Origin of the sequence: Peribacillus asahii (genome assembly GCF_004006295.1) — a bacterium.
Classification (GTDB): domain Bacteria; phylum Bacillota; class Bacilli; order Bacillales; family DSM-1321; genus Peribacillus; species Peribacillus asahii_A.
In genome coordinates this window covers 3,844,264-3,959,606 of record NZ_CP026095.1, presented here as the reverse complement: position 1 = coordinate 3,959,606, position 115,343 = coordinate 3,844,264, and the positions used below count along the sequence as shown (strand labels likewise).

The following is a 115,343-nucleotide window of genomic DNA, read 5'->3' as shown; positions in this document are numbered from 1 at the left end:
CTGGCAATCCCGATTGCCATTAAGGCCGAACGTCTAGCTGCTTTAGCACTTGGGTTTGTATAGAATCGTAACAATAGATGAGGCAGACCAATCGTACCAAGAGAAAGACCAATTGTCATCGAAATAGTTTGCCAGAACGTCGGGAAGTAGTTACCTGTTCCAGACCAAGAATCCCCGTCAGCTACAACATCTTTGCCGTCAGTTGTATATTGAGCGGTATCCGCAATAGTTCCTTTAAAATCACTAATGTTCGCTAAAATTTGATTATAATGAAGTCCGATGTAGATAGCTATTACAGTCATCGCAACGAAGGCTGCAAGGCGAATCCATAGCTCTAGTGCTTGGTTTAATGTTGTTCCTTTCATCCCGCCGACACCAACATAGAACACCATAAGCGTACAAGTAAAAATAATTCCGAATTCATAACTTGTTCCAAAGAACATACTTAAGATTTGTGCGGCACCAAGTAATTGAGGAGCTGCATAAAAGCCTGAAATCGCTAAGACGACGACAACGGCTGTTAGTCGGGCACGTTGACTATGGAAGCGGTAAGCAAGGAAGTCAGCTACCGTATAGGCACCGAAGCGGCGTAGTGGGCCAGCTACGAAAATAGCAAGCAATGTTAAACCGATAGAGAAACAGAATGTATAATAGGCTCCGTCATATCCTAGCTGGAATGTTAAACCAGCAAGCCCAAGGAAAGTCGCTGCACTTAAATAATCGCCACCGATGGCTGAACCGTTTGTAAACCATCCAAAGCTTCGGCCTCCAACGAAGAAATCACTAGCACTTGCATTTCTTTTTGTTAAGTACGTGATATACACGATTGTCCCCATTAAGAGAATCGTTAATAAATATTTTGGTTCTAATAAAGTTTGGATCAATTAACGTTCCTCCTTTCTTGACTGTCAGTGCTATTTTCGCTTGCATACTGTTTAAGTCGCTTCTCGTAAAGATATGTGTGTATGTAAGCGATACCGAAAGCTAATGCCATGGCAACAATACTAGTGAAGAACCATGAGTACGTCATGCCTCCCCAAAGTCTTGAAAAGAAAAATTCAGGTGCGTACCAATTCAAAATTGGGATGGACAAGATAAAAATGTAGTAAAAAATAGTTAGTTTAGAACCTGTCCCAAATTCCTGCTTCATAATCTTGCTAGTTTCGGGATCAAGCGGGGGTAAATCCTTGATGTCGATTTTTTCTGCTGGTACGTATTCGTAATCATCTTTGAACTCACTAGCCAAATTCTCTCATCTCCTTTCATTTAATGAAAAGGCTTACAGTAATTGGATGTAAACCTTTCATTTTCTTGATTGTACTTGAAAAATATGGATTATACCTTACAAAATATTGCTAAACTTTTACATAATATTGCTAATTTTTCATAAAAAAATAGTATAATAGATAGAGAAATAGAATCTTTTTGTAGAAGGGGGGAAAGAAATGGCGTATTGTGTAAAATTATTAGTAGATGATCAAGAAGAAAAGCAAAAGATTGAAACGTGGTTAACGCATCCTTCTTTTAAACAATTAGTCATTCAGGATATAGATACAATTTGTAACGATGATATTCTTATAATGGAAATCAATACGCCGTTTGATTGGGTAAAAGCGAGAAGATTGCTTAAAAAACATAAAGACTTACTTATATTTCCATTGCTCAACCCTTCGATACTGCAAACGTCACCTATTGCAATCGAACTCCAACTGCCATCCTTATTTATCAAGCCAATTACGAAACATTTATTTTATCGGAATATTAAAAAGGCATTGAGCTATTCTTCTAGAAACAAGTTTATATTAGAACAAGAAGACTATCCAATTGAGGAGCTGCTGTTACAAAATATTCTTAAAGAGGAAATATCCGCTGAGAAAATTGAAACGGTTTCCATAAAGGGCATGGTTCCGAATGTCGTCTATTTTATCCAAGGCTTAGTACTTTCGACAACACGAGAGGAGAGAGAGGGCTGGCAGGCTTCAAGTGTCATTCAAAAGGAGATTATGAAAGCATTCTCTATGATTGGACAGGATGTTTATTTTCTCCCTTTTAGAAAGCATTTAGTCTTAGCATTGAGAGTTCCTCCTGGTATTTCCTCCCCGTGTTATTGGGAGGAAGGAGAAAAGATGATTGTTGAGTTAATCGATAAGCTGAAGCATGAATATGGCATTCAATTATATATTGGTGCAGGGTCCATTCATCGGGAGCTATTAGGTTTAAAGAAGTCGTATCAAGAAGCGAGAATGGCTCGAACGAGTCCTCCAAAATATGGGCTGTCCCTTCGTTATTTTGATGAAATTCCAACCAATATATCCGTTCAAGAGAGCATTGATTATATTACTGAACATTACGCGGAAAATTTGTCGATTCAACAAGTAGCGTCTCAAATAAATTTTAGTCCGACATACTTTTGTCGACTGTTTAAAAAAGAAACTGGTCATAGCTTTGTTTCCTATTTAACGTTTGTACGCATTCAAAAAGCTGTATGGTTTTTGCGCAATACAAATCAAACAATTGAACAAATTGCTTTTGAACAGGGATTTAACACACCGAGTTATTTTAGTACGATTTTTAAAAAGGTTGTCGGATTATCTCCGAGTGAATATCGGGCAACAAAAGAGGTTATTTTTATGTGAATTTGGATACAAAATCTAGATTGAAATATATAGAAGGGAGACTACCAAATAGTAGGCACTCATCTTTCTTTTCTGTATACAATACAAAAGCAGTCCTGAATCTATATAATTCAGGACTGCTTTACTACATTATTTTAATATGGATGGTAACCAAAGCACCATATCCGGCCAGTACGTGATGACTGCTAGTGCAGCGAGGGAAGCAATTAAAAATGGCCAAATGGCTTTTATTAACGCTTCAAGTTTTACCTTTCCTAGTGAGGAAGCAATATAGAGACCAGCTCCAACTGGAGGAGTTAAGACACCGATTGCTAAGTTAATACAGATAATTACACCAAAATGAATGGGATCAATCCCATAAGTAGCGATGATTGGTGTAAAGATTGGTACAAGAATAATTAAAGCCGCAATTCCATCCATGAACATTCCTACAAATAGAAGGAATATATTTATGATTAGTAAAAATACTAAAGGATTTTCAGTTAGAGATGTCATCCAGTTAGCAAGGGTTTGTGGTACCTGCTCGAAGGAAAGCATCCAACCGAATAAATTAGCCATGGCAATTAACATTGTAATGGTTGCTGTAGAAATGGCTGTGTTAATCATAACAGATGGAATTTTTTTGAAATCTAATTCTTTATAAAAGAAGAATCCTACAATCAATGCGACAACACAGGCGATTGCAGCAGATTCTGTTGGTGTGAAAGCTCCACTTAGAATTCCAGCAATAATGATAATTGGGACGAGTAGAGCTGGTATTACTTTAATAAAAGAAGTTCCCATCAGTGATACTGTTGCACGTTTTTGGGTTGGCCATTTTTGTTTCATCCCTGTATAGGCGATTAGAATGATAAAGGCCAGAGCCAAAAGAATACCTGGTAGAACGCCAGCCATAAACATGGAGCCAATGGAGGCGCCTGAACCCACGCCATAAATGATGAATAGCATACTTGGCGGAATGATAGGACCGAGCAGTCCCGCTGAAGCAGTGGTAGCTGCACTAAATTCTTTTGAATATCCTTCCTTCTCCATCGAAGGAACCATGATTCGGCTCATCATGGCAATTTGTGCCGTTGCTGAACCGATAATGGAAGCTAGTAGCATATTGGCTACGACGTTAACATAAGCTAGTCCGCCGCGGAAATGCCCAATAAACGTTTTAGCGAAATCAATAAGTCTTTTTGTAATCCCTCCGGAGTTCATTAGCTCTCCAGCAAGCATGAAGAGAGGAATAGCTAGCAGTCCGTAACTTTCCAGACCTGAATATAGTCTCTGAGGGGCCGTTGACATTAATCCTAGGTTGCCTGAAGCAATAATATAAATAATCGTTGTGAGCCCAAGAACAAAAGCGATGGGAACTCGTAGAAGCAAGAGGACAATGAATAATAGTAATGCCGTTGTCATATTAGTTAACCTCCTCTTCATTACTCGTGAAATTGTTGATTAATACGTCTATGGAGTGAATCATCATAAAAAAGAAGCTCACTGGAACACTCAAATAGGCGATAATCATGGGCATTTGCATTGAACTTGATTTCTGAACCAAAATATTAGGAGAAGATAACCAAATACAAGCAAGGTAAAAAATATAAACGGTGAAGGCAAGTACAGTAAGAAGACCAATTGTTTCTAGGACCTTTTTTGTAATCCCTTTCATTTTATCCATTAACAGGGTAATAGCGGGGGCATCTTGGTGTTTGATACTCATACTGCCACCGATAAATGTCAACCAAACAAGTGAAAAGATAGCGGTTTCATCTGACCATGTTAAAGGTGCATTTAATACGTAACGATACAATACCCCAGCTGCAAGAGCGAAAAGGATAATTGTGCAAAGAATAATGGCGATAATCTTTTCAAGACTGTAAATCCAATTGCTTAATTTGTGTATGACTTTCATACGGATCCCTCCTCTGTTGTCTTAATTCAAATGTAGATGGTTACGTTTGATAGAGTGTGATTTGTCATTTAAGGCTTGCTTTTTCATTCATCAAAAAACCCCTACACGGGAGTTATTACTTGCGTAGGGTTTTTTGATTATCTAGAGTCAGCATTCTGTTTTATTTAGCCGTTTCAAGGAACGATTTAATAACTGGTGATTTTTCAGAATACTCATCTGTTACCTTTTTAGTAATTGCATCAAATGAAGAGGAATCTTTTAATACTTGAACTTTCACACCATTTTTCTTCAATTCTTCAAGATTAGTCTTCTCACGTTTGATAGCTTCTTTTAATCCCCATTCCACAGCTGTGTTCAACGCTGTTTTTACAATTTTTTGGTCTTCAGCAGAAAGCTTATCATAAGAGGATTTCCCCATCACAATTACAGTTGGGAAAGTTGTATGGTTTGTTAATGTTAAATATTCTGCATTTTCGTAATACTTTTCCGTAACTAAAGCATCAAGATCAATATCAATCCCATCAATTACTCCAGTTTGAAGAGAAGTGTATACTTCAGAAAGCGGCATAGCAGTTGGACCTGCTCCAGTCTCATCCCAAAACTTTTGAATAGAAGGGCTACCAATGATACGTACTTTTTTACCTTTTAAATCAGCAGGTGAATTGATAAATCCATCTTTCATAAGGATATGGCGGTTCCCAGCAAAGGCAAAGTCAAGACCTACTAGTCCTTGTGATTCTAGTTCTTTTAACATTTCTTTAGTTGGCTCTGAGTCTCTCAATTTAATGGCTTCTTCAAGATTATTAAATTCAAAAGGCATAAACCAAGAGTTTAAAGAATCTTGACGAGTACTCATGTAAGCGTTTGTAAGAAATCCAAAATCAATAGATCCTGTTTCAAGTTGTTGTACCATGTCTTTTTCTTGCCCTAATTGTGACGCAGGATAAATATCCAATTTCATTCTTCCATCAGAAAGTTTTTCAAGTTCTTCCCCGAATTTCTCAGCTGTTTTATTCCAAACGTGATTTTCTTGTACGACGTGTGCAACTTTAAAGGTGTAAGTTCCATCACCGGATGCTTTCTCTTTACTAGAACTACTGCTACTACAAGCCGCTAAAAGAATAGAAAAGATTGATAGAATAGCAACCAGAGATAGAAATTTACCTTTTTTTCTAATGTTCATAAACTTTCCCCCTTGAAATAATAGCGCTTACATTTCTAAAAAAGAATTTTGTCACAAATAGTGAACTAATTTACTTAATTATAAAATAAATACAAGAAATGTCAATTTATTTTCAAAAAATTGTTTTTATTTTGAAAATAAAGTTTGTTTATGTAGAATTTTGGATGGAAAACGTTTTAAAAAGGTTTTTTAACGGAAAAATTCTTTTCTTCTATATAAGATTACTATCATAAAAATATACTTGTCGGGGCTGAACAGTCATCTCGCTTTTCCAGTAAGAGTTTGATTGGCGGGATGCAATGCAAATTACCTTTACATTCTTTTGAAGGCATAGTTGAAGCAATCAGGTGCGTACGGTCTGTATTGAAGGGGAGTTTCCGTGTATTTAGTTGAAAAAGACAAACACCGCACCCATGAGGGTACGGTGTTCAATAAATCAATGTGATACGTCAGAAACAGAAATTCCTGTGTTCGCTTTGACGCGGATTTCGTTGTAGATTTTTGCATTTTTTGCTTCGTTTGCTTTGTTTTGTGTCAAGATTGTGCCAAGCCATCCTGCAAGGAATCCAAGAGGAACACTGATGATGGCCGGGTTAGATAAAGCAACAAGTGGCGTGCCGACGAAGATTGCTTTACCAGCTTCTGGGTTCCAAACATTCGGGCCCAGTGCGCCAAGAATAAGACAAGAAATCAAGCCAGTTGCCATCGCGATGATAGCGCCATTGGAGTTGAACTTTTTCCAATAAATTGTGTAAAGAATAACTGGTAAATTCGCTGATGCTCCAATACAGAAAGCGAATGATACAAGGAATGATACGTTCAATGTCTGCGCGCCAAGAGCAAGCAAAATAGAAAGAACCGCAATTGAGATAGATCCTGTACGTGCTGCTATAAGTTGTTGCTTAGGAGTCAATTTACCATCTTTCATGATTTCGCCGTAAATATCATGCGAAATTGCGGAAGCTCCTGTTAATACAAGGCCGGATACTACTGCAAGAATTGTTGCAAAAGCAACTGCTGAAATGAATGACAGCAGTACGTTGCCACCAAGGAATTCAGCAAGAAGCGGCGCAGCCAAGTTTCCACCCGGATTGGCAGCCAAGATGTTCCCCTGTCCCACGAATGCAGCGGCACCGAATCCAAGGAAAATTGTTAATGAGAAGAAAATAGCTGTAATCCAAGTTGTCCATGTGATAGATGTACGAGCTGTTTTTGCATCTTTAACTGTAAAGAAACGCATTAAAATGTGTGGAAGACCAGCTGTACCAAGTACAAGTGCAATCATCATAGATACTGAGTCAATTGTGCTTGTATATTTGATACCAGGAATCAAGAAGTTTTCACCTTGTTCCGTAACAGTTGCAGCTGTATCAAACATTTTCATAATACTGAAATCGAATTTCCAAAAAACAAGGAATGAGATAAGAGCTGTACCGAATAAAAGTAGACATGCTTTAATAATCTGAACCCATGAAGTAGCCGTCATACCACCGAATAATACGTATACTGTCATCATGACACCAACGATTAGAACAGCTGTCCAATATGGGATACCGAATAGCATTTGAATCAATGCACCAGCTCCTACAAGCTGGGCAATCATATATAGAATGACAATTGTGATTGTCGATGTTGCAGCTATACCGCGAATACGTTTTTCGTTAAAACGAGCTGTTAACATATCTGCAAGTGTATATTTACCAAGGTTACGCATTGGTTCTGCAACGATGTATAAAAGAACAAGGTTGGCTACAACATAACCTACCGAGAAGAAGAAACCGTCAAAACCATTTAGGGCAATTGCACCGGATACCCCAAGGAATGCTGCTGCTGATAAGTAGTCACCGGCGATAGCTAAACCATTTTGCCAGCCTGTCAAGCCGCCGCCTGCTGTATAAAAGTCATTCGCAGAAGACGTACGCTTAGCTGCGATATAAGTAACAAGTAATGTTAAACCAACGATTCCAACGAAAAAGCCAATAGTTACTAAATTCATCATCTGCCGCCTTTCTTTTGCTGATACTCGGCGATTACTGCCTCAGCCTGTTTGTCGAATTTTTGTGCACGGCTAACATAAAGCGTACAAAGAATAATGGTCATTAAGAATAAAGATAAAGAATAAATCCAGACCCAAGTAATGTTTCCAATTGCTTTTGCTTGCAAAGCGTCCGTGAACGCTAGAATTGGCAATAAAATATAAGCAATCATAAACAAGAATGTCGTTGTGAATAAGAATCCCCTTTTTTGTTTAACAAGTTTGTTAAACGAATCCATTTCCACAAATGCATCGTAGTCGATTTCCGGAGTTTTCGCTTTATCGTCTACGTATGCTCTGGCTGCGTTTGCCATATAAAACTCCCCCTTTTGTCAAAAATTAACCCCAATTTCTACAACTTAGCATTGTAAGCGTTTCCTTTATCCGTCAAATCTACTCTAGGAATCAGGAAATATAGAAAGCTATGCAAAATCTTCAAAACTGTTATAGTAAAGCTTTCTATTTTTCAAATTGTACTATATTATGAATAGGTATACCTTACAAAAATTTGTCTTAAAAATACAAAAATTTGCACTATTGTTGTCGGAACATAGTATAATTTGTAGAATAATTCATCGTTAGGGAGGGGTCTAATGTCGTACCGTGTTCAATTAGTAGTACAGGATGATCAAGAAAAGGAAAAAATAGAAACATGGTTAGCTCACCCTAGTTTTTCAAATTTAATCGTTCAAAATGAAGGTTCCATTCTTCCGGATGATATTCTAATTGTAGAAATTACTTCTCTTTTTGATTGGGTAAAGGTACGTAGAATGATGAAGCAGTATCAAGATATTCTTATCATTCCGATTCTGGATCAATCAATGACTAAAACATCGCCTATTGCGATTGAGCTGGGACTCCCTTCATTATTAATTAAGCCTTTAAAGAGCAGGTCTTTTTATCGGAATTTTAAAAAAGCTTTTTCTCTTCGTACCGAAATACCTATTATAGAAGAAACGGTAGAAGGTGAATCGTACCGTGATATGATTTGGAGAAGGGTGTTAAAAGGGGATATAACGAGTGAAGTAGAGATGTCTGAATCCCTTACATTGCTGCCTTCAGCGATGGTTCCTAATTTGGTTTGCTGTATTCAAGGCTTTCTCATTAGTCCAGAGAGAGAAAAGAAAGAGGGATGGGAAGCTTCATCTGTTGTGCAAAAGGTTATTTTAAAAGCATTCTCTGCTATTGGATATGAAGCTTATTTTGTTCCATTTCATAAAAATGCTGCGCTATTGTTGAAAGTTCCATCTGATGTAGCAACACCGTCTTTTTGGGCAGAAGGAGAACAAGTGATGTTTTCTGCTATTGAAGTACTTAGGGAAGAATATGGCATTCAATTATACATTGGAGTAGGATCGATTTGTCGGGAAGTCATGCAGTTAAAGAGTTCTTATGCGAATGCAAAGGTTGCAAGAATGTCCGTTGCTAAGCATGAATTGTGGCTGCGTTATTTTGATGAAATTCCAACAAATGTTTCTGTTCAAAAAAGTATTGATTATATACGCTCTCATTATGCAGAAAATATTTCGATGAATAAAGTAGCAGCGAAGGTGAACTTTAGTCCAACCTATTTTAGTCGATTATTTAAAAAAGAAACTGGGCACAGTTTTGTTTCCTATGTTACGTTAGTTAAACTACAACGCTCGATTTGGTTATTGCGACGAACGAATCAAACCATTGAAGAAATTGCGATGGAATTAGGCTTTAATACGCCTAATTATTTTAGCGCTACGTTTAAAAAAGAAATTGGCTGGTCACCAAGTCAATATCGGGGGACAAAGGAAATTTTATTTTCACATAGCTGGGTAGAGGATGATTTTTAAAGATAAAGCTTTGTTGGAAGGTGTGTGAGACTAAGCTCACACACAGGAGCTAAAAATAAAAGTGCCTGTTCCATTCAAGTTGAACTGGCACTTTAACATGCATAGATTGTTTTTTTATCCCATACTTAAAGGAAGGGCAGCCCTCCACCTTAAGCTTATGAGGAAACAAAGAAGTTAGATGGGGGACGGCAGCCCTCCTCTAGCTGCATTTCATCTTATGCTTGTCGAGGCTGAACAGTCGCTTCACTTTTGTAGTAAAGGTCCGATTGGCTAATCATCAGTGGGACCCGCTAATGGGAGTTTCGCTCTATGCTCTTTTTTCAATAGCTACAATAAATGGTGGATGATTCGCTTGGTTTATGAATCCGTATTGAAGAACATGTGCTTTATCTTGCGGTAAGTGTTTAACATAAGCTAGCAATTCATCTCGTTCAATCGCACCTTCTGGATGTCCATGGTAAATGACAAGTACGATGATGCCTTCCGGTTTCATTTTTTCAAGCAGTTGTTCAATCGCTGAAATTGTTGTGCTTGCTTGTGTGGTAATGGTTTTATCTCCTCCGGGGAGGTAACCTAGATTAAAAATGGCACCCGTTAAGCTTCGTGTTTCCTTCTCCGGGACTAGATTTTTCAATTGTTCGTGTCCAGCATGAAATAAAGTACAACGCTCAGATAGTTGTTCTGCTGCTAACTTTGCCGTAGTGCTTTGAATGGCCTCGCTTTGAATATCAAAAGCATACACATGCCCAGCTTCTCCTGTTAGGTTTGCAAGGAAAACGGTATCAAACCCATTCCCCATCGTGCCATCGACTGCGATATCACCAGGTTGTACTGCTTTTTCTAATAAAATTCTTGCAAAAGGTAGAATTCGATCAAGCTTCATTCTTTACTGCCTCCGCTTTGTAAAATTTCCCTTGCCAGCTATCGCGACGTTTGAGCTCTCCATCAATCGCATTTAGTACGTCCCATTTATTTACACTCCACATCGGTCCAATCATTAAGTCAATTGGTCCATCTCCTGTGATGCGGTGAACAATCATTTCTGGCGGAATGATTTCGAGCTGGTCGCAAACAAGCTGGACATATTCATCTCGTTGAAGAAACTCAAGTATGCCCTTTTCATATTGCTTAACCATAGGTGTTCCTTTTAATAAATGTAACAGGTGAATTTTAATTCCTTGCACATCTAATTTAGCGACTTCACGCGCCGTTTCCATCATCATGCTGTAATCTTCTTGCGGAAGTCCATTGATAATGTGGGAGCAAACACGAATGTTATGCTTGCGCAATTTGGCGACACCTTGTTTGTAACACTCATAATTATGAGCGCGGTTAATGAGGGTCGCTGTTTGTTCATGAACGGTCTGTAAACCGAGCTCAACCCATAAGTAAGTACGTTCATTTAGTTCCGCTAAATATTCGATAACATTATCTGGTAAGCAGTCAGGACGTGTTGCAATTGAAAGACCGACCACGCCTTCCTGTTTTAGAACGAGCTCGTATTTCTCTCTCAATTCCTCAACGGGCGCATGCGTATTTGTAAATGCTTGAAAGTAAGCAATGTATTGACCGTCTTTCCACTTATAATGCATTTTTTCACTAATTTCCTTAAATTGCACATCAAGTGGTTCAGCACGATTTCCAGCAAAATCGCCAGATCCGGCTGCACTGCAAAATGTACACCCTCCATGAGCGACTGTACCATCGCGATTTGGACAATCAAAGCCGCCATCAAGTGCAACTTTAAAAACTTTATGGCCAAAATGATTTTTTAAATGATAATTCCATGTGTGATAGCGCTTGTTATCACTGGCATATATAAACGGGTTTATCTGACTCAACATCAGCAACCTCCTATGTTCAATTAATTTATCCCACCTATTATACAATATTTTGAGCAAGAATAATTTTAGTTTGTTTGACTTAAACTAAGTTCGATGATTCGTCATCAAAATGAATGCGAAGGAGAGGATAAGAATGGGAACAAGACAATCTATTGACCATTTTTTAGAGCAATGTGAAGGGGCTCTCCGATTTGCAGATTTTGAATATATAGAGGCATCAAGGCAGGAACATTGGGATGATGAAACCTACCAAAATGCACAAGCTTATTTAGAAGAAGCTATAAGACAGATGGAACCAATTTATGCGAGTGCAAATCCAGAGCAGAAAGAGCGACTTCAACGGATGAAAGGACAGCTCGATTTAATGAGACACGATATGGTTATGTTACGACATTAAGTAAACGGGTTACCCAAGTTTGGATTGGGTAGCCCTTTTTAGTTCAGATTTATATATGAACTAAAATGAGAAACAACTCACAATTTTCAGAAGAAACGCATATATATAGGCGAACTCGTTCATAATGTTTATGAGCACCTATTGCAATTATGAAAGAAATTGACTAGAATGAAGTATAATTAAACAATGTTTATAAAGGCTATGATGAGGAGTAGTAGCAGTTAGAACCAGTTGTAGAGAGTTGACGGATGGTGCAAGTCAACCTGGAATGATTGTGAACTCGCCTCGGAGTTTCAGGTGTGAACTAGTAGTAATGCCTGGCGTTTAACCTACGTTACGGGTGTTTGAGCTGGGCGACATAAGCGAGTTGCCAATGTGGGTGGTACCGCGGGAAGATATACATAATCCTCTCGTCCCTATTTGGGATGAGGGGTTTTTTATATGCTCTTAAAGAAGAAAAGTAGGAGGAAAGAACATGAGTTTTGAACATAAAAGTATTGAAGCGAAATGGCAACAATATTGGGAGAAGAATAAAACATTTAAAACGGGGGAAGAAAGTGGAAAGCGTAAATTCTATGCCTTGGATATGTTTCCTTACCCATCTGGAGCAGGTCTTCATGTAGGTCATCCAGAGGGGTATACAGCGAGCGATATTTTAGCGCGTATGAAACGCATGCAAGGTTATAATGTATTACATCCAATTGGGTGGGATGCATTTGGTCTTCCTGCAGAACAATATGCAATTGATACAGGAAATGATCCAGCTGAATTTACAGAGCACAATATTAATACATTCCGTCGTCAAATTAAATCACTTGGTTTCTCATATGATTGGGATCGTGAAATTAATACAACCGATCCAAGTTATTATAAATGGACACAATGGATTTTCTTAAAATTATATGAAAAAGGTCTTGCTTATGTAGATGAAGTGCCGGTGAACTGGTGTCCAGCACTTGGAACCGTACTTGCTAATGAGGAAGTCATTGATGGAGTGAGTGAGCGTGGAGGTCATCCAGTAGAGCGCCGTCCGATGAAACAATGGATGCTTCGTATTACAGCGTATGCGGATCGTTTACTTGACGACTTAGAAACGGTTGATTGGCCAGAAAATATTAAAGATATGCAGCGTAACTGGATTGGCCGTTCTGAAGGAGCGGAAGTAACATTCGGTATCGATGGACATGATGAAACTTTTACGGTGTTTACGACTCGTCCGGATACATTATTCGGAGCGACATACGCTGTACTAGCGCCAGAGCACCCGTTTGTTGAAAAAATTACAACAGCTGAGCAACAAGCAGCAGTTGACGCATATTTAGACCAAGTGAAACATAAAAGCGATCTTGAAAGAACGGATTTAGCGAAAGATAAAACAGGTGTTTTCACAGGTGCTTATGCCATTAATCCAGTAAACGGTGCCAAAATGCCAATTTGGATAGCTGACTACGTGTTAATCAGCTATGGAACAGGTGCGATTATGGCTGTCCCAGCGCATGATGAACGTGACTATGAATTTGCGGTGAAGTTTGAACTACCAATCATTGAAGTTGTTGCAGGCGGAGATGTAACGAAAGAAGCTTACACAGGCGATGGTATGCATGTAAACTCGAACTTCTTAGATGGTTTAAATAAAGAAGACGCAATTAAAACGATGATTCAGTGGTTAGAGGAAAAAGGAATCGGTACGAAAAAAGTAACATTCCGCTTACGTGACTGGTTATTTAGCCGTCAACGCTACTGGGGTGAACCAATTCCGATCATTCATTGGGAAGATGGCAGCGTGGAAGCGTTAAAAGAAGAAGAGCTTCCATTGCTTTTACCGAAGACAACAGACATCAAGCCTTCTGGAACAGGTGAATCACCACTTGCGAACATTACAGAATGGGTGAACGTAACTGACGAGAATGGACGTAAAGGTCGTCGTGAAACGAATACAATGCCGCAGTGGGCGGGAAGCAGCTGGTACTACTTACGTTATATTGACCCAAACAATGCAGATGCGTTGGCAGACGCTGAGAAATTAAAAGAATGGCTTCCAGTCGATATTTATATTGGTGGAGCAGAGCATGCTGTTCTTCACTTATTATACGCTCGCTTCTGGCATAAATTCTTATACGATCTTGGTGTCGTTCCAACAAAAGAGCCATTCCAAAACTTGTTTAACCAAGGGATGATTCTTGGGGAAAACAATGAAAAAATGAGTAAATCAAAAGGAAATGTCGTAAATCCAGATGACATCGTGGAAAGCCATGGTGCGGATACACTTCGTCTGTATGAAATGTTCATGGGGCCGCTTGATGCATCCATTGCGTGGTCAACAAATGGTCTGGATGGAGCTCGTCGTTTCTTAGATCGTATTTGGCGATTGCTTGTAGATGATAACAATCAACTAACAGATAAAATCGTTGAGGGAGATTCTACAGGTAAATTGGAAAAAGTATATCACCAAACTGTGAAAAAAGTGACAGAGAACTATGAGGACTTGAAGTTCAACACAGCGATTTCACAATTAATGGTGTTTATTAACGATTGCTATAAAGCAGAAGCTCTTCCAAAAGAATATATTGAAGGCTTTGTTAAATTATTATCACCAGTTGCTCCACATATTGCTGAAGAGCTTTGGGCACATCTTGGTCATACAGAAAGCATCACATATGAAACATGGCCTGCTTACGATGAAGCAAAATTAATCGATAATGAAGTGGAAATCGTTGTCCAAATTAACGGTAAAGTAAAAGCAAAACTTATGGTGCCAACAGATACAACCAAAGAAAAGTTAGAAGAAATCGCAATGGGTGACAATGCGGTTAAAGAACAAATCGATGGTAAAACGGTTCGTAAAGTGATTGCTGTACCGGGTAAATTGGTGAATATTGTAGCAAACTAAAAGAAATGAAGCCCCCTTTGGATGAAGGGGGCTACTTGTATTCTTAACTAATTGTGGAATGGAGAGATTTTGTAATGAGGATTATCTATATTCTTTCTATCGTTCCTTTTATAGGCATTTTAGGTTTTCTTCCTTTAGTTAATAGAGTAGAACCTTTCGTATTAGGAATGCCTTTTAATATGTTCTGGATGGCGATGTGGACAGTGCTTACCTCTATTATTTTAGGTATTATGTACAAGCTGGATCCTCGAAATCAGGAAGGGGATGAATGATGAATAGTGCGCTTTTGATTATTTTAGTTTTTTGGATATTGGCGATTTTTCTTGGAATTATGTCTGTAAAAGGAAAAGATATGAACTTGGAGCAATGGACGGTTGGCGGTCGAGGCTTTGGTTCTATGTTTGTCTTTCTTTTAATGGCTGGAGAAATTTATACGACTTTTTCTTTCCTTGGGGGAAGTGGATGGGCTTATGGGAAAGGTGCACCAGCCTTATATGTCCTTATTTACATTAGTTTATCGTATGTCTTGTCTTATTGGTTATTACCTGTTATTTGGAAATATGCGAAAGAAAATAATCTAATGTCACAATCTGATTTCTTTGTCAGCAAGTATAGAAGTCCATATTTAGGAGTATTGGTCGCTTTTGTTGGTGTTATTGCAATCATTCCTATTATTGTTGTTCAACTTAAAGGTTTAGGTATTATTGTTTCGGAAGCATCATATGGAGCTATTTCCATGCCTGTTGCAGTCTGGATGGGAGCAATTAGTTTGACCATTTATGTGATGATATCAGGAATTCATGGTTCAGCTTGGACCGCTGTGATTAAAGATATTATGATGGTGGTCGTAATCGGTTTCTTAGGAATTTATCTCCCGCTTCATTATTATGGGGGTCTTCAGCCTATGTTTGAGGCTATTCATGCAACTAAACCTGAACTTTTAAAACTTCCTGAACAAGGGCTTAGTGTTTCATGGTTTATCTCTACTGTAATTTTACTTGTATTAGGTTTCTACATGTGGCCGCAAGTTTTCAGTTCCGCCTATACTGCAAAGAGTGGAAAGGTATTTCGTAAAAATGCCATAATTAGTCCTTTATATACGCTCATGTTATTATTTGTATTTTTCGTTGGATTTTCTGCTATCCTGAAGGTGCCAGGATTAGAAGGAGGAGATGTAGACCTTGCTTTACTGCGTATTTCTATTGAAACCTTTGATCCTTGGTTTATTGGTGTAATCGGAGGGGCGGGATTATTGACTGCGCTAGTGCCAGGTTCGATGCTTTTAATGAGCGGGGCCACCTTGCTGGCGAAAAATGTTTATAAGCCGTTTGTGCCATCAGCTACCGATCATAGCGTTGGAAAATTGGCCAAGTATCTCGTTCCTGCCATTGCCCTTATATCTGTTTATTTCACTTTAAACGGTGGAAATACGCTTGCGACGTTACTCCTAATGGGGTATAGCCTAATGACACAATTGTTTCCATCCCTTCTTTTTAGCTTTATGAAGGACAATTTTGTTAATAAATATGGGGCGGCGTCTGGAATCATTTGCGGAATAGCCACTGTAGCGTATATTACTATTAGTGAATCGACAATTGGTACTTTGTTTCCGTCTTTACCTCAGACAGCAAAAGATTTGAATGTTGGCATTATTGCTTTAGTGATTAACCTTTTTGTCACAATTACAGTGAGTCTAATCGTTAGAAAGTTTAAAATGTCATATAAACTAGCTGCAAAATGATTCGCGGGCTGCGTTGGGATGTTGAGCAAGTTTCTAACAACGCTAACCCACTCTGTACATGAGCGACTAATATTACAAACTAAAAAGCTAAAGCCCCCTTTTGGATGAAGGGGGCTTTAGCCTTAATGAGCGGCTGTGTTAAACCATATTGTTGATAAAACGATTGGGGGCTCGTTTTCATCTAATCAGAATAAAAAAGTACATAAGTAGAAACGAAGAGCAAAATCTAGCTTTCGGCACCTGTTATATTTTGTCGAACTATATTACACTACTATTTAGGTAGTTTGAAGCATAGGGATGAACTGGATGCTTTTTTCTATAAAACTGATGAAGGAGGAATGACAAGACCATGTATTGTCAAAAATGTGGGCATGAAGCAACGGGCGGAGATTTTTGTCAAAACTGCGGTACGATGTTGAATGAAACAGAACGTACGAAATATGCAGGATTTTGGATTCGCTTTGTAGCTTGTGTTATTGATGGAATTATTGTAGGAATTCCAATTTTTATTATCGCACTTATGTTAGGGGTTTTCTCTCTGTTTTCTACAGGGGAAATTTCGGATTTCGATAGTTCTTATGATAGTTACTCCGGCGATGAGTATTATGAACAATCTATGAGTGAATTCGATGTTACAATGTTGATTATTCAAGTAGTGGTTTGGGTTTTATCTATCGTAATTGGTATACTCTATTATGCAGGTATGCATGCCTCAAAATGGCAAGGAACGCTTGGGAAAATGATTGTTGGCATTAAAGTCACCGACTTAAACGGTCAGCGAATTTCTTTTTTACGTGCGCTTGGTCGTTATTTTGCGACCATTTTGTCAAGTATTTTATACATTGGCTACATTATCGCAGCCTTTACAGAAAAGAAACAATCACTGCATGACTTTGTTGCCAAGACAGTTGTTGTTTATAAAAGATAATAGATGAGGGCTGGCTACGTGGGTCAGCTCTATTTTTTGTGAATCAATTATTCAACAGCAGGAAGATCTGCAGAGGCCCAATGAGACGAGGTTAACCTTTCTCTCATACAAAAATATCGAAAAGCTAGTATACTAGTTGTATACTTCAAGTAGGTGGAAGGGACGATTTCCACACGAAAGAGCGATTCGTTTAGGAGTCTATCCTGCTTAGTAGCTAGTAACTCCTTTTATCACAAATTGAAAATAGGAGGAGAGTTATATGGATAAACGAAAAGTGTATATGATAAATAAGGAAACCGTTAGTCTATCGTCAGAATATGATGAGTTTGGTAACGAGTTTACGAGAGTGATTGAAGGAGAGCGGATGTTTTTCGTTGCGATGACACCAAATGAAATTATTGATCGGACTTTGAAGTATTACGGTTCTTGTCGAGAAGGAGCTATTTTAGGAGCGAGAACAATCCTTGGTGAGAAACATTCAGTTCCCGTTGCAATTGATACGAAGGAAGGACTTGTTTTCTTTCCGTGTGGCTCATTTCGCAGAAAAGATAGCGTGTGGCTTGCGAACGCGCATATTAGTCGTCTTGAAAGACTAGGAAAAGAAACGATTGTTTATACAAATTATGGACATTGTCTAATCGTTCCGATGAATATTAGCCAGATTGATATCAAAATGGGGCAAGCGTCGCGCCTTCAAATGACGCTTACACATCGTTCCACGAAGAAAATGCTTTTTCTTTATGAACGAGAGAGTGATTTTATTTTACGGAAAGGAAATGGAGAATTTAGCTTTACAGAGAAGGATGAGGAGAAGTAGAAGGGAAGCAGCTAACCTTAACGGGAGGCTGTTTTTTCGTTTTAGAAGAGAGGCAATCAATCTAGTCATAAAGAGTGCATTTGTTAGATATCATATATGAGTAAGAGTGGAAGGAGAGATGATGTGGCTTCTGAATATGAACAATCTGCAAAGTTTGAACATGGGTTTTGGCTTCAAATTTTAGGTGATCATGCTCGTTTTATTCATGATTCTCTGGCGCCGAAAGAAAAAGAAGAAATTGATCGAGCTAACTATTTTATTCATACATTTGACCGCCTGCTGGAAAGTGTCGGAACGATGAATATGGTTCAATTAAGTAAAAAAGCAGAGGAAGAAGCGCTGAGATTTCGAATGGTTAAATTAACGTTAATTGAAAAGCTCTTACTAGGAAAAGTTACGATTCATTTAGGACCTACGTTTATCAATCATATGGTGAATGAATTAGAAGAATATCTTCGTCTACTAGGCTATTTAAAATTAGGAAAGATTCCTCCGATTGCTCATGTGCTTCATCATCATTTACTTTGGACGTTAGATGCAGCCGGTCATGCGAGAGCTATATCAGATAACATGGACTGGATAGAAAAGAAAATTAAAGAGAAGAGCAATCGTTTTACAAAGGATTTTGAAGCTTTCTATTTAAAAGCTGTTGAAATGACAGGATACTTACGAACGAATCTATCAACATTTCCTGCTTTAACTAGATTTAATGAAAGTGTGACTCTTGAAATGCAGCTGTTTATGAGCTTTCTACAAGAAATTGAAGAATTGGAGCTTAGCGAACAAGCGCTTGGCATTTTTGCTCCTCTTATGGCTGATCATATGTTTAGGGAAGAATGCTACTATTTAACGAAGTTGGCTCAGGCTACGGAAAAAAATGCGCCAAATTGTAACCCAGCAAAGCCTAGAATAAATAAGTAATTTTTTATTAAGAAAAACACCGTTCAAACGGTGTTTTTCTAGTTTTGCAAACTATGACGGACGTCAGTTTTATTTGGAATATTCTTTGTTTTAAAATGTGAAAATGCATAGCATCCTGCAATAACGATACTGCTGCCGATTACTTGGATGCTTGTCATTTGTTCGCCTAAAAATAGAAAAGCAAAAATAGCAGTGAAGATTGGGTTGAAGTTTAAGAAAAGTCCTGAAATGGTTGCTCCTACATGTTTTACCCCAAGATTCCAAAGTACGGTGCAGACGACTGTAGAAATGACACCTGTATAAAGCATCGATTGAATGAATGAAGCATTAATATTGGATACCGCAAAGCTTGAAAGATTGAAGGGAAGCAGAACAAGAAGTCCGAATATGCCTGAATAGAGAGTAGCCATCATTGCCGAAGTCTTTGATAGCGCCCACTTGCTACAAACAGAATAAATTCCCCAAATAGCTACTGCAGCGAACATATAACCGTCTCCCAAATTAAATTGGAGTGAGAGAAATAGGTCTATGTTTCCTTTAGAAAGAACAAGCATCACTCCAAGAAATGAAAAAATAATTGAAAGTATTTGCCGTTTATTCATTTTTTCCTTTAAAAAAATAAAAGAGAATAGGGCGATTGAAATCATATTGAATGTTGAAATTAAGCCTGCATTTGTCGCCGAAGTATGCTCTAATGCAGCAAATTGTAACAGATTAAATAATGTAACCCCGGTAATACCCATTAAAAATAAAGGGAAAAGGGCATCTCGTGAAGGAAGGATCTTTCTTTCTTTCCACCATACAATCGGTAATAGGACGATGACGGCAATGATCCAGCGCAAGCTTGTTAAGGTCATCGAGGAGGCGTGTTCAACAAGAGACTTGCTGATAATAAAATTACCTGCCCATAATGAACTAGTTAATAGTAATAATGAGAAGTAAACATATCGCATGTTAGTTAGCTCCATTCCTATTTCAAAAGACTGTAAAAGCTATTGAAGTCATTGTGCACAATGGCGTATAGTATTGATGTGAATAATTTTAACACTTTCGTTATATATGTAGTGATTTAATTTGTTTTATGATATAAATTTGAAATTTTAAAAAGTATATAAGTTCTTTACCGAATAAAATTCACTTTTTTATGCAGGAATGAGATTATTTTTGGAACAATTGTAAAGGGGGAGAAGACGTGGAATCCATCGTGAGCAAGGTATTAGATAAAATAGATCTTCAAATTTTAGATATTTTACAAAAACAAGCACAAATCAGCAATATAGAGATGGCTAAACGTGTCAATTTGTCCCCGCCTGCAACTCATGCGAGAATCAAGCGCTTAGAGCAGGAAGGATTTATTAATCAACAGGTGGCCATTTTAAATCAAGAGAAATTGGGATTTGATTTATTATGTTTTATTTTTATGAGTACAAACATCCATCAAGAGGAGCAAATAAAAGTAGTAGAAAAAGCGTTAAAAACGATGCCTGAAGTATTAGAATGTCACTGTTTAACAGGGGAGTATGATTATTTATTAAAAGTGATTATTAAAGAGAGGAAGGAGCTTGAACTTTTTATTAGAAAGTTAAATAAACTAGGCATTACTCGAATTCAAACGAGCTTAGCATTAAGAGAAATTAAGTGCTCGACGATTTTGCCAATCTGTGAAGGTTCAATAAGCAATTGACGTGATAAACTTAGGAAGCAGGTTTTTGTTATATAACTTTTTGGCTATGTTAAACAAACGATTTTGGGCTTGTTAACAAAGCTTTTAAAGCGGAATAGAAAAGATGACTAGTTTATAGGTGAGGAGATGCTCCTTTACCCTATATTCTAGCCATCTTTTTTTCATTATTCGCGAATGTCCCAAGTGACTTTCAATGATTCGACTATATAATCTGCAACTTCTTCAACATCAAGGCCGTCCGTTTTAACTTTTGAATGATGGTAGGAGTATATCTCTTGTCTATTATTAAAAAGTTCTTCAATTTCCTCAAGAGTGCGTCCTTGTAATACTGGTCTGCTATCGATAATTAAGCTTATTCTGTCCTTCCAATATTCCCAGGATAAATCCAGAAAGAACACCGTACAATTAGCCAGACAGATCTTTCGGATTTCTTCTTGTAAAAAAGCTCCTCCTCCAACTGAAATAATTTTCAATGGTTGTTGGCTAAAGTGTTCAATTAAACTTTTTTCTTTTTCACGGAAAGCTTTTTCCCCGATTTTCTTAAATATTTCTGTCGTAGGCATATTATATTCTTTCTCAATTTCCTGATCTATATCAATAAAATCTCTATATAGTTTCTTGGCTACTAACTGTCCAATCGTAGTTTTACCTACTCCCATAAAACCAATGAAAACGATACTCTGTGTTCTAGGAGATATTCTGTTATTAATCATGGATAACCCTCTTCTCTAACTATTTATAATCATTAGAAATTATCTTGATATTCTGCTCAAATAAACTTAATTATAGTATAAGTCCATAAGTTTGTAAAAAAGTTTTTGAAATATTCTTTATACTTATTCGAATTCTGAGAATAGCTTCCTAAATGGATTTTTGCTTAAGAATGGAGAAAGGGAAAAGTAAAAAAAGCCCCAATTTTTTGAGGCTTGAAAAGGTGGTATTAGACGGTGGATGATTATTTGCTAGTATTATGAAGATTGATAAGTACATTAAGAACAAAACAAAGAATACCGAGACTCATGATACTAGCTCCAATAGCTACGAGGGGTTGAACGGAAGCGTTTCCAGATTCGAGCACCATAAGGCTGATCATCATGATTGGCAATCCGATATTAGCAAGCCAAAAATGAAGCTTACCGAGAAGCTTTTCGGCTAGAGCTGGGAAGAGATGATAAATAAGGCCTGCAAGTGCAAAGGAAGCCCAGCCTAAAAGATTGATATGTGCATGGGATGGCGCATACTCGAAATGATGTGTAATCGACATAAACATACCTAAACCAACACCGATGATGAAATATACAACGGAAATCTTAAGAAACCGAATCCCCATAATATGACCCCTCCTTTTCTAGTAGGAGTATATGCTCTTGTATGAGAAAAAATAATTTCGGAGGTGAAATTTTACCTTACTATATTCAATAGTTATAATGAAATAGAGAAAACTTATGAATGAGGTGCTAGGATGTCAGAAATTAAAAGTATTACTCCAGCAGAATTAGAAGCTAAGCTTGAAGCGGGAGAACAACTAGAAATCGTTGATGTACGTGAAGATGAAGAAGTACAAATGGGGATGATTGGTGAAGCAAAACATATCCCGATGAACGAAATTCCAGCGAATCTCGATCAATTCGATAAAGAAAAAGAATATATCTTCGTTTGTCGTTCAGGACGCCGCAGCGAAAATGTTTGTCATTACCTACAGGAACAAGGCTTTAAAGTCGTGAATATGACTGGCGGTATGCTTGAATGGACAGGAGAAGTCGTTTTTAAATAATAAGGTATAACATGTCCTGAAATGGGGAACCCTGTTTTAAAAAACAAAGGCAGGGAAGACGCCGATGATTCAAGTGAAGTTGTTTGATACGGAGCATGAAAAGGATTTAGAAGAAGAAATGAACGCTTTTCTCGTCAACATTCGGGACAGTCAAATTGTCGATATTAAATATAATGTGGCTATGAATGCTGAAGAGGAAGATGAACAAATCTACTGCTTTAGTGCAATGATTGTTTATAAGAAAAAATGATGGAGCTGTCTCAGTGCGGAGGCAGCTCTTTATGTTGTCTGCTTGAAAAAACTAAGGTACTATCAACAAAAATGAGACATTCGATTGTGAACCAATAAGCGCCAATCGATACGTTGATTTGTCCCGCTTTATTGTATTTTCTATACAACATCTTATCATAGCTGCATTTTAAGGAGTGGAAAATATGGAAAATTTTACAGAGCGAGTTATTCGAGTTATTCAACAAATTCCACCTGGAAACGTTATGACCTATGGGCAAATTGCTAAGCTGGCTGGAAGTCCCAGAGGAGCTAGACAAGTTGTGCGAATTTTACATTCAAGCAGTCACAAATATGAGCTCCCTTGGCACCGTGTCATTAATGCGAAAGGGGAAATAGGCATTAAAAATGAGGAGTTAAGCTTTGTTCAAAAAATGAAGCTTGAACAGGAGGGCGTTCAAATTCAAAATGATAAAATAGATCTTGTGAAGTATCGATATCAACTGCTATGATTAATACGTGGAAACAAATTGATTCAGAATGTTTTCCCTCCAACGGGATATGAACCTGCTAACATTCCACCATTTGAAGCATATTTAGATTCTGATCTCTATCGTGCAAATTCTTATAATGAAATTTGGGTGGCAATCAATTGAACTACCCCCACCTACTCCACTACGTTTCGTTGAGGAGGGGGATTCCTACGTACAAGATTCTATCGAACCTTAATGGAGTAGGCGATCCCTGTCGCACCGACAGTTAGCAGTACAAACGACTAACCTAGCAAGTCTCCTGCAAAAAAAGAATCTAGTTAGACAGCTAACGCTAATTCTTTTATATTTTTAGATGCGTTCACATCCGCGTTGTCTGTGTGACCGCATTTTTGACACACAAATTCAGCTTGCGATGGACGATTGGCTTTTTCTGTATGGCCGCAAGCATGACAACGCTGTGAGGTACGGGTAGGATGGACAGCGATGACGGTTTTTCCATACCATTCCGCTTTATATTCGAGCATGGTACGGAATTGTGACCAAGATGCTTCACTGATTGCTTTTGCCAGATGGTGATTCTTCCTCATATTCGCTACCTTTAAATCTTCTATTTCGATTACATCGTGGTTTTTGATAATTTTTTGCTTCATCTAGTGGTTTCTTTTGTTGAAGCGCTCTTTCTTGTCTTCTCGATAAGATCCGTTGTGCTTTCACCAATTTTTCCTCCAGAGAACGGAAAAACTTTGGATTTGAATAGATGGTTCCATCTGACAGAATCGCAAAATCTTTTAGGCCGACATCGATGCCAACAGCCGAATTTGTTTTTGGTAATTCTGTTCCTTCTACTTCGGTCGTTAGAGAAACAAAATATTTCCCCGATGGATTCCGTCTAATCGTCGCACTCAAAATACGACCGTGTACTTCACGACTTTTGGCAAAACGAACAAAACCTAGCTTTGGCAACTTGATATGGTCGTCTATAACAGCGATATTTCCATTCGTATGCTTCGTAACGTAAGACTGGACAGGATTCTTTTTTGATTTAAAACGTGGTAGCTTATTCTGTTTTTTGTAATATCGACTATAAGCATCCGCTAAGTTTTCAACCGATTTTTGCAAAGCGATACTATCCACTTCTTTCAAAAAAGAATACTGTTTCTTTAATTCTGGAAGTTCTTTGATTGTTTCATATTTATTTAAATAGTCCCCTTTCCAATTATTTGAGGAAAGTTGACCATTCTGCTTCATTTCTTCTGTGATAGACCAGTAAGCGTCTTTTTCTTTCTGTTTACCAAGAAAGAGATTAAAGACAAATCTTGAACAACCGATCGTCTTATGGATGAGTTCCATTTGTTTCTGATTAGGGTATAAGCGAAACTTAAAGGCTTTGTGGATGAACATGGTTGGGCACCTCCTTCACCATTTACCTTATTATACCATATGTAAACCTAAGGATACAAACATCAGTTCCCTTTTGTGGAATAGTCACTAATCAGAAGGACAAAAGGGATGGTCCTCCTATCATCGTCATTTTCTTATGATTCAACCAACAGTCGGACAATCGAGATGGCAAGTAAGCCTTCCCAATCAGAAGGCGATTCATCCCCTCCCTACTCATTGGGCTATCACCCTTCACATTCCTTGAGGAAGGGGTATTTTCGCCTATTTTTTCGATAAAACTTCCGTCAGTAGGGATGTATCTTTGCACATATAAAAGGCTGTTCGATTGAACAGCCTTTTACGAGTTTTTCGTTATTTATGGGTTTTATTCGGCTTTTTCTTGCCGGGATTTCCGTTGCCTTGGTGTTGTTTGTTTTTTTCTTGTTTTTGTTGTTGCACCTGAATTCTTTCTACAAAATCCTCTGAGTTTACCATGATCGCTTCCTCCTCAAATAAGGTTCGTTCTCTGTTAATATCATCATTTGAGAAGAATATATTCACATCAAATAAAAAATAGGCAGAGACACCTGCTTCTTACTTGTTTTTAGAGAAAGCAGCTGCGTTCATCCCAGCAAGTCTGCCTGTAACGAGTGCGGATGTAATATTGTAGCCGCCTGTGTAGCCATGTATGTCTAAAATTTCACCGCAGAAGTAAAGTCCATCCATCAATTTGGAGGCCATTTCTTTTGGATGAATTTCTTTAACAGATACACCACCACCTGTAACGAAGGCTTTTTCGAGCGGTTGTGTCCCATTTACAGTAAAGCGAAAGTCTTTACATAATTCCGCTAAACGGCGGATTTTTTCGTGAGAGAGCATAGCTCCTTGCTCTTGAAGATCGATGCCGCTGCGTTCTAATAAGAAATGTAAGTAACGTTCAGGTACAAGACCTTTTAACGTATTTTTAATTGCTTTCTTCGGCTCAGCTTTAATTTCTTTCATGAGCATTTGAAATACTTCTTCTTTATTTTGGTCGGGAAGAACATCCAACTGCATTGTCACTTCATGCAGATTCCATTTTTTCATCGCTTTGACAACAAATTGACTGCAGCGCAGCACGGCTGGACCGGAGATGCCAAAGTGGGTGAAAATCATATCCATACGGTGCGTGATTAATGGTTTTCCTTTCGGATTAAGCACGCTAAGAGATATATCTCGTAACGAGAGACCTTGCAACGTTTTAGCCTTGATGAACGGCTCATTGCTTAAGACGGGAACCTCTGTAGGGAATAACTCAGTAATGGTATGTCCCGCTTTTTTAGCCCAAGCGTAACCGTCGCCCGTAGAACCTGTATGCGGCACAGATTTACCTCCGACAGCAATGACAAGAGCATTCGCCTCGAATGTTTGTCCATCTTTTAGCTGTATCCCTGCTGTATGGCCCTCTTCATAAAGGACATCGGCAACAGGGGCATTTTTATAAATAGTGACATTAAGTTGGTTCAGGCGAGTTAACAGTGCATCGACAACGCTTTGTGCTTTATCGTTTACTGGAAACATGCGTCCATGATCTTCTTCTTTTAGTTGTACACCTAGCTTTTCAAAAAATTGAATAATGTCTTCATTGTTAAATTCCGAGAAGGCGCTGTATAGAAAGCGTCCATTGCCGGGAATATGCTGAATAATTTCATCAATCGATAAACGGTTGGTAACGTTGCAACGCCCGCCACCAGAGATGGCAAGCTTGCGACCAAGCTTTTCGCCTTTATCGACTAAAAGTACACGAGCTCCTTTTTCACCAGCGGCAATGGCTGCCATTAATCCGGAAGGGCCGCCGCCAATTACGATTACGTTATATTTCAATAGTTATCACCACTTCTTCATTTTCATTCTTCCTATTATAAAGCATTTTTGTAAATGTAGAAAATAACGAGTAAATTAGATTGAGTATTGTGTTAGAAAAAGGTAAACTGAAGAGTAGTTTTTGTTTTGAGACAAACTCTTTATATCGGCAAGTATAGAGAAATGTTTAGCTTTGTTAGAATATCGATGAGTTTCTCAATGTAACTGATACAGGCAGGATGGGATTATATGTCGTCTAAGTTCTTAAAAGGAGCTTTTATATTAACGCTTGGTTCAATTTTATCAAAAGTTTTGGGATTGTTCTATTTAATCCCGTTTGAAGCGATGGTTGGCAACAAAGGGGCTACATTGTACCAATATGGATATGTTCCGTATTCCATTTTTCTTAGTTTTGCGACAGCGGGGATGCCCCTTGCTGTTTCGAAGTTTATTTCTAAATATAATGCGTTAGAAGAATATGCTGTAGGTAGAAAGCTATTTAAATCCAGTTTACTTTTAATGATGATAACTGGTTTTCTTTCATTCTTGATATTATATTCAATGGCTCCGTTCTATGCGGGATTTGTTACGGTTGGGGAGAATCCGTTGCCGGTTGAAGATACAACGGCCGTCATTCGTGCCATTAGTTTTGCACTTATTATCGTGCCATTTATGAGTATTATCCGCGGGTTCTTGCAAGGGCATGAAGAGATGGAACCTTCTGCCGTTTCCATGGTAGTAGAACAAATTGTTCGGATTGTTTTCCTTTTAGCAGGTGTATATGTTGTGCTAAAGCTTATGGACGGCGAATTGGTGACAGCTATTAGTATCGCGACATTTGCAGCAACAGTTGGGGCTGTTGGTGGTCTGGTTGTGCTTTTGTGGCACTGGAAAAAACGAAAGCCAAAATTAGATCAGTTACTTTCACAGGATAAAGGAACGGTTCATATTTCACTTGTACAAATTTATAAGGAGATTTTATTATCATCGATTCCGTTTGTGTTTGTAGGGATTGCTATGCCTTTATTTCAACAAGTGGATGCTTTAACATTTAACCGAGCTATGGTTTCTATTGGTTTAGATAATATCTCTGAAGATGCATTAGGGATTTTGAATGTGTATGCTCAAAAGCTTGTCATCATTCCAATGACACTTGCAACGGGTTTTTCAATGGCGCTTGTGCCATCGGTAACAAAGGCTTATATCAGTCAAAATCAGGATTTGTTTAAATATCAACTCGATCAATCATTTCAGATTTTACTATTTTTAACGATTCCAGCTGTTGTGGGGATGTCTGTGTTAGCGGATCCGGTTTATTCAGCCTTTTATAGTCATAATCCATTAGGTACAGAGGTGCTTCAAGCGTATGCGCCAACAGCTGTGTTATTTGCTTTATTTTCGGTAACAGCCGCTATTTTACAAGGAATTAACGAGCAAAAGTTTACCGTATTGAGTTTGCTTGTTGGCTTTTTGATTAAGCTAAGTTTAAACATTCCATTGATTCAATGGTTTGAAACAATGGGTTCAATTTATGCCACAACTCTTGGGTTCCTAGCAGCTGTTGTGTTAAATTTAGCTTTCATTTCTTATTTTACAGGCTATCGCTATAATCTTCTTATACGTAGAACACTGCTTATTATTGCTTTTACAGCTGGCATGGCTTTAATTGTTTGGATTGTAGAAAGTGGCTTGCAGTTGTTCCTTGATGTAGAAAGCAGATGGCAGGCGATTGTCATAGTTGCGATTTGTGTTGGCTTTGGCGGTCTTTTTTACGCAGCCGTTGCTTTAAAAAGTAAGCTGGCTCACCGGTTATTTGGCAGTCGAATCGAGCGTTTACAAAAACGATTAAAATTATAGAAGGTGGAGGAGCTTCCTCCGCTTTTTCTGATTTTTTTACAGGTAAAGTATATAAATTACCAGATGAAAAGTATAAACTGGCAGGTAGATACCAACCTATTAGACGGAGAATATTAGTATGAAATTTCCCCCACATTTAACGGGCAGTAAGCCCCCGCTGATGGAAGTTTCACTTTATGGAATCGAAAAAGGAGATTATATGAGAATTGACAAATTACTAGCGAATATTGGATACGGAAGTAGAAAAGAAGTAAAGGGATTGCTGAAATCTGGAGCAGTGAAAGTAAATGAAGCCATCGTTAAGGATGCAAAGCTGCATGTGAAGCCGGAGGAAGACATTGTAACCGTTCACGGAGAGCAGATAGAGTACAAGGAATTTGTGTACTTAATGATGAATAAGCCGCCCGGTGTATTGTCGGCAACGGAAGACCATTATCAAGAAACGGTTATTGATTTATTGGGGCTTGAGGATTCCATCTATGAGCCGTTTCCAGTTGGACGTTTGGATAAAGATACAGAAGGGCTATTGCTGATTACAAACGATGGTCAGTTGGCCCACCAATTATTATCACCGAAAAAGCATGTACCGAAGACGTATTTTGCAGTAATTGAAGGAGAAGTGACGGAGCGGGATATTGAAGCGTTTCGAGCAGGTGTGACCTTGGATGATGGCTATTTAACGAAGCCAGGTGAGCTCGTTATTTTAAAATCAGGACCCACATCTGACATTGAGCTGACGATTACGGAAGGGAAGTTTCATCAAGTGAAGCGGATGTTTGAAGCTGTCGATAAGCGAGTGATTTATTTAAAACGCTTGTCAATGGGAAGCTTGCAGTTAGATAAGGAGCTTGAACTTGGAGAGTATCGGGAATTGACGGATGAGGAGCTAGAGGGCTTGAAGAGAGGTCAATAGCAAAAAAATGAGGCGGACAATATGTCGGCCTCATTCCATATAATACACATCGATTTTCGGGTGGATCGATTTTTGTTTAAGATGACATCTTTACCTTCTTGTTAGTTGTTGTCCAGAAGCCACGGCTTGGGCTTTTAACCAGGTCATTGTAAGCTAAGACATTTAAATCGCGCTGTACTGTTCGAGGAGTGATACCAAATTCTTCTACAATCTCTTGAGTAGATACCGTACCGTTGTCATTGATAAACATATAAACGGATTTAATACGGGTTAACATGCGATTTGTTGAAGGTTTCAAACAATCACTCCTTAATTATTTTTCATTGGTTTTGTTGAACAAATGAAAACAACCGATATGTCGGACAGCTTCAGGCTGTCTCTATGTATCTTGCTGGGACCCACCCTACAACTCCTCGGAAACTTCCAGAAACAATAAGATGTCCTTTATTTAATATTACCTCTATATTTGGATAATTTCTACTTGAAAGTTCGAAATTATCGAAATATTGGATATTTAGTCATTTATTTGGTAAAAGTATATGCTGTTTCACCTTTATTTAATACACTTTTTTTAAAAAAAGATAGTGGTAAATACTTCCGTATAATTATGTAATATTCTTAATCACTAAAATATTGCATGATTATATGTTTTTTTACCGATTTTCCGAACGAGAAAGCCCATTACGGTGTGAGTCACACCCCCTTTAGGGATGAGAGTGAGGTCGAACCGGGCGTGTTTTATGACACGTCAGAGGTTCGATTTTTTTTATAGGATATACTCTTGTGTTAAGAACGGATGTTCTGCTATAATGAGTGTAAGTAAAAGAGAAAGGAGGCAAAACGATTTGTTTGTCACTCATTCCTTTCAAATTCCTTTCAAATTCCTTATGATCGAAACATATACAAAGAATTAAGAAAGATGCAACGAGAAGCGGCCTCCGTTTGGAACGATATCGTGCGGGAAGCTACTTCCTATTATTTTGCTTGTAAAAAGTGGGTAAGTAAAACCGAGATTCAAGCTATTCGAAAACAAACCTACAACCTTCATTCGCAGACGGTTCAAGCCATTGCAGATAAGTATGCGGCGAACCGTGAAACGATTCGACAGCTGAGAAAAACGGATAAAAAAGCCAAATATCCGTGGCGAAGAAAATATTATTATTGTATCCCCTTAAAAAAAGCTTCTATGGACATTTCAGCAGACACCATCACGATTAAAAAAGTAGACTATGGATTCTCCCTCTCTGACCTTTTAACTAAGAAGAAAAAGAAAAACTGGAACGAAAAGTTTCCGAAGCAACATACATCGGTCGTCATCCCCAATCGATCAGAAGAACACTTAGACGCATGTAACTATGCGGAAATTGTCTGGCGGAACGGAGCGTATTGGTTTTGTTATGCGGTTCAAGTTCCTGAACAAGATTTGTCTGCGTATGAGAAGAAGGTGGCAGGTGGAGATTTAGGAGAAATTCATGCGGTCACGGTGGCCACCGAAGATCGAGCGCTTGTCTTGTCAGGACGTGCGATGCGCAGTATCTCTCAATTCCGTGCCAAAGCTTTAGCGGACTTAAGCAAGAAAATGTCCCGTTGTAAAAAAGGCTCTCGTCAATGGAAAAAGTACAAAGACACCAGAAATCGCCTATGCCAAACAAGCAACAACCAACTTGAAGCTCTGGAACATAAAACGACGAAAGAAATTGTCGCCTTTTTAGAAGCAGAAAAAGTGACGCATTTGGTCATTGGAAACGTGTCAGGTATTGAAAAAGGGACCAAGAAGAACGAACAAAAGAAACGAAAACAGAACAAAGTGAGAAGACAACAACTGTCCCTGTGGAATCAAGGGAAAATCAAACAAAAGCTCATCTATAAAGCGAAATTAAAAGGCATCCATGTGACAGAAACGGAAGAAAGCTATACGTCTCAAGACTGTCCGTTTTGCGGAGGTAGACATCGGGCAAAGGGAAGAACGTTTATTTGTTCTGTTCACAAAACAGAAATCCATCGTGATGTAAACGGTGCTCAAAATATTGCACGTAAACAACATCACATGGCCGTCCGACCACTTGTTTCTGTGGTGTTTAAACAGCCTGTTTGGTATCAACGTTTTTTGTCCAAAAAACAAGGAGATTCCTCTCTTAAGGACAAGCCCCCAACAGGAAAAAGTATCGCCGGTCGAACGGCGTAGTCGGCACAGACCTTGCCCACTTGAAAGACTGTGTTTCTCTCAAGTGTTGCTCACTTAAGTCTTGCCTCTGCCTCTTTTTATGGAAGGTGGTAAGTGGGGTGTTTGTGAGAAAGAACCCCGTGGCTTTAGCCATGGGAGTGGTCAGATGCTAAACGATATGAGACGGCAGACCGTTATAGATGCTATGAATGGGAATCAAGTGATTAGGCTGAGGCGTTTGTTCAGAAAAAATGAAAATAGTATAATGGTAAGAAGGGAAGGCTGAGGAATAAGGGGGAGCTGGGATGTCTGGAAATCGAAATCAGCAAATTGGACCGCCTCGTTTTGCAATTGCTATTCATTCACTTGTTTGGCTTGCACAAAGCGGGAGGATACTGACGAGTGCAAAGATTGCTTCACAAGTGAATTCACATGCTACGTTTTTGCGCCGGGTGCTGGCTCAGCTTGCTGCTGCCGGAATCGTTGATACGAAGGAAGGAAGAGATGGCGGTTATAGTTTGAAGGTTCCAGCTGATGAATTGACATTGGGAGATGTATATGAGGCCGTTAGACCGGAATGTTTGATTTGTTCTGATACACCTGAATGTGGAGAAATTGGCAAGCAGTTGGATCATGCTTTAGAAGAATTATTAAATGAAGCGGAATTCGAAATGATTAATAAATTAAAGAAATATACATTAGAGCAGTTTATGGAAAATATTGATTTTAGTTATAGTGAGCAAGAATGTTTTAATTAAAGCCAATCAATTGCTTTTCAAGATTGGAATCGATATAATGCGCTTATAATGATTGCAGTTAGTGTAAGCTAATTGCATTTTCTTTTGAATAAAATGTGCTTTTAAAAGTATCAGATTAAATGAAGGGAGGCTCCTCATGAAAGTAGAAGTATGGTCAGATTATCAATGTCCATTTTGTTATATTGGAAAACGTAGATTTGAAAAGGCGTTAACGCAGTTTCCTCATCGAGATCAAGTAGAAGTCGTTTTCAAAAGCTTCGAATTAGATCCACAAGCTGAGCGTGACGTGAAAATGAGTCAAGATGAGATGTTAATGAAAAAATATAATATGACTGCTCAGCAAGTAAAGGCCTCAAATGACAATTTAACCGCACAAGCGAAAGCAGAAGGATTAGAGTATCATTTAGAGCAAACGATTTTGACGAACACGTTTGATGCACATCGTTTCATGCATTTTGCTGCGACAAAAGGTAAGGAAAAAGAAGTGAATGAGCGTTTATTCTTAGCTTATTTTACAGAAGGCAAGCATATAGGTGATCATCAAACATTGGCAGCACTTGCGGCGGAAGTTGGGTTAGATCAAGCGGAAGTAGCAGAGATGTTAGCCGGCAATCAATTTACAGCTGAAGTGAGAACGGATGAGCAAGAAGGAAGTTTATTAGGGGTGCGAGGTGTACCATTCTTTGTGATTAATCGGAAATATGGTATTTCTGGAGCACAGCCAACAGAGGTCTTTTTGGATACATTGCAAAAAGTTTGGACCGAGGAACAGCCGCTTCAAATGGTGAACGAATCGACTGATGCAAATGCTTGCTCGGATGGTTCATGTAATATTGAATAGCATAACGAAAAAACGAATTCCTCTAGTGGAAATTCGTTTTTTTTCGTCTATTAGTTATAATGGAAGAAAAAGGATGTGGAGGTAATGGCTCTTAAGTTATTATTTATCTTCATAGTTGGCCTATTTTTATTCGGAACAGGGACGTATGTGTGGAAAAAGCAACAAGTCTCGTTTATTGCAGGATATGGCGAGTTTTATCATCCTCGAAATGAACAGTTATTAGCGAAGAGAATTGGAACCGTAATTAGGGCACTTGGAGTGGCAACATGGATTTTACTCCCGTTAGCGCTTTATATACCTGAATTTAAAGTCTCTGTATATGGAGTTGTAGCTTTTTTACATGTCCTAATGATTCTTTTGCTAATTGCAACCGATCATATATCATCTTATTGATTACTCAATTGAAATGGTCGTGAGTAGATAGCGAGATTGCTTACGACCAGTTTCTTTAATAAAAGGGATTTTTGATAGTATTCATAGTGGCATGAAATCGATTAGATTATGATATAATGACTAAAAGAATTTTTTAGAAGAAAGAGGGACATAGATTGGGAAAAGCTAAAGAATTATTTTCGTGGGTTAAAGCAATTGCCATTGCTATTATTTTGGCTTTTGTTATCCGTACATATATTTTTGCGCCAATTGTTGTAGACGGTGAATCGATGATGCCGACTTTATTAGATCGTGAAAGAATTATTTTGAATAAGTTTGGTACCGATATTGAAAATATCGATCGGTTCGATGTCGTCGTGTTCCATGCAACGGAAGAGCGTGATTATATTAAGCGTGTAATCGGTCTGCCGGGAGATCATATCGAATATAAAGAAGATACACTGTATATTAACGGTAAAGCTTATAAGGAACCATATTTAGACGAATATAAGGCAGAATTAGGCGGCGAGCTATTAACAGAAAATTTTACTCTTGAAGAGATTACTGGTGGTACAACGGTACCTGAAGGTAAACTATTTTTAATGGGGGACAATCGCCGTAATAGCTTAGATAGCCGTGAAATTGGTACAGTCTCAGTTGACGAAATTGTTGGTAAAGCAAATTTTGTGTACTGGCCAGTGGATGAAATTAAATTTGTGAAATAATGTTAGAGACACTTCATTTGATTGAGGTGTCTTTTTTTGGTTCAAACTGAGTACCATATAGCCTTTTAAATATGTTTCTTTTGTCCTGCTGCATATAAAATCTAATTATTACCTATTTTTCATAATGGGTTTTAAGGTAGAATGGTATTGAAGCACGTCTTGTAACGGAATGAGGGCAAATGATGGATGTAGTACAGCAATTAATCTCTCAACATGGGTATTTTGCAATTTATGGATTACTGGCAATTGGTATTATTGGACTACCGATACCGGATGAAGTGATGATGACATTTGTCGGTTACTTATCCTCTATTTCAGTATTGAATTGCCAAGGAGCACTTCTCGTTAGTTTTCTTGGCTCTATGACAGGGATGCTCGTTAGCTATTATATTGGACGGAAAATTGGCAGGCCGTTTTTAGACAAGTATGGAAAATGGCTTCGACTAACGCCGGCACGATTAAAGCAGACGGAACGTTGGTTTCTTCGCTACGGTCCGTGGACATTATTGATTGCTTATTTTATTCCGGGGATACGCCATCTTGCAAGCTATTTTTCTGGGATGAGTGGCATGAATCAACGTAAATACCTCCTTTTTGCTTGTGTTGGTGCGTTTAGTTGGTGTTCTTTTTTTATAGGTTTTGGTTATTTTATAGGTGTGTTAGCTTAACAATACTGCTCTTGTTTAAAAGAGGGCGGTATTGTTTTTGTTTTAATAATTCTTAAAAAAGGGAATAGTGAGTCGAGACAGAAGCGTTATGCTAAAATAAAAGCGAAATCAAAGTGAGGAGTGTCGACTTTTGGATAAGATTAATTGGCAAAACGAAATCGAAATACGTAAGCAAGATTTATTAACAGATACTCAACGATTATTACAAATTAAAAGTGTATTAGATGAGAATGCTGCAACTGAAACGGCTCCATTGGGTATAGGGGTCAAAGCAGCTCTTGATTATATGCTTGATTTAGGAGCAAAAGATGGTTTTACAGTTAAAGAAGTGGACCATGTTGCTGGTCATATTGAAATGGGACAAGGTGAAGAATTGTTAGGGATTTTATGCCACGTTGATGTTGTACCAGAGGGAGATGGCTGGAGCTCTGATCCATATGGAGCGGAAATTAGAGAGGGTAAAATATATGCTCGCGGTGCCATTGATGATAAAGGACCGACGATGGCTGCTTATTATGCGATGAAAGTAATTAAAGAGCTAGATTTACCATTAAATAAACGGGTTCGGATGATTATTGGAACGGATGAAGAATCTGATTGGCGCTGTGTGGACCGTTATTTTGAAGTAGAAGAAATGCCGACACTTGGCTTTGCACCGGATGCGGACTTTCCCATTATCTATGCCGAAAAAGGCATATGGGATTTTGCAATCGTACAGCCTGCAGCGATACATGTAGAAAAAGCAGCGGTCAACGTGATTGAATTTTCATCGGGCAGACGTATGAATATGGTTCCTGATTATGCGATTGCAACAGTTGAGACGGTACAAACGAACGAACTGAAACAGGATTACGAATTATTTTTACATAAGCATTCATTAACAGGAAAGAGTGAGATTAAGCAAAACCAGATTACATTTGAACTTGAAGGTGTGTCTGCTCATGGAATGGAGCCTAAAAATGGGGTGAATGCAGGGCTGTTTCTAGCTTCCTTTTTAGCGGATTTACAAGTGGATGAACACGCGAAAACTTATTTTACCTTCATTCGCGATTATCTGTTTGAAGATTCGCGTGGCAATAAACTAGGTATAGCATACCATGATGAAATCACTGGTGATTTAACGATCAATGCCGGTAAATTTATTTATTCAAAAGGTAAAGACAGCAGCATTGGTTTTACCATGCGTTATCCTGTTACATTTGATTGGGAAAAAGGAAAAGAGACATTAACAGCGAAACTATTGAAGTTTCAATGGCGTGTTGAATCTTTTTCAAATTCTATGCCGCATCATGTAGACCAAGATAGTTTCTTAGTTCAAACATTACAAAAAGTATACGAAGAAGAGACAGGAGAAAAAGCGGCGCTGCTATCCATCGGCGGCGGCACATATGCTCGTTCGCTGAAGGCAGGGGTAGCATTTGGGCCGTTGTTCCCGGGGAGCGAAGATATTGCGCATCAAAAAGATGAGTATATTGAAATTGAAGATATGTTAAAGGCAGCGGCCATCTATGCGCATGCGATTTATGAATTAGCAAGATAAGGAGAATAAACAAAGATGGGGAATTTAATTTTTAATGGCGAGTTAATAACTCGTTCTGCTGTAAAAATTGATGTGGAGGACCGCGGTTATCAATTTGGAGATGGCGTGTATGAAGTAATTCGTGTTTATAATGGTCGATTATTCGCAAGTGAGATGCATTTAAAGCGCTTGTTTGAGAGTGCTAAGTTTATTCGTATAAAAGTGCCGTTTACACTAGATGAGTTAAAGGCAAAATTAGAGGCATTGATTGTGAAAGACGGGCTGACATTTGGGATTGTGTATATGCAATTAACGAGAGGGGCGTCACCGCGAAATCATGCTTTTCCAACTGAAGAGGTGGAGCCTGTTTTTGTCGCTTATACGAAGGAAATACCATACGCTGGAGAAGTGAAGCCTGGTGTGAAAGCTTTACTAACAGATGACGTGCGTTGGTTACGCTGCAATATTAAAAGCTTGAATTTACTCGGTAATATTTTGGCTAAGCAAGAAGCTGTGGAAGCAGGGTGTGCGGAGGCAGTACTGCATCGCGATGGAATAGTAACAGAAGGAAGTTCATCCAATGTTTCTATTATTGTTGATGGTACGCTGAAAACACATCCAGCGAACAATTTGATTTTGAATGGAATTACTCGTCAAGTGATGCTGCAGCTTTGTCAGGCAAATGGAATCCCAGTTGTAGAAGAGGCGTTTTCTATAGCCGATGTGCTGGCAGCAGATGAAGTTCTGTACACAAGTACGGGTGTGGAAGTGACTCCGATTGTCAGCATTGACGGGAAGATGATCAACGATGGACAAACAGGTCCAATTACGAGACAATTGCAAGTCTATTTCCGGGAAGAAATTGAAAGACAATGTGGTATGCTTAAAGCGTAATGGAATGAAACTCTTGTCCAAATGTGGCAGGAGTTTTTTTGTTCTGGGTATAAAGGGAAAAGCACATATGTAGTACAAAAGTTTAATCAACATCGCCTTTTTTGTTTTAAATCGAGGTGGTCGATTTCTAAATAAATATTTCTTTAGTTAGCAACCCTATAAATAAGATAGATAAAGTAAAAACTAGTATGGAACTTTGTACGAGAACATTATATCAGTTCTAATTTCGTTACATGAAACATCTATAAAAGATTTGATGGTATGTTAAAATATAAAAGATTTTAGAAGGGATGCGTTTAGCATGGCGAATACTCACTTTTTCTTTGCCTTAACGTTGCCGGATGAACTAAAAAAAGAGCTATATGATCGAATAGAACAACTTAAAATGGCATTTCCATTTAAGAAATGGCTCCATCCTGCCGATTATCATATTACGATGGCTTTTTTGGGACATGCTTCAGAATCGATGCGAAACGAAGCAGCAGCCCATGTGAAACGAACGTTAGAAAAGGAAGCAGCTTTTCCGTTAATTCTGGATGAGATAGGAACGTTTGGGAGAGACGATTATCCGCGTATTTTATGGGCAGGCGTAGAGTTTGAACAAAGGTTGTTTGATGTTCAAAAAAAGGTGTATCAAGCCTGTCTAGAAACGGGCTTTTCTCTTGATCCTAAACCGTTTAAGCCGCATATTACATTGGCGCGAAAATATAATGGGGAGGAAGCTTTTTCACTCCAGCAAGCTTCGTCTTTAACAGGATTAGAGTCAAAGAGCTTTTTAGCTTCAGCGATTACACTGTATCAAACACATATCGGAGCATCGCCATCGTATGAACCGATTTGTTCCATACAATTACAATAAGACTGGTGGTAATGTAGATGGCACAGCTCATAAAATTGCAAGATTATGTATCGCGCTATGAGCAGGATATTTATCGATATCCGTCACAGTTTATCAAATTAAAAAAACAACAATGGGATAAGTTAAAAGCCGCGTATCAAGACGGGGAATTAGAGCAATTATTCAGCTCGTCCTATGAAGCGGACTTGATTGAAAATGCATACGAAGAGGAGAAAAAAGGCATTTTCAAAAGGGTAAAAGGAATGTTCCGCCGAAATAAGGAGGAAGAAGTCAAAGTAGAAACTGAGGTTCCAAAAAGAGAAGATAATATTTTCTCCTTACATATTCCTGCTGATATAGGGAGTTTAGCGGACTTAAAGCAAACCTTTTTGAATCAATTGCTTCGCTTTCAGATGAAGTGGGGCAGCTCAACGATTCATGAAAAATCATTTGTCGATTCTTCCTTCTTTTTAGATGAGAAACTGCGCTTCTTTTTACAAAGATTCCCTGATACATTTCTTGTCATGTACAAGCCGGTATTTCGATTGAAGAATGCTCCTGTCGAGGTGGACATCATTGTTATTTCGCCGACCGATGCTTGGTGTATTACGTTTTTAGAAGCGGAAGAAGATGCTGCGTTTGCTGGCTCTAGTGAAAAGTTCTGGTTACGCAGGCACCATAAGTATCCAAATAAAAAAGTGCTAAATCCAATGATTTCAGCTAATCGAATGGAGAACATTGTATCGCAGCTTTTTCAGCTATATGAAGTGACATTACCGATTAAGAAGGTCGTTCTCTCACGTAATGGCTACATTGATTATCCGCTTGCTCCGTATGGTACAGAGATTATTGATAAGCGGAGTTTTCCAGATTGGTTTGAAAAAATTCGTAAAGGATCTGCTCCTTTGAAGCATCAGCAATTAAAAGGTGCACAGGCGTTATTGGAGTATTGTCAAACAACATCAGCAAAAAGAATGGAATGGCAAGTAGAGGATAGCGAGCAGATTGAGGATAATCAAACTTCGTAAGTTATGATGGTAATTTAATGAATCAGCATGTTTTCTAAGGGGAATCTGTGTATACTACTTGACGAGGAAACAAGGTTTCAACTAAAATTTATTTTATGGCTATTGTAAAATTGCTCAATAGCTATTTTTTATTGGTGATTAATGCATATATTATGTATGTTTATATACGTAGAAATAATGAATACAGATGTTTAGCTCTAGCGCCCAGTCTTGTGTGGCTGAACGGCACTTATGCTTGTCTATTAAGCGAGGAAATTGAAGGTGAACCAGTTGGAACATTTATTAGGTCAGGAGTGGGAAATCTCTCCTGCTGGAGGAGCTACAGGAGAAGCGTTCATTGCTGTTAAAGATGATCAAAAACTTTTCCTGAAACGTAATTCATCGCCATTTCTTGCTGTGTTATCAGCTGAGGGGATTGTTCCCAAGTTAATGTGGACAAGACGCCTTGAGAATGGAGATGTGATTACGGCTCAGCAGTGGCTTCCAGGCAGAGAATTGTCTCAACGGGAAATGAATGATAATCGTGTAGCGGAGATGCTGCAAAAGATTCATCAGTCAGCCCCGTTACTAAGCATGCTAAAGCGGCTTGGAAAATCTCCTTTAAGACCTGAGAGTATACTTACACAAATTACTACAGAACTGACTACAGAATTAGCGCAAATGTCAATTATTGAGGAAGGCATTCTTTTTCTGAAAAACCATCTTTTATTGATTGAATGTGATGAATGGGTTGTTTGTCATTGTGATGTCAATCATAACAATTGGTTAATTACAGAAAGTGATGAATTATTCTTAATTGATTGGGATGAAGCTGTTATTGCTGATCCAGCGATTGATCTAGGTATGCTTTTGTATTCTTATGTGCCGCGTTCACAATGGGGGCAGTGGCTAGAGCGTTATGGAAAAACGTTAGATGCATGTTTGGAAATGAGAATGAAATGGCATACCACTTCACAAGCGCTATTGTCGATTAAATGGCATGATACGAAAAGTAGAATAGAAGAAAGAGATCAGCTGATTAAAAAACTCGCTAATATTTTAGCGAGTTAAACTAACTGAATTGATGAATATCATCAACCCACTGAGTTAAACTGTCTTGATGTGAGGTAATATGTTCTTCTAAATTGTTTGTATTTATTCCATTTTGACTGTAGGTATAAATATCAGTCAATATGGTTTTGACATGACTATCGATGTGTTGATTGCCGAGCAAAGCTGCGGCAAGTCTTTTGACTTGTTCACATTCAGAAACGGACCCGCAGCAATCAGTTTTGTGGTTACTGAGAATATCTGTTAGTAATGAAAGTTGATGTTCGTGAGATAATGGCATATATTCACCTTCGTTTCTTAGGGTAGGAGCTTAGTTTAAATAAATTCAAAATGAATCATGTGTTTTATAGGGCCTTTCTCTCTTATAGTACGTGTTCTCGAATGTTTTATACGAGCAAAAAGGATAGGAGCTGCCCGCTTGTACGAATAATTGTTGAGTTATATTATGTTATGAATGAAATTTATGAATTATAGGGGTGTCATCATGCGTGTAAGACATAAACCATGGGCTGAAGAGCGTTTAAAAGATTTTCCGCAATATGTGATTCAGCAGCCGGAAAGCCATAAAGGAAAATGGCAAGAAGTATTTGGAAATAACAATCCAATTTATATTGAAGTAGGAACAGGAAAAGGTCGTTTTATGACAGAAATGGCAAAAGCTCATCCTAATGTCAATTTCATTGGAATTGAAGTCTTTACAAGTGTCATTGTCACAGCATTGGATTTATTAATTGAAAATGAATTACCGAACTTAAAGTTGATGAATATAGATGCTGTAAATTTACGGGATTACTTCGACAAAGGAGAAGTCAATCGTGTTTACTTAAACTTTTCCGATCCATGGCCGAAAAAACGCCATGCAAAGCGCCGTTTAACATATAAAACCTTCCTTAGTATTTATGAGGATATTTTGCCAAATCAAGGTGAGATTCATTTCAAAACGGATAATCAAGGATTGTTTGAGTCTTCGTTAATGAGTATATCAGAATATGGTATGCTGCTTACATTTATTAGCCTAGATTTGCATAACAGTGATTTTGAAGGAAATATTATGACGGAATATGAAGAGAAATTCTCAAGCAAAGGCGATCGAATTTATCGATTAGAAGCAAGATTTCAATAATCTATTAAAAGGCATCTATTAAGATGTCTTTTTTTGTGGAAAATTGTTATTTTTTTGAAATATTAATGTTAAACTGTTGATAAGGAGGGGTATAATGGAAACTTTACAAATTGGCGAAATTACTTTGACTTGGTTAAATGGCGGGGTTACGAATTTAGATGGCGGTGCAATGTTTGGCGTGGTACCTAAACCATTATGGATTAGAAAATATCCATCAAATGAAAACAATCAAATTGAACTGAGAACAGATCCAATTCTTGTGCAAGCAAATGGCTTAAAGATGCTGATTGATGCTGGAATTGGCAGTGAAAAATTCACGGATAAACAAAAGCGTAATTATGGTATAACCGAAGAATCTAAGGTCGTTGAAGATTTGGCCGAGCTTGGCATTGCTCCAAGTGAAATCGATTATATTTTAATGACACATTTACATTTTGATCATGTATGTGGTTTAACGAAGCTTGTGAATGACCAGCCAGTATCTGTATTTGAGAAGGCTCAAATTATTACCTCACAAATTGAATGGGATGAAATGAGAAACCCGAATATTCGTTCTAAAAGTACATATTGGCGTGAAAACTGGGAAGCGATTGCTACTCAAGTTCGCCCATTTAATACAGAACAGGAGATTACAGAAGGTGTAAAAATGATTCATACGGGCGGCCATAGCGATGGGCATTCGATTATTGTCATTGAAAATGGAGGAGAACAGCTTATTCATATGGCGGATATTATGCCTACACATGCCCATTCTAATGTGCTTTGGGTTATGGCATATGACGACTATCCAATGACATCGATTGCAGCTAAAGAAAAATGGATGCAATATGGTTTAGCGAATAACGTATGGTATAGCTTCTATCATGATGCGTATTATCGTGCGCTAAAGTGGGATCAAACGGGAAAAGAGATTGTTGCTGAAGTAAAACGGATACGAGAGTAAATGAAGTAAAACTTCCATAAGTGTGGAGAAAGAACAAGCTGTGCATATAGTGCATGGCTTGTTTAGTGTTTGTGCGTTAATCTCGAATTGCGCACGAAAAGTAGTGTAGTACATAAATATTGAAAAGACTGATTTAATATCAGCCTTTCAAACAAAATTAATCGGCAGCTCGTACATTCAATTCCAATAATGTTCCGGTTTTAGCATCGGCCACAAATTCGAATTGCTCACGTTTGTCATCGATGTTCCGTGTAATTCCACCGTTATATACTTCATATTCCACGTCGTTTTTTACATACGTTTCAGGCTTCATCACAATCCATGAGCCGTAAATTTGACCGCTTTTCTTCAATTTTTCTTTAACATCCGCTAGTACTTTTTCTGGAGAAGCATGTCCAGATGGACCAAGTAATTCTTTTGTGATGATTCCAGCAGCGAATCCAGCGGCAGCACCTAATAAAAAGCTTTTCCAATTCATTGTGTCTCCTCCAATGTCCTTTTTATTTCTTACTTTCTAGTATACAGAAGAATGGAAAGGTTGCCTAATAATTTGAAATTTTCTCCAAGTGAGTCTGATGGTAACTTCCTAAAAATTTCTGTAGAATATAGAGTAGGAAAGAAAATCGTAAGTTAAGGGGAAATCAAAATGAATGATGAAACTTTATCTCTATTTAAAACGTTGACAGAATTGCCTGGTACTTCAGGGAATGAGCATGCTGTTCGTGCTTTTATGCGTAGTGAGCTTGAAAAATATGCAGATGAAATTGTTCAAGATCGTCTTGGAAGTATTTTCGGCTTGAAAAAAGGAACTGCAGATGGTCCGACTGTTCTTGTAGCAGGCCATATGGACGAAGTTGGCTTTATGGTTACGTCTATTACGGATAATGGTATGATTCGTTTTCAGACATTAGGCGGTTGGTGGAGCCAAGTGCTGATGGCGCAACGCGTTCAAATTATTACGGATAACGGACCGGTAATTGGAGTCATTGGTTCGGTTCCCCCACATTTGTTAGATGAGAAGCTTCGTGCTAAACCAATGGATATTAAAAATATGTTAATTGATATTGGCGCGGATGATAAAGAAGATGCTAAACAAATTGGCATTAAACCCGGACAACAAATTGTCCCAATCTGCCCATTTACTCCGCTTGCTAATAAGAAGAAAATTCTTGCTAAAGCGTGGGATAATCGCTATGGCTGCGGATTAGCTATTGAATTGTTAAAAGATTTACAAGGGGAAACATTACCGAATACTCTTTATTCAGGGGCTACGGTTCAAGAGGAAGTTGGCTTACGAGGAGCGCAAACAGCAGCCTCACTTATTAAGCCTGACATATTCTTTGCATTAGATGCTAGTCCAGCCAATGATGCTTCAGGAAATAAAAAAGAATTTGGTCAACTGGGCAAAGGTGCATTATTGCGCATTTTTGACCGAACGATGGTTACACATCGAGGAATGAGAGAATTTATTTTGGATACAGCGGAAACGCATAATATTCCATATCAATACTATGTATCTCAAGGTGGAACAGATGCTGGTAAAGTACATATTGCCAATGAAGGTATTCCAAGTTCGGTAATCGGCATCTGTGCCCGCTATATCCATACGCATGCTTCGATTATGCATGTAGATGACTATGCAGCCGCACGCGAATTAATTGGAAAATTAGTACGTGCATGTGATAAAACAACATTTGAAACAATTAAGAATAACGGATAAGAAAAGATGGTGTGTCAACATGAGAGTAGCTGTAGGTAGTAAGAATCCAGCGAAAGTCGAAGCTGTGATGAAGGTGTTTTCGGAAGAAGAGGTGCTTTCTTTATCAGTAGAAAGCGGTGTGTCTGCTCAACCATTTTCAGATGAAGAAACCATTGAAGGTGCCGTCAATCGCGCGAAAAATTGTTTGCAGCATAGCGATGCAGAGATTGGCATTGGTCTTGAAGGGGGAGTCGTGCAAACGAAGCAGGGCTTATTCCTTTGTAATTGGGGAGCAATGACAACTAGAGACGGTAGAGTTTGGGTTGCAGGTGGAGCGCGTATCGTTTTACCTGATGTTGTAGCGAAACGGTTAGAACAGGGTGAAGAGCTTGGTCCTGTGATGGATGATTTTACTCAAAAAGCGAATATTCGTAAAAAAGAAGGGGCCATTGGTGTGTTTACAAATGAGCGGATGACGCGAGTGAAAATGTTTGAACATATCATGAGCATGCTGCTTGGACAATATGAATATCATGAGAGACTGTATATCAATGGTTGAAGCGTGCACAGTTTGATATAATCATACTTATGACATTATGAAAGTGGAGGATGACAACATGCAACAATTACAATCAGAAGAACAATATGAGACATTAAAAAATGAAGGGAAACATATTTTTCTTTTTTCAGCAGATTGGTGCGGAGACTGCCGTGTAATCGAACCAATCCTACCTGAAATTGAAGCGAAGTTTCCTGAGTTTACGTTCATTCATGTAGATCGCGATCAATTCATTGATGTGTGCGCTGCAAACGATGTGTTTGGTATTCCAAGTTTTATCGCTTATGAAAATGGAAAAGAATTAGGACGCTTTGTAAGCAAGGACCGTAAAACACAACAAGAAATTGAGGATTTCATTCAAGGTTTATAATGTGAAACTTCCATCAATGGAGGGGCCCTTTCTCAACTAGGGGGGCCCTTCTCATTTTTTCTGCAAAGGAGGACTTAAGCATGAAAATGAACAGCAAGAAATTAACGAACTTATTAAAGGAACGATTAGCAGATGAAAGTCGCACGTTTCAATTTAATAGTCAACAGGATACATTACGAATTGAGAATGTGAAAACAGGTAAAGGAATCACCATTGAATTACCAAGAGTAATTGCGAATTACGAGTTGGTACAAGAGCAGGCTGTTGAAGAAGTCGCTTATTATGTAGAGGAAGCGTTGCAAGTTATGGGGGAAGAACATCGAATGGCTGGACAGGAAAAATCGATATTTCCTGTTATTCGTTCGACATCTTTCCCGACCGAAGCAGAAGAAGGAAATTCTTTTCTATTCGATGAGCACACAGCGGAGACACGCGTTTTCTATGCACTTGATTTAGGCAATACGTATCGTCTAATCGATGAACGCATGTTAGATCGTGAACAGTGGCAAGCCGAGCGAATTCGTGAAGTCGCCCGTTTTAACGTACGTTCACTTTCAACAGAGGTTAAAACTGATACGGTTGCGGGTAATACGTTTTATTTCTTAAATACAAATGATGGGTACGACGCAAGTCGCATTGTGAATGACGCTTGGCTTCGTGAGATGAAGGAAAACATTCAAGGAACGATGGCACTGGCTATTCCTCATCAAGATGTCATTATTATTGCGGATGTGCAAAATGAAACAGGTTACGATGTTTTGGCCCAAATGGCGATGAGCTTCTTTGCAAGCGGACATGTACCAATTACGGCTCTTTCATTTTTATATGAAGAAGGCGAATTAGAGCCAATCTTCATCTTAGGAAAAAATAAAAAACGTGAATAATACTGAAGAAACAAGACTGCTTATTGACGAAAGCAGTCTTGTTTCTTTATTCAATGAAAGTTTCACTTTATGCAGCTTTGTTTAAAAGAGGTTCAAAGTGTTTGGCTAACGTATACTTTTGAATGCCTCTTGTTCTTTTGATGGACTGTTCGGCATAGATTCTAGCTTGTTCTAAATTTCCTTCTTTGTGAAGAATGTCTGCCTCTACAGCATTTTGCATCCATGTCTTTTTTACGTTTTGAATGAGCAGGCGGCTTTTTTCTAGGTCATTTTCCTCTAAAGCAATTTGTATCTCATAATATAGTTTGAGCTCGGGTGGTTTTACATCGCTTAAAACCGTTTTAGCCGTTTTTATATCTTTTCTGTACAGTGCATATAGCACTTTGAATTGTGCTAATTTTGTGGGATGGGTATATTTTAGGATAATCTTGTTGTATGCTTCTTTTGCTTCCGTATCTAGGTGGTTCGCCAATGCATAGGTCAATTGATAGATAGGCTGTTTCTTATTACGAATGAGAAATTTTTCAATTCGATCGATATTATTAGCAAAAAGGGATGGATAGAGCTTGATTATTCCAATTAAAAATACGAACGGAATAAAGATGATGACGAAGTAATGAAGCTGAATTTGAAAAAAGCCGAATGATAAGCCTGCTACAATAGCAATAGTGAAAATTACGTAATTTTCCCTTATGGTAAAAACCTCCTTAGCTGTATAATAATACTTGTTTATATCGTATTATAGATTAGGACTACTATAATAGAAATAGTTTCATGGAGATTCTTATGAAAAAATATATACAATTTCCTAATCTACACAATTTTACTCGATATTTTATAAATTACTGGTAGAATTAACTTCATAATAAGCTAGAAAGAGTGATAGATTTTGAAATGGTTCAAAAAAATGAAAAATTGGTTTTTAGTAGAAGAGACTGTCGAGATAGAAGAAATTGTCATAGATGAAGAGCCAGATTTTGATGAAGTGAAGAACCGAGAGGCGGCTAAGCTTCAAAGAGAACATATACAAGAGAAACAAACTTTAAAGCGTAAAAGTACATCGATGAATGACCCGGATACGAAAGTTTTGTATCAATATCCGAAAGGACAATTTAAATTTCCATTGATTCCGGATGAAGAGCCATTACCGAAAAGAAAGATACGTAATAATCGCGTAAAGGACGAGGCGCGAATGCCACAGAAAGTCCCTGTCCAAGAAAAACCTAACCAAAAGTTTCCTGATAAAGCGACAAGGCCAGTTCATCATGAATCAGAATTAAAAGCCGTTACACCGAAGAAACCATTTCGCCCGACAGAAATCCCTTCTCCAATTTATGGGTTTCATCGGCCACAGAAGCAAGCAAGGCAGAAAGAGGAAGTTGTAGAATTCGAATTAGAAACGACACCTGATTCTGCTTATCAATTAGAGAGAGAGTTGGAAATTCCAGTATTGTATCGAAAGAGCAACACAGCAGAAGCGATAAAACCGCCAGTGATAGAAAAAGAGACGCGGGAGATTGTACAACCCGCTGTTGTCGTAGAGGAGAGAGTAGAGTCAGCATCTTCTAATCAACTAAAGAAGGAGTCGGAAATTCCCGTTGTTTATCGAAAGCGTAATGTAGAAGAATCGATAGAACCACCAGTGATGGAAAAAGAGGCGCCTGAGGTGATACAATCCGCTGTTGTTAAAGAGGAGAGAGTGGAGCCCGCATCTTCTAATCACCTAGAGAAGGAGTCAGAAATTCCCGCTGTTTATCGAAAGAGCAAAGCAGCAGAATCGATAGAACCGCGAGTAGTGGTGGAAGAAGAGGAGCGGGAGGTAGTACAGCCCGTTGTTGCAGAGGAGAGAGTAGAGCCCGCATCTTCTGACCACCTAGAGAAGGAGTCAGAAATTCCCGCTGTTTATCGAAAGCGTAATGTAGAAGAATCGATAGAACCGCCGGTGATGGAGGAAGAGGCGCCCGCGCCTGTACAACCCGCTGTTGTTGCAGAGGAGAAAGTTGAGCCGGCAGCTGCAGATACGAGGGTAGAGGAAACAAAGAAGGAACAACCGCGAAAAAAACATATTCCATTTAATGTTGTTATGCTAAAGCAAGATCAAAAGCGCATGAACTTTCCAAGTTATCAAGGAACAGGTAAAAAGGTTGTGCCAGTTACAAGAAGTGTTGTCCCGAAAACAGCTTCCCCAACGCCAAATATTGAAGAAAAGCCAAAGATGGAAGCAACAGAGGTGGCGAGTGCAGAAGAAGAGGCACCGATTATCCAACTAGCGCCGGATACCGTCGTTGAAGTAGCACCTATTGTGGAAAATATTGTTGAAACAGAACCTGTTGAACAAGCAGATACTTCTATCGGAACAGATTCACCTGAAGAAATGGAAGAGAATCCGTACTATATGTTTCCTGATATCGAATTGCTCACACCTTCAACAATGACGGAGAATGATGACGAATGGTTAGAAGAGCAAATGATTTTATTAAACGAAACATTGAAAAACTTCAATGTTCGTGCGAAAGTTGTCAATGTGACGCAAGGTCCAGCGGTTACACAGTTTGAGGTGTATCCAGAGCCTGGTGTGAAGGTGAGTAAAGTAACGAACTTAATGGATGATATTAAATTAAGTTTGGCTGCGCAAGATATGCGAATGGAGGCACCTATTCCAGGTAAGCATACAATCGGGATTGAAATTCCAAATCGAAAAAGTAAGCCGGTTTTTTTACGCGAAGTATTAGAAAGTGATGTATTCCAAAATCACCCGTCTCCATTGGCCGTTGTGATGGGGCTTGATATTGCTGGTCAACCGATTGTAACCGATTTGCGTAAAATGCCGCACGGTTTAATTGCAGGGCAAACGGGATCAGGAAAAAGTGTATGCATCAATACGATGCTCGTTAGTCTTTTATATAAAGCGACACCTCAGGAGTTAAAATTAATGTTGATTGACCCTAAGATGGTTGAGCTTGCTCCTTATAATCGAATTCCTCATTTAGTTAGTCCTGTTATTACGGATGTTAAAGCGGCAACAGCGGCTTTAAAATGGGCGGTTGAGGAGATGGAGCGCCGCTATGAATTATTTGTACATGCAGGTGTTCGAGATATTACGAAGTTTAATGAACAAGCTGAACTTGCCCGCCAATATTCGAACAAGCTGCCATATATCGTCATTATTATCGATGAATTAGCTGACCTCATGATGATGTCTCCGGCAGATGTGGAGGAAGCAATTTGTCGAATTGCTCAAAAAGCGCGTGCTTGCGGTATTCATTTAATTGTCGCTACACAGCGCCCATCAGTGGATGTCATTACTGGATTAATTAAGGCCAATATTCCAACTAGGGTTGCCTTTTCTGTATCTTCACAAGTAGACTCGCGCACGATTATTGATAGTGGCGGTGCAGAAAAACTGCTTGGTCGCGGCGATATGTTATTTGCTGAAAATGGATCATCGAAAACAGTGCGCTTGCAAGGTACATTCGTCAGTGATGATGAAATTGATCAAGTTGTGAACCATGTTAAAAATGAACAACAACCGAACTATTTATTTGAGCAGGAAGATTTATTAAGTCGGGCTCAAGTGACAGAAGACACAGATGAATTATTTTTAGAAGCATGCGAGTTTGTTGTAAGCCAACATGCTGCTTCAGCCTCAAGCATTCAACGACGTTTTCGTGTAGGATATAACAGAGCTGCAAGGTTGGTAGAGATGATGGAGCAGCAAGGAATTATTTCTGAATCAAGAGGAAGTAAGCCTCGCGAAGTATTGATTTCTGAGGAAGAATTAGAGTTTTTGCTTGATGAGAATTCAACGAATCATTGAACCTATATGACTTTAATTGTATATAATAAGAAATCGAATAAGGGATAATTATCAAGAAAAGCCAAAGTCATGTTGAAATACCATCTGGCTGACATGGTTGAATGAAGAAAAAAGTGATATAATGTTGATTTGTTGATTAATAAATATTGAAGAAATGATAAATTGTGCAGAAAACAAATAAACGAATGACGTCATATACTGTCATACAGATAGACGATTGGTGGAGGTTCTTCATATGACTGTTTACCATTTTGTGGGAATTAAAGGATCGGGGATGAGTGCGTTAGCACAAGTACTTTATGACTTAAAATTGGAAGTACAAGGTTCCGACTATGAAAAACAATTTTTTACACAAATAGCTTTAGAAAAAGCAGGAATTACAATTCTTCCGTTTAGTGAAGAAAATATTAAGCCAGGCATGACAGTTATTGCGGGGAATGCATTTCCGGATACTCATCCGGAAATTACGCGGGCTACAGAATTAGGATTACCGATTGTTCGTTACCATCGTTTCCTTGGTGACTTTTTGAAAAACTTTACAAGTGTAGCGGTTACTGGCGCGCATGGGAAAACATCGACAACAGGGTTACTTGCTCATGTAATGGGTGGAGTGAAGCCCACTTCCTATTTAATTGGTGATGGGACAGGAAACGGAGTCGAGCAATCGGAGTATTTCGTATTTGAGGCGTGTGAATATCGTCGTCACTTTCTTTCGTATTATCCAGACTATGCCATTATGACGAATATTGATTTTGATCATCCTGATTATTATGCAAACATTGAAGATGTTTTTGATGCATTCCAAACAATGGCTTTACAAGTGAACAAAGGTATTATTGCATGCGGAGATGATGAACAATTACAAAGCATCCAAGCGAAAGTACCTGTCATTCTATATGGTTTTGCTGAAGAAAATGACTTTCAAGCAAAAAATATTTCTGTTACAGAAGAAGGTACAACGTTTGATGTGTATGTCCGTAATACTTTTTATGAAACATTTACGATTCCGACATTCGGAAAACATAGTGTATTAAACGCTTTAGGTGTGATTGCCCTTTGTAAATACGAGCGTTTAGATACAGAGATAGTAAAAGCTCGCTTGAAAACATTTGGTGGGGTAAAGCGTCGATTTACGGAAAAAGAAATCGGTAGTCAAATTTTAATTGATGATTATGCACATCATCCAACAGAGATTACGGCGACTATTGATTCAGCACGTCAAAAATATCCAAACCGTGAAATTGTGGCTGTTTTCCAACCACATACGTTTACAAGAACACAAACGTTTATTACTCAATTTGCAGATAGTTTAAATTTAGCTGATAAAGTGTACTTATGTGATATATTTGGATCCGCTCGTGAAAACCAAGGAAAACTTTCTATTGAAGATCTTCAAGAGAAAATTCCAGGTGCTAAGTTGCTTGAAGAAGATGAAACGTCTGTTTTACAACAACATGAAAATAGCGTAATTCTTTTTATGGGTGCTGGAGATATTCAAAAGTTCCAGGTGGCCTATGAGCAGTTATTACAAGTGAAGTAATAGAAAATGCCTCTAAATTTATACTTTAGAGGCATTTTTTAATAGGTCCAGCTAAACAATGTTGCTAATCAAACGTGAGATTACGGTGTTATATGAAATGAGCTAAAAATCTGCTATATCATAAGGAATATGTATAATATCGCGGATTATTGTCTAGTTAAGTCGAGTATCTTTTTCTTTATAATATTTTTTAACGTATTTTGGGAAATGTAAAAGGAATTTTGGATTAGTTGTAGAATGTATAGATTTACCTTATTTAAAATGTCATATAAACGGTTAGAAAAGTTTCCTGTGATTGATATAATAGAGTATATTGAATAGATAGAGTTAAAATAATGATGGATAGAGTAATATGTCTCGATAGGCGTATTGGATATTTTGGAGGTGTCTTATGGAGATTATTTTGTATGTAAGTGCGGCAATTATTGCGATTGCTTTTCTCGTGCTTGTTATATATGTAGCGAAGACATTAACATCGCTGCAAATCACGTTAAACAGCGTTGCACATACATTAACTGGATTAGAGAGTCAACTGAAGGGAATTACGACGGAAACAACAGAATTATTACATAAAACCAATGCTTTAGCAGAGGATTTAAAGCAGAAATCAGAAAACTTAAACACAGCTGTTGTTGCTGTGAAAGAAGTTGGCACGTCAATCCAAAGCTTCAATACTTCTATTCAGAAGGTTTCGAATAAAGTGATAACCGAGATCGACAACAATCAAGAAAAAATTTCACAAATCGTGCAGTGGGGGAATATTGCCTTAGAGATGCGCGATAAGTGGAAGGCAAGAAAGCAACAACCAGAATCGTCGAATGAACAAGAAGGAAAAGAAGCATCCAAAAAAAGAAGGTTTTTACGAGCAAGATCATAATTTTTTAAAATTGAAAGGAGAATGGCTATGACTCAGAAAGAAGTTCAAAAAACGTATGAGGAAGATCGCAACTCCATCAATTCAAAAGATTTTATTATCGGTGCTTTAATAGGTGGTATGCTTGGTGCAGCAACAGCTCTATTTGTTGCTCCTAAGGCAGGCAGAGACTTAAGAAACGATATTACTGAGCAAGCTAGGGTAATATCAGAAAAAACCGGAAAACTCCGTCAAGATCTTACAGAAACCGCTAAAGAAAAGAAAAACAATGTAACTGAACTTGTCACAAGCAAATCATCAGCCATAGTTGGCAAAGTGAGAAGCCTAAGGGCAGAAAAGGCAGTAGAAGAGCTTGAAGTTGAAGCAGGGGAAAGCGAACCCGCAGCAACGAGTGAGGCGGATATTGCAAGTACACTTGAAGAAGAGGTACAAATAAAACTTGATGAGGCACAGCACGCCTTTGATGAAACGGAAAAAGAACTTCAATCTTAAAAGTTGAATCATTTGTCAGATAGTGCGGTGAAGTGGTACGATAACTTCACCGCTTTATTATGAAAGATGAAGAAATGAAAGGGGTTCATTCACCAATGACATTAACGAAAATTGAAACAGAAGAGCAATTTAATGAGTTACTTCAAAATGACACGGTATTATTTTTTAAACATAGTTTAACGTGTCCAGTAAGTGCAGAGGCATTTGAAGAATATCAAACCTTTATTGCTGAACACTCACAATTAGCGACAGCCTACTTAGCTGTACAGGAAGCACGCCCGCTTTCTAACTATATTGCTGAAACATTCGATATCAAGCACCAATCTCCACAAGCGATTTTCTTTAAGCAAGGAAAACCAACGTGGAATGATTCTCATTGGAGAATTAAAAATGAGTCTTTAACAGAAAATTTACCGAAGTAAGTCATAAAAAAGGTTGATTCAAGCGCTTTTGAATCAACCTTTTTGCGTTTTGCTATTATAGGAAGTTTTGACTTTTAGCTTCATGAAACGAGGGAGAAGACGAGTGTTCTTCAAGCATCATTGATTTAGCAGCTTTAGTGAATAGCAGCTAAATCAATGAGTGTGTAGTTGTCAGTTTTTATACTCATTGACTAATCCCTGTCTGAACTATTTTTACATCTGCTTTTACGTTTATTTTCATAGTAGGGTAAATTTGTTTAAAATCTTCATTAGACATTTCTTTATTGAAAGCGAGTACTTTTTGCTTTAACTGAAGAGGGTCTATATTTTTTTTCTGAAAGTCATTGATTAAATAATTAGCTTGCTTAATTAATTTCTTTTCCAGTGATTTTTCGACCTTGGAAATAACCCCCTCATCTGTTAAAATTCGACCATCCATGTATTCTTTTAAGTTTCCTTTGAGTTTAATGTTCCTCTATAATTAATGAAATCATTTGAATGGGAAAGAGATTCGAATAACTCTTCTAAATTAGCGACCTTTGGAGAAACTTTCGCTTCAATGGGGGTCTGTTTATTTCTTGATTTTTTAAAAATGAGAATCACCTCTTTTGCCTTATCATTGGTACTAATATGAGCAAGAACTAGCATAATATACATGTCTCTGTTCGGTATTATTTTAAAGCGAGAAGTGAAGATGGTGATGAGAAATGCTAGCGAAATGGGGTTTTTGAGCCACATACCTATTTTGGGAAAAGAGGGCACTGTTAGTGATTGTAGACAAAAAAAACCGGGCGCTCTTTACCCGGTTTTCTTAAAAGATAAGAAGATATAAAAGTTTTGATATGTTTTGGTGCCCAGCTTCAATGCTTAGCTCGCTGTGAAAAAGAGGATTGCTTTCGAAAGGCAAAGAGCTGCTTCTGTGTTAATCTCTATTTTCATTGTCAACTAACCAAGGCATCTCCGCTTTTCTTATTGTCTAGCTCCACCGGCTAGATCACGGTGAAAAAGATAAGAGTCACCAAAAGGCAAAGAGCGCCTTTTTGGGCCTCTTTCTGTTTTCTACTTGATCTGAACGAGCCGGTTCCGCTTTTCTTATTGAATCATTGTTGGCCAAAGAATTTTTAATTGGTCTCCAGGTGCTAATGTTTCATGGAAGGTTGCTTCTTGATTATTCTTAATTAAAATAAACCGACTGGAAGCATGTTGCGGCATATCGATATTTACATGTCGGAACAAATCTTGAAAGATAAACGGTTCCAGTTTATACGGCACATAGCTTAGGCTTTCTCCAACTTGAATCGTGTCGGATAGCGATAATCGGGTTTCCCCGCGGCAGAATTCGGCTAAAGCTTTGGTTAAGATTACCTTATTTCCGTTAAACGTGATTGGAATAGAGTATGTGAGTTGAATATTTAGAGCTTCGGCTAGTTCCGCTAGCGTTAATGACTTTGGGGGCAAGACCTGAATAATATCGCCGTCCTCAAAACTAGCTCTTTCTTTTACTTCTATGTTATTTTTATAAATGTACCCTTTAATGCTAGGCGCTTTATGTATTTTTTCGTTTAATTCAATTTGAAACGGCTGAATTAAGCGCAGTAATTCATGTAATTGCAGTACTTGTAATAGTTCTTCAATTGTTTCCGGAATGGAGCACGTAATAACATCATGATCTTTGATGAATTCTGTCCTCGTCACAATCGATCCATTTCTTGTAATGGTCGCTTCTATTATATAGGTCACACCGTTTATCGTTACTTTTTTACTTGGCATATGATCAATTAGGTCATGAATACATAATATAGCCGTATGGCCATCTTCTCCTTTTGTCACTTCGATGATATCTTCGTTTTTGACTGCTGCATCAAGGGCGACCTCTACTCCATTTAATAAAATTTTCGGGGGAGTTCCATGTTCACCAGGTATCGTAATTTGCTGTCCATTAAAGTGCACGATTTTAGCCATTCCAGGCTTTCCGTATAGTTTATTCAACTTAATACCAGCAGTAAGCAAGCAATCAGAAACGTTTGTTTGTTCCATATCAAATAGACGAATAGGCTGTCCGTTTACGAGGATACTCATATATTGAATTGGGCTTTTATTCGCTGCAATAGCAATGCCGATCGGCGTGACAAGCTCAGGCCCTTTGTGTACATGAGAGGAGAACTGTACATGTTGTATCGCTTCAATTCCGCGGATAGCGACGCGGTTTTCTGGTAAAGCTAGTCGTTTAGCGATGAGTTTTGTTAGCTCAGGTGTTTGACTGCCGCCGCCCACAAGCATGACAGCTTTAGGTGCCTTCCCATTATTTAATTCAAGAATTTCTTGACTAATAGAATCAGCCAAACGATTTAGCGCAGGCTGAATATTGTGAATGATTTCTTCTTTGGATATATCAACCTCAAAGCCAAGAATATCCGTCACTGTAATCACATCATTCGTCATAAGCTTCCGTTTCGCCTCTTCTGCAAGTGGAAAGTCGAGTAATAAATAGTCGCTAATCGCTTCCGTAATCTCGTCACCAGCGATTGGTACCATTCCATAGGCAATGACTGTGCCTGAATCCGTTAAAGCAATATCGGACGTTCCCGCTCCAATATCAACCAGTGCTACATTTAAGCGACGCATAGATGGTGGAATCAAAACATTGATAGCGGCAATTGGTTCGAGTGTTAAAGCCTGCATTTCTAAATCGGCTCGTTTCAAAGCTGCAAGCAAAGATTCAATGACCACTTTTGGAAGAAATGTTGCAATAATTTCAACAGATGCTTCTTCACCAGTTTGGTCGATTAAGCTTCCAATCTCTTGCCCATCTAGCCGATAGTATAAAACGGAATAACCAACACCGTAATAAGTAGAATTGGTTTGATTCTTTTGAGCTACTAGATGTTGTGCCTCTTGAACGGCACTGAATTCGAGGTGAAGAATATCTTCACGTGATAGCATAGGCTTTCCTTTAATATTCACAGCTATTGTCGCTTTTTCTGTTTTGAGAGCTCGTCCTGCTGCCGCAACAGACACTTTTTTTAGAGGTCCATGTTTTTCTTCGAGTTGCTCTTTAATTTGTTGAATGATTTTGGCAACGGCCATGACATCATGAATCTGTCCGTCCAGCATTGCTCTTTCTGCATGTTCTTGTGATAAAATATCAATAATTTTATAGCTTTCTGATAATTTTTCTAATATAATGCCTACAACAGACCTTGTTCCAATATCTAGGGCAAATAATGTTTCTGTCATATAGCTAACACCTTCTTTTGTGAAAATCAGTCTTTAATGCTTAAAAGCGTTCAATTAATAAAGTGAAAATTAAGTGACATTTAGGTTTTTATCATTTATAATAATTTCAATTATACATGAAATATGGCAAAATATATGAAGAAAATAAGGCTGGATAACAATCAATTAAAATTTTCGAAATCCTATGATGATTAAGAATAATTGGACCAGTGCTAATTTTAAAAACGAAAGGATGGATTTGTAATGAGCAACAAGGAGCTTGACGTACTACGTGATCAACTAGACGATATTAATCTTCAGTTATTACATCTTATTAACCAACGAGCTGAGCTCGCTCAAGAAATTGGCCGAGTAAAAGAAAAGCAAGGTGTAAATCGTTACGATCCAGTTCGTGAAAGAAAAATGCTAGATCTCATTGAAGAAACACATGAGGGACCATTAGAGCTTGCGTCTATTAAGCATATCTTTAAAGAAATTTTTAAACTTGGATTAGATATTCAAGATGAAAATAAAAAGAAAGCCTTGCTTGTGTCTAGAAAGCAAAAACAAGAAGATACGATTATCAATTTAAATGGTGAATTAATTGGTAATGGCGTGCCAAGTTTTGTTTTCGGACCTTGTGCGGTTGAATCGTATGAACAAACAGCAGCCGTTGCAGCAGCAATTAAGGCGAAAGGTTTAAAGTTAATGCGCGGTGGTGCATATAAGCCACGTACATCTCCATATGACTTCCAAGGACTTGGCCTTGAAGGACTTCAAATTTTAAAAAGAGTTGCAGATGAATACGACTTAGCGGTTATTAGTGAGATTGTAAGCACAGATGATATTGAAACAGCACTTGATTATATCGATGTGATTCAAATTGGTGCTCGTAATGCACAAAACTTTGACTTGTTAAAAGCGGCTGGTTCAACGAATAAGCCTGTTCTTTTAAAACGTGGTATGTCAGAAACAATCGATGAATACATTCATGCTGCGGAATACATTATGGCACAGGGAAACAGCAATATCATTCTTTGTGAACGCGGAATCCGTACGTATGAGAAAGCGACAAGAAATACGTTAGATATTACAGCTGTACCGATTTTAAAACAAGAAACGCATTTACCTGTATTGGTTGATGTAACGCATTCAACAGGACGTCGTGATCTTTTACTTCCGGCAGCAAAAGCAGCACTTGCTATTGGAGCAGATGGTGTGATGGCTGAAGTGCATCCGGACCCAGCTGTTGCTTTATCTGATTCAGCACAGCAAATGGACTTGAAGCAATTCGATGCATTCTATGATGAAATTAAACGTTTAAACTGGGTGACGGTTTAATAGAAAATAGCAATGAGTAAGGTCCTTACTATTTACAGTAAGGACCTTTTGTAGATTGTTAGGGTGTCAAACTCTTGTTTCTTATGAAATAAATCAAAAATCAACTAATAGGAGCTTTAAAAAGAATAAAGTAATTGCAGGAAAGAAACGTCTATCGTATGATAAATATCATAATAGGATTAATCATTTGCCCACTTTATTTGTGCATTTATTCACATAGTTCAAGAACTAAATAAATATGTTTAGATACAGATAAAACGAAAATCAAAATAATTGTAGCCTTTAATGGAGAAAATAATTGAAATGGAGGAATGGGATTATGAATAATGTAACCATTTATGATGTAGCCCGCGAAGCAAATGTTTCCATGGCGACGGTTTCTCGCGTAGTAAATGGCAATCCAAACGTAAAACCAGCCACAAGAAAAAAAGTATCGGATGTTATTGAACGCCTAGGATATCGACCGAATGCGGTAGCAAGAGGGCTTGCGAGCAAGAAAACGACGACAGTTGGTGTGATTATTCCTGATATTTCAAGCATTTTCTTTGCTGAGTTAGCACGAGGAATTGAAGATATTGCTACGATGTATAAATACAACATTATTTTAAGTAATTCGGATGAAAATAAAGATAAAGAATTTCACTTATTAAATACGATGTTAGGGAAACAAGTTGATGGCATTGTGTTTATGGGCAGTCATATTACAGACGAGCATGTGAAGGAATTTAAAAATTCGCCGGTACCAATTGTTCTTGCTGGTTCAATTGAAGAAGAGGCGAAACATCAAATTCCGTCGGTAAATATTGATTATGAAGCAGCAGCGTTTGATGCCGTGTCAGCTTTTGCTGCGAAAGGGCACACACGCATTGCTTTTGTTTCAGGTAATCTGACTGATCCAATCAATATTCAAAAAATAGCAGGTTACAAACGTGGCTTACAAGAAGCAAACCTTCCTTTTGATGATGTACTTATTGTCGAAGGAGACTATACCTATAATTCAGGTATTGAATGTTTTGAAAAGCTTGTAGAAGTAGCGGATAAGCCGAGTGCTATTATTGTAGCAGCAGATGAAATGGCGCTCGGTATTGTCCATGCAGCTCAAGATAAAGGTTTGCATGTGCCTGACGATTTTGAAGTCATTAGCTTTGATAACACACGATTAACTTTAATGGTGCGTCCACAAATTTCAACAATTGTTCAACCACTTTATGACATCGGTGCCGTAGCGATGCGATTGTTAACGAAGTTGATGAACAAGGAAGAAGTTAATGGTTTAGATAATGTTATTTTGCCGCATCGAATTGAAGAGAGACAATCTACAAAATAAGCTGTTAGGAAATCGCGCATACATTAAAAATCAGTGAAAAGCACTCGGAACGTCCGAGTGCTTTTCTATTTGTTACAACAAGTTTAAAACTGATTCGTAGTTTGCTGAGATGAGCGAATCGGGTGCAGCGCCTTAGCTAATGTTTGAGCGTTTTTTTCCGTAATGTCTGCTTTTCGTGGAATCGGCTCATAGATGTCGTCCATATCGTCCCATTCGCTTGGAAGTAGTTCTTCAGATTCCGGCTGCCAACGATTAATCCAGTCTTTTGGAAGAGGACCGCTATTGTTTGAATTATTCGTCATTTCAAGCCAGACGAGTGACCAGGCGCGAGGGACAACACGATAAATATCGTAGCCGCCGCCGCCAACTGCAATCCAGCGTCCTCCGCAATATTTGTGAGCAAATTCATGTGCAAGTTTCGGAATCTCTTTATATATCTTCATTGTTCCTGATAGATGTGTTAACGGATCATAATAATGAGAATCTGCTCCATTTTGAGTGAGGATGACATCTGGTTTAAAGAAGTCCATAACTTCCCTCAATGATGTGCGATAACAATCAAGCCATGATTCATCTTCTGTGAAGGCATCGACCGGTATATTGAAGGAATAACCATAGCCCTTTCCTTGACCTCGTTCATTTATGTTTCCGGTACCAGGAAATAAGTAGCGTCCTGTTTCATGAATGGATAGTGTACATACATCGGAATCATCATAAAAGGACCACTGTACACCATCCCCATGATGGGCGTCAGTATCAACATATAAGACACGTGCGTTATACTTTTGTTGTAAATATTTAATAGCAACGGAACAGTCGTTGTAGACACAAAAGCCGGATGCTTTACCGCGAAAGCCGTGATGTAAGCCTCCGCCCGGATTGAATGCGTGCAGGGCGTGTCCTGTCATAACAGCATCAACAGCTGTTAACGTACCGCCTGTAATAAGTGCACTTGCTTCATGCATATTTTTAAAAATCGGTGTATCATCTGTGCCGATTCCGTAGTTTTGTGCGATTTCTACTGATAGCTGCCCTTGACCTGCAAGTTGGACAGCTTGGACATACTGAGCATCATGAACAAGCTCTAATTCTTCAATGGTAGCCATTCGTGGTTGAATAATTTGTCTATCATTTATCGCTCCATGTTTTTGTAACAAATCAAGTGTTAGCTGTAGCCGCTTTTGATTAAATGGATGATCCTCCCGGAATTTATAGGTTAATAAATCTTCTGAGTGGATATATAGTGCGTCATGAATCATAGGAATTGCCCCGATACAGTTGGCCAAAGGACTTCATAGCCTTCTTTTCGTAAATCCTCTATGACGATAAATGGATTAATCGTTTGAGCCCGAACGACGAGTATTGGAGATGTATTATCAGCTTTCTCTGGATAAATGAGTACGCTATGTATATTTACATTTCGCTTTTTGAAAATACCGCAAATGTCATGGAGGATGCCTGGTTTATCCGGAATCTTAATTTCAATTTGTGAACCGGGTTTATTGACTCCCGTTAATTCGATAAAGGCTTGTAATAAGTCTGAGCTTGTTATAATTCCTACTAGTTTCTTTTCTTTTACAATCGGAAGGCAGCTAATATTGTTTTCACAAAAAATAGCGCCGATTTCCTCTACAAAGTCGAGTGGATGGCCCGAAATAATATTTGTTTTCATAATCGAACTAATCGGTCTGTATAAATCTTCTTTAAACTCTTCGGTGCGAAAGATGGATGGAGTAGCGTCTCTAAGATCGCGGTCGCTTACTAAACCAATTAGATAATTGTTTTGGTCGACAATTGGAATGTGGCGGATTTTTTTTTCGTTTATAAGTAAGAGCGCGCTGTAAATGGTATCTGTTGGGGCTAGAGTCATAACATTTTTGGTCATCATCTTTTCAACAATCATTGTTCTTCCTCCTCTTGAATCACCGTATTAGTACATAAAGCGGTTCATAAAGCGTAGCCGATCAAATGTTTGAACAGATTTTGGCGGGACGTTTTTACCTATTTTCGCCATAAGGCAGTTGGCGGGATGTGAGCAAATTTCAGGGTCATCGGTTGCAAAATAGGTAAGCCCTCCTGCACTCATCATCTTTTCCATCATTCTTCGATAATCCCATATGTTTAATCCGGTTCCTTTTAAATCCCAATGCCAATAATATTCTGTGGTAATGATGATATAGTTTTCCATCTCCTCATCCATCATAGCTACACGCAGCAAATTTTGAGCAACTGATGCACCGCGAAATGAAGAAATGACTTCAACTGCTCCCAGTTCAATTAAATCATCCATCTTAATTTCCGACCAACGTTCTAACGGGTCAGGGTATAAGAAGGTTACATAGCCGACAATTGTGTTTTCATGACGCGCGATAATAATGCGTCCTTCTGGTAAACTAGCAATTTCTATTAAGGCTTTGTGCTGTTGTAATGGAGGGCGAAAAGCAACGAGGTCTTCATGAAAGTGAAGGGAACTTAGTTGTTCAGCGGAAATAGGACCTTCGATAAGCAATGTACCATTTGTTGTTTCTAACTCCTTCGCATAGTAGGTTTTTGTATGCCTCATGTATTCACCTCCTTTAAAAAAGCTCTGTTAAATGGTGTTATTACTTCTGGGAATCAATAATATTCATTAACATAGCCTTAAAAAATTACATTCTTGAAATATTATACATGAAAAATAGTATGTAAATTTTATAAATTTAGCAATTATTTTTTATTTTTTTCACTTTTTTACAATCATTATAAAACTATTTCATACTTAACAGCCATGTAAGGTTTTTATTGATAGAAGTTTCACTTCTTTTTCTCTAATTTTAGAAATAAATCATGATAAACGTAATATATATGAAATTATGAAACGTTAATAAAGGGAGGTTGCATAGTATTGAAAACGTTGCCAATAATAGCGGGTGAATTTAATTTGCAAAATTATGATGAGGTGTACAAGCAGTTTGATTGGTCGGATGCGGAGCGAGCCTTTTCCTGGTTTGAAACAGGGAAGGTAAATTTGGCTTATGAAGCGATAGATCGTCATGCCAAAACTTCTAAAAAGAATAAAGTTGCCCTTTATTATAAAGATGATGAGCGAAATGAAAAATATACATTTAAAGAAGTACAGCAACAGACGAATAAAGCAGCGAATGTACTTAAAGGTGTAGCAGATATAAAGAAGGGAGATCGTGTATTTATTTTTATGCCTCGCTCTCCAGAATTGTATTTTGCTTTAATTGGTGCGATTAAGCTTGGGGCAATTGTTGGTCCCTTATTTGAAGCATTTATGGAGGGAGCTGTTCGAGATCGCTTGTTAGATAGTGAAGCAAAGGCGATTGTCACAACACCTGAGCTATTATCACGTGTGCCAGTTAAAGATCTTCCACACTTGCAATATATCTTTTTGGTAGGAGAGAATATTGAAGAAAAAGATAAATGTTATGACTTCAATAAAAGAATGAAAGAAGCAGATCGTCAGTTTGATATTGTTTGGGTAGAAAGGACAGATGGGCTTACGCTTCATTATACGTCAGGATCGACTGGAAAGCCCAAAGGGGTTCTCCATGTTCACAATGCGATGATTCAGCATTATCAAACGGTGAAATGGGTACTCGATATGAAGGAGGAAGATGTTTATTGGTGTACAGCTGACCCAGGCTGGGTTACAGGGACTGCTTATGGAGTTTTCGGACCGTGGCTTACGGGCACTTCCATTGTAGTCGCAGGAGGCCGTTTTAAACCAGAGTCATGGTATAAGATTATTGAGGAGTTTGGAGTGTCGGTTTGGTATAGTGCTCCAACAGCTTTTAGGATGCTTATGGGTGCTGGTGATGAGATAGTGAAGCGATTTGATTTAAGTTCGCTTCGACACGTACTTAGTGTAGGAGAGCCGCTTAATCCGGAAGTTATTCGCTGGGGGATGAAAGTGTTCGAGCGTCGTATACATGATACTTGGTGGATGACGGAAACAGGTGCACAATTGATTTGTAATTATCCTTGTTTGGAAATTAAGCCAGGCTCGATGGGGAAACCAATTCCGGGAGTGAAGGCAGCGATTATTGATGACCAAGGACGAGAGCTGCCGCCGTATCGAATGGGGAATCTTGCTATTAAAAAAGGTTGGCCAGCTATGATGGCGACAATTTGGAATAATCAACAAAAATATGATTCTTATTTTTTAAAGGAAGATTGGTATGTATCTGGAGATTCTGCTTATATGGATCAGGATGGCTACTTCTGGTTTCAGGGACGTGTCGATGATGTTATTATGACTTCTGGTGAACGCGTTGGACCATTTGAGGTAGAAAGTAAATTAGTCGAACACCCAGCTGTTGCGGAAGCAGGGGTAATCGGAAAGCCTGATCCAGTTCGTGGTGAAATCATTAAGGCGTTCATTGCTCTTCGCGATGGGTATGAACCTACTGAGCAATTAATCGAGGACATTCGTCAATTTGTTAAGTTAGGCCTTGCTTCACATGCAGCACCGCGCGAAATTGAATTTCGCGATAAGCTTCCGAAAACTCGGAGTGGAAAAATTATGCGTCGTGTTTTAAAGGCTTGGGAACTTGATTTGCCAACGGGCGATTTATCTTCAATGGAAGACTAAAGTACGAGGCTAACAGTTCTATTTAATTTAGAAGAGAACATGAAGAAAGAGGCATCCTAATGGATTAGCCTCTTTCTTCATGTTTTATTCTGTAGGTTCTACAGGTTTTGTTTGTGAATCAGCCGGTTTAGTGGATTCAGGTGTTTCTTCAGTTTCCTCTGTTTCGTTTGGAGCTGCAGGCTTCGTAGTTTCTTGATTTACTTCCTGGTCAGCTTCTGCGTTCGGCTTTTTAGTTGAATCCGTTGATTCTTGCTTTGGTGCTGTTTCTTCTGGTGTTATTTCCTCAGTTTGTTGTGTTTCTACTTGACTTTGGACACCTGCAGCTGCGGATCCTCCAGACTCCTTGCCGACGATATCAACTGCTGTTACATAATAGGAACCGCCGCGAGACATCGTAAAGGACATAGAGACATTCCCCTGAAGGCTGCCTACTTTTTTACCGTTGCGATAAATTCGATAGCCGACTACATCTCCCTCAGGATGTTGACTCCAGACAAGAGCGTTCCCTTGGACACTGACGCTAGGTGGAGCTGGTGTTTTACCATTATCGTTCAACTTAGCTGTTGCTGCAGCGACTCCATTCGATGGTCCGTTAGTTGGAAGAAGGCTGCTTCGATCTATTACATATTTAAAGCCCGTGCTTTCAAGAAAATCTGGGCTTAGCATCATGCCGCCGCTTCTAAATTCACTTGGTGTTTGAGGAAGAGCTGCATAGCGTTTTGCCCCTACTTGAACATATTGGCCATCTGTGAAACTATTATCAATTTTGGTTGGTGCATGTTTAGCAATGAAAAGATCTGTTCTGACGAATCCTGCTTTTTGACAAGCTTCAGAAGCTAGCAATCCGGAAACAGCACAGAATGAGCGACTGACAATTCCGCTTGCCATGTTAAAGCTCTTCTCTGGATCAACAAGTTTCGGTTTAACTTGATAAGCAGCATTCATAAGATCGGCCCAATAATATAGGTTTCGTTTATTATATTCAAGGCCATTATACAAGCCTTGTAATGATTTAGGTGTATCATAGCCAATCCATGTTCCAAATGTGACATTCGGGTTAGTTGCAACGAACCAAGCATCTCCGAAATTTTGAGATGTCCCGGTTTTACCTGCCCAATCACTAGAAAAAGCAAGGCGATTACGGACAGAAGTCGCTGTTCCGTTTGAGATGACATCGCGCATCATATCAATCGTTAAATAAGAGGTTTGAGGTGAAAAGACATCGACTTTCTTTGGTTTATGTTCATAAACGACCTTACCATCTTTTGTGACAATTTTATCAATCATATAAGCATCGATAAATTTTCCACCGTTTGCAAAAGTTGCATAGGCATTGACGTTCTCTTCAACGGTTACTCCTTTTTCTAAAGCACCGAGTGATACAGATAGATTCTCATAATCGGCTTTTGCTAAACTGGAAAATCCCATTTTTTCTAAATATTTAACAGGATTTTGATTAATAATACTTTTATAAAATAAAGCAGTTGGTACGTTATATGACTTCACGAGTGATTCACGTGCGGTTGCCACGCCGCTATAACCGCCGCCCCCATAGTTACCTGGTCGCCATCCATTGATTGAAACAGGTACATTCGCTGCTACGCTCCCTGGAGAAATCTTCCCAAGTTCAATACCGGGTGCATAGACTGCTAATGGTTTCATCGTTGAGCCGTTTGAACGAATGGCTGCTGTCGCATGATTTGTTTGTTCACGATTAAAATCGCGCCCGCCGACAAAGCTGATAATTTTACCTGATTTATTTTCAATCAATATTGCACCAGCTTCTACTGGTTCTTTGACGATTTTCTTTTCTTTCGTCTCTGAATCCGTTACTTCTTCCGTTTTATCGTATCCGAAGTTTGGGTAGTTTTTTGTTGCTTCCTGCATGTTATCGTAAATGTTTTTATCAATTGTTGTATAAATTTTGTAGCCATTTTGGCGTAAATTTCGATCAGCTAACGTAACATATTGTTGATATAAATCTTTATCTTTTTCCAAGTCGCTTTCTTCATATCCATCGTCTTTAGCTAAAATCGTAGTAAGAATTTGAATAGAGCGTTTTTCAATTTCAACAGTCAACCATGGATACTTTTCAGATGGCAGAGGCTTCTTGCCAATAAAGTCTTTTGTAATATCATAGGCTATAGCTTTTTCATATTCTGCTTGTGTAATAGACTGGTTATCCCGCATTCGTTTTAACACCGTTTTCATACGTGAAACTCCAGGAGTTAAATCCTCTTTAAGCGTTCCTTGTTGTGTATACGGAGTATAGCCAAATGGGCTTTGAGGTAAACCAGCAATAAACGCTGCTTGTGGGAGTGTTAAGTCTTTTGCATCTTTTCCGAACAATCCTTCAGCGGCAGACTGTACACCAGCAATATTCCGTCCAGAAGAGTTGCGTCCGAACGTTGAGACGTTTAAATAGGTTTCTAGAATTTCATCTTTTTCAAAGAATTTCTCGACTCTAAGTGCCAGTAGAATTTCTTTTGCTTTTCGATCGAATGATACTTCATCCGTTAACACTTGGTTTTTAATGAGCTGCTGTGTTAATGTACTTCCGCCGGATTGAATAGGGGCATTTGTGAATTCTTGATAAATTGCTCGTAAAATTGCTTTTGGTACAACCCCTTTATGCTCATAAAAATATTCATCCTCAGTCGCAATCACTGCTTTTTTTAAATCGTCAGACATGTTTTCAATGGGCACTTCAATTCGCTCTAAATCAGATTTAAGTTTTCCAAGATAGACTTCGTCTGCAAAATACACTTCCGATGTTTCTTCATAGTTGTAAATTTCTTTTTGTAGATCTTCTTTTGAACGTACGGGTTCATCTTTTACGAGGGCTGCAAAATAACCAGCACCAACTCCTCCAGCAAAAGAAAATCCAAGAATGCCAATGATGATAAGAAGGAGTGTTAAGTTCCAAGTTACTAAATAACTGACTCTCGCTGCTTGTTGTGTTTTTTTATTTTTTAAGAAGTATATAAACCTCTTCCATCCATCTTGATTATTACTCATCGTATCATACCCCCTAAAATCACCTAATATTATAGCACACAATCAATTATTAAACGGACAATATTCAATATGTTGGTAATATATGGATGTTTGGCTGGTTGACATCGAACGAAATATATGATAAAAATTCATTTATATAAATGCTTAAAGTGATGATAGGATTCAGTAGTCAAGCTATCCCTGTGTTAGAGAGCCGGTGGTTGGTGTAAATCGGTACATATAGTGAGATGAATTACTCCCTGGAGCAGTTGCTGTGAACATTGAAGTAGCAGGAATCGGGTTGCGACCGTTACTCGCATTAAGCGGAGGATTTTTTTGCAGTCCTCAAGTTGGGTGGTACCGCGAATATAATTCGTCCCTTCATGTATATGAAGGGGCGTTTTTTGTTTGTTTCAAAAAGGCGTATGTTAAAAGGTGTGTGAAACTATGTTTTTGTATGAAAGCAATCGTTAACAAATCTTTATAACAGGAGCTTAATAAAAAGGAGGAAAAAATAATGGATTTATTACAAGATCTCAAGTGGAGAGGAATTATGTACCAACAAACAGATGAAGAAGGGATGAAAGAGCTGTTAGAGAACGAGAAAATCTCTCTATACTGTGGAGTTGATCCGACGGCTGATAGTATGCATATTGGGCATTTATTACCATTTTTGACATTGCGTCGCTTTCAACAACATGGTCATCGTCCGCTTGTATTAGTCGGCGGAGCAACTGGTCTAATTGGTGACCCGAGTGGGAAGAAGGAAGAGCGTTCGCTGCAAACACTAGAAAAAGTGTTACATAATGCTCGTTGTTTACAAGGCCAACTCCAAAGTATCTTCAGTTTTGAAGGGGAAAATGGAGCGGTGATGGTCAATAACTATGACTGGATTGGCAAAATTGATGTGGTGACATTCCTTCGTGATTACGGGAAGTACATCGGGGTGAACTATATGCTTGCGAAAGATACAGTTGCGTCTCGCCTTGAAACAGGGATTTCATTCACAGAATTTGCATACACGATTTTACAAGGACTAGATTTTAATCATCTGTATGATAATTATAATTGTAAACTACAAATTGGCGGCAGTGACCAATGGGGGAATATTACAACAGGTTTAGAAATGATTCGTAAAGCACATGATGAAGAGACTAAAGCTTTTGGAATGACTATTCCGCTTGTAACAAAAGCAGATGGAACAAAGTTTGGTAAAACAGAAGGGGGAGCAATCTGGTTAGACCCGGAAAAAACAACTCCTTATGAGTTCTACCAATTTTGGATTAACACAGCCGATGCAGATGTCGTGAAATATTTAAAATACTTCACATTCTTATCTCATGAAGCGATTGAAGAATTAGCACAAGCAGTTGAAAACGAGCCGCATTTACGTAAAGCACAAAAAGCGTTAGCGGAAGAAATGACACGTTTAATTCATGGTCAAGAAGCGTTGGACCAAGCGATTAAAATTTCTGCTGCATTATTTAGTGGAGAGGTAAAGAACTTAAGTGCAGCTGAAATTAAAGTCGGTTTTAAAGATGTCCCAAGCTATGTGCGTGAAAGTCAGGAAGAAATTAGCCTTGTTGATTTAATCGTGGAAGCAAAAATTTCGCCTTCGAAACGTCAGGCACGTGAAGATATTCAAAATGGCGCAATCTCTATTAATGGAGAGAAGATAACGGACTTAGCGTATGTAGTGACAGAAGTGGATAAAATCGAAGGAGAGTTTATGCTCATTCGTCGAGGGAAGAAGAAATATACGTTAGTAAGATAAGTGAATAATATATAGAAGAAAGCCGGCCCTATTTGGCCGGCTTTTTAAATAGGGAAATAGTATTTCCTAAACATACGCTATGTTAAATATAATAAAGTGAACTTCCATTAGTAGGGTGTTACTGTCCATTAAGTATGGGATAAAGCCTGACAATAAAAAAAGCGGCTCCATCTGAGGATGGAACCACTTTTTGCTATTAACGAGAGTAGAACTCAACGATAAGAGATTCGTTAATTTCAGCAGGTAATTCAGAACGCTCTGGTAAACGAGTGAAAGTACCTTCTAATTTGTCTGCATCAAACGTTAAGAAATCAGGTACGAAGTTATTCACTTCAACTGCTTCTTTGATAACAACTGCATTACGTGATTTTTCACGAACAGCAATTGTTTGACCAGGAACAACTTTGTAAGATGGGATATCAACGCGTTTACCATCTACAAGAATGTGTCCGTGGTTTACAAGTTGGCGAGCCGCACGACGAGTACGAGCTAAACCAAGACGGTATACTACGTTGTCAAGACGTGATTCAAGAAGAATCATGAAGTTTTCACCGTGTTTACCTTGAAGCTTACCAGCTCTATCGAATAGGTTACGGAATTGACGCTCAGTTACTCCGTACATATGACGAAGTTTTTGTTTTTCTTGTAATTGTAAACCATATTCAGAGATTTTTTTACGTTGGTTAGGACCGTGTTGTCCTGGAGCGTAAGGGCGTTTTTCTAATTCTTTACCAGTACCTGTTAAGGAAATTCCTAAACGACGAGATAATTTCCAGCTTGGACCTGTATAACGAGCCATAAGATGACTCCTCCTTTAAATGTTTTTATTTGGGTAAAATAAAAACCGTGTGAATAAACGATCATGGACATTTTGTTTTCATGTACCATCGCCCTAGCAGCTAAGGGTTACGCGATACACCTCTATATAGAGAGGAACAAAATGAAAGCACAAAGGCTATCACATAGGCTGCAATATTTTACACAAAGAGTATTGTATAATATTAAATATTTTAAGTCAAGGTTAGTTTGTTCTTAGTAAAAGAGATTGTGAAAAAAATAAGGCAATTCAAACTGAAAATGCACGAAATATTTAGGATTTATTCATTTTATGCGGAAATTTTATTTTAAACTAGTTATAATTAAACGTATACTAATTGTATCCAAAGTCTCTATATAAGGGGGATTAATAGGTATTTTATGGATTTATCATAGTCTATAAATACTATTTCGGTTGCTAGGTGGATAGGTACAGGTGGTTTAGCAAGAAGGCAGGCTCTCTTAGTATAGGGTTCTGTAAAAATAAAGTGTTACTTAGGGATGATGGACTATGAGTAGTAAAATAACTCAATTATTAAATGAATTACGTGTTCTTTTTTTTCAGCGGATAAGTGATGTGAATAATGACATGTATTCCACTGCATTTATACAGGATGTATTATTGGTAACGAAAGAGTTATTACGTATGGAGGAAGTAACTTACTTTAAGTATGACGATTGGACGCAACAATTCTATATGGAAGCTACGACTGGAGCTTTTCAAAGGTCAGTGCTAGCCGCTTCTGATATGTTAATCACACAATGGAATCAAAACGAGAATGAAGGATATATTGTACCAGACCAGTTGTTGATGGAAATTGAAGGTTTTCAAGCTTTTATTTCTTTTCATGTTAATCATCGGATAGTAGGGTTAGTTGGATTTAAGGAAAAAACCTCCAGCACATTTTCGTATCTGCAGGAAGATTGGCTTACATTCTCAAAAGAGTTTGCTACGATTATGGAAACGGCTCTATGTATTGCTAAAACAAAGCATAAGGAACAGCGATATAAACAATTGTATCGGGTAACGGAGCAGTTTCACTCTTCTATGAATATGACAGCTGTATTAGGAGAGGTCATCTCTACTTTACAGAATGTATATCCAACCTTTGATTATTATTTATTTCTGTCCCAAGATAGCTATGGACATGGGAATTTACCTGTTAAAGAATTAGATTATAATAGTGAAAATGTTGTAGCGATGCAGGCTTACTTGACTGGAAAGTTACAATTTGAGGACGATTATACAGAGCGGCATTCTATTTTATACGCCCCGCTATTAGGAAAGCAGGGGGTATATGGAGTCTTGCAGATTATCGCCCCTGATAGCTTGTTATTTCCACCAAGTGAACTCGACTTTATTACTTTGTTGGCGAATACAGCTGGAAGTGCAATCGAGAATGCCCAACTGTATCAACAATCTAAACGGCTTGTCGCGGATTTACAGCTGATTAACGAAACGTCACATTATTTGAACTCTAACACGTGTTTAAATGACACGATTCAATTTATGAAGCGACAAATTATACAATCTTTTCAAGCGAATCAATCAGGTTTTGTTTTATTATCCAATGATGGAGCATTGCAATTACTTCCCGAAAGTTCAAGCTTTTTTGAAACAAAGGATGCACAGGCCTACCTCTCCTTTTTAAAAAGGAAGATGGAAGAAGAAAAAGAATCACAATTTATTAGTGATGTAACGGTTTATATTGAGGAAGAGGATTTAGAGTATCGTTCGTTAATGGCCGTTCCTATGATGGAAAATAGTAGTCTTAGAGGGTTTGTGGTCGTGTTGCATCAAGAGCCGTACTTCTTCTCATTTGATATGTTTAAACTGTTCCAGTCGCTGATTCACCATTCTAGTATAGCAATGATGAACTCCATTCTTCGAGAAGAATTAGAGAAAATGGTTATTACAGATTATTTAACTCAATTGCATTCTCGAAGCTATCTTGACCAGCAAATGTGTGAATCGATGATTACAGATGACCAAGGCACATTTATTTTAATTGATATTGATAATTTTAAAAAGGTTAATGACACATACGGCCATCAAGTGGGGGATGAGATTCTTATTCAAGTAGCTAAAGTGATTCAGCGTAATATTCGAGATACGGATATAGGGGCACGGTGGGGCGGTGAAGAGCTCGCGGTGTATTTGCCAAAAGTGGATTTGCTTATTGGTTTGCGGATTGCAGAACGAATTAAGGATAAAGTAGCTGAGCAAACCAATCCAAACATAACGATTTCATGCGGTGTGTCATACTGGTCGAAAGAACGGTGTAATAATGTGAAAGAATTATTTAAGCGTGCAGATGAGGCTCTATATATTGCTAAAAATACAGGCAAAAATAAAGTGCTCCTTCAACAGTGCGATTGTTAATCATTACATACAACAATAAAACAGACCTATTCGTTTAGCGAATAGGTCTGTTTTATATAAATAGCTGTTTATAAATACCTGCTCAAAATAGCAGCAAATTCTTCAAGACCTTGTTGATCTTCTGCGTCAAAACGATTCGTCATTGGGCTATCAATATCTAAAACGCCGATGATTTCCTCGTTTTTTATAAGAGGAATAACAATTTCTGATTGAGAAGCAGCGTCACATGCGATATGCCCAGGGAATTGGTGTACATCGGCGATGCGCAGCGTTGTTTTGTTTGCTGCTGAAGTACCGCAAACGCCTTTTCCAAAAGGGATGCGTACACAGGCAGGAAGTCCTTGAAATGGTCCAAGAATTAATTGATCGTCTTCCACTAAATAAAAACCAACCCAATTAATATCAGGAAGAAACTGGTTGAGTAAAGCAGAAGCATTGCTTAAATTGGCAATTTGATTTTTTTCATCTTCAATAAGTGCTACGAGTTGTTTATGCAAAAGTGTATATTGTTCTTGTTTATTTCCTGGGTGTTTTTCGACATTAAACATACTATTTCACCTAACTTCACCATAATTTTATTGTGCTGTATTTTGAATGAGCATGGATGCTAAGAATTTGTCGAGAACTTTTAAAAGGATTCCCGTCAGTTACTCTAGAATACTTTCTAGACAATTGTCTTTATGTAGAAAGCGAGGGAAATCCGATGAATCGCCAAACGTCAACGAAGCAAGAAATTTTGGATGCCGCTCTTTACCTTTTTCATTTGAAAGGCTATCATGCTACATCGATTCGTGACATTGCCAACAAAGCAAAAGTGAATCCAGCTAATATCGCTTATTATTTTAAGAATAAACAAGGCTTACTAGAGTATTGCTTTATGTTTTATTTAGAAAAATATATTGCGGTCTTAGAGAGAAATGTTGTCATGTTAGAACAGAAAGGACCACAACAATGTTTGGTAGATTTAGTGACGGATATACTTGAATTCCAGAGAGAATATTTCCTAGCTGCGCGTTTTATTTATGGTGAATCCGCATTAGACACCAATTTAAACCGCGAAATTCATTCGACTTATTTTATGAAAGAAAAATACTATTTTCAACATCTTTTAGATGAAGGCATTAAAACACGCGTGTTTCAATCTGTTTCTGTGCCGCTTTATTTATTGCAGCTGAAAAGCTTGTTAACGGCACCTGTACTGCATCCAAATTATGCAACAGAAGTACTTTATGTATTCCCGCAGGAAGCTTACTATATGAACCGTTTTGCCGATGAAGTAAAGCGTTTCATTGAACAAACATTATTTCATCCTGATCATGATCAGGCAAAACTATTTAGTCGTCCCGAATTATTTACGGGAGTGTAATCAAGGCACTATATCCTTGTCCTAAGTCTTTCGCTTGATGGGCATCAGAACCATAGCGAAGAGGAATACCTAATTCAACAGCCCGCTTAGCAAATCGTTCCGGAGGGTACGGCTCGCGACAAAGTGGTTTTACAGCACCAGCCCCATTGTAATCTAATTCATAATTTTGTCGTTGAATTTGTTCGAGAATATGATACACACGATCGTCGAAGCTTTTAGCTGCTGGAAACCGATGCTGGAATTTATGGACCAATGTAATATGACCGATTCGTTTTGGCTTATAAATACCTAAGTCCGCGTTGATTGATTTTTGAAGTGTATCATAGTATTTTGTGTAAACGGCATCGATAGAACCGAGTTCAGTGCTAATATTTCCAAATTCATCGTCGCTATAATCGATACAATACCATTTGTGATTATGCTCGATAAAATGGACAGACAAAATGCTGTCATCAAGAAAAGTTCCAATTTCATTAAGGAAAGCTTTTGTTTCTTGTTCAAATCCTTCGATATAATCGATTTCAAGGCCGGATTTAATTGTAATACGATCTTTATATTGCTGTTTTAGCTGTTGAAGTTCCTCTAAATAGGTGTACAAAAGGGCAGCATCCATACCGCTGTCTTTTTCAGGCGTGGGGTCAATAAATCCCTTTGGCAGAGGAGCATGCTCAGTAAAGGTGATTTCTTGTAGACCTAGTTTAATTCCTCTTTCTATATATTCAACGAATGAATCCTTAGAGCCGTGTGGGCAAAACGGTGAATGCACATGACTATCCGTTTTCATCACATTTCCCTCCCGATAAATAGCTGTTTTTAGTAATTTTCTACAAAAAATAAATTTTTGTCATCAAAAATAATTGTTAACATGGTATCATAAAAGCATTAAATTGAACATTTTCTTATTTTATTTGATATAGAGATTTACAAGATGGACGGTAAGGCTAGAACAGGGGGCTTATGATGGAATACATACTAGGAATAGTAATTTTACTATTAGTGTTTATTATTGGGGGCTATTTTTTTAAGAGAAGGTACTTTCAAGAAATTGATCGTTTGGAAACATGGAAGCTTAATATTATGAATCGCCCCGTGTTGGAAGAGCTTTCTAAGGTCAAGAGATTGAATATGAATGGTGAAACGGAGGAACTGTTTGAAAATTGGCGCAGTGAATGGGATGTCATTATTACAGTCCGTATGCCTGAAGTAGAAGAGCTGTTATTTGATGCGGAGGAATATGTTGATAAATATCGTTTCAAACGCTCAAAGGACGTACAAAGGCAAATTTCAGCAAAGTTGAATGAGATTGAGGAGAGTATTAAATCGATTCTATCTGAATTACATGAGTTAGTTGGAAGTGAGGAGAAGAATCGTTTTGAAGTAGCCGAAATGCAGGAAACCTATCGTCAGTTAAAAAAATCTTTACTCGCGCATCGCCATAATTATGGAAAAGCGGTTAGTAAGCTAGAAGAGACGTTGGAAGAAGTTACAACAGTTTTGAAAAGTTATGAAGAAGAAACGGAAAATGGGAATTATTTAAATGCACGTGAGCTTGTTTTATCGGTTAAAGCAAAGTTAGATCGACTAGCTTCGAGAATGGAGAAACTGCCAGCACTCTTATTAGAAAGTGGTTCTTCGCTCCCTGCCCAAATTGCGGAGCTAAAAGAAGGCTATCAAGATATGGTTGACCAAGGTTACTTGCTGAATCATATTGAATTTACAGAAGAAGTAACGCGCTTAGAAACAGAGTTAGATTCGTATAAGAAACAGTTGGAGAATGCCGAAGTGGAAGTAGTCGAGCAAGGGATGAATGACTTGCGTGACCGCCTAAATATTTTATATGATTTACTAGAAAAAGAAGTATTATCGAAACAATATGTTCAGAAAAATCATGAAAAGCTAGCAGAAACAATTGCAAACGCAGAATATGAACATGAAAAGCTTGAGGAAGAAATGTTTATTGTGCAGCAATCTTATCAATTAACGAATAGTGAGCTAGAAGCGCAAACAAGAATGATCAAGCAGGTTCAACAAATTGCAAAGCGTTATGAATTACTTGGACTAAAGATTCAAGATAATGATACAGCTAGCTCGCTTATTAGCGAAGAAATGCAAGCAGTTGATGAGCAGTTAAAAGCTTTAATGGAAGAGCAGCAAGTCTTTGCAGGGAAGTTGCAGGCGTTAAGAAAAGATGAATTAGATGCAAAAGAATCATTAGCGGATTTAAAACATAAGATGCTTGAGACAAGTCGAATGATTTCTAAAAGTAATATTCCGGGATTGCCGGAGGAGTTTAAAACAATTATTGAGAATGCGAAAGAAAGCATTGACCATGTCCAAAGAAAATTGGAAGAAAAACCACTTGATGTTGCAGCTGTTTATTTATTTTTAGAACAAGCGGTAGCGAATACAAACAAAGTATATGAAAGTGCTCAAAGTTTAATTGAACATATGTACTTAGCGGAGAAAGTCATTCAATATGGAAATCGTTATCGCAGCAGCAATGCTTTTATGGCAGAAAGCTTAAAGGAAGCTGAAAAAAGATTTCATAATTTTGACTATCAAGCTGCATTAGAGACGGCTGCTGCAGCGATTGAGAAGGTTGAACCGGGCAGCATGAAGAGGCTTGAAGCAAATATAGAAGAAGTAATATCCTAAAAACTCGCCTTGTGCGAGTTTTTTTGATAGGCGCTGTATGAAATAGTAGTGCTAAAAAATAAGGTTATCCATCTAAACAACTTTAAGGAGCCAGATTCTCATTCTGTTTTAATTATGTTAATATTAGACGTTGCAAGAGTAAAACTTGTATAAGTATTTCCTTTCATCGTTATCTGAATGGGTGGCGTTAATAGATTATAGAAGGTGACATGATGATTTATTTAGATAATAGTGCGACGACGAAGCCGTATCCTGAAGTAATTGAGTCGTTTGTGAAAGTATCAACGGACTATTTCGGTAATCCTTCTTCTCTCCATGGTATCGGGACGCAGGCGGAAAAGCTCCTTTCAACAGCAAGAAAGCAAATTGCTGATTTATTGAAAGTGAAGAGTGCAGAAGTCTTTTTTACTTCAGGCGGTACAGAAGGCAATAATTTAGCGATTAAAGGGGCAGCACTTGCGAACCAAAATCGCGGAAAGCATATTATTACAACGAGTATAGAGCATCCATCGGTTATGGAGGCTTTTCAAGTGTTAAGTGAACAAGGATTTGCAGTAACATATCTTCCAGTTGATGCAACAGGGCGCGTCTCAGTTGTTGATTTAGAGAAAGCGTTACGTGAAGATACGATTTTAGTTTCTATTATGCATGTGAATAATGAAGTTGGATCGATTCAACCGATTGCTGAAATTGGAGAGCTGTTAAAGCACTACCCTCAAATATTGTTTCACGTGGATCATGTACAAGGGATTGGGAAGGTAGATCTTTCATTAGCAGATGCAGGAATTGACCTTTGTACGATATCTGGCCATAAATTACACGGGTTAAAAGGGACAGGTGTTTTGTATATTCGTCAAGGTGTGCGGATAGCTCCACTGTTTTCAGGTGGGAATCAAGAAAGCCAATTCCGAAGCGGTACAGAAAATGTAGCGGGTATTGTTGCGCTTGCAAAGGCGATGAGAATTAGTTTAACTAATTGCATGTTATATACGCATAAATTGAAAGAAATTCGAACAGTTTTTTATCATGGATTACAGGAAATTGACGGAGTACAAGTAAACAGTCCGGTAGACGGAGCTCCTCATATTATTAATTTTTCGGTACCAGGTCTTAAATCTGAAGTGTTACTTCATGAGTTAGAAACAGAAGGTGTTTATGTCTCAACGACAAGTGCGTGTTCATCTAAAAAGCGCACGGCAAGTAAAACAGTGCTTGAAATGTATCGAAATCAAGAGCGAGCAGAAAGTGTCATTCGGATTAGTACGTCGTTTCATAATGAAATAGAAGAGGCTAAGCAAGCTATTGATGCTATAGGACGCGCTGTAGCTAAACTAGAAAAGGTGATGAGGTAGTAACATGAAATTTGATCATATCATTATTCGTTACGGAGAAATTTCAACAAAAAAACGGAATCGAAAAGCATTTGTGGCTAAAATGAGAAGGCATATTTTGTGGAGCTTAAAGGATATTCCCAATATTGAACTGACAGCCAATCGAGAAAGAATGTATATTATTTTACATGATGCCGACCATAAAGAAGTCATTGCACGTTTGCAAGGAGTGTTTGGCATTCAGTCGCTGAGCCCTGCGCTTAAGGTTGAGCGCGACATTGAGAAGATAAAAGAAGCGGCACTCTACTATATGAATCAGTTATCAGATCCAGTCCATACTTTTAAAATTACGACAAAACGAGCAGACAAAGAGTTTCCATATGTAACAAATGAAGTCAATCATTTATTAGGCGGACATCTCTTACGTAATATCGATGGATTAAAAGTGGATGTGAAAAATCCTGATTTCAATTTGCTTGTTGAAATTCGTCGTGAAGCAGTTTATTTAACAGGTGAAATTGTTCCGGGAGCTGGGGGATTGCCATATGGTTCGAGCGGCAAGGCAATGTTAATGCTTTCAGGTGGAATTGACAGTCCTGTAGCAGGGTATTTATCGATGAAACGTGGTTTAGAGGTAGAGGCTATTCATTTTTATAGTCCTCCATTTACAAGTGAGCGCTCGCGTCAAAAAGTGCTGGATTTGGCAGCAAAACTAGCAGAAGTGACAGGCAGTTTTAAGGTACACATTGTTCCATTTACGGATATTCAAGTATTAATTCAAAAGCAAGTACCAGATAACTATTCGATGACCACGACGAGACGTTTAATGCTGCGATTAGCTGATCAAATTCGTGAAAGGAATCACGCACTGGCGATTATTACAGGGGAGAGCCTAGGACAAGTAGCTTCACAAACAATGAGCAGTATGTTTGCGATTAATGAAGTAACGAATACGCCGATTTTACGCCCGCTTATTGCAATGGATAAACTAGAAATTATTGATTTGGCTCAGAAACTAGATACGTTTGAAATTTCTAATTTACCGTATGAGGATTGCTGTACAGTATTCACACCAGCAAGTCCAAAAACGCAACCAAAGAGGGAAAAAGTGAATTACTATGAAAGTTTTGTTGAGTTTGAGCCATTAATTGAAAAGGCGATTCAAAATATAGAAACAATTACTGTTGTTCCAAATCAACAAACTATCGAAAAGGAAATGGAAGAATTATTCTGATTATCTAGCAATTACCAAGAATGAAGCCATGTGTTTTTACACACTCTATAATCACAAGGAGGTGAACAACACATGGCAAACAACAACAACTCAAATCAATTATTAGTTCCAGGAGTAGAACAAGCTCTTGAGCAAATGAAGTATGAAATTGCTTCTGAATTTGGTGTACAGCTTGGTGCTGATACAACATCACGTGCGAACGGTTCAGTTGGAGGAGAAATTACAAAACGTCTTGTCCAAATGGCTGAGCAACAATTAGGTGGCGGATTTTCAAAATAATTGAATAATATGGCTGCAGGAAGCGGGGATTATACCCGCTTCCTTCTTTCGTGTGTTCGACAATATTATATGTAGTATTTTGGCATAAAAACAATTAATTAGCAAAATTGCGAATAATTATTGAAAAAAATGTAATTTATGGTAAAATACTTGTATATAAGTAGGGAGGTGTTGAAAACAAACTAAACCAAATTGAAATAAGTAAGTTCATATACAATAGCAAATAATTATTTTAAAATTTACAGGAAATTAGTGTATAATAAAATTATGACCAGGTATAAATATTAAGTTATAGTAACACATATATAAGTTGGCTATTAGAGGGGGAAACGGAATGAAACGCGAGCATTTATTAGCACCACAACAATATAACTTAGTTAGTGAAGTAGAAAAGTTTGCAGCAGATCCGGCCAAAGTTGCTCTATTATGGGAAAATGAATCTGGTGATAAAAAAACAATGACTTATACTGAATTGATGGAAAATGCTAATAAAATTGGTAACGTTTTCTTGAATCAGGGGTTGAAAAAGGGAGAAACAGTACTTGTTATTATTCCTCGTTTAGTAGAAGCGTACCAAGTATACCTCGCGGCTTTGAAAATCGGTTTAGTTGTTATCCCATGTTCTGAAATGCTTCGTGCTAAAGATTTACAATATCGTATTAATCATGGAGAAGTAAAAGCGATTATTAGCTACGAGGAGTATGCAAATCAGTTTGATGAAATTAAAGGAGAGGAATCTCTTTTAAAATTTGTTATTGGTAAACAAGTAGAGGGATGGTTGAACTTACAGGAGTTAGCTGATACAGTTTCATCAGAATTAGCGTTAGCTGATACGAAAGCTGACGATATGGCCTTTTTATCATATACATCAGGCACAACAGGAAATCCAAAAGGTGTTGTACATACGCATGGCTGGGCTTATGCACATTTAAACACGACTGCTGCAAACTGGTTAGGCATCAATGAAAATGATGTAGCATGGGCAACGGCTGGGCCGGGCTGGCAAAAGTGGATTTGGAGCCCGTTTTTAGCAATACTTGGTTCAGGAGCGACAGGATTAGTTTATCACGGTAGATTTGAACCGGAAAAATATTTGCAACTTCTAGAAGACTATAAGGTAAATGTATTGTGCTGTACACCAACAGAATATCGATTGATGGCAAAAGTCGATAATTTAGCCAAATATGATTTAGCTCAGCTGCGTAGCGCTGTATCTGCAGGAGAGCCATTAAACCAAAAAGTATTTGAAGTATTTAAACAGCATTTTAATGTTGAAGTACGTGATGGATATGGTCAAACGGAAAATACATTGCTGATTGGTGTTACAAAAGGAATGGAAATTAAGCCAGGGTCAATGGGGAAACCAACTCCAGGGAATACGGTAGAAATCATTGACGAAGATGGTAATCCGTGTCCAGTTGGAGTAGTAGGAGACATTGCTGTTCACGTGGATACTCCTGCCCTATTTAAGAATTACTATAAAGATCCAGAACGTACAGCTATGCAGTTCCGTGGTGAATATTATATTACGGGAGACCGTGCAAAGAAGGATGAAGAAGGTTATTATTGGTTTGAAGGACGTTCTGATGATATTATCATTAGTTCAGGCTATACAATTGGGCCATTTGAGGTAGAAGATGCTCTAATCAAGCATCCTTTTGTAAAAGAATGTGCGGTTGTAGCTTCACCAGATGAAGTACGCGGACATATCGTAAAAGCTTTCGTTGTGTTGCGAGAAGGTGTTGATTCTAGTGCTCCAAATTTAGTAAAAGATTTGCAAGAGCATGTAAAAGAGTTAACAGCTCCTTATAAATATCCACGAAAAATTGAATTCCTTGATGATCTACCAAAAACGACATCTGGAAAAATTCGTCGTGTGGAATTACGTCAACAAGAGGAGTTATTAGCTCAATCTAACTCATAAAGTATTGGAAGCCGCCAATTTTGATATTGGTGGCTTCTTTTTGAAATCATATAGATAAACTTCCATCAGTGAAGCCTTACTGATGGTTAGTCACGTTTTGGGAGTAGTAAACAGTCCTCATGTATCTTATTGGACATAGCAAGCGTTTGCTTAGGTGAGGAGTTTCCACAATAAGAGGTTGGGAAGACTAATAGCCAGTGAAAGGCAGTGTGCACTTACGCCCGTTGGAAAGTGCATGGAGGTACACGGATCGACTGAAATAGAATGGGACTAGCTGAATGATTAAAGACTGAAGTCGTGATGACAGTCATAGATGATAAAATCGTCTATAATAAAATAGGTTAAAAATTAATGTTGTAGGAAGAAGGCTTAGAATGAAACTGGATCAAGAAAAGGAAGGCATTATATACGCGGCGCTTTCTTATATAATTTGGGGAGTTGTAACGATTTATTGGAAACAATTACAGGAGGTTTCCTCAGGAGAAATTTTAGCACAACGAGTGTTTTGGTCTTTTCTGTTTATGGTGGTTTTATTAATCATGACGAAAAAATGGAAGGCCTTTATTACGTATGCGAAAGAAATTGTACGAACTCCTAAAAAGTTTTGGGCGTTATTTATTGCTTCTGTTTTAATAAGTGCTAATTGGGGTGTATTTATTTGGGCTGTAAATGAAGGAAGAATTTTAGAAACGAGTCTTGGATATTATATTAATCCGCTCGTTAGTGTGTTATTGGGAGTGCTTGTATTAAAGGAACAATTAAGTCGTGCTCAAACGTTTGCCTTTATGCTTGCGGGCGTGGGTGTTCTGATTTTAGGGATTCACTTTGGCTCGATTCCATGGGTTTCTCTTGTTTTAGCCATTACATTTGGTTTATATGGATTAGCTAAAAAAATGATTCAAACGGAAGCGGCGATTGGACTGACTCTTGAAACAGTCATGATGGCACCGATTGCATTAGGGTACTGGATGTATTTAATGATTCAATCAGAGTCTCGATTTTTCGATTCTACACCAACAAGCCTTTTGTTAATTGGCGGCGGAATAGTCACTGCCCTACCTCTTCTCTATTTTGCAAAGGGTGCTCAAAAAGTGTCGTTATCTTTACTAGGTATTCTTCAATATATTGCCCCAACTTTATCGTTATTGATTGGTGTGTTTGTGTATCATGAAACGTTTACGAAAGCGCATATGCTGGCGTTTTTACTTATTTGGTCTGCGCTCATTATTTATACGCTTTCTGTGACAAAATGGGGAAAAGCAACCACTGCAAAAATGAAGAAGCATGGAAAAATGGGAGCATAGAGGGATATAAATGTTGATTTGAAACTTTTTTAAGAGGGATTCGTATATAATAATGGATAGTACATAATAAAGGGAGGAAAGCCAATGAATGGGAAACGTTGGGCAGCTTTAGGGATTGCTGCTTTACTTTTTTTCGTGTCTATAGGAGTGAGTGCCGCTACATTCTTTTTTTCAGCTGATACGAAAAGTGTATTTGAAGATCTTTTTGCTACGGGAGAGAGTAGTTTTTACGAAGAAGTAGTAGAAGGTGACGATGTATTTAATAAAATTGCCATCTTTGATGTGGAAGGGACAATTTTAGATACAGGAGAGGACTATTCTATTTTTGGGGCAGGAAGTACATACAATCATCGTTCGTTCCTGAAGAAATTGGATATGGCAGCAGAGGATGAAACGATTAAAGGGATTATTTTACGAGTGAATTCTCCTGGTGGGGGCGTGTTAGAAAGTGCGGAAATCTATGATAAAATTTTAGCGCTTAAGGAAACGGGGAAACCTGTTTATGTATCGATGGGGTCGATGGCAGCTTCAGGCGGATATTATATTTCTGCGCCGGCAGATAAAATTTATGCAAGTAATGAAACGTTAACAGGTTCACTTGGTGTTATTATGCAAGGCTATAATTATGAAAAATTAGCAGAGAAGTACGGTGTAGAATTTGAAACCATTAAAAGTGGACCGTATAAGGATATTATGAGTCCAACACGTGAAATGACAGCGGAGGAACGAAAAATTCTGCAATCGATGGTAGACAATATGTATAACGAGTTTGTTCGAGTGATTGCACAAGGTCGTGGCATGTCACAGAAAGAAGTCCGTAAACTTGCGGATGGCCGCATTTATGATGGCCGTCAAGCGAAACAAGTTGCATTAGTCGATGAAATCGGTCGTTTGGATGACGTAATTGCCGGAATCAAAACAGATTTGAAGTTAAAAGATGCACAAGTCATTCGTTATACAGATGAAGCAAACTTGAGTTCATTCTTAAGCATGAGTGCTCAAAAAGTAATGGGAGTAGATGCGGAAACAGCGATTTTAACAAAGGTCCTCACATCTTCTAACTCTCCACGTCTCATGTACTTATATGCGGAATAGGAGGCGTTAGGATGACGGAACAAAATAATCCAAATCAAGAAGAGATGCTCCATTCCACGGAAGTAAACGATAATGAAAAAATGGCTATTTCAGCACCAATTCAAGAAGATATTCAAACAAGTGAACCTGCTTCTTTTGAGTTTGCGGGTTTTTGGATGAGATTTTGGGCGTATCTAGCGGATTTACTCATCATCGGTAGTTTAAATAGAATTTTGATTCATCCGATTTTCACCTTAACGGATCAGGGGGATAGCTATTCCTTTTTATCTGGAGAAGTAATTTGTACGACGATTGTATTTTATTTATATTTTGTGCTGATGACAAAGTTCTTCCGCCAAACGCTTGGTAAGATGATTTTTGGCTTGCAGGTGGTTGCTTTAAAAGAAGAACATATGACGTGGGGAACGCTCTTATTTAGAGAATGTATCGGTCGTTTTATTTCGAAGCTTACTGTCGTCGGTTATCTCATTGTTGGGCTATTGCCAAGAAAGCAAGGATTGCATGATATTTTCGCTGATACGAGTGTAGTGTTAGTAAAACGATAATAGAAGAAGGACTCTGGTGCTTTAGTGCCGGAGTCTTTTTTAGCTTCATTAAACAATTAATAGATGACACGATTTTTTGACCTCTTTGTGTGAGGCTGCTCTAACTCCAGGAAACGAGAGGGAAGTGCGCTTTTCTGACGTTTATTTTCATCTTCTCTAGGAGATAATGGAGGGTTGAAGGGGTGTTGAGCGGATGAAGTGGGTGCTGTTTGTAGGTCTTTTATTAATTGCTCTATTAGTACTGATTATAATTACGAAGATTAAGGTAGTATTCCGTTACCAACATGCTCATACGAATGACGAATTGGTGTTGAAATTATCCGCATGGTTTGGGTTGCTTCGATATACGGTGAAGGTACCTGTTATTCAAGTAGACGCGGACTCCGCTTCGGTCAAGGTGAAGGAAGAAAAAGGAACGAGTGATGAAACAAAACAAGAGGAAAATATGCGCTTTACGCCGAAAGAACTTATTCATTTTTTGCAGGATATAAAAAGTATGCTTGAGCATGTAGTTAATTTTCATAAGATTGTACGAAAGTTTCTTAGAAAAGTTCAAGTCAAACAGTTTGAATGGCGCAGTGTGGTTGGAATGGGAGATGCTGCTCATACGGGAGTGGCTGTGGGAGGATGCTGGACTTTAAAAAGTGCCATTATTGGTTTATTAACGAACTTTTTACACTTTCGAGTTATGCCTATTTATTCAATTACACCGGATTTTCAAAATCATCGAGCAGAAACATATATTTCTTGCATATTCCAATTTCGAATCGGGCAAGCTATCTTGACTGGAATCAAAATGCTTCGCTATTGGAAAGGTTCTAAAGTGAAGTTTAAATCGAAAGCATTAGCGAAGCTAACGAACAATTCCAATAAACAATCGATGTAGAGTGGAGGAATTTACATGTCAGATCATCCGATTCAAGGCTTAATGACAGCTGCAATGGAAAATTTGAAAGAGATGGTAGATGTTAACACCATTATTGGTGATCCAGTGGAAACTCCGGACGGAAGTGTTATTTTAACTGTCTCAAAGGTTGGTTTTGGTTTTGCTGCAGGTGGTAGTGAATTTACTCTTGATAATAACGGCCAAGGTCAGCAAGGCTCTTCTAAGCAGCCATTTGGTGGTGGTAGCGGGGGCGGTGTCTCCATTACTCCTATTGCATTTCTAATCGTTGGTTCTTCAGGAGTCAAAATGATTCATCTCGATGAGGGAACACATTTGCTAGAGAAAATGTTAGATTTAGCACCGCAAGTTGTAGATAAAATCCAATCGATGATGTCAAAGAATGATTCTAAAGCTAAGACACAACAAGCGAAACCAACACCACAAACACCAAAGCAGGAATTAGATTTTTAACGATGACTCGGCATAAGCCGGGTTCTTCTTTTTTGAGAAAATCTATACCGTATTTCTTAAAAGATAGCGACGGTTTGGAAGAAAAAAGCGTCGCTGCTAGCCGCTTACCTCATACTTTTCTTATTAATTGCAAAAATACGGTAAACCCCCTATTATTAAATTTGTACATATAGTTTATAAAGGAGGAATAGAAAATGGCAACAGTTACATTTATTAATAATCCGGTTACTTTAGTTGGTACAGAAGTAAAGGCAGGAGATAAAGCACCAAACTTTACGGTGTTGGCTAACAATTTGACACCCGTTTCTTTAAGTGATTCAAAAGGGAAAGTGCGTATTATTTCCGTTGTTCCATCCATTGATACAGGTGTTTGTGATCAACAAACAAGAAAATTTAATGAAGCAGCATCTACGTTAGAGAATGTAGAGGTATTGACGATTTCTGTCGATCTTCCATTTGCACAAAAGCGTTGGTGTGCAGCAAGCGGTTTAGAAAATGTTCAAACACTTTCTGATCATCGTGACCTTTCATTCGGGGAAGCATACGGCGTAGTGATGAAAGAGCTTCGTCTCCTAGCACGTTCGGTTTTTGTTGTTGATAGCAACGATGAAATCGTTTATGCGGAGTATGTTTCAGAAGGAACAAATCATCCAAATTATGAAGCAGCACTTGAAGCAGCGAAAGCCGCGAAATAAGTAAGTGAGGAAAGAGGTTGTCCCAAAGGATATCTTTGGGACAGCCTTTTTTTGAGTTTAAGATAAGCATTTCGACATCCAGTGCAAGCAGCTTTCGGGGACTAATCAAGGCGCTCGCGTGTTGTTCGTTGCAATGAAGAATTCTCTTAATCCATCTAAAACAACCTCTACGCTTGTATCCATTCGTTCTTCGCTATAAAATAGACAAAGCAGAAAACAGGAGGAATTATGAAGTGAAAATGACCCCAGTTGAACAATTATTTCAAGCATTCGATGAAACGACACAAATTCTACAAGAAGAACTTTCTTGCACATATTTAGATGCACTCGGAGAAACGGGTGAAAACTTTTTCCACGGAAAAGTTATTCAAGAAGAAGTAAGTGAATTATCGAAGAAGCGATTGACGAAGCATTGTGAGGCTTTTGCGCCTGAAAAATATAATAAAGAAACGATTCGCAAGGCTTATCAGCTAGCGATTTTAAAAGGCATGCAGCAAAATGTACAACCGAATCACCAGATGACCCCTGATGCGGTTGGCTTGTTCGTCAGCTATTTAGTAGGAAAGTTTACAAAAAATCAAAAGGATTTTACGGTTTTAGATCCAGCCGTTGGGACAGGAAACTTGTTATTTACGATATTGAATCAGCTTTCAGAGCAAGAAATTAATGCTTCTGGAGTAGAGATTGATGAGGCGCTGCTTGCCCTTGCCTACTCAGGGGCTAATTTACAAGAGCACCCTGTTCAATTTTATAATCAAGATAGTCTAGAGCCGTTATTCATCGATCCTGTCGATGTCGTAGTGAGCGATTTACCAGTCGGGTATTATCCAAATGATGTGAGAGCTGCTGATTATGAATTAAAAGCGGATCAAGGTCATTCGTATGCACATCATTTGTTTATTGAGCAAAGTGTGCGGCATACGAAGGATGGAGGATACTTATTTTTTATAGTGCCTAATAATATTTTTGTAACGGAAGAAGCACCGAAGTTGAATCAATACTTGAAATCCTCCACACATATTCAAGGGATGGTTCAGCTACCGCTTTCGATGTTTAAGAGCGAAGCAGCAGCAAAGAGTATCTTGCTTTTACAGAAGAAAAAAGAAGGCATTGAAGCACCCAAAAAAGCGCTTCTTGTTCAATTGCCAAAGCTGTCGAATTTTGAAGCAGCTCACTCTGTTGTGCAACAGATAGATACTTGGTTTGAAACAGAAAAAAAATTTTTGTGAGCTAAAAAGCCAGTGCCATCAAGGCATTGGCTTTATTTGAATTAAGCGAATATAAAAAATTGTTTGGATGTATGCGCTTACCATGATAAAATTAGACATAATACTACACAAATAGAGACGACATACTGTAACAGTAGGCAAGCTATTATAGTAAAGGAGTGAATTGGATGTCTAAAATAATGGCGATTAATGCGGGCAGCTCTTCTTTAAAGTTTCAGCTTTTTGAGATGCCGAGTGAAACTGTAATTACAAAGGGATATGTTGAGAGGATTGGTCTGAAAGATTCTGTGTTTAATTTGACAGTTCAAGGACAAAAAGTAACGGAAACGTTACATATCCCCAATCATGAGGTCGCGGTGGAATTATTACTAGAGAAATTAATTCAACATCAAGTAATCAGCTCATTTGAGGAGATTAATGGAGTTGGTCATCGAGTAGTTCATGGTGGTGAAGTATTTAGTGATTCCGTATTAATTACAGAAGAAGTAATTGAAGAGTTAGAGAGACTTTCAGAGTTAGCTCCTCTTCATAACCCTGCTAATATCACTGGTATTATAGCATTCCAACGTATTCTAGGAGATACTCCAGCGGTAGCCGTGTTTGATACAGCATTCCATCAAACAATGCCAAGCAGCGCCTATATGTACAGTTTGCCGTATGAATATTACGAAAATTATGGAATTAGAAAATATGGATTCCATGGCACATCCCATAAATATGTATCACAGCGGGCTGCTGAGATGATGGGACGACCTATTGAGGAATTACGCTTAATTTCATGTCATCTTGGAAATGGTGCAAGTATTACGGCGATTAAGGGTGGGAAATCAATTGATACCTCTATGGGCTTTACCCCGCTTGCAGGTGTAACAATGGGAACACGTTCAGGCGATATTGATCCAGCTCTTATTCCGTACATAATGGAGAAATCCGGGAAAACAGCGGATGAGGTACTAGATGTATTAAATAAGCAAAGTGGAATTCTTGCTTTATCTGGTTTTTCGAGTGATTTACGTGACATTCAAGATGCAGCTAATGAAGGAGACGAACGGGCTGAACTAGCACTTGAAGTGTTTGCAGATCGTATTCATAAATATATAGGTTCATATGCTGCTAGAATGGGCGGAGTCGATGGGATTATCTTCACGGCAGGAATTGGTGAAAATAGCCATACGATTCGTGCTAGAATTCTAGAAGGACTTGAATTTATGGGTGTATACTGGGATGAGGAATTAAATTTGATCCATGGTGAAGAAGCATTTATTAATTCATCTTTCTCTCCAGTGAAAATTATGGTTATTCCAACGAATGAAGAAGTAATGATTGCACGTGATGCAGCTGCGATTGCTTCTCAACAAAAAGTTAATGTCTAAATCTTAGCCTTCTTTTCCTCTGGAAAGGAGGCTTTTTGTATAAATTCATTCCGTTTCATGTTTTAGAACTGTTAAGTAATAATGAAGTACCTCCTAAAGGTATTCCGCAACATAGACAATTTTTTAAATTAGTAACTTTACTATGGTATACTACAAAAAAGTCCAACCATTTGATGAATAGTTAATAAATGGTGATTTTGTTGAAGGATATAAGGCTGCAGCAGAAGGGATTCTGTTTAAAAGGAGGGTTCGAACGATGGGATTGACCGTTCGTGAAGAGGCAATTTGGAATGAACTTAGCGTTTGGGAAAAGAAACTTTCACAGTATGAGTCAACAGATTTAGCGGTGTTATATGATAAATGGTTAGAGCTGACGTTTTCACTTCTTCCAGAAAAAACAAAAGAACAGTTTTTCACCAAGCTAGATAATTGGTTATTTCATTTGCATGCCATTGTACAAAGCTCACAAATTCAGCTCGATGCAAGAGAAAGAATTTTAGCTTCTGCCCGTGTATTCGATGAACAGATTACAACCATTACAGATTTGAATCAGTTAACAATTGATCAGTTAAATTACATAGTCGATCAACAAATTGCGAAGCATCGACTTTATTCTTTTACTCAAGGAGGAGCGAGTGGTTCGGGGGGGCTGCTCCTGCTTGGCGGGGATATTCCGGCGATGACGGTTATTAATGTTCGCATTGTTCAGTTGATTGCGATGACCTATGGATATGAGGTAAATACACCGGTAGAGATGATGCTTGCCCTTAAAGTGTTTCATGCAGGGATGATGCCGAAGCGACTTCAAGGAGCGGCTTGGGAAGAATTAATTCAGGAAATGAAGCTTAAGGAAGATGATTATTTTTATGTCGGGGATGAAGAGTTAACCAATACAAGTTGGATGGAGCAACCATTAAAACAGTTGTTGAAAGCAGTAGCGATTTCGATGTTTCGCAAAAAGCAGTTTCAAGGTATCCCGCTCATTAGTATGGCAATCGGAGCCGGTATGAATTATCAGGTGACCCGTAATGTTAGTGAATTTGCCCAAAAGTTTTATCAATATCGCTATTTGTATGAAAAACACCTTAAAGAGTGACTTGGAAAGAGAGCCGTTAGCGATTTGATATGATCTAAGAATGGGAAAATACAATGTTATGAGGTGGCATCTTGCTTGAATTCGATATTTTCGATTTCCTCGTTTTAACTGTAGTTGTTGGAGCATTTGTTTTAGGGATTAATATACTCGGTGATATTTTAGCGAAGTATTTTAATTAAGTTGCCTTGATATTTATGCGGGATTCCTTTAGTAGATGGCGATGTTTAGTTTGACATGTACTAGAGCCGGCGAAGATATGTTTGTTCCTTCAGTTCCCTTAGATATATTTTTTTCATACTATAAAAGAGGCTACCTAAATTTCTTTAGGTAGCCTTCTTAAGTATGTCTTTTACTACTTATATGTTGATTAGTACGATACCAGAGCCAGAGGTCGTTAATGATGGAAGCCATTTCAGCGATTTCTGTATTAAGTTCGCAGGATCGGGAAAAGTTATTTTCATTCGAAAGTGCATCTTGTTTTTGATTAATAATGGACTCTAAATCACGTATTCGATCTGGAATGCTGCCGCGAATGTTTTCCCATTGCAGAAGAATCTGTTGTTGTACATCATGTTCATATTCATCCCAGTCTTGGTTAAGAGAGGGGAGAGCGATGCCGAGACGTTCATCAAAGACAAATAGTTCACTCATTGTGGCTACTCCTATCTTGAATTTTTATAGTATTAGTGTACAATATTTTGGGCTGCGCGACTATGGATTCAAGTGTTTAAAATTGTTAATAAATTATTATTTAAATTCCAAAAAAAGACCTTGCATTCCTTTTATAAAGCTAGTATAGTTTTAATCAGAGATTGAATAAAAATAACAACGTATGAATTTTTATTCACAATGAAAGGGACGATGAAAAAATGGCAAATCCAAAGATTGTTTTAGCATATTCCGGAGGTCTTGATACTTCCGTTGCAATTAAATGGTTACAAAATAAAGGGTACGATGTAGTAGCTTGTTGTTTAGATGTTGGGGAAGGGAAAGATCTTGACTTTATTAAAGAAAAAGCGATTACAGTTGGTGCAGTTAGTTCATATGTAATTGATGCGAAAGATGAATTTGCAGAAGAATATGCATTAATTTCTCTTCAAGCACACACTTTATATGAACAAAAATATCCACTAGTATCAGCTCTTTCTCGTCCACTTATTGCAAAAAAATTGGTGGAAGTTGCAGAAGCTGAAAATGCAGTTGCGGTAGCACATGGATGTACGGGAAAAGGTAATGACCAAGTGCGCTTCGAAGTTTCTATTAAAGCGTTAAATCCAGATTTAGAAGTTCTTGCACCAGTTCGTGAGTGGAAATGGTCTCGTGAAGAAGAAATTGAATATGCACAAGAGAATGGTATTCCTGTTCCAATCGGTTTAGCGAGTCCATATTCAATTGACCAAAACCTATGGGGAAGAGCAAATGAATGTGGAATTCTTGAAGATCCATGGGCAGCACCACCTGAAGATGCATATGAATTAACAACTGCTTTAGAAAATACTCCTGACACTCCAGATGTTGTTGAAATTGGCTTTGAACTAGGTGTTCCAGTTACACTAGACGGAAAATCTTATAAACTAGCTGAACTCATTCTTGAGTTAAATGCAATTGCTGGTAAACACGGTGTTGGACGTATTGATCACGTAGAAAACCGTTTAGTTGGAATTAAGTCACGTGAAGTATACGAAGCTCCTGCTGCTATGACATTAATTAAAGCGCACAAAGAGTTAGAAGATATTACACTTGTTAAAGATGTAGCTCATTTTAAACCAGTTATTGAAAAGAAACTTTCTGAATTGATTTATGATGGTCTTTGGTTCTCTCCACTTCGTGATGCATTAATTGCGTTCTTAGCAGAAACACAAAAAACTGTAACAGGTACAGTACGTGTGAAATTCTTCAAAGGTCATGCAATTGTAGAAGGAAGAAAATCAGAGTACTCTCTATATGATGAGAAATTAGCAACTTATACAAAAGAAGATGAGTTTGATCACGATGCAGCGGTTGGTTTCATTAAAATCTTTGGTCTTCCAACAGCAGTAAACAGCATGGTGAACAACAAGAAGGTGACAGTGTGAGCAGCAAACTTTGGGGAGGAAGATTTACAAAGTCTGCTGAAGAATGGGTAGACGAGTTTGGAGCTTCCATTTCATTTGACCAGGAACTTGTTCTTGAAGATATTCAAGGCAGCCTGGCTCACGTTACGATGCTCAAGCAGACTGGAATCTTACCAGAAGAAGATGTAAACAAAATTATTGCCGGTCTAAAAGGTTTACAAGCGAAAGCGGAGAACGGTGAATTAACTTTTAAGGTTGAGATGGAAGATATCCATCTTAATCTTGAAAGTATGCTAATTAACGAAATTGGTCCAGTTGGTGGAAAGCTTCATACAGGTCGCAGCCGTAATGACCAAGTTGCAACGGATCTTCATTTGTATTTACGCAATCAAACGAACGATGTTGTAAAGTTAATTAAAGGCTTACAAGAAGCGATTTTGGAACAGGCGAAAGTAAATGTAGAGACACTGATTCCTGGCTATACACATTTACAACGTGCACAGCCGATTTCGTTTGCCCATCATTTAATGGCTTATTTCTGGATGTTAGAGCGCGATAAACAACGCTTTACAGAAAGTTTAAAACGAATTAATATTTCACCGCTTGGTGCAGGTGCACTCGCTGGGACAACTTTCCCAATCGACCGTCATTTAAGTGCTGAATTGTTAGGATTCGACGGTATCTATGAAAACAGTTTAGATGCAGTTAGTGATCGTGATTTTGCGCTGGAATTTTTGAGCAACAGTGCAACAATGATGATGCATCTATCACGCTTTAGTGAAGAAATCATTCTATGGTCTAGCCAAGAGTTCCAATTCATCGAATTGGATGATGCTTTCTCTACAGGAAGCAGCATTATGCCACAGAAGAAAAATCCTGATATGGCCGAATTGATTCGCGGTAAAACAGGTCGCGTATACGGAAACTTAACGGGGTTATTAACGGTGTTAAAAGGTCTGCCACTTGCGTATAACAAAGATATGCAAGAGGATAAAGAAGGCGTTTTTGATACAGTTAAAACTGTTGTTGGTTCATTGAAAATCTTCGCTGGCATGATTTCTACGATGAAAGTCAGAACGGATGTTATGGAAAAAGCAACGAAAAATGACTTTTCCAATGCAACAGAACTAGCGGACTACTTAGCTTCAAAAGGGATGCCATTTAGAGAAGCACATGAAGTAGTTGGGAAGCTTGTCTTGTTCTGTGTACAACAAGGCTGCTATTTAGCAGATCTTTCATTAGAACAGTTTAAAGAAGCGTCACAACTATTTGAAGAAGATATTTATGTCGCTCTTAACCCATATGAAGCAGTTAAACGCCGTAACAGTGCGGGTGGAACGGGCTTTGCTCAAGTAAAACTTGCAATTGAAAAAGGCGAAAAGCTTTTACAAGCATAATAAAAAATCTCGCTGCCTTTTTGGTGGACGAGATTTTTTTATTTAATGGTATAAAAACAAGCCTCTAAGCTACCAAAAGGGTTCTAGAGGCTTATTTTTTATTTAAGGATTATTTATTTGGCTTATGCTTCTTCAGTGCGGACAATCATAACGTCACAACGTGCGTGGCGAACAACGCTTTCAGATACACTGCCAATTAGGAACCGTTCTACAACGTTTAGTCCTGTTGCACCACAGACAATTAAATCAATGTTATGTTTCTTCGGCAGGTCTTTTGAGATTTGTCCCTTAGGAGAACCGAGGACAATATCACCAACGACATTCGTTACGCCAGCTGCTTCCGCTTGCTCTTTATATTTTTTAATTAAATCATTAGCGAATGTTTCAGAACGGTCGCGAATCGTTGTGTCATATGCTTCGATTGTTGGGTAATTTCTTGTATCAATTACGTGAGCTAAAACGAGTGTAGCATTGTCATTTTTGGCAATCGTAAATGCTTTTTGTAGTGCCCATTCTGCTTCTTGTGAGCCGTCAACAGCTACTAAAATGTTTTTATAAGTACTCATAGTAATAATCTCCTCCTCTTTTATACCCTTATTATACAATGGAAATTATGGATGATTTGTAACAAATTAGTGAATTTTGAAAGCACCTTATTATTCAATTATTGAATAATTTGTAGCGCTTTCGGATACTTTGTTAATATTTCACAGCCTTTGTCGGTGATATAAATATCATCTTCGATACGAACTCCTGCTATGTTTGGTACATAGATGCCGGGTTCAATCGTATACACCATTCCTTGTTGTAAAATAAGTTCATTTGTTTCGGTTAAGGATGGGTATTCATGAACGCTGAGGCCAAGGCCATGACCGAGGCGGTGCGGGAAGTATATACCATATCCTTTGTCGCGGATGATTGTTCGTGCCGTGATGTCGATGTCTTTGCATGTTACTCCTGGTTTACTTGCACTAATAGCGGCTTCTTGAGCTCTTCGGACTGTTTCATATATATCCGCTTGTTTGTCGCTTATATCGCCATAGGCAACTGTTCGAGTAATATCTGAGCAATATCCCTCATACACAATGCCTAAATCAAATAGGACAAGGTCACCCCGCCTTACTTTTGTCATTCCTGGTGTTCCATGCGGGGAAGCGGTATTTGTACCTGTGAGAACCATAGTGGAAAAAGAAAAATCACGAACGCCGCGTTTTTTCATTTCATACTCGATGGCCGCAACGATTTCTATTTCTGTTTTTCCTTCTTTTATTTCATGAACACCAATGTCCACCGCTATGTCGGCCAGACGACAGGCTTCGCGTAAGTTGTTGAGTTCACTTTCTGTTTTAATCATGCGCATTTGACGTAATTTTTCCTCGACAGAAACGAGAGCAGGGGCTGCGAAATAGTGTGTAAGATGTTCCGATCTTTCGACGTTCAGATGCTCTTTTTGAATGGCTAAGTATGAAAGTGTTAGTTTTCTTTTGCGCACAGATTCGGACATTTTTTCCCAAGGGTTTTCAATATCATTATAGCCAATGATTTCAGCGGTCCAACCGGCACGTTTCGCCTCTGCGACCTCCATTTGCGGACACACAAGGAAAGGCTCATGATTTTGAAAAATAACGAGGGCTAGCAATCTTTCGTGTGGGTCGCTTTGAAATCCACTGCAATAAAAAATCGTATCAGGTGCTGTTAGAAAAGCTGCGTCTAGGTTATTTACTTGCAACCAGCTTTGTAATTCGGTTATTCTATCATTCATAGAAATCCCTCCAAAAAAGTATAGATTTACCTTATCAAGAGATAAAATGAATGTAAATGTTAGAGGATTTGTAAGATAAAAAAAGAATATGTAAGAGGGACAAAAAGATAAGGAGTGTGGAAGAATGAAAGTATCTTTTCATGGACATGCCGTTGTGCAAGTTGAAACAAATGGGAAAACTATTTTATTTGATCCATTTATTACGGGGAATTCATTAACTGATTTACGTGTTGAGGATGTAAAGCCAGATGTTATTATTTTGACACATGGTCATGGCGATCATGTTGGTGATACACTTGAGCTTGCAAAAAAGCATGATGCACTTGTAGTGGGAATTGCTGAACTTGCGACTTATCTAGGCTGGCAAGGGGTACGTACTCACGGTATGAATATTGGCGGGAGCTATGAATTTGATTTTGGCAAAGTGACATTAACGCCAGCTTTTCATAGTACAGGCTATATGACAGTAGATGAGCAAATTATTTACTTAGGCATGCCTGCGGGAGTGGTTTTCTCAGCAGAAGGAAAAACAATCTACCATGTTGGGGATACGGCATTGTACTCTGATATGAAGTTAATAGGCGATAAACATGCTATCGATTTAGCATTTATTCCGATTGGGGATAATTTTACAATGGGGCCAGAAGATGCAGCCGCAGCAGCTAAACTATTGCAAGCTAAAACGGTTGTTCCTATTCATTACAATACATTTCCACCGATTAAACAAGATCCGAATCGCTTTCTTGAATTGTTGGAAGCAGGAAACGGTAGGATTATGGAAGTTGGAGATGTCATCGAGCTATAATTCAGAAAGCAGTCACGTTCTAAATGAATGTGACTGCTTCTTTTTTTATAAAACAAGCATATTTATGTAAAAAAAGGGGGAGTAGGATGAAACAGCGATTATTATTATGTTTGTTGCTATGTGGTGTGATGCTGTATTATGCGGTGCCGCGTTTGTCGTTACAAGCAGGGGGAGCGGAGAGTTTATTTGCGGCAAGCTGGCTCCTATTTGCTTTATGTACGATTGCTGGAAATTTAACGGCTTTATTATATTCACCGAAAGGAAAGCGTAAGCCAATAAAGAAAAAGGAATACAAAAAAATGCATCATTATTCCTAGGATTTGTGAAATTCGCTACTTCGCCTTATAATAAAAAAATAGGAATACCGTGAAAAGGGTGAAGAGCTTGGCTACTAAGCATGAACAAATTTTAAAATATATTGATGAGCTGCCGGTTGGAGAGAAAATTTCTGTCCGACAGATTGCTAAAGCATTGCATGTTAGTGAAGGTACAGCTTACCGTGCTATTAAGGAAGCTGAGAACCAAGGCTATGTAAGCTCGATTGAGCGTGTAGGCACGATTCGAATTGAGAGAAAGAAAAAAGAAAATATTGAGAAGCTAACCTTTGCAGAGGTTGTAAATATTGTAGACGGACAAGTGCTTGGTGGAAAATCAGGTCTTCATAAAACATTAAATAAGTTTGTTATTGGGGCGATGAAGCTTGATGCGATGATGAGGTATACGGAAGCAGGAAACTTGTTAATCGTCGGGAATCGAACACAAGCTCATGAGCACGCATTAAAAGCTGGGGCGGCTGTGTTAATTACAGGTGGCTTTGATACAGAAGAGCATGTAAAAAAGCTGGCTGATGAATTAGAAATGCCTGTCATTTCAAGTACGTATGATACATTTACAGTCGCGACGATGATTAACCGCGCGATTTACGATCAACTAATTAAAAAGGAAATTTTGTTGGTGGAAGATATTTTAACCCCAGTTAACGAGACTTCCTTCTTAGCCTCGAACGATTGCGTGAAAAAATGGCATGAATTAAATCAGGAAACAGGTCATGGTCGATTCCCAGTTGTCGATGAGAATATGAAAGTGCAAGGTGTTGTGACATCGAAAGATATTATGGGACAAGAAGAAGATACGTTGATTGAAAAAGTTATGACGAAAAACCCGATGACAGTAGGAGATAAAATGAGCGTTGCTTCTTCTGCGCATATGATGGTATGGGAAGGGATTGAATTACTTCCTGTTGTGAATGATAATCTTGTGTTACAAGGGATTGTTAGTCGTCAAGATGTTTTGAAAGCGTTGCAGATGAGTCATCGACAGCCTCAAGTTGGAGAGACGATTGATGATACGATTACAGGGCAGCTTGTGATGTCCGAAAGTCGAGGGAAAGGTGAAGAGGTCTATAGCTACGGTGTTACACCCCAAATGACGAACTATTTAGGAACGATTTCGACTGGGGTGTTTACGACAATAGTTACAGACTCTGCGAACCGTATATTAAAAAACTATAAGCGCGGAGATCTAGTTGTTGAAAATATGACAATTTACTTTATCAAACCAGTTCAAATTGATAGCACATTAGATGTTCAGCCGCGTGTGCTAGATGTTGGGCGGAAGTTTGGGAAAGTCGATGTCGAAGTATTTAATCAAGGAAAATTGGTCGGCAAAGCGATGTTAACTTGTCAATTGCTTGATCGATCATAGGAAAAGCGTAAGGTACTCGTTTATTAGTAATAGTGTTCGAACCTAATAGTGAACAAAGTCATATAACACAACAAAAAGGATAATCCATTTAGATTATCCTTTTTGTTGTACAATTGCTTCTGCTTCGTCTATGGCATAGGGGAGGTAAAATTTGTACATTTTGTACCCGCCGATTAGGTTTATACTACCAATTACAATGAATATACCTGCTACGATGTATGTGACCATAGATTGAAATAAAAAAAGTTGATTGATTCCGAAGAAAGTTACAAAAGAGCCTAATGCCATTGAAGATTTACTAGAAATCCATTTTTTCTCCATTGGTAAACGAGTTCGGAATGATTTCACTTTAAAAAATACGTAGAGGGCTAATGAAACAATAATGAATACAACGAAAATAGGCATGAATGAGCAACCTCCAATGCGAGAGAAATAATGCTGGTGCGGCTGATTGTTAATAATATCCTTTTTTTATATTGTACCGTCAATCATAGAAAGAATTCCACTGAAAAGCAATTAAAGCTTTTTATTCTTTCCTGTTTTTGTTTAAATAGACATAGATAGAATGAAAAGGGGAGTATCATGAAAGCGACTATTTTAGAGGAAATTAAACAGTATGAGAAAATCATTATTCATCGTCATGTTCGTCCAGATCCTGATGCGTATGGATCACAAGGGGGACTGGCAGAAATTTTGAAAGCATCTTTTCCGACAAAACAAATCTATACAGTGGGTAAAGAAGAGCCATCGCTAAACTATTTACGAAGATTAGATGTGATTTCGGATGATATGTATGAAGGAGCACTTGTTATTGTATGTGATACAGCTAATACAGCGCGAATTTGTGATTCACGTTATCTAAAAGGAGCGAAGTTGATCAAAATTGATCATCATCCGAATGCGGATCCATATGGTGACCTGCTATGGGTAGATACAAGCGCAAGCTCTTGTTCGGAAATGATTTATGAATTTTATTTAGCAGGTAAAGAACAAGGGTTGAAGTTAAGCGATGAGGCGGCAAGGCTGTTATTTGCTGGTATCGTTGGGGATACTGGTCGTTTTCTGTTTCAAAGCACAACGAAAAAAACATTTGCTTACGCAAGTGAGCTGATTCATTATAACTTTTCCCGTCCTCAGTTGTTCCAAGAGATGTATGATGTAAGTGAAAATATCGTTCGTTTGAACGGATATGTGTTGCAACATTTCGAGGTGCTTCCACATGGAACGGGTAAAATGATTATTACGAAAGAGGCTATGAAGAAATTCGGAGCAACCGCATCAGAAGCCTCACAGTTAGTCGGAACACTTGGTTCAATCAAAGGGGTAAAAACGTGGGTATTCTTCATTGAAGAGGATAATGAAATCCGCGTTCGTTTCCGCTCAAAAGGCCCAGTTATTAACACGATTGCTAGAAAGTATAATGGCGGTGGACACCCGCTAGCATCAGGGGCCTCAATCTATTCTTGGGATGAAGTAGACCGTATACTTGCTGATTTAGAAGAATTAAATCAACAGGCGTAATAAAAAAGAAGCCTTTTCGGCTCCTTTTTTATTGTTTAGGGAGTTATGCGATTTTTAGAGGGGCGCTAAGTGTTTCCATATTCAGCTTCAGCGCTTGTACTTCTATAATCGCTCTAACTTTACCTCAATATACATATCTGTATAAAAGATGAGTTCTGTCACCTCTAAGCGATATTTTTTTTTATTAATTTCGATTAGCTTATTCTCAATTGATTTTTTTAACAGTATTCTTCCATTGTAGATTGTTTTGACGTCTTTCGCAATGAGTGAAGCAAGGTCATCACGAATAGCCTCTTCAGTCTCAGCGATGCTTAATGAATCTAATTTATAGTAGTTCCCGTTGATAATCTTCACTTGTACGTCTTGAATTGTTAATCCTTTCTCCGTTTGTTCATTTAGTTTGTGATATTCTTCTTCCCAAATGGAGATTTTTTGATTTAAATTTAAAATCGTTTCCTCCTGCTCTTGAATTTTGACAATTTGTCTTTCTTGCTGAATACCGAATAAATAAAAGAATAGCACCCAGCTTATAAGTGAGCCAAGTGCTACTCCAGCAAGGAATCGTTGCCAAGTTGGATTGCGGTGATAAGGAGGAATTCTCATAAAAGATGCTCCTGGGTGAACCAGTTGATGATGAGTGCGCCAGTTTGGGCACCGCCTAATGCAGATAGAATTAACAGTACTTGTTTGATAATGTCTTTCGTTTCCCCGTTGAAGATACCGCGCTCAAAACTGTACATCATATCGAAGGTTCCACCGATAGCTGCTACAATCGCCCAAATACGTAAATTATCAGATAAGCGGAATACGGTGGTCATTGGAGCTTGTCCCGTAAAAAAAGCAGAAAGTCCACCGATGAGGGCCCCCCCTAATAAGACCCCGAGTGAAATAAAATAGCTATTAATAAAGGCCGGAACGAAAGCTTCATTCATTTTTCCTCATCCTTTGTCTATAATGTGGTTTACTCTATTTATATGGGATTGTTGCCGGTAGTATGATACAAGTTCGATAAGGAGAACATATTTTCTTTTCTAACAATTACCTCTATAATAAGGGAAAATAAGCTTTAAAAAGGAGGGAGAAAGATTTGTTTACTCATCTCCATATTCAGAGCGGGTATAGTTTATTGAATTCAACAGTGAAAATTGATGAGCTCGTCGCTAAGGCGAAAGCAGATGGCATGGAAAGCCTGGCGTTATGTGATCGAAATGTAATGTATGGCTCGCTTTATTTTTATAAAGCATGTAAAAAGTACGGTATAAAGCCCATTATCGGCTTATTAGCGGATGTTCTTGATCAGGAAGAAAAGGCATATCCTCTGCTTTTATTAGCGATAAATCAAGAAGGCTATCATCATTTATTGAAAATTAGCAGTGCTATTCAAACGAAATCACCGCAAGGACTGCCGAGAAACTGGTTGAAGGCTTATGCGAAAGGGTTGATTGCGATATCACCGGGGGCAGACGGAAAAATAGAAAGCTTGCTTGAAGAGGGAAAGACTGAGGAAGCGAAAGAGGAAGCAAAACAGTTTCTCGATCTGTTCGGGCCTCAGCAATTTTATGTCTCTATTCAACGCCTTCAAATACAGGGGGAGGACCAACGGAACACAGCGGTGGAGCAGTTAGCTCGAGAAATGGGTATAAAAGTGGTTGTAACGAATCCAGTTTATTATTTAGAGAAGGATGATGCACTGGCTCAAGAAGTGCTGCTAGCTGTTGGCACTGGGCATAAGATGGATGATGAAGAGCGACAAGTATTACCTTCCCGGCAATTTTATTTAAAAAGCATGGAAGAGATGCTAGAGCTTTTTGCGGATAAAGGAGAGGAGTTACAAAATACGCAATATATTACGGCACAATGTCAGGTCAATCTCTCATTTCAGCGTGCGCTTTTGCCGAAATATCCAACTAATCAGGGTGTTTCTAGTGATGAGATGTTAGAAGCTATTTGTTTTAAAGGGTTGAAAAAGAGGAAATCCCAACCATCTCCACAGTATGAAGAGCGGCTGCGCTATGAATTAGATGTAATTAAACGGATGAAATTCAGCGATTACTTCTTGATTGTATGGGACTTTATGAAGTTCGCAAGAGAAAATCAAATTTTAACGGGACCGGGGCGGGGGTCAGCAGCGGGATCTATGGTGGCGTATGTATTGCAAATCACCAATGTCGACCCGATTGAGCACTCTCTTCTTTTTGAGCGGTTTTTAAATCCAGAGCGAGTGACGATGCCGGATATTGATATTGATTTTCCAGATCATCGCCGTGAAGAAGTTATTGAATATGTTGTCCAAAAATATGGTGAACTTCATGTAGCGCAAATTATTACGTTTGGAACGATGGCAGCCAAAGCAGCGTTGCGCGATACAGGCCGAGTTTTCGGCCTAGATTCAAAAGAGCAGGAAACATTATCGAAAATGATGCCCAATCGATTGGGCATCACATTAAAGGAAGCTTATCAAGAATCTAAGCGCCTTCAAGCATTTGTTCAAGAAAACGAGCGTTATCAAATGCTTTTCTCAATTGCAATGAAGCTGGAAGGATTGCCAAGGCACACGTCTACCCATGCAGCGGGTGTCATTATTAGCGATATACCGCTTACGGACATTATCCCTATTCAAACGGGACATGCCGGTATCTATTTAACACAATTTCCGATGGATCTTCTTGAGGAAATAGGCCTCTTAAAAATGGATTTCCTCGGTTTACGGAACTTAACGCTCATGGAACAGATTTTAACCAGTATTGAAAAAGGCACAGGTGAGAAAATTGATTTAGTGAAAATCCCGATGGATGATCAGGACACTTTTACGTTGTTTAGTAAAGGTGAAACGACAGGTGTGTTTCAGTTTGAATCAGAGGGGATTCGCAAAGTGCTTGTTAAGTTAAAACCAACGCACTTTGAAGATATTGTCGCAGTCAATGCCTTGTACCGGCCGGGACCGATGGAGAATATCCCTCAATTTATTGAGAGAAAACATGGATTAGCTCCAATTGATTACCATCATCCAGATTTACAGGAAATTCTTGAGTCAACGTATGGTGTTATCGTGTATCAAGAGCAAATTATACAAATTGCTTCTAAACTTGCAGGATTTTCACTGGGAGAGGCCGACTTATTACGTCGAGCAGTTTCAAAAAAAAAGAAGGAAATTTTAGATAAAGAGCGAAATCATTTTGTTATCGGTGCGAAAAATAAAGGTTATTCTGACAAAATCGCTTCGAGCATATATAATTTAATTGTTCGCTTTGCAAACTATGGTTTTAATCGAAGTCATGCGGTTGCTTATAGTGTCATTGCTTATCAATTAGCCTATTTAAAAGCGAATTATCCGGCTCATTTCATGGCAGCGTTAATGACTTCCGCCATCGGAAATGAGGATAAAATTGCTCAATATGTTCGCGAGGCTAAGAAAAAAGGGATGATGATTCAATCGCCTTCTATTAATCGTAGTACTTATCCGTTTATAGCCCGACAAGATGGCATTCAATATAGTCTTGGAGCTATTAAAGGAATAGGAAGAACCGTTTTACGTGAGATTTTCTCGGCACGTCGCAATGGGAGATTCAGTGATTTGTTTGACTTCTGCTTACGTGTTTCCGGAAAAATTGTCACTCGTAAAGTGTTGGAGGTGCTCATCCATTCAGGTGCCTTTGATGAGTTTGGTCGTGACCGAGCAACGCTTTTAGCTAGCCTTGATGTCGCTCTTCATCATGCAGAGTTAGTAAAGCCAAATGAAGATTTGCTGGATTTATTGGTGGATGGAGAATTTTCACTGAAACCTAAGTATGTTGAAGTAGAGCCAATTCGTTTAGAAGACAAGCTGCAGTTTGAAAAAAACGTACTAGGTCTCTATTTATCTAATCATCCGGTGAGCAGTTATCAAAAGCTATTTAAGCATTTTGGCTGTATATCGATTGAAGAAGCGACAAGAAAGAAAGAAGCAAAGGCATTGCTGGGTGTCTATATTTCGGCAGTGAAGACTATTCGGACGAAAAAAGGAGAGATGATGGCTTTTCTGACTATTAGCGACGAAGACGGCGATTTAGAAGCTGTTGTTTTTCCGAATAGTTATCGACAGTTTGCTGAAACAATTCAAACAAATGCAATAGTCATGTTACAAGGTACATTGGAAGAACGCGATGGAAAGCTTCAACTAAATGTCCAACAAATCTATTCAATCGATGAAGCTAAGCAACTGGCAGGCGAAGAAACAGGAACCCTTTTTATAAAAATAGAAAGCGATAAGCAAACAAAAGATATCTTATTACAAATTAAAAAAATCTTATTACAACATAATGGCAAAACAAAAGTAATGCTTTACTACGAACGGGAAAATCGTTATGTACAGCTATCTCTATGGGATTGGGTTCAGCCTAATGACCGTCTACATAATCGGTTAATTGACATTGTTGGAAATGGAAATGTCATCCTGAAGAGAGACTGACTGTTTACAATGGTCATAGTTATGTTAGAATGATTAAGTAGACCAGTGTGGTCTGACCAATTAAGTTCGTACTTTTTGATTATTGCCTAATTAGTTCAAGGAGTGAGAACATTGACATTAAGAGAACAAGCATTGCATATGCATCGTACAAACCAAGGGAAGTTAGAGACGGTTTCAAAAGTACCAGTTCGAAATGCAGAGGATTTAAGTTTGGCATACTCTCCTGGTGTAGCGGAGCCGTGCAAAGAAATTTATGAAAAACCAGAAACCGTATATGATTATACGATGAAAGGAAACACCGTAGCGGTTGTTTCCGATGGAACGGCTGTACTTGGACTTGGAAATATTGGTCCTGAAGCTGCGATGCCTGTTATGGAAGGGAAAGCTTTATTGTTTAAAAGCTTTGCCGGAGTCGATGCTTTTCCGATTTGTTTAAAAACGACTGAAGTGGATAAAATTATAGAAACTGTAAAACTACTTGAACCTACATTTGGCGGAGTGAATCTAGAGGATATTGCCGCTCCAAATTGCTTTGAGATTGAAGAAAGATTGAAGAAAGAAACAAATATTCCGATTTTTCATGATGACCAGCACGGAACGGCGATTGTGACGGTAGCAGGGTTAGTTAATGCCCTTCGTGTTGTTGGTAAATCAATGACGGAAATTAAAATTGTCGCAAATGGTGCAGGGGCAGCGGGCATTGCGATTATTAAGTTGCTCTATAGCTATGGTGTACGCGACATTATTATGTGCGATACAAAGGGTGCTATTTACGAAGGCCGAACAATAGGGATGAATGATATTAAAGAACAAGTGGCACTTGTCACAAATCGTGATAAGAAGAGGGGTTCACTTGAAGATGTAATCAAAGGGGCAGATGTATTTATAGGTGTTTCTGCTGCAGGGGCACTAACCAAAGAGATGGTTGAGTCAATGAATGTCGATCCGATTATTTTTGCGATGGCAAATCCTGATCCAGAAATTTTACCGGCTGACGCTAAAGCAGCAGGTGCAAAAGTGGTTGGGACGGGACGCTCAGATTTCCCGAATCAAGTAAATAATGTGCTTGCTTTCCCAGGAATTTTCCGCGGTGCGCTTGATGTACGTGCAACGCATATTAACGAGAAAATGAAGGTAGCAGCTGTTCACGCGATTGCCGGTTTAGTAGAAGATCATGAGCTTCATCCGGATTATGTAATTCCTAGACCATTCGATGAACGAGTGGCACCTGAAGTAGCAGCTGCGGTAGCAAAAGCTGCAATGGAAACAGGTGTAGCAAGAATTAAAATCGATCCGGAGGAAGTAAAAGCTAAAACAAGAAAGCTTGCCCTCATTGGAAAAAGTGAGGCTTGATTTATGTGAGTAAGCGGCATTCCTCTTCCAAAGTTTATCTTGATGTAGTAGAAAATCTGCGCACTATGATTGAAGCAGATGGCCTGCTTCCAGGAGATAAAATTCCTTCAGAACGTGAACTTTCAGAGCGGCTCGCTGTTGGACGTTCTTCAGTTCGAGAAGCGTTACGTGCATTAGAGCTGTTAGGGCTTATTGAAACAAGACGTGGAGAAGGCACTTTTATTAAAGATTTCCAGGAGCATAAATTAGTAGAGCTTCTGGGAGCCTTTTTTTTACAAAATAATAAAGTAAATGAAGATCTAGTAGAGACGAGGAATCTAATCGAAATCGATTGTTTACGAGTTATAATAGCCCATGCTATAGATGATGAGATTGAACAACTCATACGTTGGGCTGAAAAAAACGATTTTAGTGATGAAGATTTTTTCTTACAAGTTGCGATGTGTAATCGTAACCGGTTACTAGAGAGAATTTGGCGAATTGTTAATAGTTATGCAAAAGCATCGACCTTTTCTGATACGAAAGTGAGTAAGCAAGCATATGAAACATTGCTTGAATATGTGAGAAAACGTGATGAAAATCAAGTTGTTGCAACATATATATCGCTTATCAGAAATATGTCGGAGAGCGAGTGACAAGATGTTACCCAGTTTTTAGTACGATTCTGATACAGTATTAGGACAAGATCGATGCATAGACTAGGCGGTAAAGGGAGGATTCCAGCTTGCTTAAAGAGCTATTTATAAAATCCAAGAAGAAGTATGCGACAATTCCAGTTGACCGTGAGCAGCAAGATGTTCCGGCTGGGATTATGATCAAATGCCCCAACTGTAAAAAAATCATGTATACGAAAGAATTAGTGAAGAATCAGAAAGTATGTCTGCACTGTGAATATCATCACCCTATGTCGTCTTTTGAGAGAATTGCAAGTTTGTTTGACGAGGGAAGTTTTACAGAATATGATCAAGAAATGATTTCTGTCAACCCGCTTGAATTTCCGGACTATCTTGAAAAAGTAGAGAAAGACCGAAAGAAAGCGAATATTAACGAAGCGGTCGTGACAGGAGTAGGTACGATTAATAGGCACACAATTTCAGCGGCGATTATGGATTCTAACTTCAGGATGGGGAGTATGGGTTCTGTTGTCGGTGAAAAAATTACAAGAGCTATTGAGCGAGCGGCTGAACGGAATATTCCGTTTATTATTTTTACCGCTTCAGGTGGTGCCCGAATGCAAGAAGGCGTACTAAGTTTAATGCAAATGGCTAAAACAAGTGCGGCTTTAAAAATGTTTAGCGATAAAGGTGGACTCATTATTTCAATTATGACTCACCCGACAACAGGTGGTGTGTCGGCAAGCTTTGCTTCACTTGGCGATATTAATTTAGCTGAACCAGGAGCGTTAATTGGTTTTGCTGGACGAAGAATTATTGAGCAGACCATTCGTGAGGAGTTGCCAGAAGATTTCCAAACGGCGGAATTTCTATTAAAGCATGGTCAATTGGATGCCGTCGTTTCGCGAACGGAATTAAAAGAAACCTTAACGACCATTCTTAAAATCCATACTCCAGGTGGTGAGTGGCAATGATTGGTGAATTAGAATTTGAACGTCCAGTCAATCAATTGCGCAGTAAAATTGAAGAATTAAAAGAATTAACGAAACATGCCGATGTTGATTTATCGAATGAGATTGTCAAATTGGAAGAGCGCCTGGCGAAATTAGAAAATGATGTTTATGAAAATATGAAGCCGTGGGATCGTGTTCAAATTGCCAGACATCCGGCACGACCAACAACGCTTGAATATATTTCATTGATTTTCGAAAACTTTATTGAACTGCATGGTGACCGTTGCTATGGAGATGATGAGGCCATTGTGGCCGGAATTGCACAGTTTAATGGACAGCCAGTGACGGTAATTGGTCATCAACGAGGAAAAGATACGAAAGAAAATATTCGTCGAAACTTTGGGATGCCACATCCAGAAGGTTATCGTAAAGCATTGCGCTTAATGAAACAGGCGGAGAAATTCCGTCGTCCGATTATTTGTTTTATTGACACAAAAGGAGCTTATCCAGGTAAAGCAGCTGAAGAGCGAGGACAAAGTGAGGCAATTGCTCGGAATTTGTTTGAAATGGCAGGATTAAAAGTACCTATTATTTGTGTTGTGATCGGTGAAGGAGGAAGTGGCGGCGCCTTAGCACTTGGTGTGGGTGATCGTATTTATATGCTGGAGAATTCAACATATTCGGTTATTTCACCTGAGGGAGCGGCATCTATTCTATGGAAAGATGCTACTCAAGCAAAACGTGCTGCAGAATCGATGCAAATTACAGCTCCAGATTTATATCGCTTAGGTGTAATTGATGAAATTATTCCTGAGATTAAAGGTGGCGCTCATCGGAATATGAATAAACAAGCAGAGGCGATTCAAGCTGTTTTAGAGCGCGCACTCAAAGATCTTCTTCTTTTGGATAGTGAAGAGCTTATTCATCAGCGGTATGTTAAATACAAGAAAATTGGTGAATATACGTTTACTGAAACGAAACAACAGTCAGTGACGGAAACAAAAGTTGAAGAACAATATACTAATTAATAGGAGCGTGTCGTCTTGGACGGCACGTCTTTTTTTAAGGCTTTGTGTATGCCTGGGTGTGATTAACAAGCTGATTTAATACAGCCTTGTTTAAAAAAATAAGTAAGAAACTTCTCGACACGTTTTGTTGTCTAGCTTCGCCGGCTAAATCACTGTGAATAAGATAAGAGTCACCAAAAGGCAAAGAGCGCCTTGAGGGGATTTTTTCTGTTTTTTATCTGATCTGAACGAGCTGGTTTTGCTTTTCTTAATTTCGTGTAAATCTTTTTTCGTTTGACTTCAATTTCTGCTAAGAGTAATGTAGGCTTAAAGCATTACGATTAATGATTAAGTAAAAAATGCCACGTTTAAATGATGAAGAGGTGAGAAGAATGAAGAAGATAGGTGTATTAACAAGTGGAGGAGATTCTCCAGGTATGAATGCCGCTGTTCGCGCGGTTGTTCGGAAGGCAATTTATCATAATCTTGAAGTATACGGAATTTATCATGGCTATCAAGGATTGATTGAAGGGGATATCAAGAAATTAGAATTAGGGTCAGTTGGTGATATTATTCATCGTGGAGGCACGATTCTACATACAGCTCGCTGCAAAGAATTTCAAACAGAAGCAGGTCAGCTAAAAGCCATTGAACAGTTGAAGAAATTAGGGATTGAAGGCATTGTTATTATTGGTGGAGACGGGTCTTATCGAGGGGCTCAAGCATTGACAGAGAAAGGATATCCCTGTATTGGTGTACCAGGAACAATTGATAATGATATTCCTGGCACTGAGTTTACTATTGGGTTTGATACAGCCTTAAACACGGTCATTGATGCAATTGATAAAATTCGGGATACAGCGACTTCTCATGAACGTACATATGTGATTGAAGTGATGGGACGAGATGCGGGAGATATTGCTTTATGGGCAGGGCTTGCCGGTGGGGCGGAAACCATCTTATGTCCAGAATATGATTACGATATGGAAGAGCTTGTTGCAAAGCTACATCGCGGTCATGAACGAGGAAAGAAACATAGTATTATTATTGTCGCAGAAGGTGTTGGCAGCGGTGTTGATATTGCAAAAGAAATCCAAGAAAAAGCAGGGTTTGAAACACGTGTTACCGTGTTAGGGCATGTACAACGCGGTGGTTCGCCATCTGCGCGTGATCGAGTGCTGGCGAGTCGATTAGGAGCTCGAGCTGTAGAGCTTTTGATGGAAAGTCAAGGCGGTAAAGCGGTTGGAATTGAAAAGAACAAGTTAGTCGATTATGATATTATGGAAGCATTGGCAAAGAAACACACAATTGATAAAAAAATGTACGATTTATCGGCTGAATTGTCGATATAATCCTTGTTTGAATTATGAAGGGGGTAACATCATCATGCGTAAAACGAAAATCGTATGTACAATTGGTCCAGCAAGTGAAAGTATAGAGAAGCTTATTCAGCTTATTGAAGGGGGAATGAATGTAGCAAGGCTTAACTTTTCCCATGGTAATCATGAAGAGCATGCAGTCAGAATTCGTAATATCCGTGAAGCTGAAAAGCAAACAGGCAAAAATGTAGCGATTTTATTAGATACAAAAGGGCCGGAAATCCGCACCCATAATATGGAGAATGATGCAATTGAATTAAAGGCTGGTTCGACTATCACTATTTCAATGACAGAAGTGCTTGGAACGCCAGAAAAATTCTCGATTACATATGAAGGATTACTTCATGACGTATCCGAAGGTTCAAAAATTTTGTTAGATGATGGTTTAATTGGTCTTGAAGTTATAAACATTGATGAAGTTGAAAAAGAAATACATACAAAAGTTTTAAATAGCGGTACATTGAAAAATAAAAAAGGGGTTAATGTCCCAGGTGTGTCTGTAAAGTTACCGGGTATTACTGAAAAAGACGAACAAGATATTATGTTTGGGATTGAACAAGGTGTAGACTTTATCGCAGCTTCTTTCGTTCGCCGAGCTTCAGACATACTTGAAGTACGAGAACTATTACAGAAAAATGATGGCACACGCATTCATATTATTCCTAAAATTGAAAATCAAGAAGGTGTCGACCGTATTGATGAAATTTTAGAAGTGTCAGACGGTTTAATGGTTGCGCGTGGTGATTTGGGTGTTGAAATTCCAGCAGAAGAAGTACCGCTTGTGCAAAAGGAATTGATTCATAAATGTAATGAGCTTGGAAAGCCTGTTATTACAGCTACGCAAATGTTAGACTCCATGCAGCGGAACCCTCGTCCTACACGTGCAGAGGCTAGTGACGTAGCTAATGCGATTTTTGATGGAACAGATGCGATTATGTTATCTGGAGAAACAGCAGCTGGACTGTATCCTGTTGAAGCTGTTCAAACGATGCATAATATTGCATCTCGTACAGAGACAGCGCTTAATTACCGTGACATTTTATCAAAGAGAAGCAAAGTTCACCGACATCAAGTAACAGAAGCTATTAGCCAATCTGTAGCACATACTGCTCATAATTTAGAGGTCGGCGCAATTATTACGCCTACAGAAAGTGGTCATACAGCACGCATGATTTCAAAGTATCGTCCGAAAGCACCGATTATTGCGGTGACAGCTCATGAGCATGTTGTAAGACGTTTAGCATTAGTTTGGGGCGTATATCCGCAAATGGGACCTAGAGCGAATACAACAGATGAAATGCTTCAAATTGCCATTGACGAAAGCTTACATTCTGGTTTGGTATCTCATGGAGATTTGGTTGTGATTACAGCAGGGGTGCCAGTCGGTGAGAAGGGCACGACGAATTTAATCAAAATTCATTTATTAGGAGATGCTTTATTAAAAGCACAAGGTATCGGACGGAAAGCAGCGAAAGGAAATGTTGTCATTGCGAAAACAGCGGCTGAAGCTTTGGAGAAAGTAACAGAAGGCTCTGTATTAGTAACGATTGGCTCTGATCGCGAAATGATGCCGGCGATTGAAAAGTGTGCCGCGTTAATTACAGAAGAGGGCGGTTTAACGAGCCATGCTGCAGTTGTTGGGGTTAACCTTGGAATTCCGGTTATTGTTGGGGCGGAAGATGCAACGAAGATTTTAACAGAAGGTCAAAGCATTACAGTAGATGCTAGCCGAGGCGTTATTTACGATGGAGATTCGCGCGTTTTGTAATATGATATTTTCGCTTGTTGGAGTAATAGGAGGTATAATGTAGGTATATACATTGTGCTGGAGGAATGTACATGAAATATATGTTGTTTTTACTCATTGCGCTGCCGGTCGTTGAAATTGCCATCCTATTGTTAAGTGGTCATTTAATTGGTATATGGCCAACGCTTCTTTTGATAATCATTACAGGCGTATTCGGTGTGTTTTTAGCGAAACGACAAGGAGTAGAAACATTGCGTAAAGCGCAGGAGCAAATGCGCTATGGTTCGATGCCAGGGCATGAAATCATCGACGGCATCTGTATTTTAATCGGTGGTGTTTTTCTGCTCTTACCTGGCTTTGTATCAGATATCATTGGAATTATTTTATTGTTGCCAATGACGCGCAATTTGTTTAAACCGCTTGTTATTGGGTTTATTATGAATAGAATGAATCGAGGAAGAGTCAATATTATTCGTTATAAATAGCTTAAGAAATAAATATAAGTTGATGAAATCGCATCTCTAAAGCAGAGATAAACATCCTGCCCCTTATCACAACGATAAGGGGCAGGAAAGCTGCTTTGGAGGTGCTTTTGTCTTGTAGAAGGGGCATTATTTATAGTGAATCAACGTAATTCATTCATGTTTTTGATTAAATACATAATTTTGTAAAGCGAGATAATCAGCTGTTGATCCGATGTCATATCTAGTGCCTGAAAGGACTTTTCCGTAACCCTTGTCCTCTTGAAGGACCTTTTTAATAGCATCTGTTAATTGAATTTCTCCTCCAATGCCTGGCTCCAGGTTTTCTAACGCTTTCATAATGGCGGGGGTAAATATATAACGGCCGACTACAGCGAGGTTGGATGGGGCGTTTTGTTGCGGTTTTTCTATAATATTTACAAGTTCATAGAGGTCTGGAGCTGCAGGTTTCCCATCAATGACCCCATAATTTTTTAAAAATTGCTCTTCTACTTTTGTTAAACCAATCACATGACTATTTTTTTTCTCATATATGTCTATTAACTCTTTTAATCCGCCGCCAACGATAATATCATCCGGAAGCAGTACGGCAAACGCATCGTTCCCTACGAAATGTTTCCCAAGACGAATGGCATCACCAAGTCCTTTTGCAGCTGATTGTCGAGTATAAACAATTTGAATATCCGGGATGTTTAATTGATGTAATAAGAACTCTTTATTTGTTTTTTTTAGAAACATTTCTAATTCTAACGAATAATCAAAATAGTCTACGATTAAGTTTTTGGAGCGCGAGACAATGATTAAGATTTGCTCGATACCAGCCGAAATGGCTTCTTCTACGACATACTGGATAGAAGGCTTGTCTCCGATAGGAAACATCTCTTTTGGAATAACTTTTGTGACTGGTAGGCTCCTTGTACCAAAACCGGCAGCAGGTATGATGGCTTTTTTTATCATGAGTACACCGACCTTCTTGACTGAAATTTCTATATACTATTCCTTTTTTTGTAAGTTGGTACTTCCTTAAGTAAATTCAGGCACCTGTCTTATTGGTACAGTACATATATTTTAGTTGTTTTGAGCTCATTTCAGCGTTAGTGAGCTGGAAATCGTTTGATTAGCATCGAGCATAGTTAGTTGAGATTAGTATGACCGTCTAAATTCAGCCCTTTTTAGACAGATGGATAATCAGGTTAACGCTTTAGTTAATAGGATATACAGAGAGGTTATTGGAAAGGAGAAGTAGACATGGAAATATGTGTAGTAGGGGCTGGTTATGTCGGATTAACATCCGCTGCTGTACTTGCCGATTGTGGCCATTCTGTTTGCTGTGTAGATACAAATAGAGAGAAGATACAATTGCTGAATCAAGGAGAGGTACCTATTTTTGAACCAGGTTTAAAAGAATTGATTATAAACAATAGAAATCGCTTAACTTTTAGTACCTCTGTTAAAGAAAATATAGGAAAATATCCAGTTGTTTTTATTGCTGTTGGAACTCCTTCAGCTCCAGATGGTCAAACAGATTTAACATATGTTGATTCAGTTGTTGACTTGATTGCTAATTCTATCACTTCTTATAAAACGATTATTACAAAAAGTACTGTACCCCCTGGGACAAATGAAGGGATTTTTCATAAGTTGATTCAAAAAGGTGTGAATCCGCAATTATTTAATATTGTCTCAAACCCTGAATTTTTACGAGAGGGTACAGCGATTGCTGACATGTTACATGCTGATAAGATTGTAGTAGGAAAACAAAAGGATGATCAAAAGTCACTCGATATTATAAAAGAAATCTATCAAAAAATAGATGCTCCATATATTGTTACGACATTATCCGGGGCGGAAATGATTAAGTATGCGTCCAATGCTTTTTTAGCTACAAAAATCTCGTTTATAAATGAGATTGCTAGAATTTGTGATAAGTATGATGTCAATGTTGAGGATGTGAGAAAAGGGATTGGTTTAGATCCAAGAATTAATCCACATTTTTTACAATCAGGGCTTGGTTATGGCGGCTCATGTTTTCCAAAGGATGTTCGTTCTTTAGAACACAGTGCATTAAAGAAAAGGGTAACACCGATTATTTTACAGGCTGTTCAATCAGTGAATTACACGCAAGTGGACTACTATATAGAAAAACTATTAACGGTTATTCCGGATTTTACTGAAATGACGATTGCTGTTTTAGGAATTGCTTTTAAGCCGCAGACAGATGATACAAGGTATTCACCAGCTGTTCAGTTGATTGAAAGATTAAGCGCTATGAATCCTATGGTGCATACGTATGATCCAAAAGCTCGCCTTCCGTTTGCTAAAAAAGAGAATGTGGTTCAATGTGAGAATATCACTCAAGCTATTACAGGATCGGACTGTATCATTATTGCTACTGACTGGGATGAATTTAAACAGATGGATTGGATGGAAATAAAAAAATTAATGAACGGTCATTGCATAGTCGATGCTAGAAACTGTATTGACCCAGAGTCTGTCGAGCAATATGGATTAAGGTATATTGGAGTGGCTCGCTCATGAAAATATTAGTTACGGGTGCTGCGGGATTTATTGGTTCTCATCTATGCGAAAAGCTGCTAACGGATTCGGGGAATGAAGTGATTGGAGTTGATACATTTATCGGGCCGACGCCTAGGAAGTTAAAACAACAAAACGTACAAAACCTCTTACAACAGTCGCGATTTCAATTACTCGAAGTAGATTTATTAACCGTTGACTTAAAAAGCATGCTTTCTGATGTTGATGTGATTTATCATTTAGCCGGAATGCCAGGTGTCCGCTCGAGTTGGGGAAAAGATTTTGATCCTTATGTTACGAACAATATTTTAGTAACCCAACGTCTTTTAGAAGCCGCGAAAGACCTACCTCTTAAAAAATTTATCTATGCTTCAACATCCTCTGTGTATGGTGAAAAAGTAGGGAAAGTAACAGAAGATGCCTATCTTACACCTCTTTCTCCATATGGAATTACAAAGCTTACAGGAGAACATTTATGTCATGTGTATTTGAGAAGTTATAACGTTCCTGTTGTAACGGTCCGGTTCTTTACCGTATATGGACCAAGACAGCGTCCTGATATGGCGTTCCATCGATTTATTGCTCAAATTCTTAAAGGAGAACCATTAACGATTTTTGGAGATGGAAACCAATCAAGAGATTTCACCTATATAAGTGACTGTATTGAGGGCATTGTTCCTCTTGCCTACCAGGAAGGGTTGATTGGCCAGACAATTAATATTGGTGGAAAAGAACGGGCGACTGTTAATGAAGTAATTGCTCTTATCGAACAAATAACAGGGAAACAAGCAAGCTTTCACTATTCGGAAACTGTTAGTGGGGAGCCGCGTCATACATGGGCTGATATTTCTAATGCGCAAAAGCTATTAGGCTATAACCCAAATATTTCTCTAAAAGAGGGTCTGGCTAAAGAAGTAGATTATATCCATTTTGTATATCGGATATGAGGAAGCGGACAGCATAGCCTTAAAAAAATCATAGATTAGCTGTCACGTAAAAGAATAGTCAACATATTTTAATATGAAGTCTGTTTACTTTTGGTTAATCATCACTTTGCAAAAAAGGAGATGTTCGACATTAAGATTGCATTCATTTGTACGGAAATGCTGCCTGTTCCCCCATTAAGAGGGGGAGCGATTCAAGTGCTTATCCACGGAGTGACACCTCATTTAAGTCAAAACCATGACTTGACGATATTCTGCATTACAGACCCCGACCTTCCTAATCGAGAAATCGTAAATGGTGTCGAATATATTCGAGTTCCGCGTGAGAATTATGTGTTCAATATCGGACAAGAGTTATCAAAAAAACAAGCAGATAAAGAATATTATGATGTCATACATGTATTCAATCGTCCTCGTGATGTTCTCATCTATAAGACTGCCATGCCAAAGAGTCGATTTGTATTGAGTCTGCATAATGAAATGTTTAAAGAAAAAAAAATCTCCACAGAAATGGGGAATTTGGTCGTTAGAGCCATGGATAAAATTATGAGTATTAGCGAGTATATCGGAACAACGATTACCTCGCGCTTCCCATTAGCAAAAAGTAAGGTGAAGGCTGTCTATTCGGGAATTGATTTAAAAAAATATAAACCGATTTGGAGCGAGGAGGCACAGAATTTACGAAGGGAACTGCGGCAAAAGTATGGGGTAGAGGATAAGAAAGTAATTTTATTCGTCGGTCGCTTAAGTGCGGTGAAAGGTCCTGACCTTCTCTTACAGGCGATGAAACAAGTGCTTAAAAAGCATCCTAATTCAGCCTTAGTCATAATAGGAAGTAAATGGTTTAGTGATGATAGAATTGATGATTACGGATTGAAACTGCGTCAACTAGCTGAAGAGTTAGGTGAGAATAAGGTCATTTTTACCGGTTTTGTGCCTCCGAGTGAAATTCCTGCACATTTTTTGGTTGGGGATCTTTTTGTATGTAGTTCTCAGTGGCAGGAGCCCCTTGCTCGTGTTCATTATGAAGCGATGGGTGCTGGGTTGCCGGTTATTACGACGAATCGCGGTGGAAACGCAGAGATTATAAACCATCTTCATAATGGAATTTTGATTGATGATTATGCGAATTTCGAGGCGTTTGCCGATGCTATTTCCTATTTATTATCTAATGAGAAAGAAGCACATTCTATTGCCAAGGCAGGCCGGGAGTTTGTGGAATCAAACTTTGGATTTGAGCATGTAGCTAAACGTTTAGAAGATCTTTACGTGTCTGCTATGAAAAAGAAAAAATCTTAGGGAGGTATTTGGATGGATACGATATTTTCAGAAGTGGTAAAAAGCGTAATCGCTTACTACCCTGTTGAAGTAAAGAATATTTATTTATTGTCTTTTAAAGGGAAGAAGGCGGTCTGGTCGATTGAAACGGATATTGGTGAGTTGATTATAAAAAAGGTTCCGTTTGATGAAGACCATATTACATTTATGGTGCATGCGATTGATTATTTAAGAGATAACGGTATTTACACACCGAGTGTTATCAAAGCTCATTCGGGAGAAGGGTTTGTAAAGGTAGATGGTGAATATTTTGTCGTTTTTGAAGCGGTTCATGGAAGATCACCAGAATACGAGTATGAAAATGAATTGTTGATGATTTTAAAGGGAATGGCTGCTTTTCATCAAGCTTCTAAAGGAATTGAATCTCCAACAGGAAAATTTCCTTCTTTTCTATTAACAGAGTGGAAATCAGATTTGAAAAGAAGATACGAGAGGTTAGTACAACTGAAGGAACAGCGGTTACAGGCGACGGACCATAATGAGTTTGATCGGCAATTTTT

Annotated in this window: 109 protein-coding genes, 1 pseudogene and 2 other annotated features (2 of these 112 only partly in view); of the genes and pseudogenes, 75 read left to right on the top strand and 35 right to left on the bottom strand. The window is 38.4% G+C overall.

All coding sequences use genetic code 11. From position 1 onward, the window contains the following. Positions 1 to 884 carry the 5' portion of a sodium/solute symporter gene (locus BAOM_RS19460; RefSeq protein ID WP_127761713.1) on the bottom strand. Its footprint begins 685 nt before the window's first position, so 884 of the gene's 1,569 nt are visible here — the first part of the coding sequence; the start codon lies at positions 882 to 884; its stop codon lies off the left edge, out of view. Further along, the gene (locus tag BAOM_RS19455; RefSeq protein ID WP_127761712.1) at positions 881 to 1,246 is read right to left on the bottom strand and encodes a hypothetical protein; all 366 of its coding nucleotides are present in this window, start codon (positions 1,244 to 1,246) and stop codon (positions 881 to 883) included. Before BAOM_RS19455 ends, BAOM_RS19460 begins: the two co-directional genes overlap by 4 nt. A gap of 199 nt (positions 1,247 to 1,445) precedes the next feature. Here BAOM_RS19455 and BAOM_RS19450 point away from each other — a divergent pair, with 199 nt between their 5' ends. Beyond that, complete coding sequence (locus BAOM_RS19450; protein ID WP_127761711.1) at positions 1,446 to 2,636, top strand: helix-turn-helix domain-containing protein; 1,191 nt, start codon at positions 1,446 to 1,448, stop codon at positions 2,634 to 2,636. A 129-nt stretch (positions 2,637 to 2,765) separates the two neighbouring features. On the opposite strand, the gene BAOM_RS19445 is transcribed toward BAOM_RS19450, so the two are convergent. The 5 genes from BAOM_RS19445 to BAOM_RS19425 all read right to left on the bottom strand — a co-directional run bounded on the left by BAOM_RS19445 (position 2,766) and on the right by BAOM_RS19425 (position 8,068). Beyond that, complete coding sequence (locus tag BAOM_RS19445; RefSeq protein WP_127761710.1) at positions 2,766 to 4,040, bottom strand: TRAP transporter large permease; 1,275 nt, start codon at positions 4,038 to 4,040, stop codon at positions 2,766 to 2,768. A gap of 1 nt (position 4,041) precedes the next feature. Next, on the bottom strand, positions 4,042 to 4,536 hold the full coding sequence (locus BAOM_RS19440; RefSeq protein ID WP_127761709.1) for a TRAP transporter small permease: 495 nt from the start codon (positions 4,534 to 4,536) through the stop codon (positions 4,042 to 4,044). Positions 4,537 to 4,696: 160 nt separating this feature from the next. Further along, positions 4,697 to 5,719 (bottom strand): TRAP transporter substrate-binding protein, encoded by a 1,023-nt coding sequence (locus BAOM_RS19435; RefSeq protein ID WP_252282622.1) that lies wholly within the window; start codon positions 5,717 to 5,719, stop codon positions 4,697 to 4,699. A 436-nt stretch (positions 5,720 to 6,155) separates the two neighbouring features. Further along, entirely contained in the window at positions 6,156 to 7,715 is a 1,560-nt protein-coding gene (locus tag BAOM_RS19430) for a solute symporter family protein (RefSeq protein ID WP_218973863.1), read from the bottom strand. Further along, a complete protein-coding gene (locus tag BAOM_RS19425) occupies positions 7,715 to 8,068 on the bottom strand; it encodes a DUF485 domain-containing protein (protein WP_119116932.1) in 354 nt (117 codons plus the stop codon). Before BAOM_RS19425 ends, BAOM_RS19430 begins: the two co-directional genes overlap by 1 nt. Positions 8,069 to 8,347: 279 nt before the next feature. Here BAOM_RS19425 and BAOM_RS19420 point away from each other — a divergent pair, with 279 nt between their 5' ends. Next, positions 8,348 to 9,577, top strand: coding sequence for a helix-turn-helix transcriptional regulator (locus tag BAOM_RS19420; protein ID WP_127761707.1), 1,230 nt, complete (start codon positions 8,348 to 8,350; stop codon positions 9,575 to 9,577). 307 nt (positions 9,578 to 9,884) lie between these two features. On the opposite strand, the gene BAOM_RS19415 is transcribed toward BAOM_RS19420, so the two are convergent. Both BAOM_RS19415 and BAOM_RS19410 read right to left on the bottom strand, forming a co-directional pair. Continuing rightward, on the bottom strand, positions 9,885 to 10,460 hold the full coding sequence (locus BAOM_RS19415; protein ID WP_127761706.1) for a tRNA 5-(aminomethyl)-2-thiouridylate-methyltransferase MnmM: 576 nt from the start codon (positions 10,458 to 10,460) through the stop codon (positions 9,885 to 9,887). Continuing rightward, positions 10,450 to 11,418, bottom strand: a complete 969-nt coding sequence (locus tag BAOM_RS19410) for a tRNA modification radical SAM protein MnmL/YtqA (RefSeq protein WP_127762649.1) — start codon at positions 11,416 to 11,418, stop codon at positions 10,450 to 10,452. The genes BAOM_RS19415 and BAOM_RS19410 overlap by 11 nt, the downstream gene beginning before the upstream one ends. Before the next feature lie 136 nt (positions 11,419 to 11,554). Between BAOM_RS19410 and BAOM_RS19405 the strand changes: the two genes are divergently transcribed. The 7 genes from BAOM_RS19405 (at position 11,555) to BAOM_RS19375 (ending at position 19,115) form a co-directional block, all read left to right on the top strand. Next, positions 11,555 to 11,818 (top strand): DUF2524 family protein, encoded by a 264-nt coding sequence (locus BAOM_RS19405; RefSeq protein WP_164853293.1) that lies wholly within the window; start codon positions 11,555 to 11,557, stop codon positions 11,816 to 11,818. Positions 11,819 to 12,010: 192 nt separating this feature from the next. Beyond that, positions 12,011 to 12,239 (top strand) — a binding site (T-box leader). Between the two features lie 54 nt (positions 12,240 to 12,293). After that, entirely contained in the window at positions 12,294 to 14,708 is a 2,415-nt protein-coding gene (gene leuS, locus BAOM_RS19400) for a leucine--tRNA ligase (RefSeq protein ID WP_127761704.1), read from the top strand. Between the two features lie 74 nt (positions 14,709 to 14,782). Then, positions 14,783 to 14,980: a DUF3311 domain-containing protein gene (locus BAOM_RS19395; protein WP_127761703.1), complete on the top strand. Its 198-nt coding sequence runs from the start codon at positions 14,783 to 14,785 to the stop codon at positions 14,978 to 14,980. Further along, the gene (locus BAOM_RS19390) at positions 14,980 to 16,449 is read left to right on the top strand and encodes a sodium:solute symporter family protein (RefSeq protein WP_127762648.1); all 1,470 of its coding nucleotides are present in this window, start codon (positions 14,980 to 14,982) and stop codon (positions 16,447 to 16,449) included. Before BAOM_RS19395 ends, BAOM_RS19390 begins: the two co-directional genes overlap by 1 nt. 349 nt (positions 16,450 to 16,798) lie before the next feature. Beyond that, a complete protein-coding gene (locus tag BAOM_RS19385) occupies positions 16,799 to 17,377 on the top strand; it encodes an RDD family protein (protein WP_252282621.1) in 579 nt (192 codons plus the stop codon). A gap of 259 nt (positions 17,378 to 17,636) precedes the next feature. Next, entirely contained in the window at positions 17,637 to 18,194 is a 558-nt protein-coding gene (locus BAOM_RS19380) for a competence protein ComK (protein WP_127761702.1), read from the top strand. A 96-nt stretch (positions 18,195 to 18,290) separates the two neighbouring features. Next, positions 18,291 to 19,115: a DUF2935 domain-containing protein gene (locus BAOM_RS19375; RefSeq protein WP_127761701.1), complete on the top strand. Its 825-nt coding sequence runs from the start codon at positions 18,291 to 18,293 to the stop codon at positions 19,113 to 19,115. A gap of 38 nt (positions 19,116 to 19,153) precedes the next feature. Here the strand turns inward: BAOM_RS19375 and BAOM_RS19370 are convergent, their stop codons facing one another. Next, entirely contained in the window at positions 19,154 to 20,068 is a 915-nt protein-coding gene (locus BAOM_RS19370) for a DMT family transporter (RefSeq protein WP_127761700.1), read from the bottom strand. 239 nt (positions 20,069 to 20,307) lie between these two features. Between BAOM_RS19370 and BAOM_RS19365 the strand changes: the two genes are divergently transcribed. Continuing rightward, on the top strand, positions 20,308 to 20,799 hold the full coding sequence (locus BAOM_RS19365; RefSeq protein WP_127761699.1) for an Lrp/AsnC family transcriptional regulator: 492 nt from the start codon (positions 20,308 to 20,310) through the stop codon (positions 20,797 to 20,799). A gap of 164 nt (positions 20,800 to 20,963) precedes the next feature. Here BAOM_RS19365 and BAOM_RS19360 read toward each other — a convergent pair whose 3' ends face one another. Both BAOM_RS19360 and BAOM_RS19355 read right to left on the bottom strand, forming a co-directional pair. Next, entirely contained in the window at positions 20,964 to 21,512 is a 549-nt protein-coding gene (locus BAOM_RS19360) for a shikimate kinase (RefSeq protein WP_127761698.1), read from the bottom strand. 242 nt (positions 21,513 to 21,754) lie between these two features. Then, entirely contained in the window at positions 21,755 to 22,129 is a 375-nt protein-coding gene (locus BAOM_RS19355) for a heme-copper oxidase family protein (RefSeq protein WP_127761697.1), read from the bottom strand. A 132-nt stretch (positions 22,130 to 22,261) separates the two neighbouring features. On the opposite strand from BAOM_RS19355, the gene BAOM_RS19350 reads away from it, so the two are divergent. From BAOM_RS19350 to BAOM_RS19340, 3 genes are all read left to right on the top strand, one after another. After that, on the top strand, positions 22,262 to 22,573 hold the full coding sequence (locus tag BAOM_RS19350) for a rhodanese-like domain-containing protein (RefSeq protein WP_127761696.1): 312 nt from the start codon (positions 22,262 to 22,264) through the stop codon (positions 22,571 to 22,573). Between the two features lie 64 nt (positions 22,574 to 22,637). Beyond that, positions 22,638 to 22,823, top strand: a complete 186-nt coding sequence (locus tag BAOM_RS19345; protein WP_119116917.1) for a sporulation protein Cse60 — start codon at positions 22,638 to 22,640, stop codon at positions 22,821 to 22,823. 184 nt (positions 22,824 to 23,007) lie between these two features. Continuing rightward, positions 23,008 to 23,313: an MGMT family protein gene (locus BAOM_RS19340; protein ID WP_127761695.1), complete on the top strand. Its 306-nt coding sequence runs from the start codon at positions 23,008 to 23,010 to the stop codon at positions 23,311 to 23,313. 299 nt (positions 23,314 to 23,612) lie between these two features. Here BAOM_RS19340 and BAOM_RS19330 read toward each other — a convergent pair. The 3 genes and pseudogenes from BAOM_RS19330 to BAOM_RS19320 all read right to left on the bottom strand — a co-directional run bounded on the left by BAOM_RS19330 (position 23,613) and on the right by BAOM_RS19320 (position 26,538). Then, positions 23,613 to 24,696 (bottom strand): annotated as a pseudogene (locus BAOM_RS19330) (RNA-guided endonuclease TnpB family protein). A gap of 351 nt (positions 24,697 to 25,047) precedes the next feature. Further along, on the bottom strand, positions 25,048 to 25,170 hold the full coding sequence (locus BAOM_RS19325; protein WP_127761694.1) for a DUF4023 family protein: 123 nt from the start codon (positions 25,168 to 25,170) through the stop codon (positions 25,048 to 25,050). 99 nt (positions 25,171 to 25,269) lie between these two features. Continuing rightward, on the bottom strand, positions 25,270 to 26,538 hold the full coding sequence (locus BAOM_RS19320; protein ID WP_127761693.1) for a BaiN/RdsA family NAD(P)/FAD-dependent oxidoreductase: 1,269 nt from the start codon (positions 26,536 to 26,538) through the stop codon (positions 25,270 to 25,272). Positions 26,539 to 26,766: 228 nt separating this feature from the next. Here BAOM_RS19320 and BAOM_RS19315 point away from each other — a divergent pair, with 228 nt between their 5' ends. Together BAOM_RS19315 and BAOM_RS19310 are read left to right on the top strand one after the other, a co-directional pair. Beyond that, on the top strand, positions 26,767 to 28,374 hold the full coding sequence (locus BAOM_RS19315; protein ID WP_127761692.1) for a putative polysaccharide biosynthesis protein: 1,608 nt from the start codon (positions 26,767 to 26,769) through the stop codon (positions 28,372 to 28,374). Positions 28,375 to 28,573: 199 nt separating this feature from the next. Beyond that, entirely contained in the window at positions 28,574 to 29,287 is a 714-nt protein-coding gene (locus BAOM_RS19310; protein ID WP_127762646.1) for a pseudouridine synthase, read from the top strand. A 76-nt stretch (positions 29,288 to 29,363) separates the two neighbouring features. On the opposite strand, the gene BAOM_RS19305 is transcribed toward BAOM_RS19310, so the two are convergent. Further along, complete coding sequence (locus BAOM_RS19305; protein ID WP_119116910.1) at positions 29,364 to 29,585, bottom strand: DeoR family transcriptional regulator; 222 nt, start codon at positions 29,583 to 29,585, stop codon at positions 29,364 to 29,366. Positions 29,586 to 30,167: 582 nt separating this feature from the next. Between BAOM_RS19305 and BAOM_RS19300 the strand changes: the two genes are divergently transcribed. From BAOM_RS19300 to BAOM_RS19250, 11 genes are all read left to right on the top strand, one after another. Beyond that, entirely contained in the window at positions 30,168 to 31,472 is a 1,305-nt protein-coding gene (locus tag BAOM_RS19300; protein WP_127761691.1) for an RNA-guided endonuclease InsQ/TnpB family protein, read from the top strand. 284 nt (positions 31,473 to 31,756) lie between these two features. Beyond that, entirely contained in the window at positions 31,757 to 32,209 is a 453-nt protein-coding gene (locus tag BAOM_RS19295; RefSeq protein WP_127761690.1) for an RrF2 family transcriptional regulator, read from the top strand. A 136-nt stretch (positions 32,210 to 32,345) separates the two neighbouring features. Continuing rightward, entirely contained in the window at positions 32,346 to 33,050 is a 705-nt protein-coding gene (locus BAOM_RS19290; protein WP_127761689.1) for a DsbA family oxidoreductase, read from the top strand. Positions 33,051 to 33,134: 84 nt separating this feature from the next. Continuing rightward, positions 33,135 to 33,443 carry a hypothetical protein gene (locus BAOM_RS19285; RefSeq protein WP_127761688.1) on the top strand — a complete coding sequence of 103 codons (309 nt, stop codon included), beginning with the start codon at positions 33,135 to 33,137 and terminating at the stop codon, positions 33,441 to 33,443. 155 nt (positions 33,444 to 33,598) lie between these two features. After that, positions 33,599 to 34,147, top strand: a complete 549-nt coding sequence (gene lepB / locus BAOM_RS19280; protein ID WP_127761687.1) for a signal peptidase I — start codon at positions 33,599 to 33,601, stop codon at positions 34,145 to 34,147. Positions 34,148 to 34,329: 182 nt separating this feature from the next. Then, entirely contained in the window at positions 34,330 to 34,815 is a 486-nt protein-coding gene (locus tag BAOM_RS19275; protein ID WP_127762645.1) for a DedA family protein, read from the top strand. Positions 34,816 to 34,945: 130 nt separating this feature from the next. Next, positions 34,946 to 36,355: a dipeptidase PepV gene (pepV, locus tag BAOM_RS19270; RefSeq protein ID WP_127761686.1), complete on the top strand. Its 1,410-nt coding sequence runs from the start codon at positions 34,946 to 34,948 to the stop codon at positions 36,353 to 36,355. A gap of 15 nt (positions 36,356 to 36,370) precedes the next feature. Then, on the top strand, positions 36,371 to 37,228 hold the full coding sequence (gene dat / locus BAOM_RS19265; protein WP_127761685.1) for a D-amino-acid transaminase: 858 nt from the start codon (positions 36,371 to 36,373) through the stop codon (positions 37,226 to 37,228). Between the two features lie 301 nt (positions 37,229 to 37,529). Then, a complete protein-coding gene (gene thpR / locus BAOM_RS19260) occupies positions 37,530 to 38,087 on the top strand; it encodes an RNA 2',3'-cyclic phosphodiesterase (protein ID WP_127761684.1) in 558 nt (185 codons plus the stop codon). Positions 38,088 to 38,104: 17 nt separating this feature from the next. After that, entirely contained in the window at positions 38,105 to 39,094 is a 990-nt protein-coding gene (locus BAOM_RS19255; protein ID WP_127761683.1) for an NERD domain-containing protein, read from the top strand. Between the two features lie 270 nt (positions 39,095 to 39,364). Next, the gene (locus BAOM_RS19250) at positions 39,365 to 40,144 is read left to right on the top strand and encodes a phosphotransferase family protein (RefSeq protein WP_127761682.1); all 780 of its coding nucleotides are present in this window, start codon (positions 39,365 to 39,367) and stop codon (positions 40,142 to 40,144) included. A 1-nt stretch (position 40,145) separates the two neighbouring features. Here BAOM_RS19250 and BAOM_RS19245 read toward each other — a convergent pair whose 3' ends face one another. Further along, positions 40,146 to 40,424, bottom strand: a complete 279-nt coding sequence (locus tag BAOM_RS19245; RefSeq protein WP_127761681.1) for a YtzH-like family protein — start codon at positions 40,422 to 40,424, stop codon at positions 40,146 to 40,148. 204 nt (positions 40,425 to 40,628) lie between these two features. Here BAOM_RS19245 and trmB point away from each other — a divergent pair, with 204 nt between their 5' ends. Next, positions 40,629 to 41,267 carry a tRNA (guanosine(46)-N7)-methyltransferase TrmB gene (gene trmB, locus BAOM_RS19240; RefSeq protein ID WP_127761680.1) on the top strand — a complete coding sequence of 213 codons (639 nt, stop codon included), beginning with the start codon at positions 40,629 to 40,631 and terminating at the stop codon, positions 41,265 to 41,267. A gap of 94 nt (positions 41,268 to 41,361) precedes the next feature. Then, positions 41,362 to 42,210 carry a YtnP family quorum-quenching lactonase gene (locus BAOM_RS19235; protein WP_127761679.1) on the top strand — a complete coding sequence of 283 codons (849 nt, stop codon included), beginning with the start codon at positions 41,362 to 41,364 and terminating at the stop codon, positions 42,208 to 42,210. 157 nt (positions 42,211 to 42,367) lie between these two features. On the opposite strand, the gene BAOM_RS19230 is transcribed toward BAOM_RS19235, so the two are convergent. After that, a complete protein-coding gene (locus BAOM_RS19230) occupies positions 42,368 to 42,688 on the bottom strand; it encodes a hypothetical protein (protein ID WP_127761678.1) in 321 nt (106 codons plus the stop codon). A 168-nt stretch (positions 42,689 to 42,856) separates the two neighbouring features. On the opposite strand from BAOM_RS19230, the gene BAOM_RS19225 reads away from it, so the two are divergent. The 4 genes from BAOM_RS19225 to BAOM_RS19210 all read left to right on the top strand — a co-directional run bounded on the left by BAOM_RS19225 (position 42,857) and on the right by BAOM_RS19210 (position 45,722). Next, complete coding sequence (locus tag BAOM_RS19225) at positions 42,857 to 43,930, top strand: M42 family metallopeptidase (protein WP_127761677.1); 1,074 nt, start codon at positions 42,857 to 42,859, stop codon at positions 43,928 to 43,930. Positions 43,931 to 43,949: 19 nt separating this feature from the next. Beyond that, a complete protein-coding gene (locus tag BAOM_RS19220; protein WP_127761676.1) occupies positions 43,950 to 44,468 on the top strand; it encodes a DUF84 family protein in 519 nt (172 codons plus the stop codon). 58 nt (positions 44,469 to 44,526) lie between these two features. Continuing rightward, a complete protein-coding gene (locus tag BAOM_RS19215; RefSeq protein ID WP_119116892.1) occupies positions 44,527 to 44,838 on the top strand; it encodes a thioredoxin family protein in 312 nt (103 codons plus the stop codon). An 86-nt stretch (positions 44,839 to 44,924) separates the two neighbouring features. Further along, complete coding sequence (locus BAOM_RS19210) at positions 44,925 to 45,722, top strand: DUF1444 domain-containing protein (RefSeq protein ID WP_127762644.1); 798 nt, start codon at positions 44,925 to 44,927, stop codon at positions 45,720 to 45,722. Positions 45,723 to 45,789: 67 nt separating this feature from the next. Here BAOM_RS19210 and BAOM_RS19205 read toward each other — a convergent pair whose 3' ends face one another. Further along, on the bottom strand, positions 45,790 to 46,206 hold the full coding sequence (locus BAOM_RS19205) for a hypothetical protein (RefSeq protein ID WP_127761675.1): 417 nt from the start codon (positions 46,204 to 46,206) through the stop codon (positions 45,790 to 45,792). Positions 46,207 to 46,611: 405 nt separating this feature from the next. Here BAOM_RS19205 and BAOM_RS19200 point away from each other — a divergent pair, with 405 nt between their 5' ends. The 5 genes from BAOM_RS19200 to ytxJ all read left to right on the top strand — a co-directional run bounded on the left by BAOM_RS19200 (position 46,612) and on the right by ytxJ (position 52,867). Then, positions 46,612 to 49,539 (top strand): DNA translocase FtsK, encoded by a 2,928-nt coding sequence (locus tag BAOM_RS19200; RefSeq protein ID WP_252282617.1) that lies wholly within the window; start codon positions 46,612 to 46,614, stop codon positions 49,537 to 49,539. A 235-nt stretch (positions 49,540 to 49,774) separates the two neighbouring features. Then, entirely contained in the window at positions 49,775 to 51,079 is a 1,305-nt protein-coding gene (gene murC, locus BAOM_RS19195; protein WP_127761674.1) for a UDP-N-acetylmuramate--L-alanine ligase, read from the top strand. A gap of 391 nt (positions 51,080 to 51,470) precedes the next feature. Further along, positions 51,471 to 51,956 (top strand): DUF948 domain-containing protein, encoded by a 486-nt coding sequence (locus BAOM_RS19190; protein WP_127761673.1) that lies wholly within the window; start codon positions 51,471 to 51,473, stop codon positions 51,954 to 51,956. A gap of 27 nt (positions 51,957 to 51,983) precedes the next feature. Continuing rightward, complete coding sequence (locus BAOM_RS19185; RefSeq protein WP_164853292.1) at positions 51,984 to 52,445, top strand: YtxH domain-containing protein; 462 nt, start codon at positions 51,984 to 51,986, stop codon at positions 52,443 to 52,445. Between the two features lie 95 nt (positions 52,446 to 52,540). Further along, positions 52,541 to 52,867, top strand: coding sequence for a bacillithiol system redox-active protein YtxJ (gene ytxJ, locus BAOM_RS19180; RefSeq protein ID WP_127761671.1), 327 nt, complete (start codon positions 52,541 to 52,543; stop codon positions 52,865 to 52,867). Between the two features lie 184 nt (positions 52,868 to 53,051). On the opposite strand, the gene BAOM_RS19175 is transcribed toward ytxJ, so the two are convergent. Continuing rightward, a complete protein-coding gene (locus BAOM_RS19175; protein WP_257467717.1) occupies positions 53,052 to 53,336 on the bottom strand; it encodes a Ger(x)C family spore germination C-terminal domain-containing protein in 285 nt (94 codons plus the stop codon). Positions 53,337 to 53,959: 623 nt separating this feature from the next. Further along, entirely contained in the window at positions 53,960 to 56,104 is a 2,145-nt protein-coding gene (locus BAOM_RS19170; protein WP_127761669.1) for a cell division protein FtsA, read from the bottom strand. A gap of 243 nt (positions 56,105 to 56,347) precedes the next feature. On the opposite strand from BAOM_RS19170, the gene BAOM_RS19165 reads away from it, so the two are divergent. Together BAOM_RS19165 and ccpA are read left to right on the top strand one after the other, a co-directional pair. Next, a complete protein-coding gene (locus BAOM_RS19165; RefSeq protein WP_127761668.1) occupies positions 56,348 to 57,424 on the top strand; it encodes a bifunctional 3-deoxy-7-phosphoheptulonate synthase/chorismate mutase in 1,077 nt (358 codons plus the stop codon). Positions 57,425 to 57,743: 319 nt separating this feature from the next. After that, entirely contained in the window at positions 57,744 to 58,751 is a 1,008-nt protein-coding gene (gene ccpA, locus BAOM_RS19160) for a catabolite control protein A (protein ID WP_127761667.1), read from the top strand. An 83-nt stretch (positions 58,752 to 58,834) separates the two neighbouring features. Here ccpA and BAOM_RS19155 read toward each other — a convergent pair whose 3' ends face one another. From BAOM_RS19155 to BAOM_RS19145, 3 genes are read right to left on the bottom strand one after another with little or no spacing between them, the layout of a single operon-like run. Then, positions 58,835 to 60,010 (bottom strand): acetoin utilization protein AcuC, encoded by a 1,176-nt coding sequence (locus BAOM_RS19155; RefSeq protein ID WP_127761666.1) that lies wholly within the window; start codon positions 60,008 to 60,010, stop codon positions 58,835 to 58,837. After that, the gene (locus tag BAOM_RS19150; protein WP_127761665.1) at positions 60,007 to 60,654 is read right to left on the bottom strand and encodes an acetoin utilization AcuB family protein; all 648 of its coding nucleotides are present in this window, start codon (positions 60,652 to 60,654) and stop codon (positions 60,007 to 60,009) included. The genes BAOM_RS19155 and BAOM_RS19150 overlap by 4 nt, the downstream gene beginning before the upstream one ends. A 27-nt stretch (positions 60,655 to 60,681) precedes the next feature. Beyond that, positions 60,682 to 61,314 (bottom strand): GNAT family N-acetyltransferase, encoded by a 633-nt coding sequence (locus BAOM_RS19145; protein WP_127761664.1) that lies wholly within the window; start codon positions 61,312 to 61,314, stop codon positions 60,682 to 60,684. A gap of 321 nt (positions 61,315 to 61,635) precedes the next feature. Between BAOM_RS19145 and acsA the strand changes: the two genes are divergently transcribed. Next, the gene (gene acsA, locus BAOM_RS19140) at positions 61,636 to 63,348 is read left to right on the top strand and encodes an acetate--CoA ligase (RefSeq protein ID WP_373995309.1); all 1,713 of its coding nucleotides are present in this window, start codon (positions 61,636 to 61,638) and stop codon (positions 63,346 to 63,348) included. A gap of 84 nt (positions 63,349 to 63,432) precedes the next feature. Here the strand turns inward: acsA and BAOM_RS19135 are convergent, their stop codons facing one another. Beyond that, positions 63,433 to 66,366 (bottom strand): transglycosylase domain-containing protein, encoded by a 2,934-nt coding sequence (locus tag BAOM_RS19135; protein ID WP_127761662.1) that lies wholly within the window; start codon positions 66,364 to 66,366, stop codon positions 63,433 to 63,435. A gap of 143 nt (positions 66,367 to 66,509) precedes the next feature. Then, positions 66,510 to 66,729: a binding site (T-box leader), on the top strand. A 133-nt stretch (positions 66,730 to 66,862) separates the two neighbouring features. On the opposite strand from BAOM_RS19135, the gene tyrS reads away from it, so the two are divergent. After that, positions 66,863 to 68,119, top strand: a complete 1,257-nt coding sequence (gene tyrS / locus BAOM_RS19125; protein WP_127761660.1) for a tyrosine--tRNA ligase — start codon at positions 66,863 to 66,865, stop codon at positions 68,117 to 68,119. A gap of 196 nt (positions 68,120 to 68,315) precedes the next feature. Here tyrS and rpsD read toward each other — a convergent pair whose 3' ends face one another. Beyond that, positions 68,316 to 68,918 carry a 30S ribosomal protein S4 gene (rpsD, locus tag BAOM_RS19120; protein ID WP_127761659.1) on the bottom strand — a complete coding sequence of 201 codons (603 nt, stop codon included), beginning with the start codon at positions 68,916 to 68,918 and terminating at the stop codon, positions 68,316 to 68,318. Between the two features lie 528 nt (positions 68,919 to 69,446). Between rpsD and BAOM_RS19115 the strand changes: the two genes are divergently transcribed. Continuing rightward, the gene (locus BAOM_RS19115; RefSeq protein ID WP_127761658.1) at positions 69,447 to 71,318 is read left to right on the top strand and encodes a sensor domain-containing diguanylate cyclase; all 1,872 of its coding nucleotides are present in this window, start codon (positions 69,447 to 69,449) and stop codon (positions 71,316 to 71,318) included. A gap of 68 nt (positions 71,319 to 71,386) precedes the next feature. Here BAOM_RS19115 and BAOM_RS19110 read toward each other — a convergent pair whose 3' ends face one another. Further along, complete coding sequence (locus tag BAOM_RS19110) at positions 71,387 to 71,866, bottom strand: GAF domain-containing protein (protein ID WP_127761657.1); 480 nt, start codon at positions 71,864 to 71,866, stop codon at positions 71,387 to 71,389. A 155-nt stretch (positions 71,867 to 72,021) separates the two neighbouring features. Here BAOM_RS19110 and refZ point away from each other — a divergent pair, with 155 nt between their 5' ends. Further along, positions 72,022 to 72,684 carry a forespore capture DNA-binding protein RefZ gene (gene refZ, locus BAOM_RS19105; protein WP_164853291.1) on the top strand — a complete coding sequence of 221 codons (663 nt, stop codon included), beginning with the start codon at positions 72,022 to 72,024 and terminating at the stop codon, positions 72,682 to 72,684. On the opposite strand, the gene hisJ is transcribed toward refZ, so the two are convergent. After that, on the bottom strand, positions 72,671 to 73,468 hold the full coding sequence (gene hisJ, locus BAOM_RS19100; RefSeq protein WP_127761655.1) for a histidinol-phosphatase HisJ: 798 nt from the start codon (positions 73,466 to 73,468) through the stop codon (positions 72,671 to 72,673). The two genes, refZ and hisJ, sit on opposite strands and share 14 nt — an antisense overlap. Positions 73,469 to 73,641: 173 nt before the next feature. Between hisJ and ezrA the strand changes: the two genes are divergently transcribed. From ezrA to BAOM_RS19030, 14 genes are all read left to right on the top strand, one after another. Beyond that, positions 73,642 to 75,339, top strand: coding sequence for a septation ring formation regulator EzrA (gene ezrA / locus BAOM_RS19095; RefSeq protein WP_127761654.1), 1,698 nt, complete (start codon positions 73,642 to 73,644; stop codon positions 75,337 to 75,339). A gap of 212 nt (positions 75,340 to 75,551) precedes the next feature. Then, positions 75,552 to 76,691: a cysteine desulfurase family protein gene (locus BAOM_RS19090; protein ID WP_127762642.1), complete on the top strand. Its 1,140-nt coding sequence runs from the start codon at positions 75,552 to 75,554 to the stop codon at positions 76,689 to 76,691. 4 nt (positions 76,692 to 76,695) lie between these two features. Beyond that, positions 76,696 to 77,904: a tRNA uracil 4-sulfurtransferase ThiI gene (gene thiI, locus BAOM_RS19085; RefSeq protein ID WP_127761653.1), complete on the top strand. Its 1,209-nt coding sequence runs from the start codon at positions 76,696 to 76,698 to the stop codon at positions 77,902 to 77,904. 72 nt (positions 77,905 to 77,976) lie between these two features. Beyond that, complete coding sequence (locus BAOM_RS19080; protein ID WP_119116866.1) at positions 77,977 to 78,183, top strand: alpha/beta-type small acid-soluble spore protein; 207 nt, start codon at positions 77,977 to 77,979, stop codon at positions 78,181 to 78,183. A 334-nt stretch (positions 78,184 to 78,517) separates the two neighbouring features. Beyond that, positions 78,518 to 80,107: an acyl-CoA synthetase MbcS gene (gene mbcS / locus BAOM_RS19075; RefSeq protein ID WP_127761652.1), complete on the top strand. Its 1,590-nt coding sequence runs from the start codon at positions 78,518 to 78,520 to the stop codon at positions 80,105 to 80,107. 374 nt (positions 80,108 to 80,481) lie between these two features. After that, positions 80,482 to 81,411 carry an EamA family transporter RarD gene (gene rarD / locus BAOM_RS19070; RefSeq protein WP_127761651.1) on the top strand — a complete coding sequence of 310 codons (930 nt, stop codon included), beginning with the start codon at positions 80,482 to 80,484 and terminating at the stop codon, positions 81,409 to 81,411. Between the two features lie 84 nt (positions 81,412 to 81,495). Then, a complete protein-coding gene (gene sppA / locus BAOM_RS19065; protein ID WP_127761650.1) occupies positions 81,496 to 82,506 on the top strand; it encodes a signal peptide peptidase SppA in 1,011 nt (336 codons plus the stop codon). 11 nt (positions 82,507 to 82,517) lie between these two features. Continuing rightward, positions 82,518 to 83,051: an RDD family protein gene (locus BAOM_RS19060; RefSeq protein ID WP_127761649.1), complete on the top strand. Its 534-nt coding sequence runs from the start codon at positions 82,518 to 82,520 to the stop codon at positions 83,049 to 83,051. Positions 83,052 to 83,244: 193 nt separating this feature from the next. Further along, a complete protein-coding gene (locus tag BAOM_RS19055; protein ID WP_127761648.1) occupies positions 83,245 to 83,937 on the top strand; it encodes a DUF2953 domain-containing protein in 693 nt (230 codons plus the stop codon). A 15-nt stretch (positions 83,938 to 83,952) separates the two neighbouring features. Next, positions 83,953 to 84,408, top strand: a complete 456-nt coding sequence (gene ytfJ, locus BAOM_RS19050) for a GerW family sporulation protein (protein WP_127761647.1) — start codon at positions 83,953 to 83,955, stop codon at positions 84,406 to 84,408. Positions 84,409 to 84,602: 194 nt separating this feature from the next. Next, positions 84,603 to 85,103: a thiol peroxidase gene (tpx, locus tag BAOM_RS19045; protein WP_127761646.1), complete on the top strand. Its 501-nt coding sequence runs from the start codon at positions 84,603 to 84,605 to the stop codon at positions 85,101 to 85,103. A 233-nt stretch (positions 85,104 to 85,336) separates the two neighbouring features. Further along, a complete protein-coding gene (locus BAOM_RS19040; protein ID WP_127761645.1) occupies positions 85,337 to 86,332 on the top strand; it encodes a class I SAM-dependent methyltransferase in 996 nt (331 codons plus the stop codon). 167 nt (positions 86,333 to 86,499) lie between these two features. After that, a complete protein-coding gene (locus BAOM_RS19035; protein WP_127761644.1) occupies positions 86,500 to 87,705 on the top strand; it encodes an acetate kinase in 1,206 nt (401 codons plus the stop codon). A 256-nt stretch (positions 87,706 to 87,961) separates the two neighbouring features. Further along, positions 87,962 to 88,801 carry an EcsC family protein gene (locus BAOM_RS19030; protein ID WP_127761643.1) on the top strand — a complete coding sequence of 280 codons (840 nt, stop codon included), beginning with the start codon at positions 87,962 to 87,964 and terminating at the stop codon, positions 88,799 to 88,801. Positions 88,802 to 89,137: 336 nt separating this feature from the next. On the opposite strand, the gene BAOM_RS19025 is transcribed toward BAOM_RS19030, so the two are convergent. Continuing rightward, the gene (locus tag BAOM_RS19025; protein WP_127761642.1) at positions 89,138 to 89,452 is read right to left on the bottom strand and encodes a hypothetical protein; all 315 of its coding nucleotides are present in this window, start codon (positions 89,450 to 89,452) and stop codon (positions 89,138 to 89,140) included. Positions 89,453 to 89,670: 218 nt separating this feature from the next. Here BAOM_RS19025 and BAOM_RS19020 point away from each other — a divergent pair, with 218 nt between their 5' ends. Next, entirely contained in the window at positions 89,671 to 90,876 is a 1,206-nt protein-coding gene (locus tag BAOM_RS19020; RefSeq protein ID WP_127761641.1) for an argininosuccinate synthase, read from the top strand. Beyond that, positions 90,873 to 92,252 carry an argininosuccinate lyase gene (gene argH, locus BAOM_RS19015; protein ID WP_127761640.1) on the top strand — a complete coding sequence of 460 codons (1,380 nt, stop codon included), beginning with the start codon at positions 90,873 to 90,875 and terminating at the stop codon, positions 92,250 to 92,252. Before BAOM_RS19020 ends, argH begins: the two co-directional genes overlap by 4 nt. A gap of 122 nt (positions 92,253 to 92,374) precedes the next feature. Here the strand turns inward: argH and BAOM_RS19010 are convergent, their stop codons facing one another. Together BAOM_RS19010 and BAOM_RS19005 are read right to left on the bottom strand one after the other, a co-directional pair. Further along, positions 92,375 to 92,818: a universal stress protein gene (locus BAOM_RS19010; RefSeq protein WP_127761639.1), complete on the bottom strand. Its 444-nt coding sequence runs from the start codon at positions 92,816 to 92,818 to the stop codon at positions 92,375 to 92,377. Positions 92,819 to 92,916: 98 nt separating this feature from the next. Then, positions 92,917 to 94,014 (bottom strand): M24 family metallopeptidase, encoded by a 1,098-nt coding sequence (locus BAOM_RS19005; protein ID WP_127761638.1) that lies wholly within the window; start codon positions 94,012 to 94,014, stop codon positions 92,917 to 92,919. 124 nt (positions 94,015 to 94,138) lie between these two features. On the opposite strand from BAOM_RS19005, the gene BAOM_RS19000 reads away from it, so the two are divergent. The 3 genes from BAOM_RS19000 (at position 94,139) to BAOM_RS18990 (ending at position 96,523) form a co-directional block, all read left to right on the top strand. Then, positions 94,139 to 94,819, top strand: a complete 681-nt coding sequence (locus BAOM_RS19000; protein WP_127761637.1) for a metal-dependent hydrolase — start codon at positions 94,139 to 94,141, stop codon at positions 94,817 to 94,819. Positions 94,820 to 94,905: 86 nt separating this feature from the next. Further along, positions 94,906 to 95,136, top strand: coding sequence for a hypothetical protein (locus tag BAOM_RS18995; protein ID WP_127761636.1), 231 nt, complete (start codon positions 94,906 to 94,908; stop codon positions 95,134 to 95,136). Between the two features lie 67 nt (positions 95,137 to 95,203). Beyond that, complete coding sequence (locus BAOM_RS18990; protein ID WP_127761635.1) at positions 95,204 to 96,523, top strand: CBS domain-containing protein; 1,320 nt, start codon at positions 95,204 to 95,206, stop codon at positions 96,521 to 96,523. A gap of 93 nt (positions 96,524 to 96,616) precedes the next feature. Here BAOM_RS18990 and BAOM_RS18985 read toward each other — a convergent pair whose 3' ends face one another. Beyond that, positions 96,617 to 96,928: a YtpI family protein gene (locus BAOM_RS18985; protein ID WP_127761634.1), complete on the bottom strand. Its 312-nt coding sequence runs from the start codon at positions 96,926 to 96,928 to the stop codon at positions 96,617 to 96,619. Positions 96,929 to 97,105: 177 nt separating this feature from the next. Between BAOM_RS18985 and BAOM_RS18980 the strand changes: the two genes are divergently transcribed. Next, positions 97,106 to 98,044 carry a DHH family phosphoesterase gene (locus tag BAOM_RS18980; protein ID WP_127761633.1) on the top strand — a complete coding sequence of 313 codons (939 nt, stop codon included), beginning with the start codon at positions 97,106 to 97,108 and terminating at the stop codon, positions 98,042 to 98,044. A gap of 102 nt (positions 98,045 to 98,146) precedes the next feature. Here the strand turns inward: BAOM_RS18980 and ytrI are convergent, their stop codons facing one another. Both ytrI and BAOM_RS18970 read right to left on the bottom strand, forming a co-directional pair. Then, the gene (gene ytrI / locus BAOM_RS18975) at positions 98,147 to 98,647 is read right to left on the bottom strand and encodes a sporulation membrane protein YtrI (protein ID WP_127761632.1); all 501 of its coding nucleotides are present in this window, start codon (positions 98,645 to 98,647) and stop codon (positions 98,147 to 98,149) included. Beyond that, positions 98,644 to 98,976, bottom strand: a complete 333-nt coding sequence (locus BAOM_RS18970) for a sporulation membrane protein YtrH (RefSeq protein ID WP_127761631.1) — start codon at positions 98,974 to 98,976, stop codon at positions 98,644 to 98,646. Before BAOM_RS18970 ends, ytrI begins: the two co-directional genes overlap by 4 nt. Before the next feature lie 155 nt (positions 98,977 to 99,131). Here BAOM_RS18970 and dnaE point away from each other — a divergent pair, with 155 nt between their 5' ends. The 8 genes from dnaE (at position 99,132) to BAOM_RS18930 (ending at position 110,029) form a co-directional block, all read left to right on the top strand. Further along, positions 99,132 to 102,491 carry a DNA polymerase III subunit alpha gene (dnaE, locus tag BAOM_RS18965; RefSeq protein ID WP_127761630.1) on the top strand — a complete coding sequence of 1,120 codons (3,360 nt, stop codon included), beginning with the start codon at positions 99,132 to 99,134 and terminating at the stop codon, positions 102,489 to 102,491. Between the two features lie 111 nt (positions 102,492 to 102,602). Beyond that, positions 102,603 to 103,844, top strand: coding sequence for an NADP-dependent malic enzyme (locus tag BAOM_RS18960; RefSeq protein WP_127761629.1), 1,242 nt, complete (start codon positions 102,603 to 102,605; stop codon positions 103,842 to 103,844). 5 nt (positions 103,845 to 103,849) lie between these two features. Continuing rightward, entirely contained in the window at positions 103,850 to 104,479 is a 630-nt protein-coding gene (locus BAOM_RS18955) for a FadR/GntR family transcriptional regulator (RefSeq protein ID WP_127761628.1), read from the top strand. Between the two features lie 89 nt (positions 104,480 to 104,568). Next, positions 104,569 to 105,432, top strand: a complete 864-nt coding sequence (gene accD, locus BAOM_RS18950; protein WP_127761627.1) for an acetyl-CoA carboxylase, carboxyltransferase subunit beta — start codon at positions 104,569 to 104,571, stop codon at positions 105,430 to 105,432. Beyond that, on the top strand, positions 105,429 to 106,439 hold the full coding sequence (gene accA, locus BAOM_RS18945) for an acetyl-CoA carboxylase carboxyl transferase subunit alpha (RefSeq protein ID WP_127761626.1): 1,011 nt from the start codon (positions 105,429 to 105,431) through the stop codon (positions 106,437 to 106,439). The genes accD and accA overlap by 4 nt, the downstream gene beginning before the upstream one ends. 371 nt (positions 106,440 to 106,810) lie before the next feature. Beyond that, positions 106,811 to 107,770 (top strand): 6-phosphofructokinase, encoded by a 960-nt coding sequence (gene pfkA / locus BAOM_RS18940; RefSeq protein ID WP_127761625.1) that lies wholly within the window; start codon positions 106,811 to 106,813, stop codon positions 107,768 to 107,770. Positions 107,771 to 107,804: 34 nt separating this feature from the next. Continuing rightward, a complete protein-coding gene (gene pyk, locus BAOM_RS18935) occupies positions 107,805 to 109,565 on the top strand; it encodes a pyruvate kinase (RefSeq protein WP_127761624.1) in 1,761 nt (586 codons plus the stop codon). A gap of 71 nt (positions 109,566 to 109,636) precedes the next feature. Then, entirely contained in the window at positions 109,637 to 110,029 is a 393-nt protein-coding gene (locus tag BAOM_RS18930; RefSeq protein WP_127761623.1) for an FxsA family protein, read from the top strand. Between the two features lie 150 nt (positions 110,030 to 110,179). Here the strand turns inward: BAOM_RS18930 and BAOM_RS18925 are convergent, their stop codons facing one another. Continuing rightward, on the bottom strand, positions 110,180 to 110,983 hold the full coding sequence (locus BAOM_RS18925) for a UTP--glucose-1-phosphate uridylyltransferase (protein ID WP_127761622.1): 804 nt from the start codon (positions 110,981 to 110,983) through the stop codon (positions 110,180 to 110,182). Positions 110,984 to 111,274: 291 nt separating this feature from the next. Here BAOM_RS18925 and BAOM_RS18920 point away from each other — a divergent pair, with 291 nt between their 5' ends. The 4 genes from BAOM_RS18920 to BAOM_RS18905 form a co-directional block, all read left to right on the top strand. Beyond that, complete coding sequence (locus BAOM_RS18920; protein WP_127761621.1) at positions 111,275 to 112,564, top strand: UDP-glucose dehydrogenase family protein; 1,290 nt, start codon at positions 111,275 to 111,277, stop codon at positions 112,562 to 112,564. Continuing rightward, on the top strand, positions 112,561 to 113,508 hold the full coding sequence (locus tag BAOM_RS18915) for an NAD-dependent epimerase/dehydratase family protein (RefSeq protein ID WP_127761620.1): 948 nt from the start codon (positions 112,561 to 112,563) through the stop codon (positions 113,506 to 113,508). The genes BAOM_RS18920 and BAOM_RS18915 overlap by 4 nt, the downstream gene beginning before the upstream one ends. A 195-nt stretch (positions 113,509 to 113,703) precedes the next feature. Next, positions 113,704 to 114,804 carry a glycosyltransferase family 4 protein gene (locus BAOM_RS18910; protein WP_252282610.1) on the top strand — a complete coding sequence of 367 codons (1,101 nt, stop codon included), beginning with the start codon at positions 113,704 to 113,706 and terminating at the stop codon, positions 114,802 to 114,804. 12 nt (positions 114,805 to 114,816) lie between these two features. Beyond that, a protein-coding gene (locus tag BAOM_RS18905) for a CotS family spore coat protein (protein ID WP_127761619.1) crosses the window boundary here: on the top strand, positions 114,817 to 115,343 show its 5' portion. It continues 520 nt past the right edge of the window; only the first 527 of its 1,047 coding nucleotides appear in the window; it begins with the start codon at positions 114,817 to 114,819; its stop codon lies beyond the right edge, outside the window.

What these genes read in the sequence shown, in the direction of transcription:
- BAOM_RS19450 (WP_127761711.1), top strand. Translation starts at nt 1,446, where the DNA reads ATGGCGTATTGTGTAAAATTATTAGTAGATGATCAAGAAGAAAAGCAA.
- BAOM_RS19445 (WP_127761710.1), bottom strand. Translation starts at nt 4,040, where the DNA reads ATGACAACGGCATTACTATTATTCATTGTCCTCTTGCTTCTACGAGTT.
- BAOM_RS19440 (WP_127761709.1), bottom strand. Translation starts at nt 4,536, where the DNA reads ATGAAAGTCATACACAAATTAAGCAATTGGATTTACAGTCTTGAAAAG.
- BAOM_RS19435 (WP_252282622.1), bottom strand. Translation starts at nt 5,719, where the DNA reads ATGAACATTAGAAAAAAAGGTAAATTTCTATCTCTGGTTGCTATTCTA.
- BAOM_RS19430 (WP_218973863.1), bottom strand. Translation starts at nt 7,715, where the DNA reads ATGAATTTAGTAACTATTGGCTTTTTCGTTGGAATCGTTGGTTTAACA.
- BAOM_RS19425 (WP_119116932.1), bottom strand. Translation starts at nt 8,068, where the DNA reads ATGGCAAACGCAGCCAGAGCATACGTAGACGATAAAGCGAAAACTCCG.
- BAOM_RS19420 (WP_127761707.1), top strand. Translation starts at nt 8,348, where the DNA reads ATGTCGTACCGTGTTCAATTAGTAGTACAGGATGATCAAGAAAAGGAA.
- BAOM_RS19415 (WP_127761706.1), bottom strand. Translation starts at nt 10,460, where the DNA reads ATGAAGCTTGATCGAATTCTACCTTTTGCAAGAATTTTATTAGAAAAA.
- BAOM_RS19405 (WP_164853293.1), top strand. Translation starts at nt 11,555, where the DNA reads ATGGGAACAAGACAATCTATTGACCATTTTTTAGAGCAATGTGAAGGG.
- leuS (WP_127761704.1), top strand. Translation starts at nt 12,294, where the DNA reads ATGAGTTTTGAACATAAAAGTATTGAAGCGAAATGGCAACAATATTGG.
- BAOM_RS19395 (WP_127761703.1), top strand. Translation starts at nt 14,783, where the DNA reads ATGAGGATTATCTATATTCTTTCTATCGTTCCTTTTATAGGCATTTTA.
- BAOM_RS19390 (WP_127762648.1), top strand. Translation starts at nt 14,980, where the DNA reads ATGAATAGTGCGCTTTTGATTATTTTAGTTTTTTGGATATTGGCGATT.
- BAOM_RS19385 (WP_252282621.1), top strand. Translation starts at nt 16,799, where the DNA reads ATGTATTGTCAAAAATGTGGGCATGAAGCAACGGGCGGAGATTTTTGT.
- BAOM_RS19380 (WP_127761702.1), top strand. Translation starts at nt 17,637, where the DNA reads ATGGATAAACGAAAAGTGTATATGATAAATAAGGAAACCGTTAGTCTA.
- BAOM_RS19375 (WP_127761701.1), top strand. Translation starts at nt 18,291, where the DNA reads ATGAGTAAGAGTGGAAGGAGAGATGATGTGGCTTCTGAATATGAACAA.
- BAOM_RS19370 (WP_127761700.1), bottom strand. Translation starts at nt 20,068, where the DNA reads ATGCGATATGTTTACTTCTCATTATTACTATTAACTAGTTCATTATGG.
- BAOM_RS19360 (WP_127761698.1), bottom strand. Translation starts at nt 21,512, where the DNA reads ATGATTAATAACAGAATATCTCCTAGAACACAGAGTATCGTTTTCATT.
- BAOM_RS19355 (WP_127761697.1), bottom strand. Translation starts at nt 22,129, where the DNA reads ATGGGGATTCGGTTTCTTAAGATTTCCGTTGTATATTTCATCATCGGT.
- BAOM_RS19350 (WP_127761696.1), top strand. Translation starts at nt 22,262, where the DNA reads ATGTCAGAAATTAAAAGTATTACTCCAGCAGAATTAGAAGCTAAGCTT.
- BAOM_RS19345 (WP_119116917.1), top strand. Translation starts at nt 22,638, where the DNA reads ATGATTCAAGTGAAGTTGTTTGATACGGAGCATGAAAAGGATTTAGAA.
- BAOM_RS19340 (WP_127761695.1), top strand. Translation starts at nt 23,008, where the DNA reads ATGGAAAATTTTACAGAGCGAGTTATTCGAGTTATTCAACAAATTCCA.
- BAOM_RS19325 (WP_127761694.1), bottom strand. Translation starts at nt 25,170, where the DNA reads ATGGTAAACTCAGAGGATTTTGTAGAAAGAATTCAGGTGCAACAACAA.
- BAOM_RS19315 (WP_127761692.1), top strand. Translation starts at nt 26,767, where the DNA reads ATGTCGTCTAAGTTCTTAAAAGGAGCTTTTATATTAACGCTTGGTTCA.
- BAOM_RS19310 (WP_127762646.1), top strand. Translation starts at nt 28,574, where the DNA reads ATGAGAATTGACAAATTACTAGCGAATATTGGATACGGAAGTAGAAAA.
- BAOM_RS19295 (WP_127761690.1), top strand. Translation starts at nt 31,757, where the DNA reads ATGTCTGGAAATCGAAATCAGCAAATTGGACCGCCTCGTTTTGCAATT.
- BAOM_RS19290 (WP_127761689.1), top strand. Translation starts at nt 32,346, where the DNA reads ATGAAAGTAGAAGTATGGTCAGATTATCAATGTCCATTTTGTTATATT.
- BAOM_RS19285 (WP_127761688.1), top strand. Translation starts at nt 33,135, where the DNA reads ATGGCTCTTAAGTTATTATTTATCTTCATAGTTGGCCTATTTTTATTC.
- BAOM_RS19275 (WP_127762645.1), top strand. Translation starts at nt 34,330, where the DNA reads ATGGATGTAGTACAGCAATTAATCTCTCAACATGGGTATTTTGCAATT.
- dat (WP_127761685.1), top strand. Translation starts at nt 36,371, where the DNA reads ATGGGGAATTTAATTTTTAATGGCGAGTTAATAACTCGTTCTGCTGTA.
- thpR (WP_127761684.1), top strand. Translation starts at nt 37,530, where the DNA reads ATGGCGAATACTCACTTTTTCTTTGCCTTAACGTTGCCGGATGAACTA.
- BAOM_RS19255 (WP_127761683.1), top strand. Translation starts at nt 38,105, where the DNA reads ATGGCACAGCTCATAAAATTGCAAGATTATGTATCGCGCTATGAGCAG.
- BAOM_RS19245 (WP_127761681.1), bottom strand. Translation starts at nt 40,424, where the DNA reads ATGCCATTATCTCACGAACATCAACTTTCATTACTAACAGATATTCTC.
- trmB (WP_127761680.1), top strand. Translation starts at nt 40,629, where the DNA reads ATGCGTGTAAGACATAAACCATGGGCTGAAGAGCGTTTAAAAGATTTT.
- BAOM_RS19235 (WP_127761679.1), top strand. Translation starts at nt 41,362, where the DNA reads ATGGAAACTTTACAAATTGGCGAAATTACTTTGACTTGGTTAAATGGC.
- BAOM_RS19230 (WP_127761678.1), bottom strand. Translation starts at nt 42,688, where the DNA reads ATGAATTGGAAAAGCTTTTTATTAGGTGCTGCCGCTGGATTCGCTGCT.
- BAOM_RS19225 (WP_127761677.1), top strand. Translation starts at nt 42,857, where the DNA reads ATGAATGATGAAACTTTATCTCTATTTAAAACGTTGACAGAATTGCCT.
- BAOM_RS19220 (WP_127761676.1), top strand. Translation starts at nt 43,950, where the DNA reads ATGAGAGTAGCTGTAGGTAGTAAGAATCCAGCGAAAGTCGAAGCTGTG.
- BAOM_RS19215 (WP_119116892.1), top strand. Translation starts at nt 44,527, where the DNA reads ATGCAACAATTACAATCAGAAGAACAATATGAGACATTAAAAAATGAA.
- BAOM_RS19210 (WP_127762644.1), top strand. Translation starts at nt 44,925, where the DNA reads ATGAACAGCAAGAAATTAACGAACTTATTAAAGGAACGATTAGCAGAT.
- murC (WP_127761674.1), top strand. Translation starts at nt 49,775, where the DNA reads ATGACTGTTTACCATTTTGTGGGAATTAAAGGATCGGGGATGAGTGCG.
- BAOM_RS19190 (WP_127761673.1), top strand. Translation starts at nt 51,471, where the DNA reads ATGGAGATTATTTTGTATGTAAGTGCGGCAATTATTGCGATTGCTTTT.
- BAOM_RS19185 (WP_164853292.1), top strand. Translation starts at nt 51,984, where the DNA reads ATGACTCAGAAAGAAGTTCAAAAAACGTATGAGGAAGATCGCAACTCC.
- ytxJ (WP_127761671.1), top strand. Translation starts at nt 52,541, where the DNA reads ATGACATTAACGAAAATTGAAACAGAAGAGCAATTTAATGAGTTACTT.
- BAOM_RS19170 (WP_127761669.1), bottom strand. Translation starts at nt 56,104, where the DNA reads ATGACAGAAACATTATTTGCCCTAGATATTGGAACAAGGTCTGTTGTA.
- BAOM_RS19165 (WP_127761668.1), top strand. Translation starts at nt 56,348, where the DNA reads ATGAGCAACAAGGAGCTTGACGTACTACGTGATCAACTAGACGATATT.
- ccpA (WP_127761667.1), top strand. Translation starts at nt 57,744, where the DNA reads ATGAATAATGTAACCATTTATGATGTAGCCCGCGAAGCAAATGTTTCC.
- BAOM_RS19155 (WP_127761666.1), bottom strand. Translation starts at nt 60,010, where the DNA reads ATGATTCATGACGCACTATATATCCACTCAGAAGATTTATTAACCTAT.
- BAOM_RS19150 (WP_127761665.1), bottom strand. Translation starts at nt 60,654, where the DNA reads ATGATTGTTGAAAAGATGATGACCAAAAATGTTATGACTCTAGCCCCA.
- BAOM_RS19145 (WP_127761664.1), bottom strand. Translation starts at nt 61,314, where the DNA reads ATGAGGCATACAAAAACCTACTATGCGAAGGAGTTAGAAACAACAAAT.
- BAOM_RS19135 (WP_127761662.1), bottom strand. Translation starts at nt 66,366, where the DNA reads ATGAGTAATAATCAAGATGGATGGAAGAGGTTTATATACTTCTTAAAA.
- tyrS (WP_127761660.1), top strand. Translation starts at nt 66,863, where the DNA reads ATGGATTTATTACAAGATCTCAAGTGGAGAGGAATTATGTACCAACAA.
- rpsD (WP_127761659.1), bottom strand. Translation starts at nt 68,918, where the DNA reads ATGGCTCGTTATACAGGTCCAAGCTGGAAATTATCTCGTCGTTTAGGA.
- BAOM_RS19115 (WP_127761658.1), top strand. Translation starts at nt 69,447, where the DNA reads ATGAGTAGTAAAATAACTCAATTATTAAATGAATTACGTGTTCTTTTT.
- BAOM_RS19110 (WP_127761657.1), bottom strand. Translation starts at nt 71,866, where the DNA reads ATGTTTAATGTCGAAAAACACCCAGGAAATAAACAAGAACAATATACA.
- refZ (WP_164853291.1), top strand. Translation starts at nt 72,022, where the DNA reads ATGAATCGCCAAACGTCAACGAAGCAAGAAATTTTGGATGCCGCTCTT.
- hisJ (WP_127761655.1), bottom strand. Translation starts at nt 73,468, where the DNA reads ATGAAAACGGATAGTCATGTGCATTCACCGTTTTGCCCACACGGCTCT.
- ezrA (WP_127761654.1), top strand. Translation starts at nt 73,642, where the DNA reads ATGATGGAATACATACTAGGAATAGTAATTTTACTATTAGTGTTTATT.
- BAOM_RS19090 (WP_127762642.1), top strand. Translation starts at nt 75,552, where the DNA reads ATGATTTATTTAGATAATAGTGCGACGACGAAGCCGTATCCTGAAGTA.
- thiI (WP_127761653.1), top strand. Translation starts at nt 76,696, where the DNA reads ATGAAATTTGATCATATCATTATTCGTTACGGAGAAATTTCAACAAAA.
- BAOM_RS19080 (WP_119116866.1), top strand. Translation starts at nt 77,977, where the DNA reads ATGGCAAACAACAACAACTCAAATCAATTATTAGTTCCAGGAGTAGAA.
- mbcS (WP_127761652.1), top strand. Translation starts at nt 78,518, where the DNA reads ATGAAACGCGAGCATTTATTAGCACCACAACAATATAACTTAGTTAGT.
- rarD (WP_127761651.1), top strand. Translation starts at nt 80,482, where the DNA reads ATGAAACTGGATCAAGAAAAGGAAGGCATTATATACGCGGCGCTTTCT.
- sppA (WP_127761650.1), top strand. Translation starts at nt 81,496, where the DNA reads ATGAATGGGAAACGTTGGGCAGCTTTAGGGATTGCTGCTTTACTTTTT.
- BAOM_RS19060 (WP_127761649.1), top strand. Translation starts at nt 82,518, where the DNA reads ATGACGGAACAAAATAATCCAAATCAAGAAGAGATGCTCCATTCCACG.
- BAOM_RS19055 (WP_127761648.1), top strand. Translation starts at nt 83,245, where the DNA reads ATGAAGTGGGTGCTGTTTGTAGGTCTTTTATTAATTGCTCTATTAGTA.
- ytfJ (WP_127761647.1), top strand. Translation starts at nt 83,953, where the DNA reads ATGTCAGATCATCCGATTCAAGGCTTAATGACAGCTGCAATGGAAAAT.
- tpx (WP_127761646.1), top strand. Translation starts at nt 84,603, where the DNA reads ATGGCAACAGTTACATTTATTAATAATCCGGTTACTTTAGTTGGTACA.
- BAOM_RS19035 (WP_127761644.1), top strand. Translation starts at nt 86,500, where the DNA reads ATGTCTAAAATAATGGCGATTAATGCGGGCAGCTCTTCTTTAAAGTTT.
- BAOM_RS19030 (WP_127761643.1), top strand. Translation starts at nt 87,962, where the DNA reads ATGGGATTGACCGTTCGTGAAGAGGCAATTTGGAATGAACTTAGCGTT.
- BAOM_RS19025 (WP_127761642.1), bottom strand. Translation starts at nt 89,452, where the DNA reads ATGAGTGAACTATTTGTCTTTGATGAACGTCTCGGCATCGCTCTCCCC.
- BAOM_RS19020 (WP_127761641.1), top strand. Translation starts at nt 89,671, where the DNA reads ATGGCAAATCCAAAGATTGTTTTAGCATATTCCGGAGGTCTTGATACT.
- BAOM_RS19010 (WP_127761639.1), bottom strand. Translation starts at nt 92,818, where the DNA reads ATGAGTACTTATAAAAACATTTTAGTAGCTGTTGACGGCTCACAAGAA.
- BAOM_RS19005 (WP_127761638.1), bottom strand. Translation starts at nt 94,014, where the DNA reads ATGAATGATAGAATAACCGAATTACAAAGCTGGTTGCAAGTAAATAAC.
- BAOM_RS19000 (WP_127761637.1), top strand. Translation starts at nt 94,139, where the DNA reads ATGAAAGTATCTTTTCATGGACATGCCGTTGTGCAAGTTGAAACAAAT.
- BAOM_RS18995 (WP_127761636.1), top strand. Translation starts at nt 94,906, where the DNA reads ATGAAACAGCGATTATTATTATGTTTGTTGCTATGTGGTGTGATGCTG.
- BAOM_RS18985 (WP_127761634.1), bottom strand. Translation starts at nt 96,928, where the DNA reads ATGCCTATTTTCGTTGTATTCATTATTGTTTCATTAGCCCTCTACGTA.
- BAOM_RS18980 (WP_127761633.1), top strand. Translation starts at nt 97,106, where the DNA reads ATGAAAGCGACTATTTTAGAGGAAATTAAACAGTATGAGAAAATCATT.
- ytrI (WP_127761632.1), bottom strand. Translation starts at nt 98,647, where the DNA reads ATGAGAATTCCTCCTTATCACCGCAATCCAACTTGGCAACGATTCCTT.
- BAOM_RS18970 (WP_127761631.1), bottom strand. Translation starts at nt 98,976, where the DNA reads ATGAATGAAGCTTTCGTTCCGGCCTTTATTAATAGCTATTTTATTTCA.
- accA (WP_127761626.1), top strand. Translation starts at nt 105,429, where the DNA reads ATGATTGGTGAATTAGAATTTGAACGTCCAGTCAATCAATTGCGCAGT.
- pfkA (WP_127761625.1), top strand. Translation starts at nt 106,811, where the DNA reads ATGAAGAAGATAGGTGTATTAACAAGTGGAGGAGATTCTCCAGGTATG.
- pyk (WP_127761624.1), top strand. Translation starts at nt 107,805, where the DNA reads ATGCGTAAAACGAAAATCGTATGTACAATTGGTCCAGCAAGTGAAAGT.
- BAOM_RS18930 (WP_127761623.1), top strand. Translation starts at nt 109,637, where the DNA reads ATGAAATATATGTTGTTTTTACTCATTGCGCTGCCGGTCGTTGAAATT.
- BAOM_RS18925 (WP_127761622.1), bottom strand. Translation starts at nt 110,983, where the DNA reads ATGATAAAAAAAGCCATCATACCTGCTGCCGGTTTTGGTACAAGGAGC.
- BAOM_RS18920 (WP_127761621.1), top strand. Translation starts at nt 111,275, where the DNA reads ATGGAAATATGTGTAGTAGGGGCTGGTTATGTCGGATTAACATCCGCT.
- BAOM_RS18915 (WP_127761620.1), top strand. Translation starts at nt 112,561, where the DNA reads ATGAAAATATTAGTTACGGGTGCTGCGGGATTTATTGGTTCTCATCTA.